The organism is Sinorhizobium americanum (genome assembly GCF_001651855.1).
Taxonomy (GTDB): Bacteria; Pseudomonadota; Alphaproteobacteria; order Rhizobiales; family Rhizobiaceae; genus Sinorhizobium; species Sinorhizobium americanum.
This window is the reverse complement of the sequence record NZ_LNQC01000053.1, coordinates 57200-170434: the sequence shown is the minus strand read 5'-3', so window position 1 is coordinate 170434 and position 113235 is coordinate 57200. Positions and strand designations below refer to the sequence as shown.

The 113235-nt window shown below is 63.9% G+C and carries 103 protein-coding genes (2 of these 103 only partly in view); 52 read left to right on the top strand and 51 right to left on the bottom strand.

The features are described from left to right. The 4 genes from ATC00_RS14725 to ATC00_RS32955 all read left to right on the top strand — a co-directional run. Positions 1–14, top strand: the end of a protein-coding gene (locus ATC00_RS14725; protein ID WP_037383911.1) for a Bug family tripartite tricarboxylate transporter substrate binding protein. The gene continues 931 nt to the left of window position 1, outside the view; the window shows 14 of its 945 coding nt (coding positions 932–945); its start codon lies off the left edge, out of view; it ends in the stop codon at positions 12–14. Beyond that, complete coding sequence (locus ATC00_RS14720; protein WP_064253355.1) at positions 11–502, top strand: tripartite tricarboxylate transporter TctB family protein; 492 nt, start codon at positions 11–13, stop codon at positions 500–502. Before ATC00_RS14725 ends, ATC00_RS14720 begins: the two co-directional genes overlap by 4 nt. Positions 503–516: 14 nt before the next feature. Beyond that, entirely contained in the window at positions 517–2034 is a 1518-nt protein-coding gene (locus ATC00_RS14715; RefSeq protein WP_064253354.1) for a tripartite tricarboxylate transporter permease, read from the top strand. 198 nt (positions 2035–2232) lie between these two features. Then, entirely contained in the window at positions 2233–2397 is a 165-nt protein-coding gene (locus tag ATC00_RS32955; RefSeq protein ID WP_014762305.1) for a hypothetical protein, read from the top strand. 59 nt (positions 2398–2456) lie between these two features. Here the strand turns inward: ATC00_RS32955 and ATC00_RS14710 are convergent, their stop codons facing one another. Next, positions 2457–6047, bottom strand: coding sequence for a FecR domain-containing protein (locus tag ATC00_RS14710; RefSeq protein ID WP_064253353.1), 3591 nt, complete (start codon positions 6045–6047; stop codon positions 2457–2459). Positions 6048–6259: 212 nt separating this feature from the next. On the opposite strand from ATC00_RS14710, the gene ATC00_RS14705 reads away from it, so the two are divergent. Next, positions 6260–7039, top strand: coding sequence for a TIGR01458 family HAD-type hydrolase (locus tag ATC00_RS14705; RefSeq protein ID WP_064253352.1), 780 nt, complete (start codon positions 6260–6262; stop codon positions 7037–7039). 68 nt (positions 7040–7107) lie between these two features. Here the strand turns inward: ATC00_RS14705 and ATC00_RS14700 are convergent, their stop codons facing one another. Continuing rightward, on the bottom strand, positions 7108–8142 hold the full coding sequence (locus tag ATC00_RS14700) for a glutamine synthetase beta-grasp domain-containing protein (protein ID WP_037383900.1): 1035 nt from the start codon (positions 8140–8142) through the stop codon (positions 7108–7110). A gap of 509 nt (positions 8143–8651) precedes the next feature. Here ATC00_RS14700 and ATC00_RS14695 point away from each other — a divergent pair. Next, entirely contained in the window at positions 8652–8846 is a 195-nt protein-coding gene (locus ATC00_RS14695; protein WP_037383898.1) for a DUF2735 domain-containing protein, read from the top strand. A gap of 14 nt (positions 8847–8860) precedes the next feature. On the opposite strand, the gene ATC00_RS14690 is transcribed toward ATC00_RS14695, so the two are convergent. From ATC00_RS14690 to ATC00_RS14650, 9 genes are all read right to left on the bottom strand, one after another. Further along, positions 8861–9535 (bottom strand): HAD family hydrolase, encoded by a 675-nt coding sequence (locus ATC00_RS14690; RefSeq protein ID WP_064253351.1) that lies wholly within the window; start codon positions 9533–9535, stop codon positions 8861–8863. Positions 9536–9611: 76 nt separating this feature from the next. Continuing rightward, positions 9612–10607 carry a ScyD/ScyE family protein gene (locus ATC00_RS14685; RefSeq protein ID WP_064253350.1) on the bottom strand — a complete coding sequence of 332 codons (996 nt, stop codon included), beginning with the start codon at positions 10605–10607 and terminating at the stop codon, positions 9612–9614. Further along, positions 10586–11323, bottom strand: coding sequence for a formylglycine-generating enzyme family protein (locus tag ATC00_RS14680; protein ID WP_037419108.1), 738 nt, complete (start codon positions 11321–11323; stop codon positions 10586–10588). Before ATC00_RS14680 ends, ATC00_RS14685 begins: the two co-directional genes overlap by 22 nt. 64 nt (positions 11324–11387) lie before the next feature. Then, the gene (locus ATC00_RS14675) at positions 11388–12449 is read right to left on the bottom strand and encodes an ABC transporter ATP-binding protein (RefSeq protein ID WP_064253349.1); all 1062 of its coding nucleotides are present in this window, start codon (positions 12447–12449) and stop codon (positions 11388–11390) included. 5 nt (positions 12450–12454) lie between these two features. Next, positions 12455–13315, bottom strand: a complete 861-nt coding sequence (locus ATC00_RS14670) for a carbohydrate ABC transporter permease (RefSeq protein ID WP_064253348.1) — start codon at positions 13313–13315, stop codon at positions 12455–12457. Between the two features lie 4 nt (positions 13316–13319). Next, positions 13320–14234, bottom strand: coding sequence for a carbohydrate ABC transporter permease (locus ATC00_RS14665; protein WP_064253347.1), 915 nt, complete (start codon positions 14232–14234; stop codon positions 13320–13322). A 116-nt stretch (positions 14235–14350) separates the two neighbouring features. Continuing rightward, positions 14351–15610 carry an ABC transporter substrate-binding protein gene (locus ATC00_RS14660; RefSeq protein ID WP_064253346.1) on the bottom strand — a complete coding sequence of 420 codons (1260 nt, stop codon included), beginning with the start codon at positions 15608–15610 and terminating at the stop codon, positions 14351–14353. 248 nt (positions 15611–15858) lie between these two features. Next, the gene (locus tag ATC00_RS14655) at positions 15859–16923 is read right to left on the bottom strand and encodes a glycosyltransferase family 2 protein (protein ID WP_064253345.1); all 1065 of its coding nucleotides are present in this window, start codon (positions 16921–16923) and stop codon (positions 15859–15861) included. 338 nt (positions 16924–17261) lie between these two features. Continuing rightward, on the bottom strand, positions 17262–17960 hold the full coding sequence (locus tag ATC00_RS14650) for a GntR family transcriptional regulator (RefSeq protein WP_064253344.1): 699 nt from the start codon (positions 17958–17960) through the stop codon (positions 17262–17264). A gap of 83 nt (positions 17961–18043) precedes the next feature. Here ATC00_RS14650 and ATC00_RS14645 point away from each other — a divergent pair, with 83 nt between their 5' ends. The 4 genes from ATC00_RS14645 (at position 18044) to ATC00_RS14630 (ending at position 22895) form a co-directional block, all read left to right on the top strand. Then, positions 18044–19504 carry a mannitol dehydrogenase family protein gene (locus ATC00_RS14645; protein WP_064253343.1) on the top strand — a complete coding sequence of 487 codons (1461 nt, stop codon included), beginning with the start codon at positions 18044–18046 and terminating at the stop codon, positions 19502–19504. 395 nt (positions 19505–19899) lie between these two features. Further along, positions 19900–20577: a L,D-transpeptidase gene (locus ATC00_RS14640; protein WP_064253342.1), complete on the top strand. Its 678-nt coding sequence runs from the start codon at positions 19900–19902 to the stop codon at positions 20575–20577. Beyond that, positions 20574–21125: an OmpA family protein gene (locus ATC00_RS14635; protein WP_072642907.1), complete on the top strand. Its 552-nt coding sequence runs from the start codon at positions 20574–20576 to the stop codon at positions 21123–21125. Before ATC00_RS14640 ends, ATC00_RS14635 begins: the two co-directional genes overlap by 4 nt. 375 nt (positions 21126–21500) lie before the next feature. Beyond that, positions 21501–22895: a sulfite oxidase gene (locus ATC00_RS14630; protein ID WP_064253461.1), complete on the top strand. Its 1395-nt coding sequence runs from the start codon at positions 21501–21503 to the stop codon at positions 22893–22895. A gap of 272 nt (positions 22896–23167) precedes the next feature. On the opposite strand, the gene ATC00_RS14625 is transcribed toward ATC00_RS14630, so the two are convergent. The 3 genes from ATC00_RS14625 to ATC00_RS14615 all read right to left on the bottom strand — a co-directional run bounded on the left by ATC00_RS14625 (position 23168) and on the right by ATC00_RS14615 (position 27551). After that, the gene (locus ATC00_RS14625; protein WP_064253340.1) at positions 23168–23956 is read right to left on the bottom strand and encodes an ATP-binding cassette domain-containing protein; all 789 of its coding nucleotides are present in this window, start codon (positions 23954–23956) and stop codon (positions 23168–23170) included. Continuing rightward, positions 23949–26204, bottom strand: a complete 2256-nt coding sequence (locus ATC00_RS14620; RefSeq protein WP_064253339.1) for an ABC transporter permease — start codon at positions 26202–26204, stop codon at positions 23949–23951. The genes ATC00_RS14625 and ATC00_RS14620 overlap by 8 nt, the downstream gene beginning before the upstream one ends. 264 nt (positions 26205–26468) lie before the next feature. Continuing rightward, entirely contained in the window at positions 26469–27551 is a 1083-nt protein-coding gene (locus ATC00_RS14615; RefSeq protein WP_064253338.1) for a substrate-binding domain-containing protein, read from the bottom strand. A gap of 432 nt (positions 27552–27983) precedes the next feature. Here ATC00_RS14615 and ATC00_RS14610 point away from each other — a divergent pair, with 432 nt between their 5' ends. Together ATC00_RS14610 and ATC00_RS14605 are read left to right on the top strand one after the other, a co-directional pair. Next, a complete protein-coding gene (locus ATC00_RS14610) occupies positions 27984–28733 on the top strand; it encodes a carbonic anhydrase (protein ID WP_064253337.1) in 750 nt (249 codons plus the stop codon). 189 nt (positions 28734–28922) lie between these two features. Next, the gene (locus ATC00_RS14605) at positions 28923–29672 is read left to right on the top strand and encodes an SDR family oxidoreductase (protein ID WP_064253336.1); all 750 of its coding nucleotides are present in this window, start codon (positions 28923–28925) and stop codon (positions 29670–29672) included. A 228-nt stretch (positions 29673–29900) separates the two neighbouring features. Here ATC00_RS14605 and mmsB read toward each other — a convergent pair whose 3' ends face one another. The 4 genes from mmsB to ATC00_RS14585 form a co-directional block, all read right to left on the bottom strand. Continuing rightward, positions 29901–30797: a 3-hydroxyisobutyrate dehydrogenase gene (gene mmsB / locus ATC00_RS14600; RefSeq protein WP_064253335.1), complete on the bottom strand. Its 897-nt coding sequence runs from the start codon at positions 30795–30797 to the stop codon at positions 29901–29903. 53 nt (positions 30798–30850) lie between these two features. Continuing rightward, entirely contained in the window at positions 30851–31918 is a 1068-nt protein-coding gene (locus ATC00_RS14595) for an enoyl-CoA hydratase/isomerase family protein (protein ID WP_064253334.1), read from the bottom strand. 12 nt (positions 31919–31930) lie between these two features. Then, positions 31931–33073, bottom strand: a complete 1143-nt coding sequence (locus tag ATC00_RS14590; RefSeq protein WP_064253460.1) for an isobutyryl-CoA dehydrogenase — start codon at positions 33071–33073, stop codon at positions 31931–31933. Between the two features lie 226 nt (positions 33074–33299). Continuing rightward, positions 33300–34718 (bottom strand): helix-turn-helix domain-containing protein, encoded by a 1419-nt coding sequence (locus tag ATC00_RS14585; RefSeq protein ID WP_037383847.1) that lies wholly within the window; start codon positions 34716–34718, stop codon positions 33300–33302. A 140-nt stretch (positions 34719–34858) separates the two neighbouring features. Here ATC00_RS14585 and ATC00_RS14580 point away from each other — a divergent pair, with 140 nt between their 5' ends. The 8 genes from ATC00_RS14580 to ATC00_RS14545 all read left to right on the top strand — a co-directional run bounded on the left by ATC00_RS14580 (position 34859) and on the right by ATC00_RS14545 (position 44737). Next, complete coding sequence (locus ATC00_RS14580) at positions 34859–36391, top strand: acyl-CoA carboxylase subunit beta (RefSeq protein WP_037383844.1); 1533 nt, start codon at positions 34859–34861, stop codon at positions 36389–36391. Positions 36392–36424: 33 nt separating this feature from the next. Next, complete coding sequence (locus tag ATC00_RS14575; protein ID WP_234782314.1) at positions 36425–36685, top strand: hypothetical protein; 261 nt, start codon at positions 36425–36427, stop codon at positions 36683–36685. 29 nt (positions 36686–36714) lie between these two features. Continuing rightward, entirely contained in the window at positions 36715–38718 is a 2004-nt protein-coding gene (locus tag ATC00_RS14570; protein WP_064253332.1) for an acetyl-CoA carboxylase biotin carboxylase subunit, read from the top strand. A 250-nt stretch (positions 38719–38968) separates the two neighbouring features. Next, on the top strand, positions 38969–41107 hold the full coding sequence (scpA, locus tag ATC00_RS14565; protein WP_064253459.1) for a methylmalonyl-CoA mutase: 2139 nt from the start codon (positions 38969–38971) through the stop codon (positions 41105–41107). A 173-nt stretch (positions 41108–41280) separates the two neighbouring features. After that, complete coding sequence (locus tag ATC00_RS14560) at positions 41281–42072, top strand: citryl-CoA lyase (RefSeq protein WP_064253331.1); 792 nt, start codon at positions 41281–41283, stop codon at positions 42070–42072. A 2-nt stretch (positions 42073–42074) separates the two neighbouring features. Beyond that, the gene (locus ATC00_RS14555; RefSeq protein WP_064253330.1) at positions 42075–43385 is read left to right on the top strand and encodes a phenylacetate--CoA ligase family protein; all 1311 of its coding nucleotides are present in this window, start codon (positions 42075–42077) and stop codon (positions 43383–43385) included. 52 nt (positions 43386–43437) lie between these two features. Beyond that, positions 43438–44028, top strand: coding sequence for a VOC family protein (locus tag ATC00_RS14550; RefSeq protein WP_064253329.1), 591 nt, complete (start codon positions 43438–43440; stop codon positions 44026–44028). Positions 44029–44050: 22 nt separating this feature from the next. Then, positions 44051–44737: a glutathione S-transferase family protein gene (locus tag ATC00_RS14545; protein WP_064253328.1), complete on the top strand. Its 687-nt coding sequence runs from the start codon at positions 44051–44053 to the stop codon at positions 44735–44737. Positions 44738–44750: 13 nt separating this feature from the next. Here ATC00_RS14545 and ATC00_RS14540 read toward each other — a convergent pair whose 3' ends face one another. After that, on the bottom strand, positions 44751–45377 hold the full coding sequence (locus tag ATC00_RS14540; RefSeq protein WP_082912340.1) for a hypothetical protein: 627 nt from the start codon (positions 45375–45377) through the stop codon (positions 44751–44753). Positions 45378–45407: 30 nt separating this feature from the next. Then, a complete protein-coding gene (locus tag ATC00_RS14535; RefSeq protein ID WP_064253326.1) occupies positions 45408–46802 on the bottom strand; it encodes a selenium-binding family protein in 1395 nt (464 codons plus the stop codon). Positions 46803–46933: 131 nt separating this feature from the next. Here ATC00_RS14535 and ATC00_RS14530 point away from each other — a divergent pair, with 131 nt between their 5' ends. Next, a complete protein-coding gene (locus ATC00_RS14530; RefSeq protein ID WP_064253325.1) occupies positions 46934–47233 on the top strand; it encodes a DUF1905 domain-containing protein in 300 nt (99 codons plus the stop codon). Here the strand turns inward: ATC00_RS14530 and phnF are convergent. After that, positions 47230–47961 carry a phosphonate metabolism transcriptional regulator PhnF gene (gene phnF / locus ATC00_RS14525; protein ID WP_064253458.1) on the bottom strand — a complete coding sequence of 244 codons (732 nt, stop codon included), beginning with the start codon at positions 47959–47961 and terminating at the stop codon, positions 47230–47232. The genes ATC00_RS14530 and phnF overlap by 4 nt on opposite strands. A gap of 99 nt (positions 47962–48060) precedes the next feature. Here phnF and phnG point away from each other — a divergent pair, with 99 nt between their 5' ends. The 7 genes from phnG (at position 48061) to ATC00_RS14490 (ending at position 53290) form a co-directional block, all read left to right on the top strand. Next, positions 48061–48531 (top strand): phosphonate C-P lyase system protein PhnG, encoded by a 471-nt coding sequence (gene phnG, locus ATC00_RS14520; RefSeq protein WP_064253324.1) that lies wholly within the window; start codon positions 48061–48063, stop codon positions 48529–48531. Next, positions 48531–49133, top strand: coding sequence for a phosphonate C-P lyase system protein PhnH (phnH, locus tag ATC00_RS14515; protein ID WP_064253323.1), 603 nt, complete (start codon positions 48531–48533; stop codon positions 49131–49133). The genes phnG and phnH overlap by 1 nt, the downstream gene beginning before the upstream one ends. Positions 49134–49137: 4 nt before the next feature. Next, on the top strand, positions 49138–50244 hold the full coding sequence (locus ATC00_RS14510; protein WP_064253322.1) for a carbon-phosphorus lyase complex subunit: 1107 nt from the start codon (positions 49138–49140) through the stop codon (positions 50242–50244). Next, positions 50241–51134 (top strand): alpha-D-ribose 1-methylphosphonate 5-phosphate C-P-lyase PhnJ, encoded by an 894-nt coding sequence (locus tag ATC00_RS14505; RefSeq protein WP_064253321.1) that lies wholly within the window; start codon positions 50241–50243, stop codon positions 51132–51134. Before ATC00_RS14510 ends, ATC00_RS14505 begins: the two co-directional genes overlap by 4 nt. Then, on the top strand, positions 51131–51907 hold the full coding sequence (phnK, locus tag ATC00_RS14500) for a phosphonate C-P lyase system protein PhnK (RefSeq protein ID WP_064253320.1): 777 nt from the start codon (positions 51131–51133) through the stop codon (positions 51905–51907). The genes ATC00_RS14505 and phnK overlap by 4 nt, the downstream gene beginning before the upstream one ends. 64 nt (positions 51908–51971) lie before the next feature. Continuing rightward, on the top strand, positions 51972–52679 hold the full coding sequence (gene phnL / locus ATC00_RS14495) for a phosphonate C-P lyase system protein PhnL (protein ID WP_064253319.1): 708 nt from the start codon (positions 51972–51974) through the stop codon (positions 52677–52679). Beyond that, on the top strand, positions 52676–53290 hold the full coding sequence (locus ATC00_RS14490; protein ID WP_064253318.1) for a DapH/DapD/GlmU-related protein: 615 nt from the start codon (positions 52676–52678) through the stop codon (positions 53288–53290). Before phnL ends, ATC00_RS14490 begins: the two co-directional genes overlap by 4 nt. Before the next feature lie 64 nt (positions 53291–53354). On the opposite strand, the gene ATC00_RS14485 is transcribed toward ATC00_RS14490, so the two are convergent. The 6 genes from ATC00_RS14485 to ATC00_RS14460 form a co-directional block, all read right to left on the bottom strand. Beyond that, positions 53355–55064 (bottom strand): dihydroxyacetone kinase family protein, encoded by a 1710-nt coding sequence (locus tag ATC00_RS14485; RefSeq protein WP_064253317.1) that lies wholly within the window; start codon positions 55062–55064, stop codon positions 53355–53357. A 4-nt stretch (positions 55065–55068) separates the two neighbouring features. Further along, complete coding sequence (locus tag ATC00_RS14480; RefSeq protein WP_064253316.1) at positions 55069–56010, bottom strand: sugar phosphate isomerase/epimerase family protein; 942 nt, start codon at positions 56008–56010, stop codon at positions 55069–55071. Between the two features lie 52 nt (positions 56011–56062). Continuing rightward, complete coding sequence (locus ATC00_RS14475) at positions 56063–57598, bottom strand: tripartite tricarboxylate transporter permease (protein ID WP_064253315.1); 1536 nt, start codon at positions 57596–57598, stop codon at positions 56063–56065. A gap of 34 nt (positions 57599–57632) precedes the next feature. Continuing rightward, positions 57633–58133 (bottom strand): tripartite tricarboxylate transporter TctB family protein, encoded by a 501-nt coding sequence (locus ATC00_RS14470; protein WP_064253314.1) that lies wholly within the window; start codon positions 58131–58133, stop codon positions 57633–57635. A 97-nt stretch (positions 58134–58230) separates the two neighbouring features. Beyond that, on the bottom strand, positions 58231–59217 hold the full coding sequence (locus ATC00_RS14465) for a tripartite tricarboxylate transporter substrate binding protein (RefSeq protein ID WP_064253313.1): 987 nt from the start codon (positions 59215–59217) through the stop codon (positions 58231–58233). A 74-nt stretch (positions 59218–59291) separates the two neighbouring features. After that, positions 59292–60338, bottom strand: a complete 1047-nt coding sequence (locus ATC00_RS14460) for a 4-hydroxythreonine-4-phosphate dehydrogenase PdxA (protein WP_064253312.1) — start codon at positions 60336–60338, stop codon at positions 59292–59294. A 199-nt stretch (positions 60339–60537) separates the two neighbouring features. On the opposite strand from ATC00_RS14460, the gene ATC00_RS14455 reads away from it, so the two are divergent. After that, entirely contained in the window at positions 60538–61224 is a 687-nt protein-coding gene (locus tag ATC00_RS14455) for a GntR family transcriptional regulator (protein WP_064253311.1), read from the top strand. 73 nt (positions 61225–61297) lie between these two features. Here the strand turns inward: ATC00_RS14455 and ATC00_RS14450 are convergent, their stop codons facing one another. Then, positions 61298–61843: a Pycsar system effector family protein gene (locus ATC00_RS14450; protein WP_064253310.1), complete on the bottom strand. Its 546-nt coding sequence runs from the start codon at positions 61841–61843 to the stop codon at positions 61298–61300. Positions 61844–61973: 130 nt separating this feature from the next. On the opposite strand from ATC00_RS14450, the gene ATC00_RS14445 reads away from it, so the two are divergent. The 3 genes from ATC00_RS14445 (at position 61974) to ATC00_RS14430 (ending at position 68446) form a co-directional block, all read left to right on the top strand. After that, the gene (locus ATC00_RS14445) at positions 61974–65603 is read left to right on the top strand and encodes a FecR domain-containing protein (RefSeq protein WP_064253309.1); all 3630 of its coding nucleotides are present in this window, start codon (positions 61974–61976) and stop codon (positions 65601–65603) included. Next, positions 65603–67648, top strand: coding sequence for a CHASE2 domain-containing protein (locus tag ATC00_RS14440; RefSeq protein WP_234782313.1), 2046 nt, complete (start codon positions 65603–65605; stop codon positions 67646–67648). The genes ATC00_RS14445 and ATC00_RS14440 overlap by 1 nt, the downstream gene beginning before the upstream one ends. 351 nt (positions 67649–67999) lie before the next feature. After that, positions 68000–68446: a hypothetical protein gene (locus ATC00_RS14430; RefSeq protein ID WP_064253307.1), complete on the top strand. Its 447-nt coding sequence runs from the start codon at positions 68000–68002 to the stop codon at positions 68444–68446. A gap of 75 nt (positions 68447–68521) precedes the next feature. Here ATC00_RS14430 and ATC00_RS14425 read toward each other — a convergent pair whose 3' ends face one another. From ATC00_RS14425 to pcaD, 5 genes are all read right to left on the bottom strand, one after another. After that, positions 68522–69577 (bottom strand): 3-carboxy-cis,cis-muconate cycloisomerase, encoded by a 1056-nt coding sequence (locus ATC00_RS14425; protein ID WP_064253306.1) that lies wholly within the window; start codon positions 69575–69577, stop codon positions 68522–68524. An 80-nt stretch (positions 69578–69657) separates the two neighbouring features. Beyond that, complete coding sequence (pcaG, locus tag ATC00_RS14420; protein WP_064253305.1) at positions 69658–70272, bottom strand: protocatechuate 3,4-dioxygenase subunit alpha; 615 nt, start codon at positions 70270–70272, stop codon at positions 69658–69660. 11 nt (positions 70273–70283) lie between these two features. Then, a complete protein-coding gene (pcaH, locus tag ATC00_RS14415; RefSeq protein ID WP_064253304.1) occupies positions 70284–71033 on the bottom strand; it encodes a protocatechuate 3,4-dioxygenase subunit beta in 750 nt (249 codons plus the stop codon). Between the two features lie 2 nt (positions 71034–71035). Continuing rightward, positions 71036–71443, bottom strand: coding sequence for a 4-carboxymuconolactone decarboxylase (gene pcaC, locus ATC00_RS14410; RefSeq protein ID WP_064253303.1), 408 nt, complete (start codon positions 71441–71443; stop codon positions 71036–71038). A gap of 10 nt (positions 71444–71453) precedes the next feature. Further along, the gene (gene pcaD, locus ATC00_RS14405) at positions 71454–72257 is read right to left on the bottom strand and encodes a 3-oxoadipate enol-lactonase (protein WP_064253302.1); all 804 of its coding nucleotides are present in this window, start codon (positions 72255–72257) and stop codon (positions 71454–71456) included. Between the two features lie 92 nt (positions 72258–72349). On the opposite strand from pcaD, the gene pcaQ reads away from it, so the two are divergent. Then, the gene (pcaQ, locus tag ATC00_RS14400) at positions 72350–73276 is read left to right on the top strand and encodes a pca operon transcription factor PcaQ (protein WP_037385051.1); all 927 of its coding nucleotides are present in this window, start codon (positions 72350–72352) and stop codon (positions 73274–73276) included. On the opposite strand, the gene ATC00_RS14395 is transcribed toward pcaQ, so the two are convergent. The 4 genes from ATC00_RS14395 to ATC00_RS14380 all read right to left on the bottom strand — a co-directional run bounded on the left by ATC00_RS14395 (position 73273) and on the right by ATC00_RS14380 (position 79400). Beyond that, the gene (locus ATC00_RS14395; protein ID WP_064253301.1) at positions 73273–74517 is read right to left on the bottom strand and encodes an MFS transporter; all 1245 of its coding nucleotides are present in this window, start codon (positions 74515–74517) and stop codon (positions 73273–73275) included. The genes pcaQ and ATC00_RS14395 overlap by 4 nt on opposite strands. Further along, positions 74517–76661: a TonB-dependent siderophore receptor gene (locus ATC00_RS14390; protein WP_037383763.1), complete on the bottom strand. Its 2145-nt coding sequence runs from the start codon at positions 76659–76661 to the stop codon at positions 74517–74519. The genes ATC00_RS14395 and ATC00_RS14390 overlap by 1 nt, the downstream gene beginning before the upstream one ends. A 253-nt stretch (positions 76662–76914) precedes the next feature. Continuing rightward, on the bottom strand, positions 76915–78657 hold the full coding sequence (ggt, locus tag ATC00_RS14385; protein ID WP_064253300.1) for a gamma-glutamyltransferase: 1743 nt from the start codon (positions 78655–78657) through the stop codon (positions 76915–76917). Between the two features lie 80 nt (positions 78658–78737). Beyond that, the gene (locus tag ATC00_RS14380; RefSeq protein ID WP_064253299.1) at positions 78738–79400 is read right to left on the bottom strand and encodes a sulfite oxidase-like oxidoreductase; all 663 of its coding nucleotides are present in this window, start codon (positions 79398–79400) and stop codon (positions 78738–78740) included. Positions 79401–79824: 424 nt separating this feature from the next. Here ATC00_RS14380 and ATC00_RS14375 point away from each other — a divergent pair, with 424 nt between their 5' ends. Genes ATC00_RS14375 through ATC00_RS14365 form a run of 3 tightly spaced genes read left to right on the top strand, consistent with a single transcriptional unit; the run spans position 79825 to position 83558 of the window. Beyond that, a complete protein-coding gene (locus ATC00_RS14375; RefSeq protein ID WP_037383757.1) occupies positions 79825–80910 on the top strand; it encodes a glycosyltransferase in 1086 nt (361 codons plus the stop codon). A gap of 6 nt (positions 80911–80916) precedes the next feature. Further along, positions 80917–82098: a glycosyltransferase gene (locus tag ATC00_RS14370; protein ID WP_064253298.1), complete on the top strand. Its 1182-nt coding sequence runs from the start codon at positions 80917–80919 to the stop codon at positions 82096–82098. Beyond that, entirely contained in the window at positions 82095–83558 is a 1464-nt protein-coding gene (locus ATC00_RS14365) for a lipopolysaccharide biosynthesis protein (RefSeq protein ID WP_064253297.1), read from the top strand. Before ATC00_RS14370 ends, ATC00_RS14365 begins: the two co-directional genes overlap by 4 nt. On the opposite strand, the gene ATC00_RS14360 is transcribed toward ATC00_RS14365, so the two are convergent. Next, positions 83493–84836 carry a polysaccharide pyruvyl transferase family protein gene (locus ATC00_RS14360; protein WP_064253296.1) on the bottom strand — a complete coding sequence of 448 codons (1344 nt, stop codon included), beginning with the start codon at positions 84834–84836 and terminating at the stop codon, positions 83493–83495. The two genes, ATC00_RS14365 and ATC00_RS14360, sit on opposite strands and share 66 nt — an antisense overlap. A 420-nt stretch (positions 84837–85256) precedes the next feature. Between ATC00_RS14360 and ATC00_RS14355 the strand changes: the two genes are divergently transcribed. Both ATC00_RS14355 and ATC00_RS14350 read left to right on the top strand, forming a co-directional pair. Next, positions 85257–85457 carry a hypothetical protein gene (locus tag ATC00_RS14355; RefSeq protein ID WP_082912339.1) on the top strand — a complete coding sequence of 67 codons (201 nt, stop codon included), beginning with the start codon at positions 85257–85259 and terminating at the stop codon, positions 85455–85457. A gap of 28 nt (positions 85458–85485) precedes the next feature. Next, a complete protein-coding gene (locus tag ATC00_RS14350; protein ID WP_234782312.1) occupies positions 85486–86109 on the top strand; it encodes a hypothetical protein in 624 nt (207 codons plus the stop codon). Between the two features lie 31 nt (positions 86110–86140). On the opposite strand, the gene ATC00_RS14345 is transcribed toward ATC00_RS14350, so the two are convergent. Continuing rightward, on the bottom strand, positions 86141–86896 hold the full coding sequence (locus tag ATC00_RS14345; protein WP_064253293.1) for an IclR family transcriptional regulator: 756 nt from the start codon (positions 86894–86896) through the stop codon (positions 86141–86143). A gap of 169 nt (positions 86897–87065) precedes the next feature. On the opposite strand from ATC00_RS14345, the gene ATC00_RS14340 reads away from it, so the two are divergent. The 3 genes from ATC00_RS14340 to pcaF are packed head-to-tail and all read left to right on the top strand — an operon-like array spanning position 87066 to position 89928. Then, entirely contained in the window at positions 87066–87923 is an 858-nt protein-coding gene (locus ATC00_RS14340) for a CoA transferase subunit A (RefSeq protein WP_064253292.1), read from the top strand. Positions 87924–87934: 11 nt separating this feature from the next. Beyond that, positions 87935–88726, top strand: coding sequence for a CoA-transferase subunit beta (locus ATC00_RS14335; protein ID WP_064253457.1), 792 nt, complete (start codon positions 87935–87937; stop codon positions 88724–88726). Further along, positions 88726–89928, top strand: coding sequence for a 3-oxoadipyl-CoA thiolase (gene pcaF / locus ATC00_RS14330; RefSeq protein WP_064253291.1), 1203 nt, complete (start codon positions 88726–88728; stop codon positions 89926–89928). The genes ATC00_RS14335 and pcaF overlap by 1 nt, the downstream gene beginning before the upstream one ends. A gap of 204 nt (positions 89929–90132) precedes the next feature. Here the strand turns inward: pcaF and ATC00_RS14325 are convergent, their stop codons facing one another. Beyond that, entirely contained in the window at positions 90133–90411 is a 279-nt protein-coding gene (locus ATC00_RS14325) for an acylphosphatase (protein ID WP_064253456.1), read from the bottom strand. A gap of 447 nt (positions 90412–90858) precedes the next feature. Between ATC00_RS14325 and ATC00_RS14320 the strand changes: the two genes are divergently transcribed. From ATC00_RS14320 to ATC00_RS14310, 3 genes are all read left to right on the top strand, one after another. Next, on the top strand, positions 90859–91542 hold the full coding sequence (locus tag ATC00_RS14320) for an RNA polymerase sigma factor (protein ID WP_064253290.1): 684 nt from the start codon (positions 90859–90861) through the stop codon (positions 91540–91542). A 78-nt stretch (positions 91543–91620) separates the two neighbouring features. Next, on the top strand, positions 91621–92145 hold the full coding sequence (locus tag ATC00_RS14315) for a DUF4142 domain-containing protein (RefSeq protein WP_037383735.1): 525 nt from the start codon (positions 91621–91623) through the stop codon (positions 92143–92145). Continuing rightward, positions 92142–92465: a cupredoxin domain-containing protein gene (locus tag ATC00_RS14310; protein WP_082912337.1), complete on the top strand. Its 324-nt coding sequence runs from the start codon at positions 92142–92144 to the stop codon at positions 92463–92465. Before ATC00_RS14315 ends, ATC00_RS14310 begins: the two co-directional genes overlap by 4 nt. Before the next feature lie 15 nt (positions 92466–92480). Here the strand turns inward: ATC00_RS14310 and ATC00_RS14305 are convergent, their stop codons facing one another. From ATC00_RS14305 to ATC00_RS14275, 7 genes are all read right to left on the bottom strand, one after another. Further along, complete coding sequence (locus tag ATC00_RS14305; protein ID WP_037383731.1) at positions 92481–93206, bottom strand: amino acid ABC transporter ATP-binding protein; 726 nt, start codon at positions 93204–93206, stop codon at positions 92481–92483. After that, the gene (locus tag ATC00_RS14300) at positions 93184–93843 is read right to left on the bottom strand and encodes an amino acid ABC transporter permease (protein WP_064253288.1); all 660 of its coding nucleotides are present in this window, start codon (positions 93841–93843) and stop codon (positions 93184–93186) included. The genes ATC00_RS14305 and ATC00_RS14300 overlap by 23 nt, the downstream gene beginning before the upstream one ends. Then, a complete protein-coding gene (locus ATC00_RS14295; RefSeq protein WP_064253287.1) occupies positions 93840–94511 on the bottom strand; it encodes an amino acid ABC transporter permease in 672 nt (223 codons plus the stop codon). The genes ATC00_RS14300 and ATC00_RS14295 overlap by 4 nt, the downstream gene beginning before the upstream one ends. A 63-nt stretch (positions 94512–94574) precedes the next feature. Further along, entirely contained in the window at positions 94575–95360 is a 786-nt protein-coding gene (locus tag ATC00_RS14290; protein WP_064253286.1) for a transporter substrate-binding domain-containing protein, read from the bottom strand. Positions 95361–95385: 25 nt separating this feature from the next. Further along, positions 95386–96120 (bottom strand): GntR family transcriptional regulator, encoded by a 735-nt coding sequence (locus ATC00_RS14285; protein ID WP_064253285.1) that lies wholly within the window; start codon positions 96118–96120, stop codon positions 95386–95388. A gap of 392 nt (positions 96121–96512) precedes the next feature. After that, positions 96513–99308 carry a DNA translocase FtsK gene (locus ATC00_RS14280; protein WP_064253455.1) on the bottom strand — a complete coding sequence of 932 codons (2796 nt, stop codon included), beginning with the start codon at positions 99306–99308 and terminating at the stop codon, positions 96513–96515. A gap of 305 nt (positions 99309–99613) precedes the next feature. Beyond that, positions 99614–100486 carry a ferritin-like domain-containing protein gene (locus tag ATC00_RS14275; protein WP_037383718.1) on the bottom strand — a complete coding sequence of 291 codons (873 nt, stop codon included), beginning with the start codon at positions 100484–100486 and terminating at the stop codon, positions 99614–99616. A 150-nt stretch (positions 100487–100636) separates the two neighbouring features. Here ATC00_RS14275 and ATC00_RS14270 point away from each other — a divergent pair, with 150 nt between their 5' ends. Both ATC00_RS14270 and ATC00_RS14265 read left to right on the top strand, forming a co-directional pair. After that, positions 100637–101041: a DoxX family protein gene (locus tag ATC00_RS14270; protein WP_064253284.1), complete on the top strand. Its 405-nt coding sequence runs from the start codon at positions 100637–100639 to the stop codon at positions 101039–101041. Between the two features lie 163 nt (positions 101042–101204). Beyond that, positions 101205–102359: an acyltransferase family protein gene (locus tag ATC00_RS14265; protein WP_064253283.1), complete on the top strand. Its 1155-nt coding sequence runs from the start codon at positions 101205–101207 to the stop codon at positions 102357–102359. A gap of 54 nt (positions 102360–102413) precedes the next feature. Here the strand turns inward: ATC00_RS14265 and ATC00_RS14260 are convergent, their stop codons facing one another. Then, positions 102414–103412 (bottom strand): LacI family DNA-binding transcriptional regulator, encoded by a 999-nt coding sequence (locus ATC00_RS14260; protein ID WP_173827775.1) that lies wholly within the window; start codon positions 103410–103412, stop codon positions 102414–102416. A gap of 124 nt (positions 103413–103536) precedes the next feature. On the opposite strand from ATC00_RS14260, the gene ATC00_RS14255 reads away from it, so the two are divergent. From ATC00_RS14255 to ATC00_RS14245, 3 genes are all read left to right on the top strand, one after another. Further along, on the top strand, positions 103537–104451 hold the full coding sequence (locus ATC00_RS14255) for a sugar phosphate isomerase/epimerase family protein (protein WP_064253281.1): 915 nt from the start codon (positions 103537–103539) through the stop codon (positions 104449–104451). A 30-nt stretch (positions 104452–104481) separates the two neighbouring features. Continuing rightward, the gene (locus ATC00_RS14250) at positions 104482–105405 is read left to right on the top strand and encodes a TIM barrel protein (RefSeq protein ID WP_064253280.1); all 924 of its coding nucleotides are present in this window, start codon (positions 104482–104484) and stop codon (positions 105403–105405) included. 71 nt (positions 105406–105476) lie between these two features. Further along, positions 105477–106640 (top strand): Gfo/Idh/MocA family protein, encoded by a 1164-nt coding sequence (locus ATC00_RS14245; RefSeq protein ID WP_064253279.1) that lies wholly within the window; start codon positions 105477–105479, stop codon positions 106638–106640. Positions 106641–106755: 115 nt separating this feature from the next. On the opposite strand, the gene repB is transcribed toward ATC00_RS14245, so the two are convergent. From repB to ATC00_RS14230, 3 genes are all read right to left on the bottom strand, one after another. After that, on the bottom strand, positions 106756–107814 hold the full coding sequence (gene repB / locus ATC00_RS14240) for a plasmid partitioning protein RepB (protein ID WP_064253278.1): 1059 nt from the start codon (positions 107812–107814) through the stop codon (positions 106756–106758). Between the two features lie 3 nt (positions 107815–107817). Continuing rightward, a complete protein-coding gene (gene repA, locus ATC00_RS14235; RefSeq protein ID WP_064253454.1) occupies positions 107818–109098 on the bottom strand; it encodes a plasmid partitioning protein RepA in 1281 nt (426 codons plus the stop codon). A 237-nt stretch (positions 109099–109335) separates the two neighbouring features. After that, positions 109336–110616, bottom strand: coding sequence for an L-fuconate dehydratase (locus ATC00_RS14230; protein ID WP_064253277.1), 1281 nt, complete (start codon positions 110614–110616; stop codon positions 109336–109338). A gap of 259 nt (positions 110617–110875) precedes the next feature. Here ATC00_RS14230 and ATC00_RS14225 point away from each other — a divergent pair, with 259 nt between their 5' ends. The 3 genes in view from ATC00_RS14225 to ATC00_RS14215 are tightly spaced (each overlapping or abutting the next) and all read left to right on the top strand, a layout consistent with a single transcriptional unit that may run on beyond the window. Then, entirely contained in the window at positions 110876–111709 is an 834-nt protein-coding gene (locus tag ATC00_RS14225; RefSeq protein WP_064253276.1) for a metallophosphoesterase family protein, read from the top strand. Then, on the top strand, positions 111706–112872 hold the full coding sequence (locus ATC00_RS14220) for an ABC transporter ATP-binding protein (RefSeq protein ID WP_064253275.1): 1167 nt from the start codon (positions 111706–111708) through the stop codon (positions 112870–112872). Before ATC00_RS14225 ends, ATC00_RS14220 begins: the two co-directional genes overlap by 4 nt. Beyond that, on the top strand, positions 112865–113235 hold the start of the coding sequence (locus tag ATC00_RS14215; protein WP_037383696.1) for a carbohydrate ABC transporter permease. The gene runs 541 nt beyond the window's last position; the window shows 371 of its 912 coding nt (coding positions 1–371); the start codon lies at positions 112865–112867; its stop codon lies off the right edge, out of view. The genes ATC00_RS14220 and ATC00_RS14215 overlap by 8 nt, the downstream gene beginning before the upstream one ends.

The following is a 113235-nucleotide window of genomic DNA, read 5'->3' as shown; positions in this document are numbered from 1 at the left end:
GACTGGTCAAATGAGCAGGGGAGATAGCCCTTCCGTCGAAACGCGCCGCCCCGATCGGGCGGCGCTCATCATCGCTGTCGTTCTGGCGCTCATCGCAGGCGTGATCTTCTGGGACGTTTCCCGGCTTACCGGGCTTGCCGGCTACTCGCAGGTCGGCCCGACCACGGTGCCTTATGCGATCGCCTGCTGTCTGATCGTGCTTGCCATCTGGACGGCCGTCGAGGGTTTTAGGGGCGACTTTGCCGAGCGTGAACCGCAGCAGTTCGGACCGGTCGCCTGGGTCGTCGGCGGGCTTGCGGCGCAGATGCTGCTGCTCAACACGCTCGGCTTTTCGATTGCCACCGGCATCCTCTTCGCCATGACGGCGCGCGGCTTCGGGAAACGGCAACTTTGGCTGACAATTCCCTTCGGCATCGTCGCCAGCTTCGTCGTCTGGACGATTTTCGCCAAAGTCCTGCAATTGTCGCTGCCGGCAGGACCGCTTGAACGCCTGCTCTTCTAGAAAGGCCGACAATTATGGGTACTCTTGACTTCCTTTTGCAGGGGCTGCTGGTTGCTGCGCAACCGATGAACCTGCTCTACGCGCTGATCGGCGTGACCCTTGGCACGGCCGTCGGCGTCCTGCCGGGCATCGGTCCGGCCCTGACTGTCGCGCTGCTGTTGCCGGTCACGTACCAGCTAGACCCCGGCGGCTCGCTGATCATGTTCGCCGGCATCTATTATGGCGGTATGTATGGCGGCTCGACGACGTCGATCCTGCTGAACACGCCCGGCGAGAGCTCCTCGATCGTCACCGCGCTCGAAGGTAACAAGATGGCGCGTGCCGGCCGTGGCGGCCCCGCTCTGGCAACGGCAGCGATCGGCTCCTTCGTCGCCGGCCTTATCGCGACCCTCGGCCTCGCCTTCGTCGCCCCCTATATCGTCAAGCTGGCGCTCGTCTTCGGCCCGCGCGAATACTTTGCGCTGATGGTGCTCGCCTTCGTCACCGTTTCCTCCGCCTTTGGCGACTCGACGCTCAGAGGCCTCACCTCGCTCTTCGTCGGCCTGACGCTTGCCTCCATCGGCATCGACCAGTTGACCGGCCAGGCGCGCCTTTCCTTCGGCGTTCCGGACCTGCTCGACGGCATCGAGGTGACGACGCTCGCCGTTGCCATGTTCGCGATCGGCGAGACGCTCTACATCGCCGCTCAGGGCGACAAGGGTCCCGACAAGGTGGAGGCGGTGCGCGGCTCGGTCTGGATGAATGCCTCGGATTGGGCGCGCTCCTGGAAGGCGTGGCTGCGCGGCACCTTCATCGGCTTCCCGATCGGCGCGATGCCGGCCGGTGGCGCCGAGATCGGCACCTTCCTCTCCTATGCGACCGAAAAGCGGCTGAGCAAGCATCCGGAAGAATTCGGCAATGGCGCGATCGAGGGTGTCGCCGGCCCGGAGGCCGCCAACAACGCCTCGGCAGCCGGTACGCTCGTGCCGCTGCTGACGCTCGGCCTGCCGACGTCGGCAACGGCGGCGATCATGTTGGCCGGCTTCCAGCAATATGGCCTGCAGCCGGGGCCGTTGCTGTTCGCCACCAACCCGCAGCTCGTCTGGGGCCTGATCGCAAGCCTGCTGATCGCCAACTTCATGCTGCTCGTCCTCAACCTGCCCCTGGTCGGCCTCTGGGTGAAGCTGCTGACGATCCCGAAACCCTGGCTCTATGCCGGCATCCTGCTGTTCGCGACGCTCGGCACCATCGGCGCCAACCCCTCGGTGTTCGAACTCGGCATGCTGCTCGCCTTTGGCCTGCTCGGCTACGTCATGCGCGTCTTCGGCTATCCGATCGCGCCGGTCGTCGTCGGACTGATCCTCGGGCCGCTCGCCGAACAGCAGCTGCGCCGGGCGCTGTCGATCAGCCAAGGTGACGTGACCGTGCTCTTCACCTCGCCGATCGCCGCTGTCCTGCTGGTGATTGCGGCGCTGGCCTTCATCGTGCCGCTGATCCTCAGAGCCCGCGGCCGCGGCGAGGTCCTCGCCCAACTCGCTGCCAGCGAGGACTGACCCTTCCGCCTCCCAAGGCGCTTTGAGGAGCGGGACGAGGAGGGGCAGCCACGCCCCGCTCTGCAACAGGCCCGGTTGGCGAGTGCTAACCGGGCCTGCTTTCGTTGCATGGCTGGGGTGAGGTATTGTGCATTGCAAAAAAGCCCGCCTAGGCCCATCTTTTGCTCATCGAATTGAGAAAGAAAGTGAGCAAAGACAATGACTAGCAAGAACCGCATGGGCTTCATCGGCCGCGCCTTCGCCGTCCTAGGCGCAGCGAGCGCCGCAGCCGCGGCAGTCGAAGGTCACCGCCGCCCGAACGCCCGCGACCTCCACACCCTCGGCATCAATCCGGCCAACTTTCCGGACACCCGCCGCGGCTGATGACGCCGAACCACCCTGGATCGACACGCCGCGCGTGACTTCCCGGCTGATCGAGTCCGCTAAAACTTCGCCCTGACGGTGCCCAGGACAGTGCGGCCTGGGCCGGGAATTCCAAACGCCAGATCGAAGTCGTGGTCGAACGCATTTAGCAATTGCAGACCGAGTTCCAGGTGTCCGCTCGGCGACTCCCAACTAATCGCGGCATCGCTTGTCGTGTATGATGACAGCTCGATGCCAAAGGGTGCGCCAACCCGTTCCCCGACGAAGGTCTGAGCTATAGTGGCCTTGACGCGCGAAGGGTGAACGATCGTCAGCCCGACCTGCGCCCGATAATCCGGCACAAGTGGCACGCCGAACTCCCCGCTACTCCCGGGCGTCAAGTCGACGCTGTGGTTCCAGGTGAACGATCCGAAGGCACCGAGGCCTTCGCCGATCCAGTAGTTGCCGCTGATACTAATGCGGTCGATCTCGCCGGTTGTCGTGTCGAAGCTGCCGAGCAACTCGGGGACATCCAACGAAAGCCCATCGAAACGCTGGTGCTGGTACTCGACCGACGTGAAGAGCCGCTCCGACCACTCCGCCTCCCAACGCAGCGCCGCTGTCTTTGCACTGCCGCCGATGAACAACGGCAGCTCCAGCGGCGTCAACCCGACTGTCGACACCGGGGCGAGGGTGTAATTCGATGAAAACTGCGTATCTTCGCGGTAAAATGCGCGCAGCCAGTGATTTTCTACTGGCGACCACGCGACGCCGACACGCGGATCGACGCAGGGACAATCATCAGTTACGTCGTCCAACCAATTAAGGTAAACACCGCCCTGGAGTGTGAGATCCTCGGAAATTTCCCACATGGCGTCGCCATAGCCGCGCGTTGCATTGCCCTTGTCGGAAAGTCGATCGACGAAGAACACGCCTCCCGTAAGCAGATCCGTATAGATTGCGGAGTCGCGCGTATGGAACCGGCCGGTTTCGACGCCGTATCGCAGCGTGACGGGTCCGATCCCGTACAGCTGGCTGACGCCGATCGTTGCGGTCTCCTTTTCGGTTTCTTGCTCGACGCGGTATGGCCCTATAGTGTCGACCAGATCGATACTCTGGTCCACATGCGTGTCGCCGACGACGGCGAACGCCTGGAGCAGATTGCGATCGCCGAACGTATGACTCCAGCCGATCCCAAGGTCGGAAAATCGAGTTTCTCTGGTGTCGAAGGGCTTCGGAAACCAAGTCTGCCCGGGAAAACCCGTTTCGAGATCGACGAAATCGCCGAACAGGTAAACATTGTCCTCCAAGGTCGGATGTATGCCGACAGAGAAATTTGCGCCGGTGATATCATCGCGATCGTTCGCGCGCGGGCTATCCGGCCGCAGTGCCTCCGCCTGCAGATAATAGCTTATGGGCAGCGGTGCAAAGGTCGTACCCTGGACGAGCATGTCGCTCTTCCAGCCAAGCTCGCCATCCTGCAAGATCAGGCCGCCCCCAATGGCCGTTTCAAAAAAGCTGGTTCGTTCGAGTGAGTTGCGGGTGGTGGCGGACGCCACCGCAAGAGGATCGAGCAGTAGCGCCTGCAAGTTCGACGAAGCGCTTGAACTGCCTGCCTCGGTCCGCTGGCTCGGAGAAAGCAGAGGGGAAAATCCCTCAAAAGGACTGATCCGACCGGACGCTGCCTCGTCGAGATAAGTGGTCGATCTGAAAGGATCGTAGGAGCGGTCCGCGTAATACTGGCTCCATTCGTTCAGACTGACATTGTCGAGGGCAATGCCGAGGAAGGATGAGACCTGGCGATTAGCATCGTAACCGCCGTAGTACCCGCCGCGAGCCTGGCGACGCCGCAGTGCCTCGCGCGCCTCGACGATCGCATCGTCGCCGCGATACTGGTCGAGGGCGATGCCGGAGCGGATCAAGGGAATTGACGGGTTGTCCGGATCAAACCGGTCGGCATTGTCGAGCGCCTGGGCGGCCTCCTCTTCCGCCCCCAGTTGATAGCTGCCGATCGCCAGGCCGATGAGGCTGTCCCCATAGGTCGGGTTGACGGCGGAGGCTTCGAGTAGCGTTTTCTCGCCTTCCTCGGTTTTTCCTATTCGCAAGAGATATCGGCCTTTGGCCGCCAAAACCGCATAGGATTGCGCGTCCAGCGCCTCCGCCCTGTCGATCTCCGCCTTTGCCGCTGCGATCTGATCGTTGTCCATCAGGAAGCGCGCATAGTTTGCGTGCAACGCGGCATTTTCCGGGTTCAGTTCTACCGCGCGCCGATGGGCGGCATCGGCCTCAACTATGGCATTTCGATCGCTCTGGACGATGCCGAGTTCGTTCCAGATGGCATCGTTGCCAGGAGCGATCTTCGCGGCGTGTTTCAGGTCCCGGAGTGCGCCATCGAGATCGCTGGAAATGCTTGCGCGGAAGCGCGCATTGGCGAGCAGATAGGCCGGCTCGTTGGGATCGATGGCGCTCGCGCGGGCGAGCGCGTCTTTCACTTCGTTGCGGCGGTCGAGTTGGAAGGCGAGATCCGCGCGCATTGCCGGCAGGCGCGCGTCGTTCGGAAAACGGCGCTCGGCCGCCTTCAATATCTCGATCGCTTCGGCCGCGCCGAGCGCATGGGACACAGTTGCAGCCCGCATCAGCGCCGTCGTCGGATCGTCGCTATAGACGTTGTCCGCCGGCTGTGGTCGATCGCGGTCCGGTTCAGCCAAGGATTCCGCGAACCAGCGACCGTAAATCGCAGATGCTCTGCGATTGCGCGGTAGCGCTGGCAAGGCGGCGGCGAACAGCCGGTTCGCATCACCATAGCGTTGCTCCAGTCCGGCGATCATCGCCTCGACCAGCTTGGCACGCGCCTCCAACTGGGCCGGCAAGGGCCGCCTCAGTCCAACTAGAGCCTCTCTGGCAGCTGCCCGGCCGTCATGCGATAGCGAGGCCTCGGCAAGTGAGACCCAATCCTCGCTGCTCCGTCGAGCAGGAGGAATGGCCAGAACGCGCGCCCGCTCGGCACGAGTCTGGCGGCCGCTCATCCCGCTTGTCGGCAAACCTGCGAAGACGCCACGCAGCTCCGAATAGAGAAGTACCTGTTCGCGCTCCTTGAGATTGACGAGGACATATTTGCGGGGCGCTTGTCCGATTGCCGCAAACGCGCCCTCCCCCTGATTTACGACGACCGATCCTTGCGCGTTCTTGAGTTCGACGCTTCCCTCAAGCACCGAGAGAGTGGTAGCGCCGTTCTCACCTATGCTAAGCGTCCAATCCGTCCCGCGGATCGCGGCGGCAGCTGAGGGTGTGTCGACTGTGAGGCCGCTGCCCCCACGCTTGGCTCGCGCCCACACGGTCCCGGACTTGAGTTCAAGTTCGCTGTCGGAGCCCTGACCGATTTTCTTGACGAGAAGCGTCGTATTGCGCCCCATACGCATCTGCGTGTCATCGGAGAACAACAGAGCAAGGCTACCGGCGGCGTTCGTGCGCAGTATGTCGCCCGCAAGAAGGTCCTGACTGACCTCCACGCTGCGCCAGCCTTCGATGTCGATGAAGCTAATTTCCTCACCGGACTTGCGGGAAATGACGGAACCCTCGGCAGACGCCGCGCGCGGCAATAGCTCGGCCGCAGATGGCAGCCCGCTTGCCAGCAACACAAGTGCTGCAACCGCTAGTCTCAGTTTGTGCATTGATGAAGTGTCTGATAATCCCCGCCGCTAAAATGCTGGGAGATTGGGACGAATGTCAATATCGCGGTGAGTTGAGGCTCGGAGAAACACAACCAATTTCAGGCGGAAGCAGTCGTCCGGCTGTCACGGCAACTTTCTGGAGCACCGGGACCGTCGCTGCCGGCAAAGCCACCAGAGCTTGACCCGCAGCGCACCCATGTCATCCTCATCGGATGATCAGCGCTGTGCTCTTGGATCTTGCCGGCGTCATCTACGATGGCGAGAAGGCCGTGCCTGGCGCGGCAGGGGCCGTGGCCCGTCTGCGCGAGGCCGGGCTCCCCATTCGCTTCGTCAGCAACACGACCCGCTCGAGCAAGCCGGCGATCCTTGCCCGGCTCGCAAAACTTGGACTTCCGGTAACGGGGAGCGAGCTCTTCACGCCGGCCGAGGCTGCCTGCGACTGGCTTCGCAGGCACGAGCGTGCCGCCCATCTTCTCGTCCATCCCGACCTCGTTTGCGAGTTCCAGCATCTGCCGGCCGGCGGCCGCATGGCGGTCGTTGTCGGCGATGCCGGCGACGCCTTTGACTTTGCGGCGCTGAATGCGGCCTTCCGGCAACTGATCGACGGCGCCGAATTGGTGGCGCTGGCGCCGAACCGCTCTTTCCAGGACGCCGACGGCAGGTTGAGCCTCGATGCTGGCCCATTCGTTACCGCGCTGGAATTCGCCAGCCAGAAGCATGCCATCGTCCTCGGCAAGCCAGCACCCGGCTTTTTCCATGCAGCCCTTGCCACCATACCCTGCGCGTCGACGCAAGCGGTGATGGTCGGGGACGATGCGGAAACAGACGTCGCCGGTGCATTGAGCGCCGGTCTCGCTCACGCGCTGCTCGTGCGTACGGGAAAATATCGCGAGGGCGACGAGACGCGCTTCGCGCCGGCGCCGAGCGCCACGGTGCCCGACGTTGCGGCGGCGGTGGACTGGATCCTTGCGAGGCGCGGCGGAACCGAATGAATCTATCATAGCCGAACGAAAAAAGGCGCCGACCGAGGTCGGCGCCCAAGGTCTTGGGAGTCTTACGCTTAAGCTACTTTCGAGACTTGCGCCGGAACGGACGCAATCGTCTTCAGCACGCGCGAAGCGATCTGGTAGGGGTCGCCTTGGGAGTTCGGGCGGCGATCTTCGAGATAGCCCTTGTAGCCGTTGTTAACGAAGCTGTGCGGAACCCGGATCGACGCGCCGCGGTCGGCAACGCCGTAGCTGAACTTGTTCCACGGCGCCGTCTCATGCTTGCCGGTGAGGCGCAAGTGGTTGTCCGGGCCGTAGACCTCGATGTGTTCCATCAGGTTCTTCTCGAAGGCGGCCATCAGCGCCTCGAAATAGTCCTTGCCGCCAACTTCGCGCATGTAGGCGGTCGAGAAGTTGCAGTGCATGCCCGAGCCGTTCCAATCGGTGTCGCCAAGCGGCTTGCAGTGGTACTCGACGTCGATGCCGTATTTTTCCGTCAGGCGCTGCAGCAGGTAACGAGCCATCCAGACTTCGTCGGCAGCCTTCTTGGAGCCCTTGCCGAAGACCTGGAATTCCCACTGGCCCTTGGCCACTTCGGCGTTGATGCCTTCATGGTTGATGCCGGCGGCCAGGCAGATGTCGAGGTGTTCTTCGACGATCTGGCGCGCGATGTTGCCGACGTTCTTGTAGCCGACGCCGGTGTAGTACGGGCCCTGCGGTGCCGGGTAGCCCTGCTCCGGGAAGCCGAGCGGACGGCCGTCCTTGTAGAAGAAGTATTCCTGCTCGAAACCGAACCAGGCGCCTTCGTCGTCGAGGATGGTGGCGCGGTTGTTCGACGGATGCGGCGTCTTGCCGTCCGGCATCATGACCTCGCACATGACCAGCACGCCATTGGTGCGGACCGGATCCGGGTAGACGGCGACCGGCTTCAGCACGCAATCGGAGCTGCGGCCTTCGGCCTGGTTCGTCGAGCTGCCGTCGAAGCCCCAGAGCGGCAGTTGCTCGAGCGTCGGGAACGCGTCGAATTCCTTGATCTGCGTCTTGCCGCGGAGATTTGGTACGGGCGTGTAGCCATCGAGCCAGATGTACTCGAGCTTATACTTGGTCATTAGCGAATCTCTCTAACGTGGTGCTGCGAGGTTTGAGCAATTCCTGGCGCGGCCTTGCACGGAAAACGTGCCAGACCACCAGGGATCGACTCCCTTTAAGCATCAAGCGTGCCAACTCGGTGGTGGGTGCGAATCTTTTTTTGACCCGCAGGGGACTCAAACTGGATTCCAAGTGGCTGCCGGTCAGGGTCGCGGCGAACGGCAAATCGACCCCCGAGGCGCTGACTTCGTTCCACCGCCTTGATTTTGCTGGATATCCCGCGCCTCTCCTGCGCTTGACGTTCAAGTGTCCGCCATGAGCGGCGAAGGAGCACCTGCTCCAAAATGCGTCAGTTGCGCGCAGCTGCCTAAAAAACCGCACTGAATACGCTCCCTCAAGCGCAATGAGGGTGCTGTGCTTGCGATTCCGGCATTCAATTGAACGATTTTTCGGCAATTCGCGTAAATGATGTGCAATTTCTGCCGCGGCGTACTATCTTTTCTCGACAGGACTCACCGGAGACCAGAGCATGGCCACGAGTTTCCACGGCAAGAGTGCGACGATCTATCAGTTCCCGACACGCATCTCGCGCAAGGCCGAAGATCGTCGTTCCGAAGCACAGCGCCAAGCGGATCTCGCTTCGTCGGACGTGTGCGCGGCTGCCATTGACGGCTGCTGGTACCACGAGGAAGCGGTTCGCGAGGAAACGACCACCAAACACTGAGCTCCAGGCGTCGATCACCGACGCCCGCCGACCTCGTCGATATGCATGAGCATGTCGGCGGGATCCTCATAGATGCGGAACGCGCCGGCGTGCCGCAACTCTTCAAGCCCATAGCCGCCGCTCAATAGCCCGACGCCCAAGGCGCGGCAGCGAACCGCCGCCAGCATGTCCCAGATGCTGTCGCCGACGACGACCGCCGTCTCGATCGGGGCGCTGAGCCGCTCGGCGGCCGGAACGAAGAGATCCGGATCGGGCTTGGCGTATTTGACCAGGTCCCGGGTGACAACCGGCACGACGGCCGGGTCGACGCCGAGAGCAGCGAGATTGACGGCAGCCGTCTCCATCCGGCCGCTGGTGGCGATCGCCCAGGGAATCTTTGTGTCAGTGAGCCATTGCAAAAGAGAGAGCGCTCCCGGCAGCGGCCGGATGCGATCCGCCTGCCGCTTGTAAGCCTCGGCATGGCGTTGTCGCAGACGCGCCACCCGTTCCGGGCTGATCTCCACGCCCGTCTCGCGCAGCAGTTGGTTGGTGAAGAGGCCGCCGCTCATGCCGATCTTGCGGTGGATGCGCCAGACCGAGAGGTCGATGTCCTCGCCCTCGAGCGCTTCCTTCCAGGCAAGCACATGTTGGTAGACGCTGTCGACGAGCGTGCCGTCGAGATCGAACAGGAAGGCCGGTTCCATGCGCACGTCTTCTCTCCTGCTTTCCTGTGGTGCCGCTGGAGATATGGAGCAGCATCGGGGGAAGAACAGGGCTGTCGGCGCGCTACTGACGCGCCAAAAGGTGCAGGTTGCCGGCAAGATCGGAAACGATAACTTGCCGCTCGTCCAAGACGAGCACCGAGACCGGCCGTGTCAAGCCGTCGAAGATGGTGCTTCTGCTCTTCGTTTCAGCATCGATCCTCAGCAGTCGGCCGCTGCCTTTTGCGAAGCCTTGCTTCTGATCGTAGGTCCCGTGTTCGAGCACGAGCATGCCTCCGTCACCCGCAATGGCAATCGCCACCGGCGCGTTCAGTCCGTCGGCCTCGAGGCGCGGTTCGGAGGCGCCCACGGTGGGGATCGAAACGACCTTCCCTGCCCCGGCAAGGAAGGGAAAGCCGCCGAAGAGCGCGACATAGAGGCGCCCTCTGTGAAGCGCTATGCCGGTCGGTACGGCATCGACCTCGTAGCCGCTGCCCGCCGCGAATTCCGTCGGCGAAAGGCTCTGCAAGGTTCCTGCCGCCTGAGGCAATCGGCGGAAACTGATAAGCGTCTTCCTTCGACCATCGCGTCTTACATGCTCGACGCTGTTGCGCGCCGCGTCGACGACGTAGAAGCCTTGGTCGACGGCGACGAAATCGAACGGGTTCCAGAAATCATTGCTGATGACCCGCGTCTTGCCTGCGTCATCGATCGCGATCAGGCTGTGATCGAGCGGGTTCTGATCGGCGTTGGTCGGCGTCCATCCCTGGGCCACGATGAACTCGCCACCGACACGAACGGCACGATAGGGCCCCGTCGGGTCGCCCACCACGTCGGGGCCATGGGGAAAGACGGGACCGAAGGCGACAAGGTACCCGTTCGCGTCGCGGCGATAAAGGCGGCCCTTCGCAAGATCGGTGACGAGCAACGTATCGCCGTCGCGCGCAAGACCGGCAAAGGCGGCGCCGGGGACATGAACCGTCTCGAAGCGGTAGCCCGCTGCCGCCACAGGCTCGGCAACCGCGCTATGTGCCAGAAGCAGGCCCCCGGCAGCGATGATCAGGGCGAGGAGCGGACGCATCGGAAGCCGCCATTGGCTGCGAAACGGAAGTCGGGATCATAGGCGAGCCGGTAAGTGGTTGTCAGGTGGCGTGCGTCGCTGTTCCAGGATCCGCCACGGAGCACGCGGTGGCGTCCCGCGGCGGTAGTCGATACGCCTACGTAAGGCGCATAAACGTCGCTCGTCCATTCCCAGACATTGCCGACGAGGTTGAGCACGCCTTCCCGGCTGGCGCCCGCGGCGAAGGACTCTGCCGGCGCCGTCATCGGATAGCCATCCCTTTCATCACCGGAGCAGCAGACATCGGCACCGACATTGGCCCGCGCCTCGTCGCGAGGCCCCTCCTGCCAGGGAAAGGCATCACCTTCCACGCCCCGCGCCGCTCTCTCATATTGTTGCTCCGACGGCAGAGCGAGGCCGTAGTGGCGGCAGAAGGCAATCGCATCGCCCCAGCTGACGCCGACGACCGGCCGATCGGGAAGTCCCAGGAGCGGGTGATCGGCATAAAAGGCGCGACGGTGGCCGCTCGCCGCCACGAAGGCTTCATATTGCCGGTTGGTGATCTCGGTGCGGTTGATCGCGAATGGCCGTCCCTGCACCACGCGCCGCGGGCGTTCGTTGTCAGGGCCGTCGTCGCGGCCGAAGACGAAGGGACCAGCCGAAACCGCGATGAGCGGATTGCCGGCGATAGGCCCGGCCCCGGTCGCGAGCGCTGCGGATGCCGTGAGGAGAGCGATTGCCGCGGTTCCCGCAAGGCGAAGGCGACGTATCGCGGCACCTCCCTTACAATGTCCTATGAGTCTAGAAATCGACACGTCGCTCTGTCTCCGCATCGAACAGGAACATGCGGTCTGTCTCGATCCTGACGCCGAGGCGCTGATCGATCTGGCCGGCGAAGTTCTTGTCGGCGCGCAGCGTCATGAGCCGGCCGCCGAGTTGCAGGCTGACAAGCGTGTTCTCGCCGGTCAGCTCCACCGAATAAATCGACGCGACAAGATTGACGTCCGGATCTTCGGCGCTCGCCGCATGAACGTCCTCCGGGCGCACGCCGAGCACGGCGCGCGCGATGCTGATGCGGCCCGCCCCGCCGACCCTCAGGCCGGCGCTGGCGAACACACCATCCTTCACCTCGCCTGGGATGAGATTCATTGCCGGCGAGCCGATGAAGCCGGCGACGAAGAGGGTGCGCGGATCGTTATAAATTTCCCTGGGCGTGCCAAGCTGCTCGATGACGCCCCGGTTCATCACGGCGACGCGATGGGCGAGCGTCATCGCCTCGATCTGGTCGTGGGTCACGTAGATCGTCGTGACCTGCAGCTCGTGCTGCAGGTGTTTCAGCTCGGCGCGCATCTGGGTGCGGAGCTTCGCATCGAGGTTCGACAGCGGCTCGTCCATGAGGAAGACGCGCGGCGTGCGCACGATGGCGCGGGCGAGCGCCACGCGCTGGCGCTGGCCGCCCGATAGCTCCTTGGGCAGTCGCTTGAGCATCGTATCGAGCTCGACCCGCCGCGCCACCTCGCCGATGCGGCGCTTATATTCCTCCGGCGGCACTTTGCGGATCTTCAACGGATAGCCGATATTGTCCTCGACGGAGAGATGAGGATAGAGCGCATAGGACTGGAAGACCATCGCGACGTCGCGATACTTCGGCAGCACGTCGTTGATCCTTTCCGAGTTGATGTAGATATCCCCGGTTGTCGCCTCCTCGAGGCCCGCGACCATCCGCATCGTCGTCGTCTTGCCGCAGCCCGAGGGTCCGAGCAGCACGAGAAATTCCTTGTCGCGGATCTCGAGGTTGAAATCGTGGACGGCGACGAACTCGCCGAACTTCTTTGTGACATTGTCGAACCGGACGGAGGCCACAGGTCTCAACCCTTGACGGCGCCCAGGGAAAGTCCCCGGACGAGGTGCTTTTGGACGAGGAAGGCGAAGATGACGATCGGTACGCAGGCCATGAAGCCCGCCGCGCTGATCTCGCCCCAATAGGTGCTGTACTGCGTCACCCGGCCGGCAATGCCGATCGGCAGCGTCTGTGATTGCTCTGTCAGCGTGATGACGAGTGACAGCAGGAACTCGTTCCACGAGATGATCAGGCAGAAGATAGCAGTCGCCGCAAGTCCGGGCCGGGCGAGCGGCAGGGCGACATGCACGAAGGCGCCCCAGCGCGTATCGCCGTCGACGATCGCCGCTTCCTCCAGCTCGACCGGAAGATCCTGGAAATAGCTCTTCATCATCCAGGTCGCAAACGGCAGGTTGAAGGCAGTATAGGCGATGATGAGTGCCGACTTGGTGTTGAGCATGTCGAAATAGTTGAAGAACAGGTAGAGCGGAATGATGCTGACGATCGGCGGCATCATGCGCGTCGAAAGTATCCAGAAGGAAATCTGCTTGCGCCACTGCCAGGGATAGCTGAACCGCGCCAGCGCATAGCCGGCCATGGTGCCGAAGGTCACCGAAATGACGGTCGTGCCGATCGCGACGAGGAAGCTGTTCAGGGCATAGCGCAGGAAGGGGCGTTGGACGAAAGCTTCGTCGTAGTGCTTCAGGGTCGGGTTGCGCGGCACCCATTCCGGCGGCACGGCGAAGATGTCGATGTCGAACTTGAAGGAATTCGCTGCGATCCAGTAGACCGGAAACAGCGTCAGGATCAGCGCGACGAGAATCGCCAGATAGGCCGACAGGCGAAGAAGCATCTCCCGGGTGCGGCTGCGTGTTCTGATCGTCGCCATCCTCTCACTCCGCCAGCCGCATGCGCTTCATGAACCAGGTGCTGAGCACGATAGTGACGAACAGCACGAAGAGCGACATCGCCGCCGCGTAGCCGGGGTCGGCGAAGCGGTAGGCGACCTGGTAGATGTAGAGACTCAGGACCTTGGTGCGGTCTGCCGGGCCGCCCCCCGTCAGGATGAAGACGAGGTCGAAAAGGCGCAGCGCATCCATGACGCGCAGGAGCAGCGCAATGGCGATGACCGGCTTGAGGAACGGCAGCGTCAGATCCCAGAACTGCCGCCAGGACGAGGCGCCGTCGAGCGCGGCCGCCTCATAGGGCTCGACCGGCAGGCTTGCGAGCCCCGCCAGCATCAGAAGAAAGATGAACGGCGTCCATTGCCAGACATCGGCGACGATGATCGAGAACATGGCGAGGTTTACGTCGCCGGCCCAGGCCTGGACGGGCAGGCCGAGCAGGAACATGATCTCGTTCAGAACGCCGAACTGCGGCTCGTAGATGAGCTTCCAGGTGATTGCGACCGCGATCGGCGGCAGCATCATCGGGATCATCAGTACCGTCTTCAGAAAGCTGAGGCGGCGGATGAACCTGTCGAGGAGGAGAGCGAGGCCGAGCCCGAGAAGGAATTCGAGCGTCACCGCCACGATCGTGAACACCACGGTGTTGCGCAACGCCACGTGGAATTGCGGATCGGAAATGAGCCGTGCGAAATTGCCGGCACCGACGAATTCCCAGGGCAGGTCGGGGTTTGGGCTGATCCGGTGGACCGCCGCATAGAACATGTAGACGCTAGGAAAAATCGTCAGGGCCAGCAGGATGAGCACCGTCGGCGCGAGCATCAGGTAGCGCAGGTGGCGCTCCGTCCATTGCTCCAGCGGCCCTCCCCGTCGAACCGACGCGCTTTTGCCGGTTTGTAACATCGGTCCCTCCGCAGACCTTCTCCCTGCATACCTCGACACCGGCCGCCGCAGCGGTTCTTTTTGCGGCCGCGAGAGCGAGACCGGCGCGGGGGCCCCGCTCGATGCAGGCAAACCGCCTATTTGAGGCCGGTGATCTGCTCGACCGCCGCCTGCGAGTTCTTCAGCGCCTCCTCCGGCGTGATCGTGCCGGCGACCGCCTTCGAAAGCTCGATGCCGAAGGCATTCTCGATCTCCGGCCATTTCGGGTGGCGCGGCCGCGGCGTCGAGGCCTGGATCGCCTCCATCAGCACCGGGTAATGGCGGAACTGCTCCTGCTTGGTGAGTTCCGGATCGGTGAAGACCGAGGTGCGGACCGGCGGATTGCCCCGTTCGGCGGAGATCTTGATCTGCTCGGCCGTGGTCGCCCACATCATGAAGTCGAAGGCCTCCTGCTTGTTCTTGGACGCCGCCATGATACCCATCGTCCAGTGGCCAATCTCCGAGCTGCCCGGTTTGGTGCCGGCCGGGATCGGGCTAAAGGAGATCTTGCCGACCATCTTCGACTGGCTCGGGTCCTCGAAGGTTGCGACGTAGTTCGGCCAGTTGATCGACGAGGCGGCCGTGCCAGCCGCCATGGCCGTGCCGACCTCGTTGGCGTTATAGCTCTCGACGCCCTTCGGCGAGACGTCGCGGAGCGCCATGAACATCTTCGTGGCGGCCGCGCCTTCCGGCGTGTCGATCGTCACCTTGGTGCGTTCCGCGTTGAACATGTCGGCACCGTAGGACCAGAAGATCGGCATGAAGTCGGCAACGACGGGATTGCCCTGGCCACCGCGGAAGACATAGCCGAAATAGCGGCCGCCGCCCTGCTCGGTCAGCGCCTTCGCGGCCTTCAGCACGTCGTCCCAGGTCTTCGGGGCTTCGACGCCGGCTTCCTTGAACTTGGCGGCGTCATAGAAGAACATCTGGGCGTTGCCCACATAGGGCAGGCACACATAGGGTCCCGAGTTATAGGGATTGCGGCAAATCGCCAGCGACTTCGAGAGGAAGTCACTGTCCGGCCCCTCGACCCCGGCGCCCTTGAAATAGGACGTCAAATCTTCGAGATGGCCGTTCTCGGCGAAGAACGGGATCCACGGATCGTCCATCAGGACGATATCGAAAACGCCGGACTTGGTCGCCCCGGCATTAGCGCCCTGTTCGAACACATTGGCATAGGGCGCCTGCACCGTCTCAACCTTCGTATTCTTCATTTTCGCGTAGTCGGCGGCTGCGGCTCTGAGGCCGTCACCCTCGCTGCCGGAAGGCACGAGGATCGTGATGTCGGCCCAGGCTGACGCACTGATCGCGAGTGCGGATGCCGCGACGGCAAGGGCAAGACAGAATTTGCGCACCATTGAACACCTCCCAATCCGAGCTCTTTACGAGACCACCTCATGGAGGTCCCGCCCGATCCGGCTGGCGGAGAGGCTGATGCAACGTCCATGGAGGCCGACCCCACAACGGGTCGGGCCTCATCGGGCTTCTCCACAAGCCGACGTTGCTCCCAGCGCGAATCTACCACATTGCGCTGGATTTAAAGAGAGTTGTATTAGCTACCGCTTTTGTTGCAGCTCGCAGATGCGCATTCGGCGGCGCGAGCGGACTATCCCATCACATAGCGAATGGTTTTCGACAGCCGCGTGAGAAAAGCGGGCCTCGAGGAGGCGACAAGCTTCCATGAGAGCACCGCCTGCGCCATCCTCTGCGGAAGGAGCCCGACGGATAGAAACCAGGCGGCCAGCATGGCCCGGCGGCGGAGCGAGACATTCATTTCCATGCTGGCGGCGGCGCCGGCTGCGGCAAGCGAAAACCTCGAATCCTCCGCCACCGGATGGCGCTGCTGGTCTACGCAGAGCGACGCGAGGCGTTCCTCGATATGCGTCGGATCGCGCAGATTGGCGTCAGGCGGCACCTCCAGCCCGACCTCCTCGGCCTCCTGCGAAAGGGCGTGCAAACGGTGAAAATCGTGCTCCACGCGCCATCGGGCCCTCTGGCCCAGCTTCTCGGCGAAGACCGAATGGTTGCTTCCATGCATGCGGTAGGCACCGAGGCAGGTATCGATCGACCCGACCTTCCCGTGAAGTGGTGCCAGCGTGACCAGATAACCGTCCGCACCCTGGCGGAATTCCTGCTCCGGTACCGGCATGACGGTCTCGAGCGCCGACCTGGCGAAGGCCAGCCCGCTGGTCACCGTGGTCTGATAGCGGGCCCGGCGCAAGAGCTGCGGGGTAACGTCGCCGGAATCGAAGGGCACTTCGGGCGGCGGGAAAACGTCCTGGACGCGTTGCCGCTCGTCGACGATGTGCAACCGGAATTGCATCTGCGCCATGTCGACCTCAAATTGGGCGACGATTTCCGAGACAGCGTTCGGGTAGAGGTAGTCGTCAGCGTCAAGAAAGAGAACGATCGCCCCGCGGCTTGCCGCAAAGCCCGTGTTGAACGCTGCGCCGTGACCGCCGTTCGCCTCTCTCAAGCATGCCTTGATGCCGGTGCCGTAAGAAGCGATGACCTCGGCGGAATTGTCGGTCGACGCATCATCGACGACGATCACCTCCACCTCGCCGTAGTCTTGGCCGAGCGCGCTGTCGATCGAGTGCCGCAGGAAATGCGCATAATTGTAGTTGGCGATGATGATGGAGACTGGAAGCCGGTCTTGGATGGAATGCATCGCATGAACCTCGCAGGTCTGCTTTGGTTGCGGCGAACCTTCTCATTCAGGTCCTTGGGAAATGCCCGCTCCGGGAGTACCACCCTTATCGGTGCGACGGAGTTATCGGCGTGTTTGGCCAACGGGCGGCGAAGATCGTTCCCGATCCGGGCCCGAGGGTCTCTAGTTTTATGGCATTTGCATGACCCCTAAAGCGCGTCGTGTTCAAACGTATTCACGCGGCGCGCTTTAGGTCTTTGTTTTTGTGCATGTCGTCATCCCAAAACCGCTGCACACTTTTGGGCGACATGCATTACGGCGCCGCGCGTCTCTGCCGTTTCCTCCGTGCCCTTGCGATCCTATGCAAAATAGTCCGGATGGTGCTGCCGAAGGGCCGTGACGTCGGGAATGACGGCGCCGAGGTGGCGCATCATCGCCTCGCAGGCGCTTTTGACGTCATGCGCCGCGATCGCGTCGCGGATTGCCGTATGTTCCTCCGTGACAGTCGCCATGCGACCGGGCACGGGCAGGGTCAGCCGGCGGGCGCGATCGATCTGCAGCTTGACCGTTTTGACCAGGGTCCAGATGCCGGGATAGCCGGCGATCGCGGAAATAGCCTCGTGGAAAGCCTCGTCCTCTGCGTAGAAGAGTGAAGCGTCGCTCAGGCTCGCATGCGCGCGCTGGCGGGCAATGATCGCATCGAGACGTGCAATATCCTCCGCCGCGGCGACCTGCGCCGCACGCTCGACGGTCGTGCGCTCCAAGGATTTGCGTATGACCACCGCCTCGGGAATGGCCGACAGCGGAATGCGCGAGACGAAGGTTCCCGATTGCGGGAATATCTCGACAAGGCCTGCTTCAGCAAGCCGCAGGAGCGCCTCGCGCACCGGTGTCCGACTGACGCCGAACTCCTCGGCAAGGACCTTTTCCTGCAGCGGCATTCCCGGCTGCAACTCAAGCGAGATGATTGCAGCATGGAGCTGCTGGTAGATGGCAGCCGCCGTCGTCACCCGGCGAAGCCTTATGCCGTTCGTCCGATCTGAAGCTTGATGCCGCAATGCGAGCCGCCATGTTTGACAGGGTTTGTCATACTAGTATATCAATTTCGACGCACTGCCAATCGACGCGGGAGGAAGAGACCATGCGGCTCTCAAGATTGACGCTCGACCGTCTGCCGGAAGCCGTGAAGAAGCCGAATTACGATCCGGCACAAGTTTCCGTAGGCATCGTCCATCTCGGCATCGGTGCCTTTCACCGCGCCCACCAGGCAGTCTTTACCGACTCAATTCTGGCCGAGGATGTTTCCTGGGGCATCTCGGGCGTCTCGCTCCGCAGCCCCGATACGCGGGATGCCCTTGAACCTCAGGACGGGCTTTACACGCTCAAGATCCAGGACGGCGAAGGCGAGCAGTTGCAGGTCGTCGGCAGCATCGTCGAACTGCTCTGCGCACCGGAGGAACCGGAAGCCGTTCTCCGCCGGATGGCCGATCCCGCCACGCGCATAGTGTCGCTGACGATCACCGAGAAAGGCTATTGCCACAACCCCGCGACCGGCACGCTGGATGAAGCGCACCCGGATGTCGTCCACGATCTTGCAAATCCGCAGCGGCCGCGTTCCGCAATCGGCTTCATCGTCGAGGCGCTTGCCAGGCGGGAGGCGGCCGGCATCGCTCCGTTCACCCTGCTTTGCTGCGACAACCTTCCGTCCAACGGCCATGTGCTGAAGCGCGTGGTGAGACGCTTCGCGGAACTCCGCGATCCGGTCCTTGCGGCTCTCGCAGATCGTCTCTCCTGCCCATCCACCATGGTCGACAGGATCGTGCCGGCCACAACCGACAGCGACCGGGAGGGCATCGCGACGGCGCTTGGGCTCGAGGACGCCTGGCCGATCATGACCGAACCCTTCCAGCAATGGGTGATCGAGGACGATTTCCCGCGCGGCCGTCCAGCTTGGGAGAAGGCGGGCGCCGTCTTCGTCGACGATGTCGCCGTGTTCGAAATGATGAAGCTTCGGCTGCTAAACGGCAGCCATTCGACCCTTGCCTATCTCGGCTATCTGGCGGGCGCAGAGACGGTGGCCGAGGCCATGGCCCTACCCGGGATGGAGGTGCTCATCGAAGGTTTGATGCGCGAAGAAGCGACGCCGACCTTGCCGCCGCTCCCCGGATTCGACCTCGCCGCCTATCGCGCCGACCTCCTGCGGCGGTTCCGCAATCCGCGGCTCCGGCACCGGACTTGGCAGATCGCCATGGACGGATCGCAGAAGCTGCCGCAACGCCTGCTCGGCACCATTCGCGACCGCCTGCGGGCCGGGGCCGGCTACGAGCGCCTGGCGCTCGGCGTCGCCGCCTGGATGCGCTACGCGCGTGGGTTCGACGAGCGCGGCCGGGAGATCGACGTCCGCGACCCGCATACCGCCCGGATTGCCGCACTCGTCCAAGACATCGTCGAGCCTGAGCAGATCGTCGACGCCTATCTGACGATGCGGGATGTGTTCGATGCGGATCTGGCCGGGAGTGATCCGTTCCGCCTTGCGCTTGTCAAGGCTTTGACGAGACTCTTCGGACAGGGCTCGGCGGCAACGCTGCGCGCCTATGCGTGAGTTGATACGCCCCTCATCGGCTGCTGCACCCTCTCCCTGACAGACCAAGAGAACGGACGATATCGCACTCTCCGTCCAGCCGATAGATGGGTAACAGAGTGAACCGGATACATGGGTTGTGAAGTGTAGTCGTCGACCCTTACCTCTCGCCGAGTCGTCGTGAAGATCGCACTCGCCCGGCACGGCAAGAGGCGCACGGCGCGGAGCAAAAATGAGGCAATCCGCGCCATAGGTCCGCGAACATCGCGGCTCGAGGGTTGGGCGAGAGCGCATCGGATCCGACGAGAGACCAAAACGCCGTTCTACTTGGGAACCCGGCGAAGTTTTATGTTGTGGCAGGTGAAAAATCTGATTTACTGCCACTTCGCTACTTGGCTTTACGGGGGATATTGCCGATGGGGTGGACGCGCAGGGATATTGTGCTTGGCGGTTTAGCGTCATTTGGCACCGTGGCGGTACAGAAACCCACATTGGCAGCTGCGTCTTCCTATTTTTCCGGCACCGCCGTCGACAATGGTGTGACATTCCGAAGCACCAACTTTGCCAAGATCGACAAGAAGTGGCGCCGCCAGGTTGTCAGATATTTCAGCAGCGAGCCGATTGGCACCGTCGTTGTCGATACCAGGCACCATTTTCTCTACCTGATCATGGAGAACAAGACTGCCATTCGCTATGGCGTCGGTGTCGGCCGCGAGGGCTTCAAATGGTATGGCCGCGCCACGATCGACCGGAAATCGCATTGGCCGCGCTGGACGCCGCCGCCGGAAATGCGTGAGCGCCACCCCGAACTGCCTGAATCGGTCGAGGGGGGTTCGCCGAAGAATCCGCTCGGCCCGCGCGCCATGTACCTGCTTCGCGATGGGGTCGATACCGGCTATCGTTTGCACGGTACGCTGGAGCCGGGCAGCATCGGCAAGGATGCCTCCAGCGGCTGCATCCGCATGTTCAACGAAGACGCAATCGATCTTTATCAGCGTTGCCCCATCGGCACCGCGGTGCAAGTCCTGCCGCATATTGCCGACCAGGCTGAAAGTGCAGCCGCTCAGGTCAGCCAAGCAGGCCCGGTCGAATGAGGAATATCACCCCGATGTCTGCTTTGACCGGATCTACGAGGCTGCTTGTTGGCGTGGCCATGCTCCTGGCGCTCGCCGCCTGCAACACCACTGAAATCGCCGCGTTGGAAGAGCCGGCGGCGCCGATGGCCGGACAGACCAATGATCCGGCACCCGGTTTCGAGAATGTCGCGGCGGGCAGCGAAGAAGACTTCATCCTGAATGTCGGTCGACGGACCTATTTCACGCAGGACTCGGCCACGCTCGATGCCGTCGCCAAGGCAACCTTGGACAAGCAGGCACTCTGGCTCAACAGCAACCCGCGTTGGCTGGTCAAGCTCCAGGGATTTGCAGACGATTCCGGATCCGGGTCAAATATGGCAACGCTGTCGCAGCAGCGCGCCGACGCGGCGATGGCCTATCTCGTCTCGAAGGGCGTAGATGCCAACCGACTGTGGGCCAAGGGTTACGGCAACGAGCGCGAGGTCCGTGACTGCACGGACCGCTCCTGCAAGGTGCAGAACCGGCGCGTCGTCTCCAACCTGCGCACCGAGCGCGACTCCCTCTGATCCCATCATGACTTGCGGATAGATCCATCCTGCCTCCATCAAGGCAGCAGACGACTCAGGCCGCCGGAAGAGATCGCGAAGCCGTATCCTTGCCTTCCATGCCGCCGATCCATTCGATCAGGCTCACCGCCGGGCCGATGCGGTCGATCGTATCACCCACCGTCCGAGAGTAGGCCTTTAACAGCTCGACATCCGGTGCGCGACTGAATCTACTTGTCGACATAGCCCGTGACAGGCGTGGAACTGCGTGCCCAGGCCGCGGACAGGCTTCGTCCAAAAAGGGGTCTTTCAGCGATACCCGGCGAAAGCGAAGATGCCGCATGATATATTGCCGCGAATGCTCGTCCGGTCTTGCCGAAAGGCATGGGGGTCCCGATGCCTCTGTTCATTGTACGACATCAGCACTCGCCCGAAGCCTGCCCCGCGCGCGATCCGACCATGGGCGTGATGCTGCTGAACCATCTGAGCAGGCCAAGCGCCGCTCGCCATGGCGTCGTTATCAAGGGCGAGGCCGTCATTCGCGGTGCACACACGCTGTTCTTCATCGCCGAAGCGGCGGATGAGGGCGCCCTCGAGGCGTTCTTGACGCCGTTTCGGCAAGTCGGCGAGGTGGAAGTGATGGCGGCGTCGACATGCGCCGAGGTGGTTGCGAGCGGCGGCTGCGATGCGCCGCCGACAGATATTTCGGCGGCGCTGCTCGATCCGGCCCACGCTTGCCAGGACGCTATCGACGGTGGACTTCTCGTTCACCGCGCCTATCCGTTGAACGGCGAGACGTCGGTGCCGGACCTCGCGGGCGGCGCAGTCATGCCCAACGGCCGGTTCTACCTGCGCAACCATTTCGATATCCCGAACCTCGATGGCGAGCGCTACCGCCTCTCGGTCGGCGGGCTGGTCGAAAGACCCCTGAGCCTGAGCATGCGGGACCTTCGCAATCTTCATGCCGAGAGCCTTGTGGTGACCCTCGAATGTGCCGGCAACGGCCGCAGCCTGTTCGATCCGGCGGTGCCCGGCGAGGCCTGGGGCATGGGTGCCGTGAGCACCGCCGAATGGACGGGCGTTCCGCTTATCGAGTTGATCGAAAGGGCGGGCCCGCGACCCGGCGCGACGCAACTCACGTTTCGTGGGGCGGACGGCGGGACCGTCGAGGGTCACGATGCACCGATCCGTTTCGAGCGCGGCCTCACCGTCGACCAGATCCGCGAAGCAGGAGCGCTGCTTGCCTACGAGATGAACGGCGAGCCGCTGTCGCCGCCTCACGGCTTCCCGCTGCGGCTGGTCGTGCCCGGCTGGTACGCTGTGGCGTCCGTTAAGTGGCTGACCGAGATCATCGTTACCGACAGACCTTGCGAGGCCCATTATCAGGTGGAAAAGTACTGGTACGAGTGGACACGCAACGGCCACGACGAGCGCGCGCCGGTGACGCTGATGAATGTGCGGGCGCTGATCGCTTCGCCCGATCAAGGCGAGAGCCTGCCGCGCGGCGAGACGGCGATCCGCGGTGTCGCATGGTCGGGCGCCGGCAGCATAGCGAGCGTCGATGTCAGCCTGAACGGTGGGCCGTGGCGCGAGGCGCGGCTCGTCGGCGAACGGCGGCGCTCCGCGTGGCAATGGTGGGAACTGATCACCCGCCTCGACGAGACGGGGCCGCTCATCGTGCGGGCGCGCGCCACCGACATGGCGGGCCGGACCCAGCCTGAGCACGCCGAGTGGAACCGCCTGGGTTACGGCAACAACTCGATCCACTGCGTGACCGCACAGCTGATCTGAAGCCTATGGTAGGTTTCCTTAATTCGGAGACGTTCGCCGCGGCGAAGGTGACCCGAGCCGATGTCAGTACACGACAGTGGCCTACTGCGGCTTTAGGTGCGGGACGGCGAGGCTTCACCTCCGCTCCTCATTCCTGTGCTCGTCACAGGAATCCAGCCAGCCAAGTCTTTGGCTGAAAGACTCTTCCACTCCGCAGACGCGGCGCTGCTGGATCCCTGTGACAAGCACAGGGATGAGGGCGGAAAGCCGCCCACCCTTTTCCTCATCCCGCTCTATGACCGGCGCGTTCTCGCTTCGTCCGCCGTCAGCGCCGTGTCGCTGGTGCCGGAGACGATGATCTCCAGTACCTCGTGCTCGTCGGTGTTCCTGATGTAGCGGTCGCCGACATATTCGCCGCGCTTCAGCACCATGACGCGATCGCCGACGGCGAAGATGTCGACGAGCCGGTGCGAGATGATGATCTGGGCAACGCCTTGCCTCTTCAGTTCGAGCATGGTCTCGAGCAGCCGCTCAGTCGCCATCACCGACAGATTGGCGGTCGGTTCGTCGAGGATCACCACCCGCGGCTCGAAGGAGATGGCGCGGGCGATCGCCACCGATTGCTGACGACCGCCCGAGAGGCTTTCGACCTTCTGATAGACCGAGTTGACGTCGACCTTGAGCCGCTTCAGAACGCGATCGGCTTCCGCATACATCGCCCGCCGGTCGACGAAGGGACCTTTCAGCGGCCAGCGGCCGAGAAAGATGTTCTGGCCGACATCCATGTTTCCGCAGAGCGCGAAGTCCTGGTAGATCATCTCGATGCCGGCGTCACGGCTCTCATGCGGGCTCTTGAACTGGACCGGCTGCCCGGCAACGAAGATCTCGCCGGCATCGCGCTGATAGGCGCCGGTCAGGATCTTCATGAGCGTCGACTTGCCCGCCGAATTGTCCCCGACGAGCCCGAGAATTTCGCCGGGATAGAGGACGAGATCGACCTTGCGAAGCGCCTGCACGGCGCCGAAGGCCTTTTCGATGCCGCGCATCTCGACGATCGGTTGCGGCGATTGCGCATCAGCCATGACTGCCCGCTCCTGTCGGCGCTTCCTTCGCGAAGCGTGCCCGCAGAGTCCCGAGGATATTGGCCTGGCGCACCCAGATGTCGATCAGCACGGCGATGATGAGTATGACGCCGATGAAGACGTTGATCCAATGCTGCGGCATCGTAAAGCCCTGGACGTTCAGCTGCAGCAGCGCCCGGATCAGGGTAATGACGGCGGCGCCGGCAAGCGCGCCGATCATCGTCCCGTGGCCGCCGAAGATCGATCCACCGCCGATGATCACCGAGGCGATGGCGTCAAGTTCGCGGAACTGGCCGGCGACCGGATTGAAGCTGCGGAAATAGGCGACGTTGATCAGCCCGGCCATGGTCGCGCAAAGCGCCGCCAGCATCAGCGAGAGGAAGCGTATGCGATTGGTGTTGATGCCGGCATAGGCGGCGGCGCGTAGATTGCCGCCGGTCGCGCAGACCTTGAGCCCGAACGGCGTATAGGCGAGCACGATACCGGCGACGACGGCGACCAAGAACATCCAGACGGTCTGGACGCTGACGACTTCGGCGACAGCCCGGACGATGCCCGGCGGCAGCGAGACGCCGTAATAGAGGAGCACGTCGCTGACCTTGCGGCCAATGAGATTGTAGGCCTCGCTCCAGCCGGTCAATTGCTGCCCGGCGACAAACCAGGCGGCAAGGCCGCGGGCGATATAGAACATACCGAGCGTGGCGATGAAGGAAGGCAACTTGAAGCCGACGGTCATCGTCGCGTTGACGAGCCCCGCGGCCATGCCGGCGAGGAGGCCCATTGCGATCGCCGTCATCGGATCGGCACCGAGCACTTTGAGGAAATAGGCCGCCGTGCTTCCGGCAAGAGCGAGCACCGCGCCGACGGAGAGGTCGATATCGCCGGCCGCGATCACATAGGTAAGCCCGATCGTGATCAACGCCAGCTCCGTATAGTTGAGCAGGATGGCGAAAGTATTTGAGAGGTTCCACCAGTAGTCCGGCCGAAGTGCCAATCCTGTCAGCCACAGAACGGCAGCAAGGATGATGGCGAGCGCGTCGCGGCGCGCCAGGAATTTGCCGAGTCCCGTCGCCGACAGCGCCATGTCCGCCGCCATCGCTCCCTTGGTCTGCACGCCCTCGACCGCAACGCCGCCCATCTCCATCGCCGGAGGCGGCGGCTGCCGGCGCAGCCAGGCCCAGAAACGGGCCAAGACCTGCCGGCGAATGAGATAGGGTTCGATCAGGACGGCGATGACGAGAAGCAGACCGAGGAAGACCAGCACGGCACCTGCCGGCAGCGTATAGCGGGCGCTGACCGCAATGCTCTCGCCGTCGATGACGACGGTGCGGGTGATCGGCCAGCCTTCGCGCAGCACCTTGTCGATGAGCACGACCAGCGCCGCACCAAGGCAGGAGCCGACGACCCGGCCGCGGCCGCCGAGGATCGAGGCGCCGCCGATGATCACCGAGGCGATCACGGTCAGCTCCCAGCTGACGCCGTAGAGCGGGGTCACACCTTTATCCTGGGCAGCCGCCAGGAGGGCGGCGACGGTCGCCGAGAGCGAGGAGATCAGATAGGCGCGGATACGCACCCAGTTCGCCGGGATACCGGCATAGACGGCCGCCTGTTCGTTGCCGCCGGTGGCGAAGGTCTCGTATCCCCATCGCGTCTTGCCAAGCACGATCGCCCCCACCGTTGCGGCGATGGCGAAGATGGCGATCTGGTTGTTGAAGCCAAAAGCATTCGTCTCGCCCAGGTGAAAGAACGTCGGATACTCCCTCGCCTTGCCGGAATAGTAGATCGCCTGGCCATGCGTCAGCGCCAGCACGAAGCCGCGGCCGATGAACAGCATCGTCAACGTGGCGATGAAGGCAGGGACTTTGAGGAGGGTGACGAGGACGCCGTTGAGGAGGCCGATAGCGGCGCCGAGGAGCAGGCAGAGGACAATGGTCGCGACGATGCCGAGATCGAGGAAACTCGGCGCGAAAAGCCTCGCGAAAACGACGGCGATCAGCCCGTAGGTCGAGCCAACGGAGAGATCGAGATCCTTGTTGACGATAACGAAGGTCATGCCGACGGCGATGATCCCGACGCGGGAGGTGTCGCGAAGAAGCGCGTGCAGGCCCTCGGTAGAACCGAAAAAAGCGGGGTTGACTGCCGCCCCCGCGAGATAGAGCAGCGCGATGAAAACGAGTAGCCCGCCCTCCCAGCTGCCAGCGAGCTGGGAGGGCGGGCGGCCGAACGATGTCGTCGCGGTCGGTATCATGTGGGTTTCGTCCGCTTGCTCGCCGTTAGGGATGGTGGCACTTGCCGCACCCCCTCTGGCCTGCCGGCCATCTCCCCCGCAAGGGGGGAGAAGACTCGCGGCAAGCTCATCTCTCTCATAGAGAGGGCTGGCGATATAGGGCGGGTTGATGCGCACCGGGCGTTGCCACACCCGTTCTCCCCCCTTGTGGGGAAGATGGCCGGCAGGCCCGAGTGGGTATGGTTTGCCGCCATCATTCGTTCTCTATTGCCTGCCCACACGGCATCAGTTCTCGAAGCGCTTGCCGACCTTTTCGACGTTCTCCTTCGTCACCAGCTGGGCACGCGTGTCGAGATTGGCGGCCGAGATGCCGCGGTCGATCTGCAGATAGAGCTGCATGACCGGCCAGAAGCCCTGCAGGAACGGTTGCTGTCCGAGCGAGCCCGTGAGGTTGCCGGCAGCGATGCCTTCCTGCTGTGCCGGACCGAGATCGAAGCCGAAGGCGCAGAACTTGCCGGTCCAGCCCATCTGCTCGACCGCCTTGACGAGCGGCGGCGTGAAGACGTTGTTGGCCGTGAAAGCACCGACCACGTCGCCGCGCGACTCGAAGAGGGTCACGAGCGCGTTGACCGGATCGTTCGGGTTGGTATCGATGCCGACGTTTTCCGGCCCGGCGTCGACCTTGAAGGCGTCGAGCTTGCCGGCATCCTTCAGCGTCTTGACGATCGCGTTGAAGGCGGCGGTGACGCGGTTGTTCACCTCGATATTGCCCATGGCGGTCGACGACGGCAGCAGGATCGAGCCGCTGGTCTTGCCGCTGTCGAGCACGCATTTGGCGAGCGCCTCGCCGCCGATCGCGGCAGCGGACGCATCCTGGCCCGTGTGGCTGATGCCGCTGCGGTTGAGGAGCGTTTCATCGAACGAGTTGGTGGTGGCGACCGGTATGCCGGCTGCCTCGGCCGCCTTGACGATGTCGTTGTAGGCGCCTACCTGCGGCGTCGTCATGATGATGCCGTCGATTTTCGGGTCGCGGACGATCTGGTTGAGGATCTCGATTTCGCGGGCCGGATCGTCCACCGGCGATTCCGAGCCGAGCAGCAGTATCTCGGCGCCGATCATGTTGCCGGCCACCCTCGCCCCGACATAGACCGGATCGAAGAAGCCGTTGCCGGCCGTGTGGGTAACGATCGCGAAGGTCAGATGACCGTCGGCCGAATGGAAGTCCTTGGTTTTCGGATCTTCCTTGGCGGCGTCCTCGAAATTGTAGCCGCCAACGGCTTTCTCGACGCTGCCCGATTGCGCGGATGCAGACGTAACGCCAACTGATAACGCCGCGGCGGAGACCGCGGAGAGCAAAACTCGCCTCATGGCTTTCCTCCCTCGGATCACGCGTGAGGCCGGTTCTCACAACCGAGGCCTGCGTGACCATTCCCAATGGATAGAGCGGGATACAGGTGGAAAACCGCGTACATTTTGCCCCTTCCCCCTCCAAGTGTCAGCGGGCGAAAGCGGTTCGGGCGCAGTTTGCGAGAGGCGCGTCGAAGGCTCCCTCCCATCCGCCTATTTTCTGCGCAGTTGGAGCACAAGTAAATGGCGAACTTTCAGAAACCAGCCGGCGCCCGCGATCACCGGCGGAACGCCCCGATTCTCCGTCCCGGACAGGCAAAATCCGCAAGCGATATCCGTTTCGCGCAGCCTTCTTGAACTGCGTCATTCCGGACAGTTGTTGGACAGGTTTGCAGACACAACATCCCGTCCCCGCGGGCGCATCCGCTCGCGCATGATCGAAAGGGAATAAGAATGGAAAGGCGTGAATTCCTCCGGGGCCTGGCCTTGCTTGCCGCTTGCCCGCTCTGCGTCAAGACGGCCTACGCCGCCGAAGGCGTGCATTGGAGCTATGAAGGCGAAGAGGGCCCGGAGCATTGGGGCTCCTTGGGCAAGGAGAACAGTGCCTGCTCGGCCGGGTCGCAGCAATCGCCGATCGACATCACCGGCGCGATCAAGGCCGATATTCCGGACCTCGCGACCGACTGGAAGAGCGGCGGCACGATCCTCAACAACGGCCATACGATCCAGGTGAAGGCGGCAGGCGGCACGCTCAAGCGTGGCGACAAGACCTACGATCTGGTGCAGTACCACTTCCACGCGCCGAGCGAGCATCTGGTCGACGGCAAGGGCTTCCCGATGGAAGTGCATTTCGTCCACAAGCACGCCGAAACCGGCGAGCTCGGTGTCCTGGGCGTGTTCATGGTTCCCGGAGCCCGGAACGAGACCTTCGCGAGCGTCGCCGCCAAATTCCCGCAAAAGGCCGGCGAAGAGGTAGCGCTCGAGGCCGTCGACCCGAAGGGCCTATTGCCCGCCTCGCTCAAATACTGGGCCTATGAGGGATCGCTTACCACCCCGCCCTGCAGCGAGATCGTCGACTGGATGGTGGCGATGGAGCCGATCGAGGTCGATCCGGCCGATATCAAGAAGTTCACGGCGCTCTACTCAATGAATGCGCGGCCGGCCGTTGCTGGCAACCGCCGCTATGTTTTGGGCTCCAGCTGATTGGTGCTTTCGGCAGCGGTCGCTTCTCCTTTAAGGCTGCCGGACACCCGGCAAGGCATCGCCTTGCCGGGTGTGTGTCGCGACGCGTTCACGGCAACGCTTGCGTAAAGAACCCTTCGCTGCAAATGTCCCTCGGGATGAAGGAGCCACCCCATGGATCAATGGCTCTACCAGCGACGAGGGCAAGCGATGTTCGATCTCACCGGCAAGACAGCGCTGGTCACAGGCGGCGGCCGCGGGCTCGGGCTGGAAATGGCGAAAGCGCTGGCAAGGGCGGGCGCCTGGACGGTGATCAACGGCCGCAGCCGGCAAAACCTCGAAGGGACGCGCGAGCGGCTTGCCGGCGAAGGCATTGCGATCGGCGTCGCGCCAGGGGATATCACGCGCGATATCGGGGCCATCCTCGCCCAGGCGACCGAGAAGACCGGCCAGCTCGACATTCTCGTCCATGCGGTCGGCGAGCGCGACAGGCGCGGCACCGAGGCGATGGAGCCGGACGACTTTGCGCAACTCCTGAATACCGACTTGACCGCAGCCTATGCCGTTGCAAGGGCCGCCCTTCCGCTTCTCAAGCGTTCCGCTTCCGGCCGGCTGATCTTCGTCACCTCGATCGCCGCCTTCGCCGCCCGCGCCGGCGATCCTGCCTATACGGCGGCAAAGGGCGGGCTTTCGGCGCTGACCCGGTCGCTTGCGGTCGAGCACGGTGCCAACAATCTCACCGTCAATGCGATCGCACCCGGCTGGTTCGCAACCGAGACAAATGCGCATCTCGCCGCCGACCCGGCCCTCCAGGCTTTCGTCGAAGTGCGCATTCCGTTGAAACGCTGGGGCCGGCCGGAAGAAATTGCGCCCGCCGCGGTCTTCCTCGCCTCACCGGCGGCAAGCTTCGTCAACGGCATCACCCTTACCGTGGATGGCGGCATGACCGTGCAGATGTGAAGCTCGGAGAGGGCGCCGGCACCTCTGGTCAGCGCGGTACGCGCCGCTACCCCCTCTGGCCTGCCGGCTATCTCCCCCACAAGGGGGGAGACGAGTTGCGGCAAGCCGCTCAATTCCAGTGGAGAGGCTGACACAGGCGGTATGCTTTAATGAGGCACAGAGGGGTGCCGCAGATATTCTCCCCCCTTTTGGGGGAGATAGCCGGCAGGCCAGAGGGGGTAGAGCTTCCTACCCGCTCTTCGCCTCCTCATTGCCCCGCAGCATGCGGATCAGCCCGGAGAAATCCTCGGCCCCGTGGCCGTGCTTGTCGAACAGGCTGTAGAGCTGCGCCGCCTGGGCGCCCATCGGCGTCGTCGCCCCGCTCGCGCTTGCCGCCTGCTGCGCCAGCATCAGGTCTTTCAGCATCAGGCTCGCCATGAAGCCGGGCTTGTAGTCGTTGTTGGCCGGCGAGGCCGGCACGGGTCCGGGCACCGGGCAATAGCTGGTCAACGACCAGCACTGGCCGGACGAGGTGGACGCCACGTCGAACAGCGCCTGGTGCGACAGGCCGAGGCGCTCGGCGAGCACGAAGGCCTCGCAGACCGCCGCCATCGAGACGCCGAGGATCATGTTGTTGCAGATCTTGGCGGCCTGGCCGGCGCCGGCATCGCCGCAATGGACGATCTTCTTGCCCATCGCTTCGAGCATGTGCTTGCCGCGGGAAAAGGCGCCGTCACTGCCGCCGACCATGAAGGTCAGCGTCCCGGCGGCCGCACCGGCGGTGCCGCCGGAGACCGGCGCATCGAGCGACGGGCAACCGGCTTTGTCGGCGAAGCCGTGGACCTTGCGGGCGCTTTCCACGTCGATCGTCGAACTGTCGATGATCAGCGTGCCCGGATCGACAAAGCCGAGCAGCTCGTCCCAGACATAGATGACATGCGATCCTGCCGGCAGCATGGTGACGACGCATTCGGTTTCGCGCACGGCTTGCGAGATCGACCCGGCTATCGAGACGCCGGTCCTCGCCGCGGCATTGCGGGAGGCCTCAGACAGGTCGAAGCCGGTGACGGCGTGTCCCGCCTTCACGAGATTGGCGGCCATCGGGCCGCCCATATTGCCAAGCCCGATAAAGGCGATCTTCGTCATCTTGCCTCTCCTCCTCAAAACGCATCCCACTCCCAGCGCCTAGCGCGCTCGCCTCAGCGGCCGGCAAAAAGCGGCGCGCCGTCATAGCTCCCGAAGCGCGCAAGCATCTGCGGCGTGACCTCATCGAGCCCGACTGACCACTTCGGATTGCGGTCCTTGTCGATCACCGCGGCGCGCACGCCCTCGTAAAAATCCGGGTTCGAAAGCATGGCCACGCAACCGGCATATTCTCGCTCCAGGCAGTCGTTCAGGGTCGCGCTCTCGCGCCCAGCTCTCAGCAGCGAAAGGGTCAGCTTCAGGCTGATCGCCGAGCGCGTCTTCAGGAGGGCAAGCGTCTCGCGGGCGAAGTCCGAGCCGTCCCCCTCCAGGGCCGACAGGATTTCCTCGACCGTGTCGAAGGCGAAGCAGCGGTCGATAAGGCCGACGTGCTCGAGCAGCGCCGAGGCCGGCGCCTCGCCAGAAACGGCACGGATCGCGGCCGAAACATCCTCGGCGCTCGCCGATGAGGGAAGCCCGACAAGAGAAGCTATCAGCTCGTCAATCTTCTCCGACGGAACAAAGCTGTCGGCTAGCCGCGCGTAGATTGCCGCAGCAGCACTGACGTCGCGGCCGGTGAGACCGAGATAGGTACCGAACTCGCCGGGCGCCCGCGGCAGGAGCCAGGTCGCCCCGACATCGGTGAAATAGCCGATCCCCGTTTCCGGCATGGCGAAGCGGGTTTTCTCGGTGACGACGCAGTGGCTTCCATGCGAGGAGATGCCGACTCCGCCGCCCATGACGATGCCGTCCATGATGGCGACATAGGGCTTGCCGTAGGCGGCAATGCGGCTGTTGACGAGGAACTCCTCGCGCCAGAACTGCGCCCCCTCCTCGGGCCGTTCGCGGCCGCTCTCGTAGATCATGCGGATGTCGCCGCCGGCACAAAGCCCGCGATCGCCCTCGCCGGTGACGAGAACGGCCGCAATCGCCGGATCGCGCTCGAACTCCGTCAGTGCCGCGTCGATCGCCCGGATCATCGCCAGATTGAGACTGTTCAGCGCGCGCGGCCGATTGAGCCGGAGCCTGCCGATCGCGCCCTGGCGTTCGACGATGACCTCCGGTTGAACGGTCTGCATCTCCATGAAATGTCCTTCCTATTTCCGTCCCATGACGGCGCGCGACACGATCAGCCGCATGATCTCGTTCGTTCCTTCGAGTATCTGGTGCACCCTCAGGTCCCTGACAATCTTCTCGACGCCGTAATCGGCGAGATAGCCGTAGCCGCCATGCAGCTGCAGCGCGTCGTTGGCGACAGCAAAGCAGCGATCCGTGACAAAACGTTTGGCCATGGCGCAGAGCTTGGTCGCCTCCGGATCCGCGGCGTCGAGTGCGGCGGCGGCCCGCCAGAGGAATGTGCGGGCGATTTCCAGATCGGTCGCCATGTCTGCAAGCCGGAACTGCAGCGCCTGGAATTCGCCGATCGCTCTTCCGAAGGCCCGGCGCTCCTGGACATAGGCGAGCGCCTTGTCGAAGGCGGCCTGCGCGCCGCCGAGCGAGGCGGCGGCGATGTTGAGGCGTCCGCCATCGAGCCCGGCCATGGCGATCCTGAAGCCCTCGCCTTCGGCGCCCAGCCGGTTTTCCGCGGGGACGCGGACATTGTCGAGCATCACCGCCCGCGTCGGTTGGGCATGCCAGCCCATCTTCTTCTCGTTGGCGCCGAAGGTTAGGCCCGGCGCCTCCTTGTCGACGACGAAGGCGGAAATGCCCTTCGGTCCCTCCTCGCCGGTGCGCGCCATGACGATGTAAAGGCCGGATTCGCCGGCGCCGGAAATGAACTGCTTCTGGCCGGTCAGCAGATAGGCGTCGCCGTCGCGCACGGCCTTGGTCTTCAGCGCCGCCGCATCGGAGCCGGAACCGGGCTCCGTCAGGCAATAGCTCGCCAGCGTCTCCATGGTCAAAAGCGCCGGCAGCAGCCGCTGGCGCTGCTCGTCCGTGCCGTAGCCGTCGATCATGCCGGCGCACATATTGTGGATCGACACGAATGAGGCGACCGCCGGGCAGCCGGTCGCCAGCGCCTCGATGATTATCGCCGCGTCAAGACGGGTCAGCCCCGTGCCGCCGACGTCGTCGCGGATATAGATGCCGGCCATGCCGAGAGCGGCGGCGGCACGCAGCGTCTCCACCGGAAAATGCTTCTGCTGGTCCCAGTCCACGGCGTGGGGCGCAAGCTCGACCCGGGCGAAATCGAGCGCCATTGCGCGGATGGCTTCCTGCTCCTCCGACAGGCGAAAATCCATATGCATGTCCTCCCTGACCGGCATATTGACGACGTGGCGCCCACTGCATGTTTCCATAAATCGGAGACGATTTATGGATAAAACATGCAGCGTTCAAAGTGCTACAGCGACCTTTGCGCGTCCGATAAGACGCGCGGCGCTGTAGTTACACCAAATCTCGCACAGGCACAGACGCAAATTCTCACAGTATCTGTTCAAAAACGAACAATGCCGCAGAGCAAGCGGCTCAACTCTCGCTCAAACGATACGGCAGAGCCGCCCGCATGTCATGATCGACGATCAGCTTACGCTTCAGCGGTGGCACCGCGCGGCTGGCGCATTTGGTACGCTCGCAGATGCGGCAGGAAATGCCGATCGGGTCGAAGGCCGCACGATTGCCGAGATCGAGGTCGTCCGCATAGACGAAGGCGTCGGCATAGGAGATCTCGCAGCCAAGCGACAGCGCATAGCGGGGATGGGCGGCGCGGTAGCCGCCGCCGCCCTTGGTGATCTGTGTCGCGAGACAAAGATAGCGCACGCCGTCCGGCGTCTCGGCGAGCTGGCGGATGATCCGGCCCGGCGCCTCGAAGGCTTGGTGGACGTTCCAGAGCGGGCAGGCGGCGCCGAAACGGGCGAATTGCAGCTTGGCGGCACTGTGGCGCTTGGTGATGTTGCCGGCCCGGTCGATGCGGGCGAAGAAGATCGGAATGCCCTTTTGGCCCGGCCGCTGCAAGGTCGACAGCCGGTGGCAGACCTGTTCCAGCGAGGCGCCGAAACGGGCGGCGATGAGTTCGATATCGTGGCGCAGCTCGCGCGCCGCCTTGAGGAATGCCTGGTAGGGCAGGATGAGCGCCCCGGCGAAATAGTTCTGCAGGCCGATCCGACAGATTTCGTAAGCCTCTTCTGTTCGGAAGCCGGCGCTGCCGACCACCCGGTCAATTTCCTCGCGCGCGTGAAGCTGGGCGATCTGCAGCGCCAGCTGGAAATCGCGCGTCGGCGGCGGCGCATAGGGGTTCAAGGTCAGAATACGGGCGCGCGGATCGAAGCGGCGAATCGCCTCGTCGCCGGCGGCACCCCGCACGATACGCACACCGTGCCGCTGTTCGAGATAGCCTGTGAGCGCGGCGTGATTGTCGCCCTCTCCCAGGCGGAGTTCGCCCGCCAGGCGCTCGGCCAGGGTGTCGATCTCGTGGATGTAGTTGTCGACGAAATGGAAGAAGTCGCGCACTTCCTCGTAAGGCGTCGTCTCGACGAAGGAAGCGTTGCGGCCGATCGTGTCGTCGATGCTGGCGAGCTGTTCGCTGTTGCGGCGATAGGCCTGGTGGCACTTGATCAGCGCATGCGCCAGTCCCGGGGCATTCTGGCTGATCAGCTTGAGTTCCTGGAGGCTCGGCGCATAGGTCTCGAACAGTGGGTCGCTCAAGGCTTCTGAGAGCGCCGAGAGCAGCCGGTCTCCCTCGCCGGTGGAAAGCTCGGCGATGTCGATCTGGAACTTCTCCGCCAGCGCTAACAGCACCGCCGCGGAGACCGGTCTCTGATTGTTTTCGATCTGGTTGAGGTAGCTAGTCGAGATGCCGATCCGCTCGGCGAACTGACCCTGCGTGGCGCGATTTGCTTCCCTGAGTTCCCTAACCTTGCGGCCGATATAGAGCTTGCCGATCGCCATATTCGCAACTTTGCAATTCGCGTTTTACAATTTTATATCTTCTACATTTGCACATGATCCGGCTTTCTGCCAGCTACTGTTCGGCGCTATTGCGATCCCAGCGAAGCCTCTGCACAATCAACGAAAATGGGAGGAGAGCGATGCGCGCAATACTTGAACAGGTCGAGGCCCGCCGGGCCGAGGCACGCGCCGGCGGCGGCGAGAAGCGCATTGCCGCTCAGCATGGCAAGGGCAAGCTGACGGCCCGCGAACGCATCGACGTGCTGCTCGACGAGGGCTCCTTCGAAGAATACGACATGTACGTGACGCATCGCTGCGTCGATTTCGGCATGGCTGACCAGAAAGTCGCCGGCGACGGCGTGGTCACCGGCTGGGGCACGATCAACGGCCGGCAGGTCTATGTCTTTTCCCAGGACTTCACCGTGCTCGGCGGCTCGCTGTCGGAGACGCATGCCCAGAAGATCTGCAAGATCATGGACATGGCAGCCCGCAACGGCGCCCCGGTGATCGGCCTCAACGATTCGGGCGGCGCCCGCATCCAGGAGGGTGTCGCATCGCTTGCCGGATATGCCGAGGTATTCCGCCGCAACGCCGAGGTCTCCGGCGTCATCCCGCAGATCTCGGTGATCATGGGGCCGTGCGCCGGCGGGGCAGTCTACTCGCCCGCGATGACCGACTTCATCTTCATGGTGCGCGACTCATCCTACATGTTCGTCACCGGCCCGGACGTGGTGAAGACGGTGACGAACGAGATCGTCACCGCCGAAGAACTCGGTGGCGCCCGCACCCACACGAGCAAATCCTCGGTCGCCGACGGCGCCTATGAGAACGACATCGAGGCGCTCGAACAGGTGCGGCTGCTCTTCGATTTCCTGCCATTGAACAACCGCGAGAAGCCGCCGATCCGGCCTTCCCATGACGACCCTGCACGCCTCGAGATGCGTCTCGACAGCCTCATTCCGGAAAGCGCCACCAAGCCCTACGACATGAAGGAGCTGATCCTCGCCGTTGCCGACGAGGGCGACTTCTTCGAGCTGCAGGCGGATTTCGCCCGCAACATCATCACCGGCTTCATCCGTCTCGAAGGTCAGACGGTCGGCGTCGTCGCCAATCAGCCGATGGTGCTCGCCGGCTGCCTCGACATCGATTCCTCGCGCAAGGCGGCCCGCTTCGTGCGCTTCTGCGACGCCTTCTCGATCCCGATCCTGACACTCGTCGACGTGCCCGGCTTCCTGCCCGGCACCGCCCAGGAATATGGCGGCGTCATCAAGCACGGCGCCAAGCTGCTCTTCGCCTACAGCCAGGCGACTGTGCCGATGGTGACGCTGATCACCCGCAAGGCCTACGGCGGCGCCTATGACGTCATGGCCTCGAAGCATATCGGCGCCGACGTCAACTATGCCTGGCCGACGGCCGAGATCGCCGTAATGGGCGCCAAGGGCGCGACCGAGATCCTCTACCGCTCCGAACTCGGCGACCCGGAAAAGATCGCCGCCCGCACCAGCGAATACGAGGAGCGCTTCGCCAATCCCTTCGTCGCCGCCGAGCGCGGCTTCATCGACGAGGTGATCATGCCGCATTCGTCGCGCAAACGCATTGCCCGCGCCTTCGCCTCGCTGCGCAACAAGCAGGTGGAGACGCGCTGGCGCAAGCACGACACGATCCCGCTTTGATCGACAGCCATGAACGCGCAACCGCAACCCCCGATGATACCTGAAGCCGCCGGCCGCGGTCGCCGGCGGACGCTGCGGCATCTGGTGATGAGTGCCCTCTCCGGCACGCTCGCCGGGACGGTTGCGGCCGGCGCGCTGATGCTGCTCGACATCGGCTCCATCGGCACACTGGTCGAACGCTCAACCGACCCGTTGCTCGCCGCGGCCACGGTATTTGCGCCTTTCGCCCTGATCGGCACCGCCGCGGGCACCGCAATCGGCTTGGCTCCCTATTTCAGAAAATTCCGGCGATGACGCGACAGAGAGAATTGAAAGAGAAACGCATGTTCAAGAAGATCCTCGTCGCCAATCGTGGCGAAATCGCCTGCCGCGTCATCAAGACCGCCAAGAAGCTCGGCATTGCGACGGTCGCCGTCTATTCCGACGCCGACCGCGACGCCATGCATGTGCGGCTGGCCGACGAGGCCGTGCATATCGGACCCTCGCCCTCGAGCCAGTCCTATATCGTCATCGAAAAAATCCTCGAGGCGATCCGCAAGACCGGCGCCGACGCCGTCCATCCGGGCTACGGCTTCCTGTCGGAAAACGCCGCCTTCGCCGAGGCGCTGGAAAAGGAGGGCGTCGCCTTCATCGGCCCGCCGGTCAAGGCGATCGAGGCGATGGGCGACAAGATCACCTCGAAGAAGCTCGCAGCCAAAGCCGGCGTATCCACCGTTCCCGGCCATATGGGCCTGATCGAGGACGCCGACGAGGCGGTGCGGATTGCCTCGTCGATCGGCTTTCCGGTGATGATCAAGGCATCCGCCGGCGGCGGCGGCAAGGGCATGCGCATCGCCTGGAACGAGCGCGAGGCGCGCGAGGGCTTCCAGTCGTCGAAGAACGAGGCGAAGAGCTCGTTTGGCGACGACCGCATCTTCATCGAGAAATTTGTCACCGAGCCGCGCCATATCGAGATCCAGGTGCTCGGCGACAAGCACGGCAACACGCTCTATCTCGGCGAACGCGAATGCTCGATCCAGCGGCGCAACCAGAAGGTCATCGAGGAGGCCCCCTCTCCTTTCCTCGACGAGACGACGCGCCGCGCCATGGGCGAGCAGGCGGCGGCGCTCGCCAAGGCCGTCGGCTACCACTCGGCCGGCACGGTCGAATTTATCGTCGACGGCGACCGCAACTTCTATTTCCTCGAGATGAACACCCGCCTTCAGGTCGAGCATCCGGTGACGGAGCTCGTCACCGGCCTCGACCTCGTCGAGCAGATGATCCGCGTCGCGGCGGGCGAGAAGCTTGCCTTCGGCCAGGGCGACGTGAAGCTCGACGGCTGGGCAATCGAAAGCCGCCTCTATGCGGAAGACCCCTATCGCAATTTCCTGCCGTCGATCGGCCGGCTGACGCGCTACCGGCCGCCGGAAGAAGGCCGGCAGGACGACGGCACGGTCATCCGCAACGACACCGGCGTCTTCGAGGGCGGCGAGATCTCGATGTTCTACGACCCGATGATCGCCAAGCTCTGCACCTGGGGACCCGACCGCGCCACGGCCGTCGAGGCGATGGCGAAGGCGCTCGACGCCTTCGAGGTCGAGGGCATCGGCCACAACCTGCCCTTCCTCTCCGCCGTGATGCAGCAGCAGCGGTTCCGCGAGGGACGGCTGACGACCGCCTATATCGCCGAGGAATTCGCCGACGGCTTCCACGGCGTCGCACCGGACGAGGCATCGGCGATGAAACTCGCCGCCGTCGCCGTTATCGTCAATCGGGCGCTGCAGGAGCGTGCCAGCCAGATTTCCGGAACGATCGGCAACCACCACCGGGTCGTCGGCCACGAGTGGATGGTGAACTTTGCCGAGCGCGAATTCGCGGTGACAAGCGGAACCTCAGCCGACGGCGCCTATGTGCGCTTCGCTGACGAAACTACCATTGCGGTCGCCAGCGATTGGCTGCCCGGCCGCACGCTCGCCACCTTCAACATAGACAATCGGCCGATGGCGGTGAAGGTCGACCTCGTCGGCACCGGCATAAGGCTGCGCTGGCGCGGCATCGATGTCGTCGCCCGGGTCAGAAGCCCGCGCGTCGCCGAACTCGCCCGGCTGATGCCGAAGAAGCTGCCGCCGGACACCTCGAAGATGCTGCTCTGCCCGATGCCCGGCGTCGTCACCTCGATTGCAGTGAAGAAAGGTGACACGGTCGAGGCCGGCCAGTCACTCGCCGTCGTCGAGGCGATGAAGATGGAGAATATCCTGCGGGCGGAGAGGCGCGCGACGGTGAAGCGCGTCGCGATCGCCGCCGGCGCGAGCCTGGCGGTGGATGAACTGATCATGGAGTTCGAGTGATGGTGCTGATGCTCCCCTCTCTTCTACGGAGCATGTTGAAGCGTTGGGAGAGACCCCTCCCCAACCCCTCCCCACAAGGGGGAGGAACTCTGCGGCGGCACCGCCTTGCTCCCTTCGACATCTGTACGAGTAATTTGTGCAAAAATAGCGTGCGGAGAGCGCGGCACAGCAGCCCCTCCCCCTTGTGGGGAGGGGTTGGGGAGGGGTCTGTCCCGCGCCACGAACAGATGCGCCTCGAATGGAGCGGACGATGACCAAAAAGACCATCAAGGACTGGGAAGCCCTCGCCGAGAAGGAGCTCAAAACCTCCCCCGAAAGCCTCACCTGGCATACGCCCGAAGGCATCGCGGTCAAGCCGCTCTACACCCAGGACGACCTCGCGGCCATCGACCACCTCGACACGCTCCCCGGCTCCGAGCCCTTCCTGCGCGGCCCGCGCGCCACCATGTATGCCGGCCGGCCCTGGACGATCCGGCAATATGCCGGATTCTCGACGGCGGAAGCCTCGAACGCCTTCTACCGGCGGAACCTTGCCGCCGGCCAGCAGGGCGTCTCGGTCGCCTTCGACCTCGCCACCCACCGCGGCTATGACAGCGACCACCCCCGCGTCGTCGGCGACGTCGGCAAGGCGGGGGTGGCAATCGACTCGGTCGAGGACATGAAGATCCTGTTCGACGGCATCCCGCTCGAGAAAATCTCGGTCTCGATGACCATGAACGGCGCGGTGATCCCGATCCTCGCCTCCTTCATTGTCGCCGGCGAGGAACAGGGCGTGTCGCGCGAGAACCTCTCCGGGACCATCCAGAACGACATCCTCAAGGAGTTCATGGTCCGCAACACCTACATCTACCCGCCGGAACCCTCGATGCGGATCGTCGCCGACATCATCGAATATACGGCGAAGGAGATGCCGAAGTTCAACTCGATCTCGATCTCCGGCTATCACATGCAGGAGGCCGGCGCGACGCTCACGCAGGAGCTTGCCTTTACCCTCGCCGACGGGCGCGAATATGTGCGCGCAGCCCTTGCCAAGGGGCTGAACGTCGACGATTTCGCCGGCCGGCTCTCGTTCTTCTTCGCGATCGGCATGAACTTCTTCATGGAGGCTGCGAAGCTGCGCGCGGCGCGGCTATTGTGGACGCGGATCATGAAGGAGTTCGAGCCGAAGAAGGCATCCTCGCTGATGCTCCGGACCCATTGCCAGACGTCCGGAGTCTCGCTTGCCGAGCAGGACCCCTACAACAACATCATCCGCACCGCCTTCGAGGCGATGTCGGCGGTGCTCGGCGGCACGCAGTCGCTGCACACCAATTCCTTCGACGAGGCGATCGCGCTACCGACCGAGTTTTCCGCCCGCATAGCCCGCAACACGCAACTGATCCTGCAGCACGAGACGGGGGTGACGAAGGTCGTCGACCCGCTTGCCGGCTCCTACTACGTCGAGAATCTCACGAACGAGCTTGCCGAGAAGGCTTGGGCGCTGATCGAAGAGGTGGAAGCGCTCGGCGGCATGACCAAGGCGGTCAATGCCGGCCTGCCGAAGCGGCTGATCGAGGAGGCGGCGACACGGCGCCAGGCGGCGGTCGACCGCGGCGACGAGGTCATCGTCGGCGTCAACAAATATCGGCTCGAGAACGAAGAGCCGATTGACATCCTGCAGATCGACAACGCCGCGGTCCGTACGGCCCAGATCAAACGGATCGAGGAAACCAGACGGCGCCGCGACTCGCAAAAGGTGAAGCAGACGCTGGAAGCGCTGGCCGAAGTGGCAAGAAGCGGCAAGGGCAATCTGCTCGCCGCTGCGGTCGAGGCGGCACGGGCGCGCGCCACCGTCGGCGAAATCTCCGACGCGATGCGGCAGGCCTTTGGCGACCATGCCGCCATTCCCGAGGTCGTCACCGACATTTACGGCAAGGCCTATGAGGGCGACCCGGAGCTCGGCGTCCTCTCCGGTAGGCTCGGCGAGGTCACGAAACGGCTCGGCCACAAGCCGAAGATCATGGTCGCCAAGCTCGGCCAGGACGGCCACGATCGCGGCGCCAAGGTGATCGCCTCGGCCTTCGGCGACATCGGCTTCGACGTCGTCGCCGGACCGCTGTTCCAGACGCCGGACGAGGCCGCCGAGCTGGCGCTTGCCGAGGAGGTCACCGTCGTCGGCGTTTCCTCGCTCGCCGCCGGCCACAAGACGCTGATGCCGCAACTCGCCGAGGCGCTGAAGAAGCGCGGCGGCGAGGACATCATCGTCGTCTGCGGCGGCGTCATCCCGCGACAGGACTATGAGTATCTGATGGAGAACGGCGTCTCCGCCGTCTTCGGCCCCGGCACGCATGTGCTCGATGCGGCGCGCGCCGTGCTCGACCTGATCGAAGGCAAGCGGCGCAACGTCTGATGACCAATCGCGGGGATGCAATTTCAAGGACGCTTCGTGAGGCACGAGCCGTCCTTTGCATTACCCGACGTCGCCGGGGCGCGCCGCTTTACCTCGGCTCTTTTTGATCTACTATCATCGCTGTAGCGCTCCCGCGGAAAACCGCGTCCGCAGACACCGCTAGAGGGGACCGCATGCAGATCGGCAAACCTCACGAGGCGATCACCCGCATTTGCCAGGCAAGTGCGGAAAGCGTCGAGGTGCGAGGCCGCGATCTCTGCAGCGACCTCATGGGACGACTGAGTTTTACCGAATATTTCTACCTGCTGCTGACCGGCCGGGAGCCCACGGACAACCAGCGCTACTTTCTCGATCTGCTGCTGATTGCCATCGCCGAGCACGGCATCATGCCGACGGTGGCGGCGGCGCGCATGACGCTCGCCGCCGATCCGGATTCGCTGCAAGGCGCTCTGGCGGCGGGACTTCTCGGTTGCGGTCCGGTGCTGGTCGGAACCTCGGAACGATGCGGCAAGCTTCTGGCCGAGGCGCAGGCCCGTGTCACGGTCGGCGAGGACGCGAAGCTGGTCGCCGTCGCAATGCTGCAGGACATCCGCAAGGCCGGCGGAAAACTGCCGGGCTTCGGCCACCCGGTGCATCGCCCGACCGATCCGCGCGCCGAACGGATCCTCGAACTCGCGGACGCACGCGGCGTCAGCGGACCGCATACAGCCATGGCGCAAAACTTCCGCGCCGCGGCGGCCGAGGTCTGGGGCAAGCCGCTCGTGATGAACGTCTCGATGCCGATCGCCGCCGTGCTTCTCGATCTCGGCTTCCCCATTGCGACGATCAAGGCGGTGCCGCTACTGGCCCGCGCCGGCGGCCTCCTTGCCCATCTCGCCGAGGAGCAGCAAAACCCAATCGGTTTCACCTTGGCAGCGCATGCCGAAGCGGCAGTCAACTATCGGAACGACGAGGACGACAGCTGATCATGTTCGAGCCCGATGTCGAGACGCTGCCCTGGCGCGACCAGATCCGGTTGGATGACGCGCTTTACCGGAAGCAGATCGCATATCTCATGGCCCGTTCACGCTTCTATCAAAGCAAGCTCAGCGAGGCCGGTTTCGAAGCGGCCGAAAGCGTCGGTGGACTTGATGCGATCGCCAATCTTCCGCTGACCGAGAAGAGCGAGATCCGGGCGAGTTGCAGTGACGCGGAGCCAATGGGGACGCATGTTGCCGTGCCGATCGACAGGATCGTCCGGATCTATTCCACCAGCGGCACCACCGGGACGCCGAGCTATATTCCGCTGACGGCGCAGGATCTCGACAACTGGGTGACGACGTCGGCACGCAGCTATTCGGCCTCGGGGATCAGGCAAGGCGAGGCGATCGTTTCGACCTATAACGCCGGGCCCTTCGCTGCCGGCGCAGCACTCGGCGCCTTCGACCGGATGGGCATGTGCCATATCCCGGTCGGCACCGGCAACACCGAGCGCCTGATGACCGCCATCAGACTCTTAAGGCCCTCGGCAGCGGTAATGACGCCGTCCTATGCCGCCCATCTCGGCGAATGGGCCGCCGATCGCGGCTTCGATCTCAAAAGTTCCAGCGTCCGCCGGTTGCTCGTCGCCGGCGAACCCGGCGGCGGCGAGCCGAAACTCCGGGCGCGCCTCGAAGAAGCCTGGGGCGCAAAGGTCACCGAGGCCATGGGTATCGGCGACATCGGCGTGTCGCTGTGGGGCGAATGCGAGGAGCAATGCGGCATGCATCTCGGCGCCCGCGGCTTGGTCCATGCCGAACTGATCGACCCCGAAACCGAATTGCCGATCGCCCTTGCTGATGGCGTGAAAGGCGAATTAGTCCTCACCCATCTTCGCCATCAGGCGGCACCGATGCTGCGGTTCCGCACGCGTGACCATGTCGAGATGTGGACGTCGACCTGCCGATGCGGGCGGACGGCACCGCGGGCGCGGTGCATCGGGCGGACGGACGACCTGCTGATCGTCCGCGGCGTCAACGTCTTTCCCTCGGCTATCAGAGACGTCGTGAACGAATTCGCGCCGGCCGTCAGCGGCGCCATCCTGATAACCCCGGTAGCCGCAGGTGCCAGACAGGAGCCACACTTGCCGGTTTCCGTGGAACTCGCCAGGGACAGCGAAGGCATTCCGGCGCTTGCCGACAAGATCCAGAAGCGCATCCGCGACGTGCTTGTCGTTTCCACGCGGATAGAAATCGTCCCCTGGGGCACGCTCCAGCGCAGCGAATACAAGTCGAAACTCGTGCAGCATCAAGCAGGGTGAGGAAAGCGGCTTTTCCGCCCGCACCCGCGGAAGAAGATTAGGGAGGACGGCAATGCGGAAGCTTCAATCGCAGGGGGTCCATCACATCACGCTTGTCGGCGCGGACCGGCAGACATCGATTGACTTCTGGGAGGGAATTCTCGGCATGCCTTTCATCTTCGAGCAGCCGAACCTCGACAGGGCCTCGGAAAGCCACCTCTATTTCGACCCGGGCGACGGGCGGCTGATCACCGTCTTTACCGACGAGAACCGCACGCCCGATCCGAAACGCACGTCGACGGACATCGGTTGCGTGCATCACATCGCCTTCACCGTGTCGCGGGCGACATTCCAGCAGGCGGTCGAGCGCCTCAATGAGCGCAACATTCGCCACAGCGGCGTCAAGGATCGCGGCTTCATGGATTCGATCTATTTCGAAGACCCGCTCGGCCTCCTGGTCGAGCTTGCCTCCTATCGCTTCGAGCCGCCGGCCGGCCACACCCATGCCGACGTACTGATGGAGGCGCATAACGTTCGGCTGGCGCGCGGCGACTATGCCATCGCCGAAGTGCATCTCGCCGATGCGATCGAGGCGCTTGTCGAAAGTGCGCGGCCGACGCTGTCGGCTGACCGCGCTCCGAAGGACCCATACGGATCAATCTAGGGAAGCAGAGGGAGGAAGACAGATGGGAACGATAAAGCTCAACGTGATCAAGCCCAGCGTCAACAACATGACGGTGCGGGTGTTTCTAAGGGCGGCAAAGCTCGATTTTGCCGAGCACGACGTCTACGGGCAGACCCGCTCCGCCGAATATCTGGCTCGCGCGCCGTCGCACCTGACGCCGATGATCGAAACGGCGGAGCTGCCCAAGGGCGCGCTCTGGGAGAGCTGCGCGATCATGCAATATCTCTGCAACAAGCACGGGCTCGATCAATTCTATCCGAAGGACCCGGAAGCGCGCGCGATGATCGACAGCGCCATGTTCTACCTGATCGGCACCTTTTATCCTTATCTCGCTCGCGCTACCTACCCGGCCCTCAACTTCCCCCAATATCCCGGCGAAGTCGGCTTCAGCGAGGCGGATGCGGAAACCAAGGAGCGGGCACGCCAGGCCGCCGCTGAGGCGCTTGCCGAACCGCTCGAGGTCTTCCGCCTCTTCTACATGGGCGACAAGCCGTTCATCGGCGGCGACAGCCCGTCGATAGCGGATATCAGGCTTGCCGCGACGCTCGAATTCCTGGCGGCGATCGACTATTCCTTGCCGGACTGGGCCAAGACCTATGTCACAGAAATGGAAAAGTCGCTCGGCGACGCCTACAGCGAGCCGGCCGCCGATGTCCGCGGCTATATCGACTATGTGAAGTCGTTGTAGGGCGAACTGCGCTTTACCAGACGAGGAGGATGATGCCGGTTGCGCCGAGCGCCGCGATCCAGAGCCGATCGAAATTGATCCATGCGGAGCGCAAGCCGGCAAGGCCAACCCAGGTAAAGACGGCCAGCGCGATTGCCGCGATCACGGTGAGCATGGCACCGGTATGGACGGCAATTGCGGTGAGGGAAACGGAGAGTGAGTCGGTGGTGCCGGCCACGCCGGCCTGATCGGCGAGGCAGAGGCTCAGGACGGCGGGCACGAGCATCAGTCCGGCACCATGGCTCGTCGCCATCAGGAAGGACCACGCGGCAAGCCCGGCCATCCCGGCGCGCATGCCGACCCTGACGCGGTGGCGGTGTCCGTAGATGGCAAGGTAACCGGCGAAAGCCAGGATAAAAGCGGCGGCGACGAGCTGCAGGCTGCGTAGGTCCATAACCGCCTCGAATGCGGCCATCACGGCCAGGACCGTCGCAATGGCAGCGGCATGGCCGAGGGCGATCGGGAGAAGCGAGAGCCAGACGGTTCGCGCGCTTTGCCGATGCAGCCCGAGCGCCACGGCGAAAAGCCACCCCATCGCCGGATTGGCGCCGTGAAAGGCACCGAGACCGGCGAGCGAGAGCCACGGCCAGAAATCCATTATCCGCTCCGACGAGGCATGGTTCTGCTCACTTCAAGGATAGCAGTAGGAATCCGACGAGCAGTCGCCGCCCTCGAGCCGGACCTGATGCGGGCGGTGGCCCTTCGGCCAATCGACGAAGAAGTTCTCGTCGAAGGAAATGCCGCCATTGTCGCCGACATCGAGCTTCACCATCCAGCCGTCGAGACCCTCCGGGTAGAATTGCGGGTCGATCGCTCCATAGAGCGAATTGGTGAAATAAACCCGCTTGCCGTCGCGGCTGATTTCCACCATCTGCGGCCCGCCGTTAAGCGCGCCGTTCGACGCCTTCGGGTGCGTCGCGCGGGCCACGATCCCGCCGATCCTAACGCGACCGGTCTCCTTCGGCGCAAGCGGATCGGAAACGTCGTACTGGATCATGTCGCCGGTGCCCCAGCAGGAGACGTAGAGGAAGCGATCGTCCATTGAGAGGTCGATATCGGTGACGAGCGGCGGCACCGCTTGAAAGCCCTTGAGCAAGGGCGGCAAGAGGTCCGGATCGGCCGGCTCGGCCGGGATTTCGATCACCTTCTTCACTGCCCACTGGTTGCCTTCGCGATACCAGGTCCAGATCGATGCGGACAAATCCTTTAGGCTGATGACGCAGCCGACGAAGCCATAGGCCTTGGTCGGATCGTGGGCCGGGCGCAATTCGAAGACGAGCTGGTGCTCCTCGCCGAAATCGATTTCCTGCAGATGCTTGCGCGTATGCAGATCCCAGAAATGCAGCCTGCGGCCATAGTTCGAGCCGAGCAGCACTTCCGGAACGAGGCCGTTTTCGAACGTATCGGGCGTTCCCCATTCGCTGGTGATCATCGTGTCGTGGCCGAGGTGCCACCAGAAGTCATAGGCGAGCTTCTGCGGTCCGCGATCCATTTCCCATTGGCCGAGCACGTCGAAACTGTCGTGGTCGAGCAGGAAGATGCCGCCGGGCGCCTTGCCGTCACGGTCGGCGAGCGCGTTGACGTAGATGCCCTCCGGTCCGCAATGGATCGTGTGCAGCCGCGAATAGTTCGCCCTCTCGGCGACTTCCTCCGGCTCAATGACGCGGACGATCTCAGGCTTGCGTGGATCGGGCTTGGTGTCGATGATATGCAGCCGCGACGACCTCAGGCCCGGGACGACCAGATACCGGCGTTCGACATGCGGATGCGGCGCGTTCGGACATAGGCAGGACGAGCAGGCATTCCAGCCGAAATGGTGAAGCTCGTCGCCGACATTCGGCATGTCCACCTGCCCGACGATCTCGGAATAGTTTGGGGACGCCGGGTCGACGTCGACGACGGCGATTGCGTCCGGCCGCTGGCGATCTGGGTCGAAGGCCGCCACATAGGCGAGCGTCTCTTTCGGCGCCTTGGCAGCCATGCGTGGGGATGGATAGAAGGAAGGATCGGGTCGCCACGTCGCCATTTCGTTTCTCCCCCAGAGAGACAATGCGTGGATCCTGATGCAAGCTTAGGTGATGCGGCAAAAACGCGTCGGAAATGCGGCGCAATTGCCTTATTCACGGGATTGCCGGCCAACGAAAGATACGGAGACAGATGGGCGAATTCGAATTCGACGCGGAGCTGTGGCTCTATCCCGGCAAAGGCGGCTGGCATTTCGTCACGCTGCCAGTGGAAGTTGCACGGCAGATCAAGTTCCTGGCCGAGCCGGGAAAACGCGGCTGGGGTAGCGAGGCTGTGATCGCACGCACCGGCAATACGGAATGGACCACGTCGATCTTCCCCGACAAGGCCTCGGGTTCATTTCTGCTGCCGGTGAAAGCGGAGGTTCGGCGGAAGGAGAGGCTCGCGGCTGGGCAGACCGTTAGGTTCAAGCTGTCGTTGGACGGCGACTAGGTCTCGATCCGGAGCTTCATCCGATCGGCCGCAAAGCGCGTGCGTGAGAATTCCACCGGCCGACCTTCGAGATCTGCGTTGACCGCGTGCGCCTCCAGGACGATCGCCCCGGGGGAAAGTTCCAGCAGGGCAAGTTCCTCCGCATCCGCGTGACGCGCGACGATCTCCGTCGAGGCGCGGACGTAGTCGTCGAGCCCGTGTGCAGAGAAGACCTTGGTGACGGAACCAAGACGCGCATATTCCTCGGCCATCCTCGGGAAGCGATCGGCGGGAAAATAGCTGACGGCTGCCGACAGCGGCCGCCCGTCGCCGCTGCTGACGGTGTGGAGCTCGACGAGCAGCGCGCCCGGAGCAAGACCTAGTGCCGTGGCGATTTCACCACTTGCCGGAACCTGATCGTGTCCGAGCAGGCGCGAGCCGATTTCCTTCACTTGCCGGCCAAGCCCTTGAGAGAAGCGGGTGCGCCGCGAGATCTGATAGGTGACCCGCTCCTTGCGCTCGATCAACGTGCCGCGTCCCTGCACGGCGCGCACCAGCCCTTCGTCTGCGAGCGCAGCAAGGGCGCTGCGCACCGTGTGCCGATTGACGCCGAACTCCTGCGCCAGCGCCGTCTCGGGCGGCACCATCCCGGTCGTATCGTAGTCGCCATTGCTGATCGCCAGCCGTATGCGGTCGGCAATCTGCCGCCAGAGCGCCACGCCGGTCTGCCGCTCAACCGTTTTTCTCACTGCCGTTTTTGCCACCGTCACAAGCCTGTCATTTCCGACCGTTAGAGAATGGTATAAGATGTATAGTTGTCTAGATCAATAGACATTTAGGTGATCACTATGAACGCGCAGCATACACTTGATACCGCGCCGGGAACGGCGGGTCGCAAAGAAGGGATGCGGCTACTGGCCCGTGCCACTCTTGCAGAGCTGACCGCCGCCTGGGAAGCCATCGCCGACAAGCCGGACGTGGCGCCGGTGCGGGGCCCGGAGACGGGGCTCGTGATGGTGCGTGGCCGCATTGGCGGCGGCGGCGATCCCTTCAACCTTGGCGAGGCGACGGTGTCGCGTGCCACCGTCCGGCTCTCGACCGGCGAGGTGGGTCACGGGCAGATGCTCGGCACCGACAAGGAGCGCGCCCGCTACGCCGCGATCTTCGACGCCCTCTTCCAGAACGATGCCCACCGTCCGGCAGTCGAAGCGCTGCACGGGCTGATCGCGGCTCGCCTCGATAGGGAAGACCAGCGGAAGGCCGAGGAGACGGCGGCGACCCGCGTCGATTTCTTCACCATGGTCCGGGGAGAGGATTGATGGGTACACAGTCGCAGATCTATGCCGGCGCCTTCGCCGATCCTGTTTTCGCGGCGCAATCCGTGTTCCGCACCCTGATGGACAGTTTTGCCCGCCCGGGCACCATCGGCCGCCTCTCGACTCAATCTTCACCACCCTCGCCTCTTGGTAACGCCAGCGGCGCCGTGGCACTGACGCTCTGCGATCAGGACACCGCCGTCTGGCTCTCACCGGCGCTCGCCAAATCCGCGGTGTCGCAATGGATCGCCTTCCACACCGGCGCCTGCGTGACTGAAGCCAAAGACGAGGCGCGTTTCGCCTTCTTCGAGAAGGGGGCCGCGGTGCCGGGCTTCGATCAGTTCGCGCTCGGTACGCAGGAATATCCCGACCGCTCGACGACGCTGGTCGTCGAGGTCGAGGCCCTGACCGGCGGTCAACCGCTTGTCGCCCGAGGTCCGGGCATCAAGACCGAGATTGTCGTCGCGCCGAAGGGGCTGCCGGATGTCTTTCTCGACTTCTGGACCGCCAACCGGGCGATCTTCCCGCGCGGCATCGATCTGGTGTTGACGGCGGAGGACTCGGTTCTCTGCCTGCCGCGCACGACCAAACTCGAGCGGGAGTAGGAGCATGTACGTAGCCGTCAAGGGCGGAGAAGCCGCCATCGCCAATGCCCATCGTTTGCTCGCCGACCGCCGGCGCGGCGACCGCTCGCTGCCCTCGATTACCATCGAGCAAGTGGTCGAGCAGCTCGGATTGGCCGTCGATCGCATCATGGCCGAGGCCTCGGTGTACGACCGCTCGCTGGCCGCACTTGCCGTTCGCCAGGCGCGCGGCGACATGATCGAGGCGATCTTCATCCTGCGCGCCTACCGCACCACGCTGCCCCGCTTCGGCTATTCCGAGCCGATCGACACCGCCGGAATGCTAGTCGAACGGCGCGTCTCGGCCACCTACAAGGACCTGCCCGGCGGCCAGCTTCTCGGCCCCACCTTCGACTATACCCACCGCCTGCTCGACCCGTCGCTCATCGGCGACGAACCGGTCGCGGCGCCGGCGATGAAGGAACCGGGCGAACAGGCCATGCGCGTCTCTGACATTCTCGACGGCGAGGGCCTGATCGAAGGCGACGGGCAGATGCCCGGCGGTCATGTGGCGGGCGACCTCACCCGCGAGCCGATGGAATTCCCGATGCCGCGCGACCTGCGCCTGCAGGCGCTCGCCCGCGGCGACGAAGGCTTCCTACTGGCGCTCGCCTATTCCACTCAGCGCGGCTACGGCCGCACCCATCCGTTCGTCGGCGAGGTGCGGATCGGCGAGGTGGAGGTTGAGCTCGATCTGCCGGAACTGGGCTTCGCGGTCTCGCTCGGCACCATCCGCGTCACCGAATGCCAGATGGTCAACCAGTTCAAGGGCTCGGCGAAGCAGCCACCGCAGTTTACCCGCGGCTATGGGCTCGTCTTCGGCCAGAGCGAGCGCAAGGCCATGTCGATGTCGCTCGTCGACCGGGCGCTTCGCACCGACGAGTTCAGCGAGGACATCGTCGCCCCGGCGCAGGACCAGGAATTCGTCATCTCGCATGCGGACAACGTCCAGGCGACCGGCTTCGTCGAGCATCTGAAGCTGCCGCACTATGTCGACTTCCAGGCCGAACTCGACCTGGTGCGGCGCATGCGCCGCGACCACGAGGCCGCTCGCGCCGGCCAAGCGAACGGCATGAAGGAGGCCGCCGAATGAACGACCTTGCCACCTACAATTTCGCCTATCTCGACGAACAGACGAAGCGGATGATCCGCCGGGCGATCCTCAAGGCGATCGCCATTCCCGGCTACCAGGTGCCCTTCGCCTCCCGCGAAATGCCGATGCCCTATGGCTGGGGTACCGGCGGCGTCCAGGTCACCGCCTCGATCCTCGGCCCTGACGACGTGCTGAAGGTCATCGACCAGGGCGCCGACGACACGACCAATGCCGTCTCGATCCGCGCCTTCTTCCAGAAGGTCGCCAATGTCGCCGTCACCACCAAGACGGTGGAGGCGACGATCATCCAGACGCGCCACCGCATTCCCGAGGAACCGCTGAAAGAGGGCCAGACGCTCGTCTACCAGGTGCCGATCCCGGAGCCGTTGCGCTTCCTCGAACCGCGCGAGACCGAGACGCGCAAGATGCATGCGCTGGAAGAATACGGCCTCATGCATGTAAAGCTCTACGAGGACATCTCCCGCAACGGCCACATCGCCACCACCTACGCCTATCCGGTCAAGGTCGAGGGCCGTTATGTCATGGATCCCTCGCCGACGCCGAAATTCGATAATCCGAAGATGCACATGTCGGAAGCGCTGCAGCTCTTCGGCGCCGGCCGCGAAAAGCGCATCTATGCGGTGCCGCCCTTCACCGAAGTCGTCAGCCTCGATTTCGAGGATCACCCCTTCGAGATCCAGACCTTCGAGAAGCCCTGCGCGCTTTGCGGTGCGGAGAACGTCTATCTCGACGAGGTGGTGCTCGACGACAGGGGCGGGCGCATGTTCGTCTGCTCCGACACCGATCACTGCGAAGACCGGCGGGCGCATGGCCATGCCGGGTCCATGCTCGCCAGTACACAGCACCAACGCAAGGAGCCCGCAGAATGAGCGCCGTGCCGCTTCTCAAAGTCAGGGACGTCTCGAAGTTCTATGGAAGCCGCATCGGCTGCCGCAATGTCTCCTTCGAGCTCTACCCCGGCGAGGTGCTCGCGGTCGTCGGCGAGTCCGGCTCCGGCAAGACCACCCTGCTTTCCTGCCTCTCGACCCGGCTGATGCCGAGTTCCGGCATGATCGAATACCACATGCGTGACGGGCAATATCGCGATCTGGCCCATATGGGCGAGGCCGCGCGGCGCTTCCTGATGCGCACCGACTGGGGCTTCGTCCACCAGAACCCGGCCGACGGGCTCAGGATGACGGTATCGGCCGGCGCCAATGTCGGCGAGCGGCTGATGGCCGTCGGCGACCGGCACTACGGCAACATCCGCGCGAGCGCCAGCGACTGGCTCAGGCGCGTCGAGATCGGCGAGGACCGGATCGACGACCAGCCGCGCGCCTTTTCCGGCGGCATGCGCCAGCGCCTGCAGATCGCCCGCAATCTCGTCACCTCGCCCCGCCTCGTCTTCATGGACGAGCCGACCGGCGGCCTCGACGTCTCGGTGCAGGCGCGCCTCCTCGATCTGGTGCGCGGCCTCGTCCACGACCTCGGGCTGGCGGCGATCATCGTCACCCACGACCTCGCCGTGGCACGGCTCCTATCACACCGGATGATGGTGATGAAGGACGGGGCCGTCATCGAGCAGGGGCTGACCGACCGGGTGCTAGACGACCCGCGCGAGCCGTATACGCAGCTCCTCGTTTCCTCCATTCTCCAGGTCTGACGCATGATCCGGAAAAGTGGAATCCGGTTTTCGGACGAGATCATGCGCAAAGGAAAGTAAAGTCATGGCCACTCCCCTCGTCGTTTCAGAAGTCGCCAAGAGCTTCACCATGCACCTGCGCGACGGCGTCCGCCTGCCGGTCGTCGCCAATGTCTCCTTCTCGGTGAAGGCCGGCGAATGCGTCGTGCTCGGCGGCCCTTCCGGGGTCGGCAAGAGCTCGATCCTCAAAATGCTCTACGGCAATTACGGTGTCGACGAGGGCCAGATCCTGATGGAGCATGATGGCCGGCTCGTGAACCTCGCCGCTGCCGAACCGCGCACCGTGCTCGAAGTGCGCCGCACCACGCTCGGTTATGTCAGCCAGTTCCTGCGCGTCGTGCCGCGCGTCTCCGCCCTCGACATCGTCGCCGAACCCTTGCAGGCGCGCGGTGTCGTTGCCGAAGAGGCGCGCGAGCGCGCCGCGGCGTTGCTGGCGAAACTCAACCTGCCGAAAGAACTCTGGGCGCTGCCGCCCGCGACTTTCTCCGGCGGCGAGCAGCAGCGCGTCAACATCGCCCGCGGCTTCATCACCGATCATAAAATCCTGCTGCTCGACGAACCAACCGCCTCGCTCGATGCCAAGAACCGCACCGTCGTCGTCGAAATGATCGCCGGGAAGAAGGCGCAAGGCACGGCGCTGGTCGGCATCTTCCACGACGCCGAAGTCCGCGACGCGGTCGCCGACCGGATCATCGACGTCTCCGAATTCTCGCCGAGAAAGCACGCCGCATGAGCCAGAAGCTTGGCCCAGAACCCTTCATCCACCCGACAGCCAGCGTCACCAGTTCGAAGCTCGGGCGCTACACCGAAGTCCAGGAGCGTTCGCGTCTCGACGAGGTCGAGTTCGGCGACTATTCCTACATCATGCAGGACGGCTCGATCTGGTGCGCGACGATCGGCAAGTTCGTCAACATCGCCGCTGCCGTGCGCATCAATGCCACCAACCACCCGACCTGGCGGGCGACCCTGCATCATTTCACCTATCGCGCGCCGATGTACTGGGACGATGCGGAGCCCGATCACGACCTCTTCGCCTGGCGCCGGCAGAACCGCGTGACGATCGGCCACGACGTCTGGATCGGCCATGGCGCGACGATCCTGCCGGGGGTCAAGGTCGGCAACGGCGCCGTGATCGGCGCCGGCGCTGTCGTGCCGAAGGATGTCGCGCCCTATACGATCGTCGGCGGCGTGCCCGCCAAGCTCATCCGCCAGCGCTTCACCGCCGAGATCGGCGACGCCATGGACCGGCTTGCCTGGTGGGACTGGGACCACGCCAAGCTGCGCCGGGCGCTGGATGATTTTCGCGAACTGACGGCAGATGAGTTTTTGGTGCGGTACGGGTGACGGCGCGCCCGGTCGCCCGGAGAGGTCCCTCCCCAACCCCTCCCCACCTGTGAGGAGGGGTTTTTCAAACCCCCTTCAAAAACTCACCGACCACCCTCGCCACCAGGGCCAGCGAAATCGCGCCGGCATCCGGATGGCCGATGCTCTTCTCCGCAAGTGGCCGGGCCCGGCCGAGTTTCGGCGTCAGGTTCGACGTCGCCTCGGCGGCGTCCTGCGCGGCTTTCGCCGCCGCCGTCCAGGCATCGACGAGCGGCTTGCACGCAGCGGCCTCTCGCTCCAGCGCCTCGACGAACGGCACCAGCGCGTCGACGAGCGTCTTGTCGCCGACGCGCGCCCGGCCGAGCCGCGTGACGCCGTCGAGGGCCAGCCTTGCGCCCTTGACGACCGCCGCGTCGTCGAGCTTCTCGTCATCGCTGAAGGCATTGCTCCAGGACCTGAGCGCCAGGCCCCAGAGTGCACCGGATGTGCCACCGGCACGATCCGCCCAGGCGTCACCCGCCGCAGCCAGCACACTCGCCGCCCCGGCACCTGCAGCAACCGCCGTCTTCGCGGCCTCGACCGCGGCAGCAGAGCCGCGACGCATGCCCTGGCCGTGATCGCCATCGCCGGCGATGGCGTCGATGCGGCCGAGTTCTTCTTCCGCATCTTTCAGAGCGTCGGCGATATTGCTGATCAACTGCGTGATGCATTTGCCGCCCTGCTGCGAGGCTTCCGAGGCGGGAGCGAATCGTTGCGGCCCGTCGGCATCGACAATTTCATCGGTCGCGGGTTCCGCAGCGATGATCGTCCCCTTGCGCAGCACCGGCGCATCTGCGGGCGCACGCCACAGCGCTTCCAGTTCCTCGTCCAACCAGACGAGCGTCAGCGAGCAGCCCTGCATGTCGAGGCTGGTAACGAACTCACCGCATTCGGGATCGATCACCTCAAGGCCGGCGTCTGCCAGTTCCTTGGCGACCGCCGTCCACAGCACGAACAGCTCTTCGTATTTGGTCGAGCCGAGACCGTTCACGACCGCGGCGACCTTACGGGTGCCGGAGGGCCGCTCGGCGATGAGCTTGCCGGTCAGCAGCTTAGCGAGGTCGTTGGCGGAGGAGACCTTCTCCTCACTGATGCCAGGCTCGCCGTGAATGCCGAGACCCAACGCCATCCGCCCCTTGGGGACGGTGAAGAGCGGCCCGGCGGCGCCCGGCAGGGTGCAGCCACCGAAGGCAACGCCGAACGACACTGTGCGGTCATTGGCAAGCCGGGCGAGGCGTTCCACCTCGTCGAGCGATTTTCCCGCCTCGGCGGCGGCGCCGGCGATCTTGAAGACGACGAGGTCGCCGGCAATGCCGCGGCGCTTGGCCGGCGTTTCCACCGAAGCACTCGCCACGTCGTCGGTCACCGGCACGATACGCACGTCGATGCCTTCGGCGCGCAGCCGTTCGGCGGCAACCCCGAAATTCAACACGTCGCCCGCATAGTTGCCGAAGCCGAGCAGCACGCCGCCGCCCTTGTCCGCATGGCGGCAGACCCGCGCGACCGCAGCGGTCGACGGCGAGGCGAAGACGTCGCCGGCAACCGCCGCGTCCGCCAGACCGGGGCCGACATAGCCGGCAAAGGCCGGATAGTGGCCGGAGCCGCCGCCAATGACCACGGCCACCTTGCCCTTCGGCACCCTGGTGGAGCGCACCACGCCGCCCCTCACCAGGCGGACATTGCGGGCATAGATCGCGGCAAACCCGGCGAGCGCGGTGGTGGCAAAATCTTCCGGAGCGTCAAAGATCGTCGTCATCGCTTCAATGTCCCTGTTCGCGAGGCAGGATGCGCCTCAGATAATCACGGTTGGCGGCGCTGACCGAAAGACCGTCGCCGCCGTAATGCTCGCAGAGGAAGGGGCTCTCAAATCCATGCGCCAGAGCCGTGCGGATCGCCGCACGATAGTTGATGACGCCGAATTCGAGCGGGGCCGGATGGGTGACGATGAGCCCCGAGGCCGCATCCTCCGTGCGGTTGTAGTTCTTGACGTGCCAATATTTAGCAAAGGGCGCAACCTTTGCCATCATCTCCTGCCAATGCTCGACCGGGCGATGCAGGCGGATGAGGTTGCCGAGATCGGCGTTGATGCCGACATTTTCGAGCCCGACCTCCTCGACGAAGCGCACCGAACCGTCGGCCGTGCCGAGATAGGTGTCCTCGTACATTTCCAAGGACACCTCGATGCCGAGCTCTTCCGCGTGTAGGCCAAGCTCGCGGACCCGCGAAACCGCCGTCTTCCAGGTCGCCGCGTCATCCGGGTTCTTCATGCCGTCGATGGTCCAGAACCACAGCACCCTCTTCTGCGCCTCGGTCAGCGGACCGAAGAAGCCGAAGGAGACCGAGCCGGCGCCGACTGCCGCCGCCGTCTCGATGACCCGGTGGCCATAGGCGAGATATTCCTCGCCGCGCTCGGGATCGATCAGGCTGCGCCGCGCCGTCGAGATTGCCGGAATGGTAAGGCCGAGGGATCGGGTCAGGTTGACGAATCCTTCCAGCCGATCACGCGACAGATCGGCAAGCCGGATCCAGCTGTCGGTCGGATCGAGTTCGGTGAAGCCGGCGTCCACCACGTCGTGAAGCGTTGCGGCCCATTCGTCGACCGACTGGTCCTGGACGGACCGGCCGTCCGGCAGCAGGTTCGGATACTGAATCATCGCGGCCGCGATTGGCCAGTTGTCACGGTTCCATTTGCGCGGCGCCATGGCGAACTCCTCGAGATTGGAGAGATTTGATCAGATGTTTCTTCGAGCCGGATCAGGCCGCCGCATTGCCGTCGCCATGCGGAGCGACGTCGTGCCGGCGCCGGCGCAGGGTGCCGATCAGCCAGAAGGCAAGCGGAGAAAGAAGCAGCACCAGGCCGAGCGCCATCAGGCCGGAAACCAGCCCGTTCGACCAGAAGATATTGAGGCTGCCGCCGGACATCAGCATCGATTGGCGGAAGGCATCCTCGGCCTTGTCGCCAAGTACCATGGCAAGAACCAGCGGCGCCAGCGGATAGTCGAGCTTCTTGAAGACGTAGCCGAGCAGGCCGAAACCGATCACCAGGAAGATGTCGGAGACGGAATTCGCAACCTGGTATGCGCCCGAGAAGATCACCGCGACGATGATCGGCCCGATGATCGAGAAGGGCACGCGCAGGATCGAGGCGTAGAGCGGCACCGTCGCAATCACCAGGAAGACGGCGACGACATTGCCGAGATACATGGAGGCGATCAGGCCCCACACGAAATCCGGCCGGTCGGTGAAGAGCATCGGGCCGGGCGTCAGGCCCCAGATCATCAGGCCGCCCATCATCACCGCGGCGGTCGCCGAACCGGGGACGCCGAGGGCCAGCATCGGCAGCAGCGCCGAGGTGCCGGCCGAATGGTCAGCGGTTTCCGGCGCCACGATGCCGCGCGGGTCGCCCTTGCCGAACAGCGACTTGTCGCGCGCCGAGCGGCGGGCAACGCCATAGCTCATGAAGGAGGCAGCGGTCGGACCGGCCGGCGTGATGCCCATCCAGATGCCGATGATCGTCGAGCGGGCGATGGTCAGCCAGTAACGCGGGATTTCGATCAGCGTGCGGCCGATCTCGGCAAGCTTGACGCGCGCCTTGATACCTTCGAAGCGCAAGCCCTCCTCACTCGTCAGCAACAGTTCGCCGATGCCGAAGAGGCCCATGACGGCGATCAGGAAGCTCACGCCCTTGATCAGCTCGGGAATGTCGAAGGTCAGTCGCAGGTTGCCGGAGATCGTGTCCATGCCGATCGAGGCGAGCGCGAAGCCGAGCATCATCGAGACGAGCGTCTTGAAGGGTGATTGCGCGCCCATCGAGATGAAGCTCGCAAAGGCGAGGAAATAGACGGCGAAATATTCGGGCGACGAAAATTTCAGGGCGAATTTCGCGACCCAGCCGGAAAGCAGCGTGATCATCACCACGCCGGCGAGTGCCCCGAGACCGGCCGAGACGAAGGCGAGCGTCAGCGCCCGGCTCGGCTGGCCGCCCTTGGCCATCGGATAACCGTCGAAGGTGGTGGCGACGGAGGACGGTTCGCCCGGGATGTTGAAAAGGATCGACGTCGTCGAGCCGCCGAACAATGCGCCCCAATACATGCAGGAGAGCAGGATGATCGCCGAGATCGGGTCCATCGAGAAGGTGAGCGGCAGGAGCAGCGACACGCCGTTCGGCGCGCCGAGGCCGGGCAGCACGCCGACGAGAATGCCGAGCGTCACGCCCACCATCATCAAGAGAATGTGGTTCCAGCTCAGGATGTGGCCGAAGCCGTCGATCAGAAGACCGATATTTTCCATGTCATTCCTCCCGCAGGCAATGCATTTGCCCGGGTCAATAGATCCCGAACCAGGCCTCGACCGGTCCCTTCAGCAGCGGAACCTGGAAGCCGATTTCGAAGACGACGAAGAAGACGAGCGAGACGCCAAGCCCTGCCGGCAGCGCGATCCACCATTTGTAGCGCCCCTGGAAGAGCATCGTCGCGGCGATATAGAGCGCCGTCCCGACGTAGAGCCCGAGCCAGGCGGAAACGGCGCCGAAGGCAGTGAGCGGCAGCAGGAAGGAAGCGACCACCTTGGCGCGCCCGGCATCCATGAAGATCTCTTCGGTGCCGCGATGCTTGAGGAACGCCTGGACGATGTTGACGAGGCTGCCGAAGACGATGAGAAGGCCGATATAGAAGGGGAAATAGCCCGCATCCGGCCCCATCTCGGTCCAGCCGGCGCCGATATCGAGCGAACCGTAGCAGACGGCGGCGCCAAAGCCGCCGGTCAGCGCCGCGACGCCAAGCTCGACCGCGAAGCGGGAGACTCCATTCGCACTGTTCTCACTCATGATCGTAACCTTTCGCAAGCGGTGGCGGGCGCCGGATCGGGATGAAGAGCATGTCCGCTCCAAGCACTCCGCTCGGTCTTGGGCGCCCGCCTGAGCCTCAGTTGGCGAGCCAGCCTTCGCGCTTCAGCACTTCGCTGACCGCGGCGCCGTCCACCTCGACGGCGGATTTGAGCTCTTCACCGCTCAGATAGACCGGCGACTGCGACGTATCGGCAAGATACTTCGCCCATTCCGGCGTCTCGGAAACCTTGCGCAGCACATCCGCATAGAACTGCACGACATCCGGCTCGACGCCGCCCGGCAGCCAGACGGTGCGCGGCATGGAATAGTTGTCGATCGGAATGCCGGCCTCCTTGCAGGTCGGGATATCGCCCCACCCCTTATCGCCGGCGACCTTCGCTTCGCTCGAAAGCTTCACGCTCTTGAAGACGCAGAGCGGCTTCACCATGTCGGCCTGCCACTGGCCGAGATTCTCGCTCGGATTGTTGACATTGGCGTCGATGTGTTCGCCGGCAAGCTGCACCGCCGCCTCGCCGCCGCTCTTGAACGGGATGTAGCTGATCTTGGCGCCGGTCGCGTCGTTGATCATCGAGGTCAAGATCTGGTCGACGTCCTTCGACTGGCTGCCGCCGATCTTCAAGCCGCCCTCCTTTGCCTTGGCGACGAAGTCCGCGGCGGTGGCATAGTCGGCCTTGCCGTTGACCCAGAGGACGAATTCATCCGATGCGAGTGCCGCGACCGGCGTCAGGTCCTCGGCCTTGTAGGGTACCTTGGCGCGAACCGGCAGCAGGTAGGCATTGTTGGTGCCGAAGGCGAGCTTGTGGGCATCACCCTTGTAGCCGGCCGTGTAGACGAAGCCTTCTGCGCCGCCGGCACTACCCTTGTTGGTAACGACCACCGGCGACTTCATCAGTTCGTATTTGGCGATGATAGCCTGGATGGTGCGCGCGAAAATGTCGGTGCCGCCGCCGGGACCCGCGGTAACGACGAATTCCACCGGACGGTTCGGCTCGAAGGCCGCGGCCGGCGCGGCCACGCCAAGCGCTGCGGCGATCATGCATGCGATAGAGACGGATTTCTTCATGTCTGGTCCTCCCGTTGAGTTGGATCCGGCGCAAGACCTCCCCTGGCGCCGGCATGTGTTGAAAGCGTGCGAATTCAGGCGGCGGCGAAGAGCCCCCGGTTTTTCTTCGCCATGCGGGCCGCAAGCAGGATCGCTTCGCGGCTGGCGCCGACATCGGCGATCCCCTTGCCGGCAATGTCATAGGCCGTGCCATGCGCCGGCGTGCAAAGCGGGAAAGGCAGACCGCCCATCATGGTCACGCCCTTGTCGAAGCCCATCAGCTTCATGGCGATCTGGCCCTGGTCGTGATACATGGTCAGCACCGCGTGAAAGCCTTCCTTCAGCGCCCGGACGAACACCGTATCGGCCGGGAACGGCCCTTCGACGTTGAAGCCGAGCGCTTTTGCCTTCGCGACGGCGGGTTCGATGATGTCGATCTCCTCCATGCCGAAGCTGCCGCCATCGCCGGCATGCGGGTTGAGGCCCGCGACCGCGATCCGCGCCTCGTCATGGCCGGCGTTCCTGAGGCAGGCCCGTGTGAGTTCGAGTTCGGCGATAATTCCATCCACCGACAGGCTTCGCGCCACGTCCTTGAGCGGAATGTGCGAGGTGACGCGGGCGTTCCATACCTTTTCGAGAACGTTGAACTCGCGGACCTTGCCGGTGAAGGAAAGCACGTCGGCGACGAAGCGGATCTCGTCGTCATAGCCCGGATAGGCAAAGCGCATTGCCTTCTTGTTGAAGGGCGTGAAGCACACCGCGTCGGCCTTGCCGGCATGCGCGAGCTCCAGGCCCGCGCGAAAATTGCGAGTGGCGAATGCACCGCCGGCAAACGTCGCCTCGCCGCGCACCACGTCGGCCGGATCAAGATGCTTCAAATCGACAAAGACGTGACGCGACGCGCCGGCCTTCTCCAGCGTCTCGAGCGTAGCGGATTCGAGATCGAGCGTAATGCCAGCGACCTTGGCGCCCTCGTCGAGAATGCGACGGTCGCCGATGGCAATAACGTGCGCCGCTTCACGCACATCGCCGAGCGCCAGCAGCCGCGCCGTCAGTTCCGGACTGATCCCTGCCGGATCGCCCATGGCAAGCGCGATGACCGGACGCCCACCCTTCGCTTCGGCCGCACCATTGGTCGTCATGTGAGCTGTCCTCCGTCTTCATGCCTCGGGACCGTCATACGTTATTCAAAATTTTGCATCAAGTGTTTTGTATTCTGTATGCAGCATTTTCTGTTGACGATGAGAGGACCTGTCTCCATGCTTGAATGAGGCACCGCTGATTCAATCGGGCGGTCGAGGGAACAGTGACCGGTTACCGGTCTGAGCGCAGAACGGGAAAATGAACGAAATCACTCCATTAGAGCGGAGGCCCGACGGCGGGCCGGGGCCGATCCGGCGCACGGCGCTGCACGACACCCTGGTCAGCCACCTGCGCGACATGATCATCGAGGGCGATCTTCCGCCCGGGACCCGCCTGCATGAGGGCCAGCTCGGCGAACAGCTCGGCGTGTCGCGAACGCCGCTTCGCGAGGCGATCAAATATCTGGCGAGCGAAGGCCTCGTCGAGCTCGTTCCGAGCCGCGGCGCCGTCGTCAAGCGCTTCAGCGCCAAGGACGTCAAGGATATGCTGACCGTCTTGCAGTCGCTCGAGGAGCTTGCCGGGCGGCTTGCGTGCGGGACGGCCAGCGACGCGGGGATCGCCCAGGTGCGGGCGCTGCACGACGAGATGGTGGCCCGCTACAAGGCAGGCGACCGGCTGCAATATTACAAGCTGAACCAGCAGATCCACACGGCGATCGCCCAGCTTTCCGGCAATGCGGCGCTCGCCGACATGCACGCCGTGCTGCAGACGCGGCTGAAACGCATCCGCTTCATCGGCCACGAGGGTCCGGAAAAATGGGCCGCCGCAGTCGCCGAGCATGAGGAAATGATCGCCGCGCTCGAGGCCCGCGACACGGAGAAGCTATCGGAGGTGCTGGGACGGCACCTGACGAAGGCCTGGGAGCGGGTGCGCGACTCCGTGTAAAAACGGGAAGGCAGCCGAGGTCACGTCCGCCATTTTCTCCGTGGAGAAAATCGGTGACGGGCTCAGCCAGGGTTCAGGGGATTGCCAACAGGCAGACATAGGCAAGCACCGTGATCAGCAGGCCGCGAAACGCTGCGATGACGAAGCGGTACTTGCTGCAGGCGATCGCCGAAAGCACATCGGCATTGTCCACGTACTGGCGAAACAGGTAGGCCGAATCACCGCGGCCCGCCGCCTCCAGAAACTCTCCACGATGCGCCCGCCATGCGCCCCAGAAGAGCGTCGTGGAAGTGGCGCCTTTTCTCGGCAGCACGACGAGGATGGCGGTGAGAAGCGAGAAGATCGAGGCCAGCGCCATGACGGCAGACAGTATCGCTGGCAGCATCTCCCCTTCCATGTAGCGCTGCCAAGTAAACACGCTCCGCCCCTCTTCGGAGGAAACCAAGAAGGCAAACATGAAGGTAAAGATATAAGCCGCCTTCTGATCGGACATCTTGATCTGATCGGAGAAGACATCATTGATCTTCTGGATATGATCGTAATAGGCGCTCGGAGCAACCTCCCGACCCTCTGCTTCACTTGAGATTTCGAGCTTGTACAGGTTTCCCCCGGTATCCATGCGTGCTCCCCTGCTTCTTGTCTCCTCTTTATTACACCGGAGGGCCAACATTATATGCCCAAAACTGGGTGCTTGACTTTTCTGCCGCGGAAATCCACTGGATTCCGTGTAACGAGGGGCAATTGCAGGTATGCGGCGAAGAATAGCGGGGGCTTTGCTGATCGCAATGGCGCTCTTTGCGTCATCGACGGCGCATGCCGAGCCGGTACAGCGGCATCAGCCCGCGGCGGGCTCCGTTATCGCTCGCAAATCCGGCGAGGAGGTGCGCTTCGTCGACGTCTCCAACTGGCGATTCGTCGACCTCGCCCAGGACCTGGTTCCGGGCGACGTGCTCCGCACCAACGCCACCGGCTCACTCGCCGTGCTCTTCCGCGACCATACGCAGATCCGGCTTGGGCGTAACACCGCATTGCGGGTCAAGCAGATCGGTGGAGGCGACACGAATCTCGAACTGCAATCGGGGTCGATCTGGGCCCGCGCCGAACGCGGCGGCGAAGGTCTGGTGATCGACACGCCCGCCGCCGCAGCCGCCATCCGCGGCACCGACTGGACAATGACCGTTGGCGGCGACGGCAAGACCTCGCTCACCGTCCTCGAAGGCGTCGTCGAACTGAAGAACGCCCATGGCAGCGTGACGGTGAAGCAGGGCGAAGGTGCGGTGGCTGCGATTGGCAGCGCGCCGACGAAGATCGTCATCGTCACGCCGAAGGACCGCGAACAGATGCTCTTCCATCTGTCGCTGCGCAACGCCTTTGTCTGGATGCCGGCAACGCCGCTCAGCGTTCCCGAGATGCGCCGCCAGCGCACCCGGATCGAGGCCCAGGCCGACGCGAACAGGTCGGCCGAGGATTGGCTGGCGCTGGCCGAAATCTACCTGTCTCTCGATGGCCGCCAAAAGGCCGGGGCCGCCCTTTCGCAGGCAACCAAACTTGGATTGGCCGGCTCCCAGGCGGCGCGCGCCAAACTCATCAGGGCGTTGATTGCCGGATCCTCGAATCAGTATCGGGAGGCAGCACGGCTGTTCGCGGAGGCTGAACGCGGCCTCGATCCAAGCCGCCGCACCATGGCGGCCTACGGCGGATATTTCGCCCGCGGACTTGCCGATCCAGACCGGGTAGAGCAGCCACCCCGCGCTGCAGCGGGCCGGTACGCCGGCATGGCGCAGGCCTGGACCGCTGGCTTCCGGGAAGATATTCCCGCGGCCATAGCGGTCATCAAGCAGGCGGAGCAGAGATATCCCGACGATCCGACCTTACCGGCGGCCCGCGCCCAGCTCGCACTCTTGCTCGACGATCGCGATGAGCTTCGAGACGGTGTACAACGAGCTCTTGCGATTGATCCGGAAGATCCGACCGCACTCGAAGCCCGCGCCCATTATCGCTACCACATCGAAAATGATCTCGACGGCGCGCTTGCTGATCTCAACAGGGCGCTGAAGACGGCCCCGGGCTCATCCTCCATCTGGAATTCATTGGCGCTCGTTCAGAGTGAGCGCGGCGACAACCGCGCCGCCGAGGCCGCACTCAAGGAAGCGATCGCGCTGGACCCGCTGGATCCCGTCGCCCATGCAAATCTCGCGATCCAATATATGGATGAGATGCGGATGGCCGAGGCGAAACGCGAGATCGATGCGGCGCTTTTTGTCGATCCTTCGTTCGACGTCGCCCTGGTGGCGCGCGGCCGCTATCACCTGCAGAACGGCGAAGTCGACAAGGCGGTCGAAGACCTGCTCGCCGGCTCGACGGCCAATCCCGCCTATTCCAACGCCCAACTCCTCCTCGCAGCCGCGCATTATGAAAAGGGTGACCGGATTCCGGCAACCCAGGCGCTCGACAATGCCGACAGGCTGGACCCGAACGATCCCATCGTGGCAACAGTCAGAACCGCCATCGCCATCGACGCCTATGATGCCGACGCGGCCATCCGCAACGCCCAGGAAGCCATGCGGCGCACCCGCGCGCGCGGTGGCGATTCGGCAGCGCTCGGCGCCAATCAGGAACAAGGCTCGACGCTGAATGATGCGTTTCGGCTGCAGGGACTCGACGCCTGGGGGCAATATTACGGCGATGCGGTGTTCGACCCGTTCACCGGCGCGAGCTATGTCGACCAGGCGGTTCGCGGCAGCGTCAATCCCTTCTTCAACACTTACGATTTCGCCGCGAGCGCGATCAGCAACACGGGGAACGCCACCAGTTTCTCCGCTCTGATCCAAGGGCTACTGATCGAACCGCACATGATCGCGAGCCGTGAGCGGACGGTCAATTTGCTGCAATCGCCGTTCTTTGAAACGGAGCTTGGCGGTGGGTTTACGGCGAGTGAGGACCAAGCGGGCTGGATCGGCGAAGCGGCAGTTCGGGGATTTACGGCGTCTCCGTTCCCGATCAGTGTCTACGGGACGTTTCAATGGGAAGAGCCGCGCGACGCTGTCGACCTGGGCGACGGCCTGCAACTGGACCGTGAGTCGCGCTTGATCGGCGGCAACGGCTATCTAACCGCCACGCCATCTCCAGACGATCGAGTCGTCGCGTTTCTGAACATGGCGGAGTTCGACGACAGCCGAAACATTTTTGACGTTCCGGACCCGGACCTTTTTCCGTTTTTTAGCGACATCCTGAATGAGTATTCCTCCTCGAGTCTGACCTCCGGCGTCGCTTGGAGCCACACATTCGGGTACGAAAGCGTTGCAAACGCCGCCTTCTTCTTCAACCACAGGAAGATCGACGAGACCTCCCGGACAGTTTTCTCCGACATCCCCTTTATCGATCTGAGATACCTCCGGAGTGAGCAAGAGGAAACAAGCTATATCGGCGCGCTGAGCCACCTTTACGGAGATGGGAACCTGACTTTGCGGTATGGCATCGAAGGCGGCGCCGTTACGTCGAAAGCGAAGGCCGAACGTTACGATCTCATCGATTCAGTACCATTCACCTCCGCCAGCTCATCCGCCACTACAGGGGTCGTGAGGGCTTATGTCGACGGGCTCTATGAGATTACGCCTGATCTGCGGGCCGAAGGCGCGTTGTTTGCCCGCTACATCGAGGACGTCAACGACAACAATATCCGCCTTGAGCCGAAACTCGGCGTCGCTTGGGCACCCTCCGAGGGGCATTGGCTACGCGCCGCTGTCCAGCGCGAAGGCTATAACTTCGGTGCGGCCACGCTGGCGCCCGTCGGCATCGTAGGGCTGCAGCCGAATCAGCTCCTGATCGGCACCGAAGGCTATGCCGACACGCTCGCCCTCCGTTGGGACGCCGAATGGAACGATTGGCTCTTTACGGCGGTCGACTATCAGCACCAGGAAATCCGCGACGGCTCTGTCGACCTTCCGTTTTCGATGGCGGACTTTGATTTCGACAAAGCCAGGATAGACCGCGTCGCATTGACCGCCAACCTGGCGCTCGGCCACGGCCTCGGCCTTTCCGCGACTGTGGCCCGCACGGAAAGCGAGGATCTCTCGTCTGGCAGCAGCGGCGACCTTCCATTTCTACCGGAGAGTTCAGGGCAAGTCGCGCTGACCTGGGTCGACACCGCGAATATCAAGACGACGGTAGCCGCAAACTACATTGGCGAGCGCTCTGAAGGTTCTATAACGCACGACGACTTCTGGACCCTCGACGCCTCGCTCCAATGGGAGCGGTTCGACAAGCGCTTAGAAGTCGAACTCGCTGGGTTCAACCTGCTCGACGAGGAATTCGAGCTGCGCAACGGCGTTCCCGGCTGGGGGCCCACTGTCAAGGGCACTGTCAGAGTGCGGTTCTGATGCGCGCCCGTCAAAGCCTTTCCACAACGATCGATCGAATCCGTCATTCGCCGCGGCGGGTGAAGCTTGCCGCCCTGACTGCCTTCGTCGCGACCCTCGTCTCGCTTGCCTCGCTGACCGGCAGCTGGTCGCTCGCCGACCTACGCGCCTATGACTATCTGTCGATCATCGGCCGACCGGCACTTCCCGCGGACGGCCTCATCATCGTGGCGATCGACGAACCGTCGATGGCGGAGATCGGCAGCCAATGGCCGTGGCCGCGAGCCCTCCATGCCAGGCTGATCGAGGCGTTGAGAAGGGCCGGCGCGCGGGCGATTGCCCTCGACGTGATCTTCGCCGAACCCGCCGCCGAGTCGCAAAACGACGCAGCACTCGCCGCCGTGCTTGGGCCAGACGTGGTGCTCGCCGGCGACCAGACGCTGATCCAGACGCCGCAGGCCGAACAATTCGTCCGCACCGAGCCTCTCGCCCTCTTCACCGAGAGAGGCGCGAAGGTCGGCATCGCCTCGGTCAATCTCAGCGGCGACGGTACGCTCCGGCAAATCCCGCCCTATCCGGACGGGTTCGCCGTGACGCTCGCGACAGTCGCCGGAGCGGACCCGGAGCAGCCGCAGGCGCAGACGCTCATCCAGACCTTCGGCCCGGCGCGCACCTATCCGACCGTTTCCTATTACCAGGCGCTCGAGCCGGGAAACTTCCTGCCGGAAGGCACGTTCCGTGACCGCGTCGTCATCGTCGGCCTGAGCCTGCAGAACGCCCCGTCGATCGCCGATGGCGGTGTCGATGCCTTCGCCACCTCCGACACGGTGTTTTCGCGCGGCCTCGTCGCCGGCGCGGAGATCCAGGCGACCATCTACGACAATCTCGTGCACGGGCTCGCCATCAAAATAGCGGGCGCGCCTGTTTCCATGCCGGCAATCCTGCTGGCCGCGCTGGTCGCAGCGCTTGTCGTCTTGAAATCGACCAGTTGGAGGACGTTCGGCTACGGCGCCTTCGCGCTCGCGCTGATCCTTCTCGCAAGCTACGGCCTGATGCGCTTCGGCCATGTCTTCGTCTCGCCGCTCGGTCCCGGGCTTGCCTTTTTCGGCGTCACGGTGGGCCAGGCGGGCATCGACTATGCCGAGGAGCGCCGTCGCCGCCGCGAGATCACCCGCGCCTTCTCGCAATATCTGTCGCCGGCGCTCGTCGAACGGCTGGCGCAGGACCCGTCGCAACTGAAGCTCGGCGGCGAAAGACGGACGCTTTCGATCCTCTTCTGCGACGTCCGCGGCTTCACGACGATCGCCGAAGACATGAAGGACGACCCGGAGGGGCTGACGACGCTCGTCAACCGGCTGCTGACGCCGCTCTCGGAAGCGGTGCTGAATCAGGCCGGCACAATCGACAAATATATCGGCGACTGCCTGATGGCCTTCTGGAACGCGCCGCTCGACGATCTCGACCACGCGCTTCACGCCGTCGCCGCGGCCCGCGACATGCTTGCCGCGCTCGCCCGCGTCAATGCCGAGCTCGAAGCCGAGGCCAAGGCGGCCGGGCGCCAGCCGAAGATGCTGCGCATCGGCATCGGCATCAATACCGGCGAATGCGTCGTTGGCAACATGGGCTCGGCCCGACGCTTCGACTATTCGGCGCTCGGGGACGCGGTCAACCTTGCCTCGCGTCTCGAGGGCGCGTCGAAGGACTACGGCATCCCGCTGCTCCTTGGCGAACGGACGGCCGCACTCGCCGCCGCCAGCTTCCCGGTCGTCGAGATCGACCGCATCACTGTCAAGGGACGGAACACGGTCTCGCCGGTTTTCACGCTGGCCGAGGGCGCCTCCGAGGCAGCACTCGGCCGGCACCTCGCCTATATCGAAGCAAAGTACCGCGACCCCGGCGGCATCGACGCGGCTGAGTTCGACAAGCTCAAATCGGCGCTGCCCTCACTCGAGCACTATTACGAACGCGAGCGCGGGCGTTTCCAGCCAATCTCCTCACCGGTGGGGGAGGTAGAGGGGGGTGCCTCAGCCCGCAATACGCTTCAACCGCATCCACCCTTGCTCTAAGGGGCGCGCCCGGCAGGCAACGCCTTGAACATGATGGCACGCCAGAAATATTACCAATACTTCATAACCACCGGCCGCCGCCAGAGTTTCTGTCGGGACATAAAATTAGAAACACTGATGATCGCCGTAGGTTCTTGCCATTTTTACAAAGCCGCCGTCCGGAATTTGACAAAACTTTGGCAAATCACGACAGAGAAACTTTATTTATTGTTAATGTGACTCACACCGTCTCCGGGGCTATTCCTTTATGCGAGGCTGAATACTGCCGGCGACAGAAGGGTCGCGACGCGACGGTATGAGACAGCCCCGATCGGAAGCTCATCGCTTCCTCAAGTTCAAGGAGACGCAAAGATGCGCTCGCTCATCAAGACACCCGCAATCGCCGCCCTCGCTCTGTCGCTCGCCGCCGGCGGCGCCTTCGCCGCCGGGCGGCACGAAGGTACAAATTCGACCGGTCCCGAGAACGGCGACTACTACCAGGGAATATTCGGCAACGACGATGTGGCCCCGCCCGCGCCGCACGCCCGGCCGATGAGCTCCGCCGCCGACGTTGAACAGCCGCGGCTTGCCGCCATCCTCCACGAGCTTCGCGCCGCCAATCATCGCATGGAGGCGGAGCGCGCCTCCGGCAGGCTCAGTACCGTCGCCTTCCACAGGTTGCGTCGCGAGGAGGGAAACATCCGCTCCGACGCAACGCACGTAGCGGCGATGCATAACGGCAGAATACCGGGCCCGTCCTACGCGCAATTGCAGAGGGACGTACGCCGGCTCGACTGGAATATTGCCCGGTCGGCGTGACCGTCCGACACTGCCCAAGTCTTACCACTGATTGCCGGGCCGCTTCGCAGGAAGCGGCCCGGACTTTTTTGACAATCAAGCGGCGCCGAGGCGCTTGATATTACCGGCAAGTTCCGCAGCAAGCCTCAGTGCCGCCGCGGTCGCACCGACGATCTGCGGCAGCAGCAGCCATTCGAGCGTCCAGGCGGAGCCGGAACGCTCCTGCTCGTGCACCACCGCCTGATGGATGCCGGAAATTTGCGTGGCATTGAAGCGCGCCAGCGTCACCAGCACTTCGGCGGCGACAGGGTTCTGCTTGTGAGCCATAGCGGAGGACGAGCCGCCGCCGGCCAGCACGATCTCGTCGCCGGTTTGCGCCATCAGGGCGATGTCCTGGCCGAACTTGCCGAGACTGCCGGTGATCAGCGAAAGCAGGTGGGCGAAATCGGCGATCGCTGCGCGCTGGCTGTGCCATTGCGGACAGTCGATCAGCGCCAGTTCCTCGGCAAGCGTCGCGCGAACCGCGTCCGCCTTGTCCTTAAGCTTGTCCAGTGTGCCTGCCGCACCGCCGAATTGCACGGCGAACAGGTCGATATCCATGGCGTCGAGGCGGTCCTGGTGGTCGAGCAGCGGCTCGATCCAGCACCGCATCCGGTCCGTCACCGTGATCGGAATGGCCGCCTGCATGCGCGTGCGGCCCATTAGCGGCCGCTCGCCCCACTGCCCGGCGCCCTCCTCCAGAACAGCGACGATCTCGCCGAGACGGCCGGAAAAAAGCTCGCCGATCGCCTTCAGGCGCAACATCAGGCTAGTATCGATGACGTCTTGACTGGTTGCGCCGAAATGCACGTGCTCCGCCGCCTCCTCGCCGACGGCGCGCCGCAACTGCCGCACGAGTTCCGGCACGGCGACACCGTCAACAGCCACGCCGCGGCGCAAGGCAGCGACATCCGGAGAAAAGGCGCGGCATGCCTCGGTGATCCGGTCGGCAGCCGCATGCGGAATGACTCCGTGCTGCGCCTCGGCCCGCGCCAGGGCCGCCTCGAAGGCAAGCATGGCGCGGATATCCGCGGCCGCGGAAAACTCCGCCGCTACCGCTTCGTCACCAAGCAGGCCGGAAAGATAGGGATGGTCAAAGGCCGAGTAGGTCATTCCACGTCTCCAGGATCTGGCCTCCCCTTCGCCAGGGGACGCCGACAAGCGCGCGGCAACGCGGGATGAGTCGCCAATGATCAAATGTCCAGGAAGACCGTCTCCTTCTCCCCCTGGAGATGAATGTCGAAAACATAATTAGGCGACTGGCCGCCGGCGACAAGCGTTTCGGCCCGATGCCGATGCTCGATCCGCTGAAGCAGCGGGTCCTCGGCGTTCGCCGCCGCCTCGTCCGGGAAATACATTCGTGTATGGAGCCCGATATTGATGCCGCGCGCGACGATCCAGAAGCTGATATGCGGTGCCATCAGGCGACCGTTCTTGAACGGAACGCGGCCGGGCTTGATGGTCTCGAAAACGAAAGTGCCGTCCTCGGCGCTCGTCGGAGAGCGGCCCCAGCCGGTGAAATTCGGGTCTGCGGCGCCGCGCGTTTCCGAAGGCGAATTGTAGAGGCCCGCGGCATCCGCCTGCCAGATTTCGATCAGCGCGTCCTTGAGCGGCGCCCCGGCGCCGTCGATCACCCGTCCGGTTACGGCGATGCGTGGCCCAAGCGTCTCGTCGTTGACCATTGCCGAGCCGAGGTCGCTTTCAAACACACCGGAGATGCCACCGAAATTGGGCGTGAGCCCGATATGGACGTAGGGCCCGGCCGTCTGCGAGGCGGTTTCCTTCAGGTAGCCCAGATCCTGAACCATCGTTCCCTCCCTCAATTGCCTTCCGGCCGGTTCTCGAAGAATGTCGAGCGGCGGCCGCGCAGCACAATGTCGAATTTATAGGCCCGCGCATCCATCGGGATGGTGTTCGCCCAATCGAGCGGGGCGATCAATTGCTCGATCGCCCGACGATCCGGGATCGTGCCGACGATCGGACATTTCCAGATCATCGGATCGCCTTCGAAATACATCTGGGTGATCAGCCTTTGCGCAAAGCCGTGGCCGAAGACCGAGAAATGGATATGGGCCGGCCGCCAGTCGTTGACGCCGTTCGGCCATGGATAGGCACCCGGCCTGATGGTCCGGAAACCATAGTAGCCGTTCTCGTCGGTGATCGCCCGGCCGCAGCCGCCGAAATTCGGGTCGAGGGGCGCGAGGTAGCTTTCTTTCTTGTGCCGGTAGCGCCCGCCGGCATTGGCCTGCCAGAATTCGAGCAGCGCGCCAGCGACTGGCCGGCCGCGCTCGTCCAGCACCCTTCCGTGCACGATGATCCGTTCACCGATGGCGCTTTCGCCGGGTTTGGCGAAATTGTGGATCAGGTCGTTGTCGAGTTCGCCGAGCATCGAATGGCCGAAGACCGGACCGGTGATTTCGGAGATCGTGTTGTCGAGTGAAAGCAGCGCCTTTCGTGGCGACCGCAACACCGAGGTCTTGTAGCCGGGGGCGAAGGCCGGCGGGTGCCAATCCCGGTCGCGCTGGAAAAAGGCGCCTGTTTCGCGCTTGCGGTTTTCTGTCTCGGACATCGTCACTCCCCCTTCGGCGTTGCGGCATCCATCTCGGCGAACACCCGTTTGGCGATCTTGATGGCGTGGTTGGCGGCCGGGACGCCCGCATAGATCGCCACATGCAGCAGCGCCTCGCGGATGTCCTCGGGGGTCGCCCCGGTATTGGCCGTGGCGCGGACATGCATCGCCACCTCCTCATCCTGCCCTAGCGCGGCAAGCAGCGCGATGGTGACGATCGACCGCTCGCGCTTGGTCAGGGCCGGGCGCGACCAGACATGGCCCCAGGCCGCCTCGGTGATCAGGTCCTGGAACGGCTGGTCGAATTCCGTCGTCGCCGATTGGGCGCGGTTGACATGGCTGTCGCCGAGCACGGCGCGGCGCGTCGCCATGCCCTGGCGATAACGGTCGGAGGCGGAGCTGTCGATCATCGGGCTTTACTCATCGTTTGTCTCCAGGCAGGGAGATGAAAAAGTCACGGAGCGTCGCGGCCAGCGCCTCCGGCTGCTCGACGCAGGGTATATGCCCGGCATCGCGGATCACCTCGAAGCGCGCCCCGGGGATGAGCCCGGCCGTCGAGCGCACCAGATCGGGCGGCGTCGAACCGTCCTGATCGCCGACGACGCAGAGCACCGGCACGGAAATCTCTCCGGTTGCTTCGGTGTAGTCGGCATCCCGGATTGCCGCACAGGTGCCTGCGTAACCCGGCACCGGCTGGCGGATCAGCATGTTGCGATAGCAGGCGAAGGCGACGTTTTCGGGCCGGCGGAAGGCCGGCGTGAACCAGCGCTCGAGCACGGCGTCGGCGACCGCCTCGATGCCATGCGCCTCGATCGCCGCGATGCGGCCGTCCCACATCTCGGCCGTGCCGATCTTGTGCGCCGTATCGGCAAGCACGAGCGCCCGCACCAGGTCCGGCCGGCGCTGGTAGAGCGACTGTGCGATCAGCCCGCCGACCGAGAGGCCGCAGATGATGGCGCGCTTGACCTGGAGGCGGTCGAGCAGACCGGCAAGGTCCGTCGCATGATCCTCGATTGCATAGGGCACCTGGCCGATATCCGAGAGGCCGTGGCCGCGCTTGTCGTAGAGGACGGCGGCGAACGCATCGGAGAGGCGTAGCACGAGATCGTCCCAGATTCGGAAATCCGTGCCGAGCGAATTGATGAACACGAGGACCGGCTTCTCGGCAACGGCGCCGATCAACCGATAGTGGATGGCAATGTCGTTAATCCGGGTGAATTGCACGATAAGTCTCCTCCCCACCAAATTGGCGATTTCATCTGGTTAGGTAAAATGATATTTTGCGCCGATCCATTAACTCCTAAGTTATGTTTCCGATGATCGACGCGCGCATCAAGTTTCGCCATCTGCAGACTTTTGTCGAGGTCGCGCGCCAGAAGAGCGTCGTGAAGGCCGCCGATCTCTTGAACGTCACGCAGCCGGCGGTCACCAAGACGATCCGTGAACTGGAGGAGGTGCTGGGCGTCTCGGTCTTCGAGCGCGACGGACGCGGCATCAAGATCACCCGCTACGGCGAGGTCTTCCTGCGCCACGCCGGCGCGGCGCTGACGGCGCTGCGGCAGGGCCTCGATTCCGTCTCGCAGGAGCGCTCCGGCGACGGACCGCCGATCCGCGTCGGGGCGCTGCCGACGGTGTCAACACGCATCATGCCGCGAGCGATCGCGCTCTTCCTCGAGGAGAAGACCGGCGCCCGGCTCAAGATCGTCACCGGCGAGAATGCCGTGCTCCTGGAGCAGCTCCGCGTCGGCGACCTCGATCTCGTCGTCGGCCGGCTCGCCGCGCCTGACCGGATGACCGGCTTCTCCTTCGAGCACCTCTATTCCGAGCAGGTGGTGTTCGCCGTCCGCGCCGATCATCCGCTGCTGTCCGGCAAGCAGTCGGTCTTCGCGCATCTCGGCAACTATCCGGTGCTGATGCCGACGCGCGCCTCGATCATCCGTCCCTTCGTCGAGCGCTTCCTGATCGCCAACGGCATTGCCGGCCTGCCGAACCAGATCGAAACCGTGTCCGATTCCTTCGGCCGCGCCTTTGTCCGTTCGAGCGACGCCATCTGGATCATCTCGAACGGCGTCGTCGCAACCGACATCGACGACGGGCTGCTGACGGCGCTGCCGATCGACACCAGCGAGACAAAGGGTCCGGTGGGCTTGACCATGCGCACCGACGCGATCCCGTCCTTGCCGCTGTCGATCCTGATGCAGACGATCCGCGAGGCCGCCGAGGCGGTGGCGGCCAAGGGCTAGAGTGCGGCGCCCGTGGCGAGAGTGGCACGGCCGCGCATCAGCAGGTAGATGACAGGCGCCGCGGCAAAGCAGATCGCTGCGGCGATGCCGAAATAGGCGGAGTAGCCAAACCTCTCGGCGATCCAGCCGGCACCGACGCCTCCGACCATGCTGACGAGGCTGTCCGCGCATTGGAAGAGGGTGAAATCGACGCCTGCCTGCCGGGGGTCCGACCAGCCCATGAACTCGGAATAGAGGGCGACGAAGCCGAGCGCCATGACGCCCGACGAAGAGAGGACAGCAACGCCGATCACGATCGATGTCGGAGCGCTGCCGGTGAAATCGAACCAGGCGAAGGCCAGAAGCATGGCTGTCTGCAGAAGGATGGCCAGCGTCAGCACGAAATTCGCACCGAAAAGGCGGACGGCGGCACCGCCGACCAGCGCCCCGGCCAGCCCTACCACCATGCTGCCGAAGCCGTTCAGCACGCCGACTGTGGCGAGATCGAAGCCATAGTCGATCAGGAAGGGGCCGAGCATCGAAAGCCCCCATTTCTGTGCCGCGACGTAAATCGCCGCGACCACGAGGCCCCTGCGGACCGCCGGGCGCTTCAGCGCGGTAACGAGCGACGGCGCATGGTGGCGCGTCTCGACGGCGCTGCGCGTCGCAGGCCCGAAGGCGAAGGGAAGACCGAGCAGGAACACGACCGCGGCCATGAGATAGACTGCCGGCGACCAGCCGTAGCGGTCGACGAGGACGAGGAAGAGCCCCGCGCCGATCGCCGAGCCGAGATAGGCGCCTCCGACCTGTGCGGTATTGCCCCAGCCGTGATGTTCCTTGGCGAGCGTCTCCACCGCATAGCCGTCACAGGCGATGTCGACCGTCGAGGTCACGAAGGCGACGAGGATGAGCGAGACCAGCACCGGCATCAGCGGCGAAAGACCGGTGAGCCCGATGACCACCAGGCCGGCGGCGCAGAGCGAGCCGCCGAAGGCGACGATGAGGCGCGACCGGTTGCGACCGACGCGCGGCAGGCGGAAGCACTCGACAAAGGGCGACCAGAGGAATTTGAGCGCCCAGGGCAGCACGGTGAGATAGACGAGACCGATCTGGTCGAGCGGCATGCCCTGGTTGCGCAGCACGGTCGGAAGGCCGAGCATGGTCAGGCCGCCGATGACGCTCTGCGCCACATAGAGGCCGCCGACCGTGAGAAAGACCACGGCCGGCGAAACGTTGGCGGAGAAAGGGCCGCGCGGCAGCATCAGAAGCGGTAGCGCAGGCTGCCGACGACCTTGCGGCCCTCGTCGAAGTAGCAGAAGCCGGTCGTGCAGATCTGCTTGACCTCGTCCAGAAGGTTGGTTGCATTAACCTGCAGGCGGACGCCGTCCATCGACGGGTTGAGCTTGCCGAGATCGTAGCGAAGCGACGCGTCGACGAAGGTGCGCGCCTCGTTGTCGAGCACCGGCGTATGCTGGTTATCGCCGAAGCTGGAGCCGAGATAGCGGACGCCGGCGCCCATCCCCAGCCCCTCGAGCGTGCCGCTCTGGAACTCGTAATCGGCCCAGAGCGAGAAGGTGTGGTAGGGCGTCGAGTTTAGTTGGTTGCCCACCGTCTCGGCGGTGAGCTTGGTGATCTTGACGTCATTGTAGGAATAGGCCGCGATCAGGCTCAAGCCGTTGTCGAGCGAGGCGGACGCTTCCAGTTCGAAGCCGCGCGACCTCATATCCAGTTGGCGCAGCAGGTTTACGCCGGACGAGGTCTCGTAGACCGAAGCGTTTTCCTGGTCGATGTTGAAGGCCGATGCGGTGATGAGGGCGTTGTGGTCTGGCAGCGCGTATTTGACGCCCACCTCGTATTGCTCGCCGATCGTCGGCTCGGCCTGCTCGGAAACTCCGCCGGTCGACAGGATCACGCCCGGATTAGCGACGAAGGACGTGCCGTAGCTGACATAGGGCATGACATTCCACGGCGTCACGTAACCGAGGCCGATGCGCCCGGTCGTTTCGCTGTCGTCGCGCGAATAATGCGAGAATCCGGCGGAACTGTCGGTGGTGAACTCGCTGTTCAGCCAGTCGTGGCGCAGGCCGGCCATCAGCCGCCAGGCACCAAATTCGATCTGGTCCTGTGCGTAGATGCCGACTGAGTTCTGCCGCTGGGTCTCCTTGTAGGTGAGCTCGGGCACATAGGTGAAGCTGTCGGTGAAGAGATCCGGGCCGGATCCCTGCAGCGACTTGTACTTCATGTAGCTGTAGTCGATGCCGGTGATGAGCTGGTGGTCGAGCGCGCCGGTCTCGAAGTCGGTCTTCAGATAGTTGTCCGAAGCAACGCCGCTGTTGTCCTCCTTCACCATGCCCGGAAAGTCCGCAAAAACCCATTCTTGCTGCGTCGACAGGTCGGAGAAGCGCAGCTTGTGGTAGAGCGTCACATTGTCGGAAAGCTCATGCTCCAGTTCATAGCCGATGCGCGCCTGCTCCTGGTCGAAATCGTTGAAGCGCGCATCGCCGCCATAGACGGGCGTGGCACCGATCGACCCGGCTGGTCCGTAGTTGTTGATGTAGCCCCACGTGCCGCCCGTCGTCGAATCCATGTACTCGCCGAGCAGGGTGAACTTCGTGCCTTCGTCCGGTTGCCAGGTGAAGGCCGGGGCGATGAAGAGACGGTCATCCTTGATGGCGCTGATCTCGCTGCGGGCGTCGCGGGCAAGACCGGTAATCCGGTAGAGTACCGTGTTTTCCGGGTCGAGCGGACCCGAGACGTCGAAGGCGCCCTGCATGCGGCCGTAGGAGCCATACTGCATCTCGACCTCCCGGAACTGCTCCTCCGTCGGCCGCTTCGAAATGATGTCGACAATGCCGCCGGAGCTGCTGGCGCCATAGATCGATGCTGCCGGACCGCGCAAGATGCTGATCGCCTCCACGCCGTAAGGCTCCAGGCGGAAGAGGCCGTTCGGGCTGCTGATCTGGCGCAGGCCGTCGCGGAAAATGCCGGTGTAGGTCAGGTCGATGCCGCGCACCTTGAACGCATCGAAACGGGGTTCGGCGCCATATTGGCCGATTCGCACGCCCGGCGTGTAGCTCACGGCTTCGCTAAGGTTCTGCGGCTTGCGGTCCTCGAGCTGCTTGCGGCTGACCGTCGACATCGACTGGGGCGTCTCGGCCACCGGCGTATCGGTCTTGGTGGCCGTCCGGCCGGATTTGGCGACATAGCCGTCGGTCTCGACGACACCCTCTGCACCCTCGATGGCCCCGCCGCCCTGGACGACCAGAGTCTGCAGCGCCGTTGCGCCGCTGTTCGCGGTGCCCGGCGAGGCGGTCTGGGCCTGCGCGAGTGCGATGCCCAGGAGCGCCGAGGCGCCTGCGAGCGTCGTGGTCGCGGCGAACCTCTGTGCGAGTAATATCGATGTCATGGTGACCTCCTTCCGAATGCCAGGCACGCGCCTGCCCATCGTCCGCCCGGATGTCCCCCGAGGCGGCCGCGCAAGCAATGTTGAGTATTTAAATCATGTTTCCGATAGGAGAAAATAATCCGCCATGCAATGGCGGATTTCGAAAACTCATAGAGATTAAGGGGATCAACGCGCGGACGGACAAGTGGTCGCAATTGCTACCGCCTCTGGCCTGCCGGCCAGAGGGTGTTTCGCCATCATTGAGAGCGGTGCGTCAATACCCCCTCGCCGCGCCGGCGCCGATGCGGCTGTCGGCGGCGCCGTTATAGCGGGCGCCGCCGCCCTCCGCGATTTCGGCGAGACTCTCGCCACCGACGAGGATACCGGTCGCCTGGCCCCAGATCGTCCAGTTCTTGTCGATCTCGACATCATGGCCCATCGCCGAGAGCAGCTTCAGCGTGTCGGGCGAAAGCGCGTAGGGCTCCATGAACACCTTGTCAGGCAGCCATTGGTGATGGAGGCGCGGCGCGTCGACCGCCTCCTGGATGTTCATGCCGTGGTCGATGACGTTGAGGATCGCCTCGAGCGTGATGGTGATGATGCGGGCTCCGCCGGGGCTGCCGATCACCATGAACGGCTTGCCATCCTTGGAGATGATCGTCGGGCTCATCGAGGAGAGCGGCGTCTTGCGGGGCGCGATCGCATTCGCCTCGCCCTGGACGAGACCGTAGAGATTGGGCGCGCCGGGCTTGGCGGTGAAGTCGTCCATCTCGTTGTTGAGCAGGATCCCGGTGCCGGGCGCGACGACACCGGCGCCGAACGAGCCGTTCAGCGTGTATGTGACGGCGACCGCATTACCCTCGTCGTCAATGATCGAATAGTGGGTTGTTTCCTTGCTCTCGCCGAAACCCTCGGGCTTCAGCGCCTCCGAGACGCCGGCCCTGAACGGGTCGATCTTGTCGCGGATCTCCTTCGCATAGGCCTTGTCCGTCAGCTTCGCGACCGGGTTGTCGACGAAGTCCGGATCGCCGAGCGCGGTGTTGCGGTCGACATAGGCATGGCGCATCGCCTCGATCATCGCATGCACCGTCTCAGCCGACCCATAGCCGAGATAGGAGAGCGGGTAGCCTTCAAGGATGTTGAGGATTTCGCAGATGATCACACCGCCCGAGGAAGGCGGCGGCGAGGAGACGATGTCATAGCCGCGGTAGTTGCACTTCACCGGCTCGAGCTCGCGCACTTGATATTGCTCGAAATCCTTTTTGGAGAGGATGCCGCCCTTTTCCGCGCTCGCCTTGACGATCGCGTCGGCGATCGCACCCTTGTAGAAGGCGTCCGGCCCTTTCTCGGCAATGCTTGAAAGCGAAGCAGCAAGATCAGCCTGGATGAGCTTGTCGCCCAACTCGAACGGTTTTCCCGCTTTCAGAAAGATCTCCGCGGCTGCCGGATCCTTGGCCAGCCTCTCGGTCCTGCCGTCGAAAGTATCGACATCGCCCTGCTCGAGCTGAAAACCTTCGCGCGCCAGCGTGATCGCCGGCTCGATGAGTTCCTTCAGCGGCCGCGTGCCGTAGCGGCTGCGGGCGAATTCGAAGCCTGCCACCGGACCGGGCACGCCGACGGCGAGATAGCCGTTGGTGCTCAGGCCCTTGACGAGGTCGCCCTTGTCATCCTGGTACATCGTCTTGGTGGCGGCAAGCGGCGCGCGCTCGCGGAAATCGAGGAACGTCGTCCTGCCGTCCTTGAAGCGGATGGTCATGAAGCCGCCGCCGCCGATATTGCCCGCGGTCGGATAGACAACGGCGAGCGCATAGCCGACCGCGACCGCCGCATCGACGGCATTGCCGCCCTTCTTCAGGACCTCGACGCCGACGTCGGAGGCGAGATGCTGGGCGGTCACGACCATGCCGCGCTCGGCCTTGACCGGCTCGGGCGAGGCGGCCGCGGCGATCTGCGGCAAGGCCGTACCGCATGCGATGAACAAGGCGAAGGACAGGCTCTTCAAGGCGGAATTGCGCATGCTCTCCTCCTGGGCAGAATTCGCTTCTCGAACCCGGACTGTAGCATCAAGGATCAAGACGGTAGTCGGGGATTCTCGCCTCAATCGCCGGAATAGCGCTCCTCGCGCCAGGGATCGCCGTGCATGTGATAGCCGTTCTTCTCCCAGAAGCCGGCCGCGTCGCGGCTGCGAAAATCGATGCGCGTCAGCCACTTGGCGCTCTTCCAGAAATAAAGATGCGGAACGACGAGGCGCATCGGCCCGCCATGCGAGCGGATGATCGGCGCTCCCTCCCAGGTCGTCGCAAGAATAGCATCTTCGGCGGCGAAGTCGGCGAGCGGCAGGTTGGTTGAATAGCCGTCGAAGCTCGTCAGCATCACATACTCCGCCTCCGGCTTGGGCATCACCCGATCGAGCAGGTCGCGCGTCGCGACACCCTGCCAGCGATTGTCGTAGCGCGACCACGTCGTCACGCAGTGGATGTCGGAGAGACTCTCGCTTTGAGGCATCGACTGGAAGGCAGCCCAGTCGACTGAAACCGCATTTTCCACCGCACCCGTCACGTCGAGCCGCCAGTTTTCCAGCGAGATATGCGGCTGCTGCCCGAGGTCCAGGACGGGCCAGTCCTTGACGAGATGCTGACCGGGCGGGAGGCGATCGGCCCCAGGTCGAGCAATCCGGCCAGTCAGGAACTTGCCGTCCGCCGCCCAGCGCCGCTTGGTGGATGTCAGCTTCGTCTCCGGTATCGGTTCGTCGTCGACCATGATGCACCATCCCGTCTTTTGGTCTTTATAGGCTGATTTGAAGCTCGCTGAGCTGCCGCGTCAAGCAAGCGTTCCGACCGATCAAGCCTGCGTCTTTCGAGCTAACCCAAAAGGATGAGGCTCGATTGACTATGGGCGTCTGCCGTGACAGTCTTTGTTGCAGTGCAGCAATGCAGCACGGTCACCCAGCTCGGTGGAGGTTCACTCTCTTGCGGCCGGATGAACAGGCTTCCAAGTCCTTGGCGACCTCCGCGCCGGTCGCTTCGGCGACACTCGAGCGCGCCTCGAAATCGCAGGTTGCGCCGGCCCATCGCCGGCCGACCCAACAATTGCCGTCATTCTGGCGTTGATGCGTTCGGCCTCGCCCCGTTCGGGTGATGCGTCAGCGGTCACGACGAAACGTCTCTATGAAGGAGAACAGCGTATGAAGGTTCTGTTTGCCGGCGGAAACGGTTACTATCCCGAATTCAGCGGCGGCGTTCAGTCGAGCACCCACCACCTGGTCCAGCAATTGCGCGAGCGCGGCCATGAGGCCGGCGTGCTCGCCGCATTGTTCGGCGACGGCATGTTCGGCTTCAAGCAGCGCGTCAAGCTTAAGTTGTCCGGCGAACGCGGCGTCATGGACAGCTTTCCCGGCTATCCGGTCGTGCGTGCCTGGCACCCCTGGGAGGCGGCTGCCTTTGCGGTGAAGAAGCTGCAGCCCGATGTCGCGGTTGTGCAGTGCCACAAATCCGTGCCGATCGGCAAGGCGTTGCAGGCCCATGACGTGCCGCTGGTGATCTATCTCAGAAACGTCGAGTTCCACGAGCTCGCCGGCGATCTGCGCGAACTGACCTCCGCCTATTACATCGCCAATTCGGAATTCACCGCCCGCGCCTACAAGCAGAAATTCGGCATCGATTCGGTGGTCATCCCACCGACGATCAATCCCGAAACCTACACGACGCGCACGAGCGGCGAATATGTGACCTTCATCAATCCCTACAAGGAGAAGGGCTTCGAGCTGGCGGTCCGGATCGCCGAAAAATGCCCGGACATTCCCTTCCTCTTCGTCGAAAGCTGGAAGCTTTCCGATGATCATCGGGCGGAAATCGAGAAGATCATTGCGCCCCTGAAAAATGTCCGGCTGGAAAGCCGCACCAGCGACATGAAGACCGTCTATGGCCGCACGAAGATCCTGCTTGCGCCGAGCAAATGGGAGGAGGCCTGGGGACGGGTGGCGTCCGAGGCCCATTGCAGCGGCATTCCGGTGGTCGGCTCGCGGCGCGGCGGCTTGCCGGAGGCGATCGGCGAAGGCGGCATCGTGCTCGACTATGATGCGCCGGTCGACGACTGGACCGGCGCCATTCGCAGGCTCTGGAGCGACGACAGCGAATACCAGCGCCTGTCGCAGGCCGCATCCACCTTCGCCAAGCGGCCGCTGATGCAGCCCGCCCGGCAATTTGCGGCATTCCTGGAACTGCTCGAACGCGCCGCCGCGAGCCGCCCTGCCCAGCTCAAGGCCTCCTGAGGCGGCATGCGGGTCGGATTCGTCGTCGGTCAGTTTCCGATGCTTTCGGAAACCTTCGTCATCGGCCAGATGGCCGGCCTGTTGCAGCGCGGCTTCAAGGTCGAAGTCGTCTGCAACGGCATCTCGGAGTACAATTTTGCCGATCGCCAGCAGGAACCGCTTGCGACGCTCTTGGCACGGACGCGCGATTGGTGGGGTGCGGCGGCGCGCTTGCGTCCGGCGATCGGTCGACTGCCGCCAAAACTCTATGACAAGGCCTCGACCGCGCTCGACATGTCTTCGGTCGCGAGATTGAACGCATGCGACGTCATCGTCGCCCATTTCGGCCATAACGGCGCCCGTGCGGCGCGGCTCAAGAAATGGAAACGGCTGACGCCGCCGATCGTCACGATCTTTCACGGCTACGATGTCGGCGTGCCGCTCAAGGAACGGGGTCTCGGCCGCTATAACGACCTTTTCGAGCACGGCGCACTGAACCTGACCGTGAACGACTATTTCCGCCGCGTGCTGATCGAGGCGGGCGCACCAGAGTCCAAAGTCGCCGTCCACCATATGGGCATCGACCTCGAAAAGATTCCTTATGCGTGGAAATCCTGGCGCGGCGCGACGCTGCAATTGATTTCGGTTTGCCGGCTGGCGGAGAAGAAGGGTATCGAATTCGCGCTCCGCGCGCTTGGCAGGCTCCGCACCGAAGCCCCGGCGCTCGACTGGCGCTACACAATCATCGGCGACGGTCCGCTGCGGCCGGAGCTCGAGGCGCTTGCCGCCGAACTCGGCATTGCCGGCCAGGTTTCGTTCCTCGGCAGCCTTCCGCACCAGGACGTCAAGCAATGGCTCAAGCGCTCGCACGCCTTCGTGCTGCCGAGCGTCACTGCCGCGAACGGCGATGTCGAGGGCATACCGGTAGCGCTGATGGAGGCGATGGCCGCGGGGCTGACGGTGGTCAGTTCCACCCATTCAGGCATCCCCGAACTGATCGAGGACCGGAAGACCGGCTTTCTCGCCGCCGAAAGGGATGTCGAGACGCTGGCGGACCGGCTGCGCTTCATCGCCGAGCACCCGGACGAATGCGAGCATATCGCCCGGGAAGCCCGGCGAAAGGTCGAGGCCGAGTTCGACATGCAGGCGCTCGACGACGATTTCGCCGGAATCCTCAGCCGATTCTCCCAATCGAGGCTTGTCGCTTGAACAAGGAAAATCTTCAGTTCGGCCGCGTCGCCCTTCGCGGCGGCCTGGTGACCGGCGGCGCTCAAGTTCTGCGCATGGTCATCCAGTTCGTCTCGGTCGTGGTGCTGGCCCGGCTTCTGGCGCCGGAGGATTTCGGTCTCGTCGCCTCGGTGAGCCCGATTGTCGCCTTTGTCGGGCTGTTCCAGAATCTCGGGCTGCAGCAGGCGGTCATTCAGCGCAAGGAGATCGGCGAGAAAGAGCTCAACCAGGTCTTCTGGATCAGCACCCTCGTCGGCCTCCTCTGCACCCTCGTCGTGATTGCGCTGTCCCCCGCCATTGCCGCCTTCTACGGCGACCAGAGGATGACGGCGATCGCCATTGCCGCGGCATTGCCGCTGCTCCTCGGCAGCCTGGCGGCCCTGCCGCTCGCCTTGATGAACCGGCATTTGAAATTCGGCCAGCTGGCGCTCAACGATGTCTATGCGGCAGTCGTCGGGCTCCTGATCACCGCCGCCGCCGCCTATTTCGGCATGGGCTATTGGTCGCTGGTGATCGGCCCGGCGGCGTCAGCCGCCGTGGCACTTCTCGCCGCCTGGTGGGCGACGCGATGGATGCCCGGCCGGCCGGCCTTCCGGATCGACCGTGACATCATCGCCTTCGGCGCCAATCTCACCGGCTTCAACCTCGTCAACTTCTTCTCGCGCAATCTCGACAACATCCTGATCGGCAAATTCTCCGGCCCGGTCGAGCTCGGCTACTACGACCGCGCCTACAAACTCCTGCTCTTCCCGTTGCAGAATATCACCCAACCGCTGTCGCGGGTGATGATCCCGCTGATGAGCCGCATCCAGGAGGACAAGCCCCGGTTTCGCGATATCTACATGCGGACCAACTGGCTGCTGGCGGCGGTCACCATGCCGGGCATTGCGGCGCTCACCTGCGCCGCGGAGCCGACCGTCAGCCTCCTCTTCGGCGAACAATGGCTGCCGGTCGCGCCGATCTTCGCCTGGCTCGGGGTCGCCAGCCTGATGCAGCCGGTCTCGAGCACCACCGGCTGGATCTTCATCTGCCAGGGCGAAACGAAGACGATGTTTCGCTGGGGGATCTATTCGTCGCTGACGACGGTGCTTTCCTTTGTCGTCGGCCTGCAATGGGGCGCGATCGGGGTCGCAGCCGCCTATGCGATCAGCGGCTACGTCCTGCGCGTCCCGGTGCTTGCCTGGCTGCTGCAGCGGGTCGGGCCGGTCTCGGCGCGGGATTTCCTCTACGTCCAGGGCCTCTTCGTTCTTTCGGCGCTCGTCGCCTGGTTCGGCTATCGGCTGCTGCCGATAGCCCTGACCGGCTCTTCGGATTTCGTCGCGCTGGCTCTGGCGATCTGCCTCAACTACGGGCTGGCGCTGCTGTTCGCGCTTGCCCTACGCGCGCCGCGCGAGATCCTCTTCGACATCCTGACGAAGGGGCTGAGCGCCGCTCGCCGATGAGCCTGCCATCAGCGGGCGGATGAGGTCCGCCGCCGACATTGCCGAGGCGTGTTCCTCAAGCACCGCCTTGAGGCTGACCTCGCGATAGCGGTCGAGATCACCGGCGAAGCGGTCGAGCTTGCCGAGCGCCTCCTCGGGCGTCACCGTATCGATGTCGAGCAGGACATCCTCGACGCCGATCCGCTTGGCGACTTCCTTGGTCTTGAACTCGTAGGCGATCGGCAGCACCGGCGTGCCGACGCAAAGCGACATGATCATCATGTGCATGCGCGTCGCCACGACGAAGTCGAACTCCCTGGCGATCGCCATCAGCTGCTCCGGCGTGTGGAACGCCGCGTCGACCGTGACGTGCTCGGCAATTTCGGGCGCCAGGCCGGAGACGATCAGCTTCGCCGTCTTCGAATCGTCATGGGCATATTCCGGCACCCCCTGGCAGGTCGAAATGAAGGTGACCTCTTTGCCGTGGTCGCGCACCAGCCGCGTCGCGATCTCGCGGATTGACTGGATATAGCGGTCCATGCCGCCGCCGCCGCCCTGGACGTAGTGCCAGTGCCGAACGGATATGCCGACGCGACCCGTCGGTGCCGGTCGGCCGATCGTCAGCAGTGCCTTGATCCGCTCAACGTCTGCAAGCGCAAAGACGGAATCGGCTACCACATGGCACTTCGACGGATCGTCGACGAGATCGAGGATGTGGTCGCGCGAACGGACGTCGCGCAACAGGATCAGCGGGCTTCGGGCGAAAATCGGCGGCAGGTTGCGGCGGTTGTAGGGCTTAGCGAAGGGTCCGAGCGACTGGGTGAAGAAGATCGTCTTCTTGCCGAGCATCTCGGCAAGCTTGAACTGGTTGATGCGCCGCTCGAGCGAATAGTTCTCGACGAGATAGGTGCCGCCGGTGGTGATCACCATATCGGCATCCCTGTAGAGCGCCAGGCTCTTGCGGTCCGCGTCGCTGAAGAAACGGCGGTCGAGATAGTTGCCGCTGCCGAGATGACGCAGTGCCTGGAACACCGCCTGGTTGTAGACCTGCTTCAGCGCATTCTTGACGGTGTTGTCGTCGTATTTGTACTTGAAGATCGATTCCGACGGCAGTTTCCTGAGCTCGATGTCCGGATATTGCTCCTTCGGATAAAGCCGCGCCGCGACTCCCGGCTGGCTGTCGAACACCAGGAATTCCAGGTCCTCGTTCGCCACCGATTTCAGGATGTGCCTGATCGCCAAAAGAATGGCCGCGTCGCCGGTGTTCAAGCAGACGGTATTCTCGACTACAACTTTCATGGTCCGTCATCCCCGTGTGTAAAGCCGGCAGACATCAGAGGAATGTCGCCGGCTTGCCGCTTGCGAGAGGTGTCACCCGCATCCCAGGGACAACCCGCAATAGCGTTTTGTCGCGAAGTTTTGGTGAATTCATGGCCACGCAGGCGATTTCTGCCGCACTGCAGCATCAACGCAAATAATTGACGATGCGGCGGCGCGCAGTGACGATTTCTCCGGCAAGTTAACGGACTTTGGTCCGATTAAGGGAGGCGTTTCCGCCGCCAAAGGTCCGATCCGCTGCGATGTCAGTTGCCGTATGGTTCGTTCGACACGTATTGCGGCAGTCGATGCGGCTGACCGAAAACGATCCATCACCCCTTCCGGTCCATTTTATGGGGAGCTTCAGCTATGGCGGCGTTCGACAGCAGGTGGAAAGATCGTATGTCCGATCTCACTTGGAACGTGCTATCCAGTCCCCTGTCGATCGGAATCTATATTGCGGCCGCAATGCTGATTGCTGCCTTTGTCAGCGCAACCACCGGCGTTCCGCCCTACATCCTGGTAGCAGTGGCGGTTGTGCTGGTGTTATTCATCGACCCGCCGGAAAGAATGGAAAAACTCAGGAAGCAACGGCGCCGATAGAAGCAACCGTTGCGACATGAATCGGTGATTGCCGTTCGGCTTCGCCAACATTCCGACTTGTCGTCTAAGTTGTGTTCATATAGTCAACGCACGGCAACAGACGGAGCGGGGGCTTTGGACCATGCACATCATTCTGGCAGTGTTCGGCTTGCTCGGCGTGGCCGCTTTCTGGTGGTATCGCCTCAAGATCATGAGTGAGGCGGCCGGTGAAGTGGCGGATGCGGTCGGTCGGGTGCGCGGCAGCTTTAGGCGCAGCAAGCTACGAAAGAAGGCCGCCCTGGCACCAGTCACGGCCATCGACGATCCCGTCACGGCGGCCGCCACCGTCCTCCTGGCAATTGCGGCGGAGGACGCCGTTGTCTCGGAGGCGCTGGAAATGCGGGTTCGCACAGAAATCGGCGCAATCGTCGCGAATGAAAAGCATCTCGAAGAGGCGATCGTCTACGCGAAATGGGCGACCAACCAGGTCGCGGACGTGCCAAGGGTGATCGACAAGTCGACCGAGTTGCTGAAACCGCGACTCGACGAGCGCGAGAAAGAGCAACTCGTTGCAATGGTCCTCTCGGCGACGCTTCCGGGCGAACGCCACGCAATGTTCAAGCAGCGTGTCGAGCAGTTGCGCCGCAAGCTGGGCCTGGAAGTCACCAGGTAAGCGCCGGCCCGGCGGTTTAGGGGGGCGCAATCTATTGCACCAGCGGCCTTAGCGCCGCTTGCGTCTCCTTGAGCAGGGGCAGATACCGTTTCGCGAGTTCGGCGGCCGCGACAAGGGCCGCAGGCGCGCCGATATTGAGCGCCGCGACCACTTGCCCGCGCGCGTTCATCAGCGGCACGGCGATCGAACACAGCCCGAGTTCCAGCTCCTGGTCGATGAGCGCATAGCCCTGCTCGCGCACCTTGCGAAGTTCTGCCATCAGTTCCTCCGGATCGGTCTTAGTATGCGGCGTGTTGGCCTTGAGCTCGGTGCGCGCCAGGATCGCCCGCGCCTCGCTTTCAGGGAGCGCGGCAAGCAGCACTCTTCCCATCGAGGCGCAATAGGCCGGCAGCCGCGAGCCCGGCATTAAGTTGATCGACATCACCCGGCGCTGAGAGGCGCGCGCCACGTAGACGACCTCGGTGCCGTCGAGCACGGAGGCGGAGGCGCTCTGCCCCGCCTTTTCCGAGAGCTGATCGAGATGGGGCTGGACGATCGCCGGCAGCGGCGTCGCCGAAAGATAGGCGTGGCCGAGTCTTAAGACCTTCGGCGTCAGGGTGAAGAACTTGCCGTCGTAATCGGCATAGCCGAGTTCCGAGAGCGTCAGCAGCGAGCGCCGGACGGTGGCGCGATCGAGGCCCGTGAGCTTCGATGCCTCGGCGATCGACAGTCGCGGCTGCGCCTCGCCGAAGGCTTCGATGACCTTCAAGCCACGCGCAAAACCGCTGACGAAATCCGTTTCCCGCATGATTCGACCCTCATTAAATTCGCCGTATTCTGTGCGCTATATGAACAAGTGTCAAATATCGCACAAAATATTTGACGACTGACTGAAATGAGCGCTTATTTCCGACGCTGCCGGTCGCCGGAACCCAGCGTTCCTGGAAGACGCGTGCCGCAAACAGAGGAGGAGTTGGATGGCTCGCATAATGTCGCTCGCCGAGGCGGTGGCGGAGAATGTCCGCGACGGCGATACCGTCGCCATGGAGGGGTTCACCCATTTGATTCCCTATGCCGCCGGTCATGAGGTGATCCGCCAGGGCAGGAAGGACCTGTTCCTTGTCCGCATGACGCCGGACATTCTTTATGACCAGCTGATCGGCGTCGGCGCAGCCCGGGGCATGAAATTCTCTTGGGGCGGCAATCCCGGCGTCGGCTCGCTGCACCGTTTTCGCGACGCGGTCGAGAACCAGTGGCCGCGGCCGCTCGAGATCGAGGAGCACTCGCATGCGGCGATGGCGAACGCCTATGAGGCGGGCGCGGCAAACCTGCCCTTCGCCATGCTGCGCGGCTATATCGGCGCCGACCTGCCGAAGGTGAACCCGAACATCAAAAGCGTCACTTGCCCCTTCACCGGGGAGGTGCTCGCCGCCGTGCCGGCGATCCGGCCCGACGTGACGATCATCCACGCGCAGCGCGCCGACCGCAAAGGCAACGTGCTCATCGAAGGCATCGTCGGCGTGCAGAAGGAGGCGGTGCTTGCCGCCAGGCGCTCGATCGTCACCGTCGAGGAGATCGTCGACGAACTCTCGCCGCCCTCTCCCAATTCCGTGGTGCTGCCGAGCTGGGCGGTGACGGCGGTCGCCCATGTACCGGGCGGCGCCTTCCCGTCCTATGCGCATGGCTACTATCCGCGGTCGAACGCCTTCTACATCCGCTGGGACGAGATCGCCCGCGACCGGGAGACGTTCACCGCCTGGATCAAGGAAAACGTGCTCGACGCACGACCCGAGGACTACGCGCGCCATGCCGAGACTTCGGCCAAGGTTGCCTGAGGGAGGCGATGATGACGGATTTCACCCCCACTGAAATGATGACCATCGCCGCGGCGCGCGAACTTTCCAACGACGACGTCTGCTTCGTCGGCATCGGCGCGCCTTCGGCCGCCTGCAACGTCGCCCGGCTGACGCATGCGCCGGATATCACGCTGATCTATGAGAGCGGCACCGTCGGCACCAAACCGGACGTGCTGCCGCTGTCGATCGGCGACGGCGAGCTCTGCGATACCGCGCTCTTTACCGTCTCGGTGCCGGAAATGTTCCGCTACTGGCTGCAGGGCGGCCGCATCACCACCGGCTTTTTAGGCGGCGCGCAGATCGACCGCTTCGCCAATCTCAACACCACCGTCGTCGGCCCCTACGACCACCCGAAGATCCGCCTTCCGGGCGGCGGCGGCGCGCCGGAAATCGCCTCGAATTGCGGCCGCATCTTCATCACCATGGCGCTGTCGAAGCGCGGTTTTGTCGAAAGGCTGCCCTTCGTCACCTCCATGGGCCACGGCGAGGGCGGCAACACCCGCGAAAGGCTCGGCCTCAAGACCAAAGGGCCGACGCGCGTCATCACCGATCTCTGCATCCTCGAGCCGGACCCCGAAACAAAGGAACTGTCCGTTGTCTCGATCCATCCCGGCGTCAGCCGCGAGCGGATCGTCGAGAACTGCGGCTGGCCGATCAAGTTCGCCGCGACCGTCATCGAAACCCCAGCGCCGACCGAGACCGAGCTTTTGGTGCTGCGCGACATCAACGCCCGCACCAAGAAGGCCCATGAGGGCACCGGCCCGGGCAAGGAGGCAGCCTAATGCGCGACGCTTACATCTGCGATTATATCCGCACCCCGATCGGCCGCTTCGGCGGTTCGCTTTCCTCGGTGCGCGCCGACGACCTCGGCGCCATCCCCCTGAAGGCGCTTGCCGAACGCAATGCTTCCGTCGACTGGGAGGCGGTCGACGACATCATCTTCGGCTGCGCCAACCAAGCGGGCGAGGACAACCGCAACGTCGCCCGCATGTCCATGCTGCTCGCCGGCCTGCCTGTCACTGTCCCCGGCACGACGATCAATCGGCTTTGCGGCTCCGGCATGGATGCGGTGATCGCCGCCGCCCGCGCCATCAAGGCCGGCGAGGCGGAATTGATGATCGCCGGCGGCGTCGAATCCATGTCACGGGCACCCTTCGTCCTGCCCAAGGCCGACAGCGCCTTTTCGCGCCACGCCGAAATCCACGACACGACGATCGGCTGGCGCTTCGTCAACCCGCTGATGAAGGCGCAATACGGCGTCGATTCGATGCCCGAAACCGGCGAGAACGTTGCCGAGGATTTTAAAATCTCGCGCGAGGACCAGGACGCCTTTGCCGTGCGCAGCCAGGCAAAGGCAGCGACCGCCCAGGCGAACGGCCGGCTCGGCCGGGAGATCGTCGCCGTCACGATCCCGCAGAAGAAGGGCGAAGCAATCGTCGTCGACCGCGACGAGCACCCGCGTGCCACCACCATTGAAGCGCTCGCCAAGCTGAAGGCGCCGTTCCGCGCCGGCGGCTCCGTCACCGCCGGCAATGCCTCCGGCGTCAATGACGGCGCGGCGGCACTGATCATCGCCTCCGAGGCGGCGGCAAGGAAACATGGCCTGAAGCCGATCGCCCGCATCCTCGGCGGCGCCACGGCCGGCGTGCCGCCGCGCATCATGGGGATCGGTCCTTTGCCCGCCTCGCAGAAATTGATGGCGCGGCTCAGCATGACGCAGGACCAGTTCGAGGTCATCGAACTGAACGAGGCGTTCGCCAGCCAGGGCCTCGCGGTGCTGCGCGAACTCGGGATCGCCGACGACGATCCGCGCGTCAACCGCAACGGCGGCGCCATCGCGCTCGGCCATCCGCTCGGCATGTCCGGCGCCCGCATCACCGGCACTGCGGCGCTGGAACTTGCCGAAATCGGCGGGCGCTATTCGCTCTCCACCATGTGCATCGGCGTCGGCCAAGGCATCGCCGTGGCACTGGAGCGGGTGTAGGAACTTTAGCCCGCAGCTTTAACCCCCCCAACAAGGGAAAGGGTTAAACTGCCGCGCTGACCGACCTTTTCCAGCCTTTGCGAATAAAGACAGTGAGGGGAACGGGTGGCCGTTGCAGCGTCCAGCAAGAGGTCAAGATTGCGAGGAGCGAGTGCGGTACCGTCCTTCCAGTTGTGGGAGGGGTCTTTTCCGCTCCGCACCACGTCATCGCGTGATCCGAAACCCCGTCGGCGCCTCAGTGGCATCCTCGCTCGCGACGCTGGCGACGGCGGCGCCCGGCGGCCCCTTCCAAAACCGGCCGAGCATGGTGTCGACAGCCGCGTCCGCCCCGGCGATCAGGGCGGTCACCGAACCATCGCTTTCGTTGCGCACCCAACCTGCAAGGCCGAGGCGTTCGGCCTCGTCGCGCGTCCAGACACGGAAGCACACGCCTTGCACCCTTCCGGTGATCCGCACCAGAGCCGCCTTTCGTTTATCCGCCATGGCCGCCTCCCTCGTTCCTACGCTTGCGAATCTGGCGCAGCTTGCCCTGAAGGCAAGCCATTCAAGCGCGCCGCTCGCCCTACCGCCGTCGCAATTCCAGATCATTTTTTACCGGTCAGACAAATTAATTTGCGTTTCGGGCTTGCAATTGCTGCAACGCAACATTATTGTATGACTTATCGATAGAGCACTCCTCCTCCCGGCTCTGTCGAGGGATCGGCAACCCTCCTCCTCCCAGTTGCCGATCAGGATCGAAAGCCCGGCGCACCTCCTCCCGCGCCGGGCTTTCTCTTTTGATGCGCTTCTCACGGTATCTTCGAAGGCGGTCCGCGCGACGCTCGCATCCGGACATCATCGCGCTACATTCGATAATACCGCTATCGGATTGGGAACGTTTCGCGCGATGCGGCATCCAATGCGCGAGAACATGACCATGGGGAGCCGATCATGCCCAGCGTTGAGACCCGGCATCGCCTGAAAAGCCCGCCCAGTGCGGAGGATATCGAAAGCTTTCGCGCCGTCATGCAGGCGCATAACCGCAAGCTCTATCGGATCGCGCGGAGCATCGTACGCAACAACAATGATGCGGAAGACGTGCTGCAGGAGGCCTATGTCCGCGCCTTCACGCATTTTGCCGAATTCCGCGGCGACGCCGCAATCACCACCTGGCTGGCCCGCATCGTCATCAACGAGGCGCTCGGCCGGCTGCGCAAGAGCCGGCGCCAGATGGCGCTCGTCGAGAGCATGCGGCAATCGCGTCACGCGGAAATCATCGCCTTCCCGCTGAACGCAAACACGAGCGACCCGGAAAAGACCATGGCACAGCGACAGATTCTCGACCTTATCGAAAGGCTGACGGATCATCTGCCGGACGCCTACCGGAGCGTTTTCGTGCTGCGCGTGGTTGAGGGGCTCAACAACGACGAGACCGCCTCCCTGCTCGGGCTTCGTCCGGAAACCGTGCGCACGCGGCTGCATCGCGCGCGGCACCTGCTGAAAGAGCAACTGGAAAAACAGATCGGCCCGGTGCTGCTCGATGCCTTCCCCTTCGCCGGCAAGCGCTGCGAGCGGCTGACCGAGGCTGTCCTCGCCCGCATTTCGCCTGAGCCGACAAATAAGGACAGCAAATAGACGGGAACGTTTCCACCCGCGAGGCATCCAAAGCGTGTGATTGAAGCTCACGCCTGATCTCGAGGAAAGGAACACACCATGACCAAAAACCTCAAAGCTGCTGCAACGGCAATCGCCCTCTTCATCGGCGCCACTGGGGCGCTTGGCGCCGACAAGCCGACGGACCCGCAGATCGCCCATATCGCCTATACGGCCGGCGTGCTCGACATCGAAGCGGCGAAACAAGCGATCGCCATGTCGAAGAACAAGGCCGTCGTCGAATTCGCCGAGACCATGCTGCGCGACCATGAGGCGGTGAACAGCCAAGCCCTCGACCTCGTCAAGAAGCTCAATGTCACGCCCGAAGACAACGACACCAGCAAGGCGCTCTCGCAAGCGGCCGAAACGAAGCGCCAGGAACTGGCGAAGCTTTCCGGAGCCGAGTTCGACAGGGCCTATGTCGAGCACGAGGTCGCCTATCACAAGCAGGTCAACGGCGCGCTCGAAACAATGCTGATCCCGGCCGCTCAGAACGGCGAACTCAAGAGCCTGCTCGAAACGGGGCTGAAGCTGTTCCAGGGCCACCAGCAGCATGCCGAGCACGTCGCGGCGGAATTGAAATGAGCATGGCAGTATACCACGCGGCCGTTGCCACCCTGTTGCTCGGAGCGGCCGCGATCGCCGCTCCTTCGCAGGCGGAAACGATAAAGGTGACGATCGACCGGCTGGCCTACGCGCCCGCGGAGATCGAAGCGAAAGTCGGCGATGAGATCGAGTGGATCAACAAGGATTCCCTCATCCACACCGCTACCGTGAAGGGCGGCGCGCAAGTGCTGCTGCCGGCGAAGAAATCGGGCCGCCTCCGGCTGCAGGAGCCGGGCAGCTTCGATTACATCTGCCGCTACCACCCGAACATGAAGGGCCGCATCACCGTGCGGCCCTGATCCGTGCCCGTTCGCTCAATGGACGCCGAGAAACTGTTTAAGTTCCGGCGTCCGCGGATTGGCAAAGACCTCCTCCGGCGGGCCGATCTCGTGGACGCGGCCCTGATGCATGAAGACGACCCGTGAGCAGACGTCGCGGGCAAACTTCATCTCGTGGGTGACCATCAGCAGCGTCATGCCCTCGGCGGCAAGCTCGCGCACGACCGCCAGCACCTCCGCCACCAGCTCCGGGTCTAGCGCCGAGGTGATCTCGTCGCATAGCAGCGCGATCGGCTGCATCGCCAGCGCGCGGGCGATCGCCACGCGCTGCTGCTGGCCGCCGGAGAGCTCGTCCGGATAGGCGTCGAACTTGTGGTCGAGTCCGACCCGCTCCAGCATCTTGCGGGCCATCGCTTCGGCCGCCGGCTTCGGCGTCTTCTTCACGACCATCTGCGACAGCATGACGTTGCCGCCGACCGTCAGGTGCGGAAAGAGATTGAACTGCTGGAAGATCATCCCGACCTTCAGGCGCAACGCCTTCAGATGCGCTTCGTCATCGAGAAGCTGGGCGCCGCCGACCGAGATCGAGCCGTCGCTGATGGTCTCGAGCCCGTTGATGCAGCGTAGCAGCGTCGACTTGCCAGAGCCGCTCTTGCCGATGATGGCGATCACCTCGCCCGGCTCGACATCGAGATCGATGCCCTTCAGCACCTCGTTGTCGCCGAAGCTCTTGCGCACGTCAGTGATTTCGATGAGCGACATTGAGCTTCCTTTCGAGGATCTGGCTGCTCTTGGACAAGGGCCAGCAGAGCGCGAAATAGATGAGCGCCACGAGCCCGTAGACGGTGAAGGGCTGGAAGGTGGCGTTGGTAACGACGGTGCCGGCCTTCGACAGTTCGACGAAGCCGATGATCGAGGTCAGCGCCGTGCCCTTGATCACCTGCACGGAAAAGCCGACGGTCGGCGGCACGGCGATCCGCATCGCCTGCGGCAGGATGACGTAGCGCATCTGCTGCAGCCGCCCCATGCCGAGGCTGGCGGAGGCCTCCCACTGCCCCTTGGCGATCGCCTCGACGCAGCCGCGCCAGATCTCGCCGAGGAAGGCCGCGCTCCAGAGGATCAGCGCCAGCCCCGCCGCCAGCCAGGCCGGCACGTCGATGCCGAAAAGGCCAAGCCCGAAGAAGGCAATGAAGAGCTGCATCAGGAGCGGCGTCCCCTGGAACAGCTCGATATAGTATTTCGCCACCGCCCGCGCCCACTTGCGCCGGCTGATGCGCAGGAACAGCAGGACCAGGCCGACGAGGCCGCCGCCGATGAACGAGACGAGCGACAAAACGATCGTCCAGCGGCTGGCAAGCAGCAGGTTGCGCAGGACGTCCCAGATGGTGAACTCGATCATTTGGCTGCCCTCCTCGGGAAGATCAGCCAGCCGACCGTGCCGAGCACCTGGCGGAGCAGGACGGCCAGCAGCAGGTAGACGGCGGTCGAAACCATATAGGCCTCGAAGGCGCGGAAGGTTCGCGACTGGATGAAATTGGCAGCAAAGGTCAGGTCCTCGGCGGCGATCTGCGACACGACGGCGGAGCCGAGCATGACGATGACGACCTGCGAGGAGAGCGCCGGCCAGATGCGCTGAAGCGACGGAATGAGAACCACGTGGCGGAAGGTCTCGAAGGGCGTCATGGCGAGGCTGGCGCCCGCCTCGAACTGGCCCTTCGGCGTCGCCTGGATGCCGGCGCGGATGATTTCTGAGCTATAGGCGCCGAGATTGACGACCATGGCGATATTGGCCGCCTGCAGTTCGCTGAGTTGCAGGCCTAGCGACGGCAGCCCGAAGAAGATGAAGAAGAGCTGGATCAGGAACGGCGTATTGCGGATCAGCTCCACATAGGCGGCGACCACCGGCTTCAGCCACAGGGGCCCGAGCGCCCTCACCCAGGCGCAGACAATGCCGAGCGAGATGCCGGCGACGGCACCGATGGCGATCAGTTGGATCGTAATGCCGATCCCCTTGATGATCTGCGGGTAGTATTCGAAGAGCCAGCCGAATTCGAAGTGATAGTTCAAGGCGCACCCCTGTTTGCAAACGGCGGTGAAGCCACCCCGCTCGCGCGGAGTGGCTTGGGGTGATCAGAGTTCGGCCGGAAGGTCGGTGCCGAGCCACTTCTGCGCAATGGCGTTCAGGCTGCCGTCAGTCTTCGCGGCGCCGATGATGCCGTTGACCTTCTCGAGCAGCGCCGGCTGTTCCTTGGAAAGGCCGATATAGCAGGGCGAGTTCTTGATCAGGAACTTCAGTTCCGGCCGCTTCGGCGGATTCTTCGCAAGGATCGCCGCGGCGACGACGTTGCCGGTGGCGACCGCCTCGACCTGGCCCGAAAGGAAGGCCGAAATCGTGCCGTTGTTGTCCTCGTAGCGCTTGATGACGGTGTCGGCCGGCGCCACCTTGGTCAGTTCCAGATCCTCGACGGCGCCGCGGGTGACGCCGATGGTCTTGCCGGCAAGCTCTTCCGGCTTGGTGGCCACAAAATCGGCCGGGGCGAAGACGCCGTTGTAGAAAGGCGCATAGGCGGCGGTGAAGTCGATGACCTTTTCGCGATCCGGGTTCTTGCCGAGGCTCGAAATGACGAGATCGACCTTGTTGGTCTGCAGGTAGGGGATGCGGTTGGCGCTCGTCACCGGCACCAGTTCGACCTTCACGCCGAGCTTCTCGGCAATCAGATTGGCCATGTCGATGTCATAACCGACCGGCGCCATGTCCGGGCCGACGCTGCCGAAGGGCGGAAAATCCTGCGGCACGGCGACGCGGATCGTGCCGCGGGCGGTGATGTCGTCGAGCGCATCGGCCTGCGCCACGGAGCCGAAGCCGATCGCGGCGACCATTGCCGCCATAGCGACGAAAACTCTTCTCGAAAGCATTGGGGGTCATTCTCCTCTGTTGATGTCATGGTTTGGCATTGCCGGGTGCATTCGACGACGCGGCCGCGTTCTGCGGCGGCAGCGAAAGGGAGTGCCGGAGATCGGCCAGCGGATCAGGGCGGCGGGTGAGGTCCAGCCCCGTCTCCACCTCGTCCAAATGCTCGACGGAGAGTTCTGCCGCCTTGAGGAAATCGCCCTCCTCCATCGCCGCGGCGATGCGGCAATGGCCGAGATGCGACTGCATGGCGTGGAAATCGGACTGGTAGATGAGCGAGATCAGGATGGTGCGCGCCGTCAGGTCGCGCAGGATCTCGACCAGGATGGTATTGCCGGAAAGTTCGGCGATGCGGATGTGGAAGTCGCCCATCAGGCAGGTGAGCCGCTGCCGATCACCGGCGGCAATCGCCAGCTTTTCCTCCGCCAGATGCGCATGAAGAGTGTCGCGGCCGCCTTCCGTCAACGCCTCCATGCTGCGCAGCAGCCCCGCCTCGATGACGCGCCGCGCCGCATAAACCATCATCGCCTCCTCGGCCGAGGGTTCGACGACGAACCAGCCGCGCCGCGGACTAACCTTGACGATGCCGCGCTGCTCGAGCCGCATCATCGCTTCGCGGACCCGGGTGCGAGAAACGCCGAAGAGGCTCGCGACTTCGCTTTCACCCAACCGCGTGCCGGGGCGAATGCGGGCGGAGAGGATTGCAGAGACGATGGCTTCGTCTATGCCGGTCTGATCGTTCTGCTGTGGCAACAAGTCTTGCATACAAGATTGGAAAGCAAGCGTTGTGCCAATATCATCGCCGCTTCATTTCAATGACTTACGTCGCAGGCGCGGCTGTGCTTGCCTGTCAGATCAGCATCTGCGCATATTTTCACCAGGGCTTATGGGTTGGCCGCAATGATGCGCAAAGTCAGCCCGGGTGGGACGCCGACCTCCTCTGGCCTGCCGGCCATCTCCCCCACAAGGGGGGGAGAGGACTCGCGGCAACCGCCCACTTCACCGGAAGGCAGATGCAGGCGGAGCCCTTTGATGGGGCATGGGCGTGCCGCACATATTCGCCCCGCTTGTGGGGGAGATGGCCGGCAGGCCAGAGGGGGTTGGTGGTCGCCGCGGTGCGCCTGCTCTACAGTCGCCTGCCCAAGCGAGCCGCCCGCTCACTCCATCTCGCCGTCGTCAGCCTTCGCCGCGTGATCGCGATTACCATGGATGATCTCGCGCTTGCCGACATGGTTGGCGGGGCCGACGAGGCCGTCCTTTTCCATGCGCTCGACGAGCGAAGCGGCGCGGTTATAGCCGATGCCGAGCCGGCGCTGGATGTAGGAGGTCGAGCACTTCTTGTCGCGCAGCACCACCTTCACCGCCTGCTCGTAGAGTTCGTTGCCGTCTTCGGCGGCAATCGCGCTCTTGTCGAAGACGGCGCCCTGATCCTCTTCCGGCTCCTCTTCCTCTTCGTCCGCCGTCACCGTCTCCAGATATTCGGGGCGCCCCTGCGTCTTCAGATGCGCCACCACATGCTCGACCTCGAGGTCTGAGACGAAGGGGCCGTGGACGCGGGCAATGCGGCCGCCGCCGGCCATGTGCAGCATGTCGCCCTGGCCGAGCAACTGCTCGGCGCCCTGCTCGCCGAGAATGGTGCGGCTGTCGATCTTCGACGTCACCTGGAAGGAGATGCGGGTCGGGAAGTTTGCCTTGATCGTGCCGGTGATGACGTCGACCGACGGGCGCTGCGTCGCCATGATCAGGTGGATGCCGGCGGCGCGCGCCATTTGCGCGAGGCGCTGGATCGCTCCTTCGATCTCCTTGCCCGCGACCATCATCAGGTCGGCCATCTCGTCGACGATGACGACGATATAGGGCATCGGCGTGAGGTCCATCTCCTGCTGCTCGAAGAGCGGCTCGCCGGTGCCCTTCTCGAAGCCGGTCTGCACCGTCGCAAGGATTGGCTCTCCCTTTTCGCGGGCGGCGGCGGCGCGCTGGTTATAGCCGTCGATGTTGCGGACGCCGAGCCGCGACATCTTGCGATAGCGGTCCTCCATCTCGCGCACTGCCCATTTGAGCGCCATCACCGCCTTCTTCGGATCGGTGACGACCGGCGTCAGAAGGTGCGGGATGCCATCATAGACGGAAAGTTCGAGCATCTTCGGGTCGACCATGATCAGCCGGCACTCTTCCGGCTTCAGCCGGTAGAGCAGCGACAGGATCATCGTGTTGATCGCCACCGACTTGCCCGAGCCGGTGGTGCCCGCGACGAGCAGATGCGGCATCTTGGCAAGCTCGGCGATCACCGGCTCGCCGCCGATCGTCTTGCCAAGGCAGAGCGCCAGCTTGCAGCCGGTCCTCTGGAAATCATTGGACTCGATCAGCTCGCGGAAATAGACGGTCTCGCGCGTCGCATTCGGCAGCTCGATACCGATGACGTTGCGGCCGGGCACCACTGCGACGCGGGCAGAGAGCGCCGACATCGACCGGGCGATATCGTCAGCAAGGCCGATGACGCGCGAGGATTTGACGCCGGGCGCCGGCTCGAATTCGTAGAGCGTGACGACCGGGCCGGGCCGGACATGGATGATCTCGCCCTTGACCCCGAAGTCCTCCAGCACGCTTTCGAGAAGCCCGGCATTCTGCTCGAGCTGCTCCTGCGTCATAAAGAAGCCCTGGCCCTGCGGCGGCTCCTGCAGCAGTTCCTTGGCCGGAAATTCGTAGGTGTCGCCAGCCTGCTGGCGTTCGCCGCGGCCGCCCGGCGGGAGGGCAGAGGTGGAACGCTGTACCACGGCCGGCATGGTGATCGCGGCCTTGGTGACCGGAACGTCCAGGTCCGGCGTGTCCTCCTCGGCTTTGACGGACTCGGCGGGCTCCACCGACGCTGGCGCTGGCGCTGGCGTGGCCGTCACGGCCTCTTCTGCACTCCTATTGACGATCTGAACTGGCGCGGGAACCGGCGCAACGACGGCCGTCGCCGCCGGGCGGCATTCGACCACTCGGAACATCGAGGTGATCGCCGTTGGCGGCTGCGGACGGATTTCCACCGGCGGCACGGCGACGGGCTTCGGCGCCGTCGCAATCTGAACCGGCGCTTTCGCCGGTTCCTTCACCGGTTCGACGGCGACCTGCGATACGGCCACCGTTTCGAGCGGCATGAATTCGAAGAAGGCGTGATCGGAAAGGTAGGAGAGATGGGCATTTCCCTCGTTGCTGACGACGATGGCGGCCGAATCCGACGTGGGGTCGGGGTTCAACTCGGCGGCGTCCCGTTCCGGAACCGCGCGCGCCGGTGTTCCCTCCGGCTCTTCCGCCACCGAAACCTCCTCCTTCACCACTGCTTCCGCATCGAGAGCCGATTCTGCCAATGCTGTGTCGCGCCCCTGCGCGGGACGCCAGGAGGGAAGCTGCTGCATCAGCACCCGCAGGAGTTCGGAGGGGCTATGGGCCGGCGCTTCAGGTTCGACCGTAGCGGGTGCCGCGTCGGCAGGGGCCGTTTCGGCGACGACATCCGGTTCAGCAACCTCCGCCCCGGTTTCCTCGACTCCTCCCCCGCTCTCGTCCGCCGCCGATGCCCGGCGTTTCATGAATTCGCGCTCCGGAGTGCGGGTAAAACGGACATTGGGCGACAGGAAGAAGTGGCTCTCCCAGCTCGGCCCGTCGGTCTGGCCGGTGATCTCGGCAAGGGTTGGCAGCGGATCGCGCGTCGAGGCGGTGACCTGGGCCGGCGCATAGGCCGAGCCGTGGCCGTAAAGCCGCGCGGCGCGCCCGGCATATCCCATTTCGTCCGCCTCATGTCCGGCGCCCCGGCGCGGCGCATCCGGCGCCTCGAACAGATGGTCCTGCGCCGAGGCGCGGGTCGTCTGGGCGTGTGAACCGTCCGGTGATCCCTGATACGGATGCTCGAAATCATCCGCCTCATCTGCATCATGCAAGGCTGCCGTCGAGAAATTTGTCCGGGGAATACGCATGGCCTGAAACTCGAAATTCATCATCGAAAGGGCTGTCCCTAGCGAATAGGAAATGAAGGTTAACAACTCCCTTCCAGGGACGCCGCCATAGGGTATGCCCCTGCCCTTGTGAGAGCTCTCCCGGCACATCTTTCCAGCCGCTCTATCGTGGATTTCCAAGCCTTCGGCACGGACCCCGCGGCGCAGAGAACCGCCGTTCAATTTCTGTTTCAGACCGGGAGAATTTCTGTCGTGTGTGGCAAAGCGCCGAGGGCCGGACCAGGCGAAAGATGAAGCCTTCGCCCTGCCGGCCCCGGCGAATCCGCTCAGGTGCTGGTAATCGTTCCATTCATGCCGTTCGGATAGAAGCCACCCTTGGTGGCGCCCTCCTGATCGGTGAGATAGACGATGCGCAGCACCTCCTGCGGCGTTCGGGTGAAGGCGATCGCATCGGGCGTCGAAGGAACAATGTTCGCCTTGCCCTCCAATTGCAGGCCCTGGTCCTTGTCGTCCGATCCGTCGATCTTGTCGCGGGCATCGGAAACCGCGGCGGCCGCCTTCCAGGCCGTCTCGCCCATCCGGTAGAGCGTCGAGCGGGCCATGCCCATGTGGTAGGCCTCGACCGCGAGGATTCCGGCGGCGGCAGCGAGAAACTCCTCGTTCTTCAAGACCGTTGCGGCGCCGGCATAGGCGGTCACGCCGACATCCTCGAACAGCATGCCGCCGAGCACGAAGTTCATCTCGTTGCCGAAGGGATCGAAATCCTCCCCGAGCCCCGCCGCCTTCGCGACGGCTGCGAAACCGGCATCAAAATCGATGGCCGGCCGCGACACGGCATCGTCGCCAAGGGTCTTGCGATAGAACCGGACGTGAGCAAGTTCGTTTTCCGCCACCTCGCTCATGAACTCGCCGACCGCAGGCGTATCGAACGAAACCTGCTTGCCGCCGGTCACGGCACCGGCATCTCCACCCGCATCGGCGTCGTCAATGCCTTTGCCGGTCGTGCCGCGCAGGTAATACTCGGCTTCCATATATTCGAGGTTCAACGCGAACTGGAATATATCCTCGTCCTTCAGTTCTGCTGGTTCATCCGCGCGCGAGACACGAACGAGGCCCGCGGTCGAGGCGAGCGTTGCTCCGAGGCCCAATTGCAACAGGCGGCGGCGCGGAAGAAAAAGGGTGGGTAATGCGCGGATCATGGCTTCCTCCGAAGCCCGCCCGGCGTCAGTTTTGGCACCCTGGATCAGGCGGGCCAATCAAGGCCCAACAGCATCAAGGGCGAAAAGTTCCGGAGCTCGAATTCCTCATCCGTGTAAAATAGCGACCGTCATTGCCGGAAAGGAACTGACATGAGCAACAACGCCTCACTTCAGAATTCGCTTGCCTTTGTTGGCCGCCTGCTCCTCGCCGTCATCTTCGTCGTTTCGGGGGTGGAAAAACTGGCCGATCCCTCCGGCACCATCTCCTATATTTCGGCGGCCAACCTGCCGTTTCCCATTCCCGCCTATGCCGGCGCCCTGGTCGCCGAACTCGGCGGCGGCATCCTGCTGATCCTGGGCTATCAGACGAGGTTGGCAGCATTTCTCCTGGCAGCCTTCACGCTCGCCTCTGCGCTCGGCTTCCACATGGAATTCGACGATCAGAATCAGCTGATCCACTTCATGAAGAACATCGCGATCGCCGGCGGCTTTCTGCAGATCGCCGCATTCGGTGCGGGTGGATTTAGCCTGGATGCACGGGCCGGTCGCGGCTGATCGAAGGGCCCACGGCTCCGCCGCGCTTTTCGTCGTCGCCTCGGTGCCCGGGCCCTCCATCTTTACTTAGTATCGCCTTAGTCCGCCTCTAGGCATGCCCTTGTGCGTCGCAACATAGCGCGCGGCAGTAACCTTTAGTTGCAAACAAGGACGAAGTGTACTGATGGCCGACTATGATACCCGCAATACCCGAATCGATTGCCTGGATGGGCTGCGAGGCCTGGCATCCCTCTGGGTGATGGTCGGCCATGCGCTGTTGCTGACGGGCTGGCGCCTGCCGGTTCTGTCGGAGCCCGATCTCGGCGTCGATCTCTTCATCATACTTTCCGGCTTCCTGATGGTGTTTCACTATCAGCTGCGGGCAGCAAAAGAGCCGTGGGAACTGCCGTCGACCTGGGCGAGCTTCTGGATCCGCCGGTTCCTGAGAATTGCGCCGCTTTATTATCTCCTTCTGGCCGTGGCTTTTGCGCTCGGTCCCTGGCTGTTCGAATCGAGGATGATCATCGACGGCTTTCTCGACAAAGCACCGCAGTCGCCGGCGCGCTACCTCGACAACGGCCTGACGAATGGGCTGATGCATTTAAGCTTTCTGTTCGGCCTCTCTCCCGATTATGCCTACAGGACGCCACTGCCCGACTGGAGCATCGGCCTCGAAATGCAGTTTTACGCGGCCTTTCCCTTCGTCATGCTTCTGTTGAAGAGATGCGGTTGGCTGAAGGGCGCGCTCATTACTGCCGCTATCGCCGTCGCGATCGTCTCGACGGCCGGTCTGTCGGGGGTACACTTCCCGATGCCCGCCTTCCTGCCGTTGAAGATGCATGTCTTCCTTTGCGGAATGCTGCTGGCGCTCGGCCTTGACGCGGAGAGATCCAAGACCTTCCTCTACGGCGCCGCCGCCCTGGCGCTCGTGCTGCTGCCGATCGGCGGCGACGTGGCGGCGACGAAGACCCTGATGCGGGTCACGCTTGTCGGGGTGTTTTTCGCCCTGCTCCATGATCGCCTGGCCGGAGGGGCGCTAGGCGAGAGGCTTCGTGCCGTGTCATCGTCCCTCGGAAACAGGTTCTTCCACTGGCTGGGGGAACTGTCGTTCGGGGCCTATCTCTGGCACCTCATCTTTCTGCAGCCGATTGCCGCCTATTTCATTGGCGCCTTCGGCGAAACGATCTCGCCGGCCGCGCGCTTCGCCGCCGTCGCCCTGATTCTTGTGCCTTTGGTCTATGCGGCTGCCTGTACCACCTTCTTCGCCATTGAAAGACCCGGGCAAAAACTCGCCAAGCGGCTGATCAACAGGAGAAGGCCACAGCCGGTTCGGGCATGAGCGAGACTGGCGCAAGCCGCTGCTGCCCTTGCGCAGAGGCTCGCCCGGAAACCGTCAGACGTTCTCCGGCGTGATCGTCAGAAATCGTACCGGCTCGGGGCTCACCTCGACATTGATCAGGCCAAGCGACCGCAATGTCAGGTCGATCGCGCGGCGCGCCTGGATTTCCGGCGCCTGGTCGAGGACGATCGACATGATCCCCTCGCGAAGAGCGCCGCGCGATTGTCCGGAGAGCTCGTGACCGACCCAGAAGATGCGGCGCGACGCATGCTCCTTCAGCACCGCGGCGACGGAGCGGTTGTCGCCGCCGGCGGTGTAGAGGCCGATGATCCCCGGATCCTTGCGGAGCGCCCCGCGCAGGAGCTCCATCGAGTTGAAGTCGTCGTCGTAATCGAACATCACCTGCGTGAAGAGGTGGTCGCCAGGGTGGTTGGCGAGATAGGCGGAAAAGCCGCGGATGCGTTCCTTGTGATTCTCGTAGGCGCCGCTGTGGCAGAGCGCCACGAAGGACCCCGAGCGTTCGGCAAGCATCCTTGACATGTAATAGGCGGCAGTCCGCCCCGCCGCGTAATTGTCGATGCCGACATAAGGGAGCTCCGGCACTGGTCGGGTCATGATCTGCACCACGGGCGTGCCCTGGCGCGCCGCCGCCCTTACGCTCTTCACCACCTCCGGGTGGTCCGGCGCCACGACGATGAGCGCCGAACGGCGGACCGCCGGATTGGCGATGTGGTGAGCGAATTCGACCGGGTCGTTCTCGCGCGCGAAGGTGCGGTGAACCGTGACGCTCTTGTCAAGCAGGGCGGCGATCCGCTCGAAGGCCTGGTTCATGCGCGAGTAGAAGCTCGTCTCGGGGCGAACCAGGATAACCTCGATCCGGATCAGCCCGCGATGCGCCTCCGGCATCTTATGCCGATAGTCCAGTTTTCGGACCGCGAGGAACACCCGCTCGACCGTTTCCGGACGAACCCCGCCGCGATCGTTGACGACGCGCTCGACCGTCGCCGTGCCAACGCGCGCCTCCCGGGCCACATCCTTCAGGGTCACTTTCACCAATGAGCTTGCTCCCGGGAAATTCTCTCCGGTTCAGCATCCAGGAATGATCAAATTTGATCAAGGAAGATTTAGAGGGATGCGGTGGTGCTCGGTATCCTTTGCGCATCAAGGAGGAGCACACATGAAGATCGCACTCGACCCCTATATGCATCGCCACCTCGGTCTCAACGAACTGTGCCGCAAGGCGGCGGAGCTCGGCTACCACCATATCGAGCTGTCGCCGCGCGACGATTTCCTTCCCTGGTGGGTGCGGCCGCGCGCGCACAAGGAGCGGATCGCCGAGTTCAAGTCGGCGCTGAAGGATCACGGCGTGCAACTCGCCTCGATCCTGCCGATGTATCGTTGGGCGAGCCCGCACGAGGACGAGCGCCAGGCGGCGGTGCGTTACTGGAAGGAAGCGATCGAGATCGCCACCGAGATGGGCTGCGACACGATGAACTCCGAATTCGGCCGCGGCCCCTCGCCGGACCGCAGCCATCGCTCCAACTGCTGCGGCGGCATGCACACGCACGAGCACAGCGAGGCGGCCTGGTGGCGCTCGATGGAAGAGCTCGTGCCGGTCTTCGAGAAAGAAGGCCTGACGCTCAACATGGAGCCGCATCCGGAGGACTGGTGCGAGACGCTGCATCCGGCGATCGACATGCTGAGAACAATCGGCTCGAAGAACGTCAAATTCCTCTATTGCGCCCCGCACACTTTCTATTTCGGCGACGACATGGCGAAGATGATCCGCGATGCCGGGCCGCTGATCGCCCATGTCCATGTCGCCGACACCTATAACCACAAGGCATCTTCGGGGCTTCGCTACATCATCAATCCGCCCGGTGCCAAGGTGACGATCCACCAGCACATGGACATGTATCAGGGCGAGATCAACTGGGACGTCTTCTTCTCCTCGCTCGCCGAGGTCGGCTTCGACGGCATCGTCACCGCCTGCGTCTTCGGCTGGGAGGACCGCGCCGACGAGTCGGGCCGCTTCATGCGCGCGGAGATCCAGAAATACGTCGACAAATACTGGCCGGGCAAGACAGCGTAAGCCATACCTTACCTAATCAGGACAACATTCGTGACCATTACCATTACGACGGCCCCCTGCTGCTGGGGCGTGGACGACGTCAAGAATCCAAATCTGCCCGCCTGGGAGCGGGTCTTCGACGAGGCGGCCGCCGCCGGCTATGGCGGTCTCGAGCTCGGCCCCTACGGCTATGTGCCGCTCGAGTCCGCACAGGTCGCCACGGCGCTCGCCGACCGCAACCTCTTCATCGTTGCCGGGACGATCTTCGACGATCTTGTCTCGCCCGCCAACGGCGAAAATCTGTTGCGTCAGACCGACGAGATCTGCGCCGTCATCACCCGGCTGCCGCAGCCGGAGCAGGTCCCCGGCCAGCGCTTCCGGACGCCCTATCTCACTGTCATGGACTGGGGGCATGACAAACGCGATTTTGCCGCCGGCCATTCCGACCGGGCGCCGCGGCTCTCCGATCCGGATTGGGCAGGCATGGTCGCCAACATCAAGGCGATCGCCGAACTGGCGAGGAGCAAATACGGCGTGCGCTCCGTCGTCCATCCGCATGCCGGCGGCTATATCGAGTTCGCCGACGAGATCGAGCGGATCTCGAGCGACGTGCCGGCGGAGCTTGCCGGCTTCTGCATCGACACCGGCCACAGCTATTACGCCGGCATGGACCCGGTCGAGACGCTGAAGCGCTACGCCGATCGGCTCGATTACGTCCACTTCAAGGACATCGACGAGAGGGTCTTCCGCCGCGTCCTTGGCGAAAGGATCCGCTTCTTCGAGGCCTGCGCCCAAGGGGTGATGTGCCCGATCGGCCGCGGCGTCATCGACTATCCGGCGGTCAAGCAAGCCCTCGAGGAGATCGGCTATCACGGCTTCATCACCGTCGAACAGGAACGCGACCCCTTGAGCGTCGCCGGCAGCCTCGCGGACGTGAAGGAAAGCCGCGATTACCTGCGATCTGTCGGATTTTAGGTGCGATTGAGGGCAGAGGGGGGTGAAACGGGCACCAGCGAAAAGCGACACCAGCATTCAGGAACAAAGCAATGTCAGTGAAGAAGAAAAACACGATCCGCTGGGGCATGGTCGGCGGCGGGCGCGGCAGCCAGATCGGCTACATCCATCGCTCGGCGGCGCTCCGGGACGACACCTTCGAACTCGTCGCCGGCGCCTTCGACATCGACCCACAGCGCGGCCGCGCATTCGGCATCGATCTGGGACTGGACGAGGCCCGGAGCTACCCAGACTACGGCACGATGTTTGCCGAGGAACAGAAGCGTGCCGACGGCATCGAGGCGGTGTCGATCGCCACCCCGAACAACACCCATTTTTCGATCTGCAAGGCGGCGCTCGAGCATGGCCTGCATGTGGTCTGCGAAAAGCCGCTCTGCTTCACCGTCGAGGAAGCGAAGGAACTCAAGGCGCTCGCCGAGGCGCGCGGGCTGATCGTCGGCGTCACCTATGGCTATGCCGGCCACCAGATGATCGAGCAGGCGCGCGCCATGGTGATGAACGGCGACCTCGGCGAGATCCGCATCGTCAACCTGCAGTTCGCCCACGGCTTCCACAGCGCGCCCGTCGAGGAACAGAACCCGTCGACCCGCTGGCGGGTCGATCCGAAATTCGCCGGCCCGAGCTATGTGCTCGGCGATGTCGGCACGCATCCGCTCTATATTTCCGAAGTGGTCCTGCCGCACCTGAAGATCAGGCGGCTGATGTGCGTCCGCCAGAGTTTCGTCAAAAGCCGCGCTCCGCTCGAGGACAATGCGGTGACCCTGATGGAATACGACAACGGCGCCATCGCCAATGTCTGGTCGAGTGCCGTCAATGCCGGCTCGATGCATGGCCAGAAGGTCCGGATCGTCGGCTCGAAGGCGAGCATCGAATGGTGGGACGAGCGCCCCAACCAGCTTTCCTACGAGATCCAGGGCGAGCCGGTCCGCATCCTCGAACGCGGCATGGACTATCTCTACCCGCAAGCCCGCCTCGACGACCGCATCGGCGGCGGCCACCCGGAGGGCCTGTTCGAGGCCTGGGCCAATCTCTACCGGCGCTTCGCGCTGGCGATCAACGGCAACCGCGGGCTGGCGCCCGAGGGCATCGAGGATCTGGTGTTCCCCGGAGTTGACGCTGGCCTGGAGGGCGTGCGCTGGGTGGAGAACTGCATCCGCTCGGCCGATGCCGGCGGATTGTGGGTGGATTACGAGTAGGTGAATGGCCGAGCGGCTATCTCCCGGATTTGCCACCATCCCGCTGCCGCGACCGTGTTCCCTCGCCCCGCATGCGGGGAGAGGGCTAGGGTGAGGGGCATGGCCACCCTCTTCGCTACGAGTTCTGGTTCTTCACAAAGCTCGCATGCCATTTCGCCAGCATCGACACAGCCTCCCTGAGGAAAGCCGGATGGGTGCCCGGAAGAAACTCGATCTTCGGCGCTTTCCCATCAAGCCTAAGCCGCGCGAAAACCCGGCCTGCCTCGTCCTTCAGTTCCTCCGGCTTTTCCGGCTCCGGCTTGTCGCTCTCAGACAGGCAGTTAAAGACGAGCTGGAAGCGCTGGTCGGTATCGACCGAACGGAAGCGTGGCGAACCTATCTCCGCGTCGGCGAGTTCCCTTGCCTCGCCCCGTTCCAGCAACGTGCCGATCGACATCCAGCGCTCGCGGCCGGCCTTGGGGGCCGGGCCGATGGCGCGGGCGAGTTCGTGCGGCACGCTGTCGGCCACCTGCAGCAGGCGCGACAGTTCGCTCTTCTGCACGGCAAGCGCGTCGCCGATCACCTTGCGGTCGAAGCCGCGGGCGGCGAGGGCGGCGGCGAAAAGCGCGCGCTCGATGAAGGAGAGGTTGCGCCGCTCGGCATTTTCCTTGCCCTGGGCCAGCACCAACTCGTCATCCGTCAGCGGCCGGACGATCGCCTTTACCTGCAGTTTGAGCCGGCGCACGGCCTTCAGGCGACGGTGGCCGTAGGCGGTCTGGTAGTGCCCCTGTTTTTCCGGATGCGGACGCACGAGGATCGGCGATTGCTGGCCGTTCTCGCGGATGCTCTCGACGAGAGCGAGGAAATCCGGATCATCGACCTCGCCGTCGGTCAGCCGGTCCTCGATGAAGGAGGCCTCGACGAGGGCCGGATCGAGCGCCACGATGCGCTCGCCCTGGGTCAGCGCTTCGCGGAGCACCCGCGCCTCTTCCGCCTCGCGGGTGATGCTGCCGAGCGAAAGGCCCATAGCCTTGACGGCGCCGGACGCGGCGCGCGGGGCGGTGGGCTGGGTGTTGACAGGTGTCAACTCACCCGCCCCGGTCGGCGTCTGCTCGGTCGCGGCCTGCGGCGTAGCAGCGGGCGTACCGCCCATGAACAGCGCCCGCAATTCGTTCTTCCGGTTGTTGCCAGCCATGATCTAGCGCCCCCAAGCCGCGTGGATGAGGGCCTCGATCTCGCCATTGACGGCGTTCAGCGATTCAATCGCCCGGTCATAGGTGGCGCGGGTGAAGTTCTCGCGGCCGACCTCGTAGAGCGTCTGCTTCGTCAGGCCCGCATCCGAGATCGCCGTCGATTTCACCATCGCCGAGGTCAGCACCCGCTCGCCGAAGAGCGAGCGCATGAAGCCGACGATCTGTGCCTGCGGCCCGTCATTCGGCTCGAAGCGGGTGACGAGATAGCGCAGGAAATCGAAATTGAGCTCCCCGCCCGCCTCCCGCACGACGCTGAGCAGATCCGAGGTCATGTAGAGGAACTGGTTCATCGAGGCGACGTCGAGCATCTGCGGATGCACGGTGACGATGACGGATGTGGAGGCGCAGAGCGCCGAAAGCGTCAGATAGCCGAGCTGCGGGGGGCAGTCGATGACGACGACGTCGTAGTCGTCGGCGACGCTGGCGAGCGCCGCCTGCACGCGGGCGAAGAACAGCGGCCCGGCATCGGCGCCGTTCTGCCGCGCGCTCAGCGCCTGCGGCGTCGTGTGCTCGAATTCCTGCAGTTCGAGATTGCCCGGCACCAGGTCGAGCCCGTCGAAATAGGTCTTGCGGATGATCTCCTTCAGCGGCCGCGCCTCGGCGTCGTAGCGGATCGCGCCATAGAGCGTGTCGTTGCCGGTGAGATCGAGCTCCGGCTGATAGCCGAACAGCGCCGAAAGCGAGGCCTGCGGGTCGAGGTCGACCGCCAACACCCGGTGGCCGGTCAAAGCGAGGTATTGCGCCAGATGGACCGACGAGGTCGTCTTGCCGGAGCCGCCCTTGAAATTGGTGACGGAGATCACCTGCAGATGCTCGCCGCGCGTTTCGTCGCGCCAGTTCACATAGCCGCGCGCCTTGGCGGCATTGCCCTTGGCGAGCGCCTGTTCGGCGAGATGCCGGCGCAGCGCATTGATGTCGGAGAGCGAGTAGGAGCGACGCCCGCCAATGCCGGTATCGGGCTGCGGCCCCTCGCCGGCGAGCGACAATTGCCGGAGATAGCCGTCGGAAACGCCGATCAGCTTGGCGGCCTCGCCGGAGGTGAAGCTCCGGAGCGTCTTCATTGCCGTCGGCGCGAACAGCCGGTCGCGCATCGCCTTCAGCTGTTCGGAAAGCGCCCGCGCATCGGCCGCGATCGCCTCGTCGGCGGGCCTGCGGGACCCGGCCGCGGCGGTCGCCGCCTTGTCGATTGCGCTTGCGGCGTCCACGGCCGATACCGTCATGTCCATCGTCGAAATCCCCTCGTGCCTTGCGCAATCGCGGCAAGCGAACAAATAATTCCCCTGCCGGCCGCACATATGCGCCAGCCGCATTTCCTAACAGAGCAATCGCTGAACTACGCTGAAATACGGAATATGCGGTCTGATCCGTTACAGAAATGATTCATCCTCTGATTCGCGTCAACCCCACTTCTGCCGCCGCTATAGCGCCGCGCGTCTCAGTTCGGTCCCGATCTAAGGACGCACTCAGTGGGCGCGGTAGGTATACGCATCGATCGATTGCGGCTTCATCTCGATCGAGAAGCCCGGCCGTTCGGGCGTCATATAGGCGGCATTCTTGATGACGCAGGGATCGATGAAATGCTCGTGCAGGTGGTCGACATATTCGATCACCCGGCCGTCTTTGGTGCCGGAGACGGCGGCATAGTCGATCATCGATAGATGCTGCACATATTCGCAAAGGCCCACGCCGCCGGCATGCGGCCAGACAGGCAACTGATACTTCGCCGCCATCAGCAGCACGGAAAGAACCTCGTTCAGGCCGCCGAGCCGGCAGGCGTCGACCTGCACGATGTCGATCGCGCCCTCGGCAATGAATTGCTTGAAGAGAATGCGGTTCTGGCACATTTCGCCGGTCGCCACTTTGATTGGCGCGATCGCCTCGCGGATCTTGCGGTGGCCGGCGACATCGTCGGGGCTGGTCGGTTCCTCGATGAAGAAGGGTTTGGCGAAGGCGAGCGCCTTCACCCAATCAATCGCCTCCTTGACCTCCCAGACCTGGTTGGCATCGATCATCAGGTAACGATCGGGACCGAGAACCTCGCGGGCGATGGTCAGCCGGCGGATGTCGTCGGCGCGGTCGCGCCCGACCTTCATCTTGACATGGTTGAAACCCTGGTCGACCGCCTCCTGCGCCAGCCGCCGGAGCTTCGCATCGTCGTAGCCGAGCCAGCCGGCGGACGTCGTGTAGCAGGGATAGCCCTCGCGCTCGAGTGTCGAGATGCGCTCTACCTTGCCGGGTTCTGCGCGCCTGAGGATGTCGATCGCTTCCTCGCGCGTCAGCACGTCCGTCAGGTAGCGGTAGTCGACGATGTCGGCGATCTCTTCCGACGACATCTCGGCGACGAGCCGCCAGACCGGCTTGCCGGCCTGCTTGGCGATCAGGTCCCATAGGGCATTGACGATCGCTCCGGTCGCTAGATGGATCGCGCCCTTCTCCGGCCCGATCCAGCGCAACTGGCTGTCACCGGTCAGATGCCGCCAGAAGCGGCCCGGCTGGCTGCGAATGGTCTCGATATCCTGGCCAATGACAAGGTGGCGCATGGCCCTGATCGCCATGCAGCAGATGTCGTTGCCGCGGCCGATGGTGAAGGTGAGGCCGTGGCCGGCAAGCCCCGGCTGGTCCGTGTCGAGGATGACATAGGCGGCCGAATAGTCAGGGTCCGGATTCATCGCGTCCGACCCATCAAGGCTTTGCGAGGTCGGAAAGCGCAGGTCGAAGACGCGGAGATCGACGATGCGGGTCATGGCAGTCTCCTGAAGTGGGTCAGCCACCGTTTGAATGCGCCCGGATGATATCACCGCACGTCAGCGACATGAATTCTCCAGAGCTTCCGGCCGCCTTCGGCCGAAGATTGAAGCTTTCATGGAGAAACTGAAAAACAACTGAGAAGGCCTGTTACCAAACTGACATGGCAGCCGCCTAATGAGTGCGCCACGCGGCGCTGAGCGGGACGGACTACCTCCGGCACGGCGCATCTGCAATCCGGTGCCGGAGGCCAATCCCATGAAGATCGTCCAGATCAGCGACACCCATCTCAGCCCCTCCAAGACCCATTTCAACGACAATTGGGAACCTGTTGCCCGCTGGATCGAAACGGTCGGCGCCGACCTCGTCGTTCACACGGGCGACCTCACCATCGACGGTGCAGACCAGGAGGAAGACATCGTCTTCTCGATGGAGCTGATGCGAAAGCTGTCGGTGCCGGTATTGATCGTCCCCGGCAATCACGATGTCGGCCACCTGCCCGGTTCTGACCAGCCGGTCGATGCCGCGCGGCTCGACCGCTGGCGAAGGCTCGTCGGGCCCGACTACTGGGTGTCCGATCACGGCAATTGGCGGCTGATCGGCCTCAACAGCCTGCTTCTTGGCTACGGGGACGAGGAAGAGGAGCGGCAGTTCCAATGGCTGGAGCAGACGCTGGCCACGCGAGCCGATCGCCGGGTCGCGATCTTCGCGCACAAGCCGCTCTTCGTCGACGAACCCTTGGAGGGCGACACGGGCTACTGGAGCGTCAAGCCGCAGCAGCGCCAGCGTCTCTACGAACTGATGGCGGAGAACGACGTCGCACTTCATGCAAGCGGTCACCTGCACTGGGCCTGGCGGGGCCAGCATGCGGGCACCGACCTCCTCTGGGCGCCGCCGACCTCCTTCATCGTCGACACGCTGGAGCGCGAAATGCCGGGCGAGCGGCTCGTCGGCGCAGTCCTCCATCACCTCGAAGGAAGCATCGACAGCGAAATCGTCGCAATCCCCGGACTGACCCGTTACGTCATCGATCCCGTGATCGAGGAGATTTACCCTCGCCACGCCAGGAAGCTTGCGGAGGCGGCGCAATGAGCGTGCTGTCGCTTCGCACCATCACCAAATCCTTTGCCGGCAACGCGATCCTCAAGGGCGTCAGCCTGGAGGCCGACGAGGGCGAGTTCATCGCACTCGTCGGCCCATCCGGCTGCGGCAAGAGCACGTTGCTCCGCATCGTCGCGGGATTGGACAATGCTGATGGCGGCGACATCGTCATCGGCGGCCGCGAGGTCTCGTCGGTCGCTGCCGCCGATCGCAACGTCGCCATGGTGTTCCAGTCCTACGCGCTTTATCCGCATCTGACTGCCGGGCAGAACATCGCCGTGCCGCTCGCCATGCGGCGCCTGACGGCCGCCCAACGCTTTCCGTTCATCGGCAACCTCCTTCCCGGGCAACGGCAGATCCGCGCCGATATCCAGCGGCAGGTCCGGGAAATGGCGACGTCGCTCAGGATTGACCATCTGCTCGACCGCAAGCCGGGCCAGATGTCGGGCGGACAGCGCCAGCGCGTCGCGCTCGCCCGTGCCATGGTCCGCCATCCGAGCGTCTTCCTGATGGACGAGCCGCTCTCCAATCTCGACGCGAACCTGCGCGTCCACGCCCGCGGCGAGATCGTCGAATTGCACCGCCGCGCCAGCGTGCCGACGCTCTACGTCACGCACGACCAGTCCGAGGCGCTGTCGATGGCCGACCGCGTCGCGGTGATGATCGGCGGCACGCTGCTGCAGCTCGCACCGCCGCAGGAGATCTACGACGATCCGGCCCATATCGAGGTCGCGCGCTTCCTCGGCCAACCGCGCATCAACGTCTTGGAGACGCGGATGGATGCGTCCGGCAGTGTGCGCTTCGGCGCCCTGACGCTCGCTGCGCAAAATACGCCACCGAGCGAGACCCCGGTCCTGATCGGCGTGCGGCCTGAGTTCGTCCGCCTGAGCCCGAGAACGGACGGCATCCTCAAGGCCCGGGTCGAGCGCACCGAATTCCTGGGCTCCGAGGTCATCGTCCATGCAAGGCTCGACGCGATCGGAGAAGCGATCGTCGCCAAGGTCGCCCCAGTTGAGGCCGCGACGCTCTCGGAAGGTCTGCCGGTATCCGTCGAGATCGAGCCCGATCGCGTGATGCTCTTTGCGACGACCGGAGAGCGGCTGCGGGCGCAAACGATCGCCGTAGCCTCGATGCTGGAGAAGGCCCATGGCTAGCGTCACGATCGACAGGCCGATTGCCCTTGCCGACTGGCGCGAAGGACGGGTCGCCTGGCTGCTCGCCACGCCGGCGATCGTGCTGCTGTTCCTGTTCATCCTGCTCCCGACGCTTGCGGTTATCGTTCTCGGATTCACCGATTTCGAGCTCGGCTATGGCGGCTTCCGCTTCGTCGGCTTCGCGAATTACGCCGAACTGATCGGCGACAGGACCTTTCGCCGTTCGCTCTGGAACACTGCGGTCTACACGGCGGTCGTAACGCCGGTCTCGATCGCGCTGGCACTCGCGATCGCGCTTTTGATCGAAGCCGAGACGCGAGCCAAAGCCTTTTTCCGCACGGTCTATTTCCTGCCCGTCGCCTC

What these genes read in the sequence shown, in the direction of transcription:
- ATC00_RS14450 (WP_064253310.1), bottom strand. Translation starts at nt 61,843, where the DNA reads ATGGATACCGGGGGAAACCTGTACAAGCTCGAAATCTCAAGTGAAGCA.
- ATC00_RS14390 (WP_037383763.1), bottom strand. Translation starts at nt 76,661, where the DNA reads ATGACATCGATATTACTCGCACAGAGGTTCGCCGCGACCACGACGCTC.
- ATC00_RS14595 (WP_064253334.1), bottom strand. Translation starts at nt 31,918, where the DNA reads ATGGAGATGCAGACCGTTCAACCGGAGGTCATCGTCGAACGCCAGGGC.
- ATC00_RS14255 (WP_064253281.1), top strand. Translation starts at nt 103,537, where the DNA reads ATGAAGATCGCACTCGACCCCTATATGCATCGCCACCTCGGTCTCAAC.
- ATC00_RS14535 (WP_064253326.1), bottom strand. Translation starts at nt 46,802, where the DNA reads ATGGCGACGTGGCGACCCGATCCTTCCTTCTATCCATCCCCACGCATG.
- ATC00_RS14655 (WP_064253345.1), bottom strand. Translation starts at nt 16,923, where the DNA reads ATGCATTCCATCCAAGACCGGCTTCCAGTCTCCATCATCATCGCCAAC.
- repA (WP_064253454.1), bottom strand. Translation starts at nt 109,098, where the DNA reads ATGGACATGACGGTATCGGCCGTGGACGCCGCAAGCGCAATCGACAAG.
- ATC00_RS14310 (WP_082912337.1), top strand. Translation starts at nt 92,142, where the DNA reads ATGAGCATGGCAGTATACCACGCGGCCGTTGCCACCCTGTTGCTCGGA.
- ggt (WP_064253300.1), bottom strand. Translation starts at nt 78,657, where the DNA reads ATGCGCAATTCCGCCTTGAAGAGCCTGTCCTTCGCCTTGTTCATCGCA.
- pcaG (WP_064253305.1), bottom strand. Translation starts at nt 70,272, where the DNA reads ATGGTTCAGGATCTGGGCTACCTGAAGGAAACCGCCTCGCAGACGGCC.
- pcaC (WP_064253303.1), bottom strand. Translation starts at nt 71,443, where the DNA reads ATGATCGACAGCTCCGCCTCCGACCGTTATCGCCAGGGCATGGCGACG.
- ATC00_RS14510 (WP_064253322.1), top strand. Translation starts at nt 49,138, where the DNA reads ATGTACGTAGCCGTCAAGGGCGGAGAAGCCGCCATCGCCAATGCCCAT.
- ATC00_RS14460 (WP_064253312.1), bottom strand. Translation starts at nt 60,338, where the DNA reads ATGACGACCAATGGTGCGGCCGAAGCGAAGGGTGGGCGTCCGGTCATC.
- ATC00_RS14720 (WP_064253355.1), top strand. Translation starts at nt 11, where the DNA reads ATGAGCAGGGGAGATAGCCCTTCCGTCGAAACGCGCCGCCCCGATCGG.
- ATC00_RS14480 (WP_064253316.1), bottom strand. Translation starts at nt 56,010, where the DNA reads ATGGCGCCGCGCAAATGGAACCGTGACAACTGGCCAATCGCGGCCGCG.
- ATC00_RS14325 (WP_064253456.1), bottom strand. Translation starts at nt 90,411, where the DNA reads ATGGCGGATAAACGAAAGGCGGCTCTGGTGCGGATCACCGGAAGGGTG.
- ATC00_RS14290 (WP_064253286.1), bottom strand. Translation starts at nt 95,360, where the DNA reads ATGCTTTCGAGAAGAGTTTTCGTCGCTATGGCGGCAATGGTCGCCGCG.
- phnG (WP_064253324.1), top strand. Translation starts at nt 48,061, where the DNA reads ATGAACGCGCAGCATACACTTGATACCGCGCCGGGAACGGCGGGTCGC.
- ATC00_RS14625 (WP_064253340.1), bottom strand. Translation starts at nt 23,956, where the DNA reads ATGGCTGATGCGCAATCGCCGCAACCGATCGTCGAGATGCGCGGCATC.
- ATC00_RS14315 (WP_037383735.1), top strand. Translation starts at nt 91,621, where the DNA reads ATGACCAAAAACCTCAAAGCTGCTGCAACGGCAATCGCCCTCTTCATC.
- ATC00_RS14485 (WP_064253317.1), bottom strand. Translation starts at nt 55,064, where the DNA reads ATGACGACGATCTTTGACGCTCCGGAAGATTTTGCCACCACCGCGCTC.
- phnL (WP_064253319.1), top strand. Translation starts at nt 51,972, where the DNA reads ATGGCCACTCCCCTCGTCGTTTCAGAAGTCGCCAAGAGCTTCACCATG.
- ATC00_RS14640 (WP_064253342.1), top strand. Translation starts at nt 19,900, where the DNA reads ATGGGGTGGACGCGCAGGGATATTGTGCTTGGCGGTTTAGCGTCATTT.
- ATC00_RS14660 (WP_064253346.1), bottom strand. Translation starts at nt 15,610, where the DNA reads ATGGTGCGCAAATTCTGTCTTGCCCTTGCCGTCGCGGCATCCGCACTC.
- ATC00_RS14715 (WP_064253354.1), top strand. Translation starts at nt 517, where the DNA reads ATGGGTACTCTTGACTTCCTTTTGCAGGGGCTGCTGGTTGCTGCGCAA.
- ATC00_RS14305 (WP_037383731.1), bottom strand. Translation starts at nt 93,206, where the DNA reads ATGTCGCTCATCGAAATCACTGACGTGCGCAAGAGCTTCGGCGACAAC.
- ATC00_RS14335 (WP_064253457.1), top strand. Translation starts at nt 87,935, where the DNA reads ATGACGGATTTCACCCCCACTGAAATGATGACCATCGCCGCGGCGCGC.
- ATC00_RS14465 (WP_064253313.1), bottom strand. Translation starts at nt 59,217, where the DNA reads ATGAAGAAATCCGTCTCTATCGCATGCATGATCGCCGCAGCGCTTGGC.
- pcaQ (WP_037385051.1), top strand. Translation starts at nt 72,350, where the DNA reads ATGATCGACGCGCGCATCAAGTTTCGCCATCTGCAGACTTTTGTCGAG.
- ATC00_RS14620 (WP_064253339.1), bottom strand. Translation starts at nt 26,204, where the DNA reads ATGATACCGACCGCGACGACATCGTTCGGCCGCCCGCCCTCCCAGCTC.
- ATC00_RS14705 (WP_064253352.1), top strand. Translation starts at nt 6,260, where the DNA reads ATGATCAGCGCTGTGCTCTTGGATCTTGCCGGCGTCATCTACGATGGC.
- phnH (WP_064253323.1), top strand. Translation starts at nt 48,531, where the DNA reads ATGGGTACACAGTCGCAGATCTATGCCGGCGCCTTCGCCGATCCTGTT.
- ATC00_RS32955 (WP_014762305.1), top strand. Translation starts at nt 2,233, where the DNA reads ATGACTAGCAAGAACCGCATGGGCTTCATCGGCCGCGCCTTCGCCGTC.
- ATC00_RS14300 (WP_064253288.1), bottom strand. Translation starts at nt 93,843, where the DNA reads ATGATCGAGTTCACCATCTGGGACGTCCTGCGCAACCTGCTGCTTGCC.
- ATC00_RS14560 (WP_064253331.1), top strand. Translation starts at nt 41,281, where the DNA reads ATGCAGATCGGCAAACCTCACGAGGCGATCACCCGCATTTGCCAGGCA.
- ATC00_RS14475 (WP_064253315.1), bottom strand. Translation starts at nt 57,598, where the DNA reads ATGGAAAATATCGGTCTTCTGATCGACGGCTTCGGCCACATCCTGAGC.
- pcaF (WP_064253291.1), top strand. Translation starts at nt 88,726, where the DNA reads ATGCGCGACGCTTACATCTGCGATTATATCCGCACCCCGATCGGCCGC.
- ATC00_RS14490 (WP_064253318.1), top strand. Translation starts at nt 52,676, where the DNA reads ATGAGCCAGAAGCTTGGCCCAGAACCCTTCATCCACCCGACAGCCAGC.
- phnK (WP_064253320.1), top strand. Translation starts at nt 51,131, where the DNA reads ATGAGCGCCGTGCCGCTTCTCAAAGTCAGGGACGTCTCGAAGTTCTAT.
- mmsB (WP_064253335.1), bottom strand. Translation starts at nt 30,797, where the DNA reads ATGACGAAGATCGCCTTTATCGGGCTTGGCAATATGGGCGGCCCGATG.
- ATC00_RS14585 (WP_037383847.1), bottom strand. Translation starts at nt 34,718, where the DNA reads ATGGCGATCGGCAAGCTCTATATCGGCCGCAAGGTTAGGGAACTCAGG.
- ATC00_RS14430 (WP_064253307.1), top strand. Translation starts at nt 68,000, where the DNA reads ATGCGCTCGCTCATCAAGACACCCGCAATCGCCGCCCTCGCTCTGTCG.
- ATC00_RS14665 (WP_064253347.1), bottom strand. Translation starts at nt 14,234, where the DNA reads ATGTTACAAACCGGCAAAAGCGCGTCGGTTCGACGGGGAGGGCCGCTG.
- ATC00_RS14395 (WP_064253301.1), bottom strand. Translation starts at nt 74,517, where the DNA reads ATGCTGCCGCGCGGCCCTTTCTCCGCCAACGTTTCGCCGGCCGTGGTC.
- ATC00_RS14590 (WP_064253460.1), bottom strand. Translation starts at nt 33,073, where the DNA reads ATGGATTTTCGCCTGTCGGAGGAGCAGGAAGCCATCCGCGCAATGGCG.
- ATC00_RS14220 (WP_064253275.1), top strand. Translation starts at nt 111,706, where the DNA reads ATGAGCGTGCTGTCGCTTCGCACCATCACCAAATCCTTTGCCGGCAAC.
- repB (WP_064253278.1), bottom strand. Translation starts at nt 107,814, where the DNA reads ATGGCTGGCAACAACCGGAAGAACGAATTGCGGGCGCTGTTCATGGGC.
- ATC00_RS14280 (WP_064253455.1), bottom strand. Translation starts at nt 99,308, where the DNA reads ATGCGTATTCCCCGGACAAATTTCTCGACGGCAGCCTTGCATGATGCA.
- ATC00_RS14470 (WP_064253314.1), bottom strand. Translation starts at nt 58,133, where the DNA reads ATGAGTGAGAACAGTGCGAATGGAGTCTCCCGCTTCGCGGTCGAGCTT.
- ATC00_RS14355 (WP_082912339.1), top strand. Translation starts at nt 85,257, where the DNA reads ATGTCCGATCTCACTTGGAACGTGCTATCCAGTCCCCTGTCGATCGGA.
- ATC00_RS14320 (WP_064253290.1), top strand. Translation starts at nt 90,859, where the DNA reads ATGCCCAGCGTTGAGACCCGGCATCGCCTGAAAAGCCCGCCCAGTGCG.
- ATC00_RS14550 (WP_064253329.1), top strand. Translation starts at nt 43,438, where the DNA reads ATGCGGAAGCTTCAATCGCAGGGGGTCCATCACATCACGCTTGTCGGC.
- ATC00_RS14445 (WP_064253309.1), top strand. Translation starts at nt 61,974, where the DNA reads ATGCGGCGAAGAATAGCGGGGGCTTTGCTGATCGCAATGGCGCTCTTT.
- ATC00_RS14345 (WP_064253293.1), bottom strand. Translation starts at nt 86,896, where the DNA reads ATGCGGGAAACGGATTTCGTCAGCGGTTTTGCGCGTGGCTTGAAGGTC.
- ATC00_RS14700 (WP_037383900.1), bottom strand. Translation starts at nt 8,142, where the DNA reads ATGACCAAGTATAAGCTCGAGTACATCTGGCTCGATGGCTACACGCCC.
- ATC00_RS14615 (WP_064253338.1), bottom strand. Translation starts at nt 27,551, where the DNA reads ATGAGGCGAGTTTTGCTCTCCGCGGTCTCCGCCGCGGCGTTATCAGTT.
- ATC00_RS14380 (WP_064253299.1), bottom strand. Translation starts at nt 79,400, where the DNA reads ATGGTCGACGACGAACCGATACCGGAGACGAAGCTGACATCCACCAAG.
- ATC00_RS14605 (WP_064253336.1), top strand. Translation starts at nt 28,923, where the DNA reads ATGTTCGATCTCACCGGCAAGACAGCGCTGGTCACAGGCGGCGGCCGC.
- ATC00_RS14440 (WP_234782313.1), top strand. Translation starts at nt 65,603, where the DNA reads ATGCGCGCCCGTCAAAGCCTTTCCACAACGATCGATCGAATCCGTCAT.
- ATC00_RS14575 (WP_234782314.1), top strand. Translation starts at nt 36,425, where the DNA reads ATGATACCTGAAGCCGCCGGCCGCGGTCGCCGGCGGACGCTGCGGCAT.
- ATC00_RS14630 (WP_064253461.1), top strand. Translation starts at nt 21,501, where the DNA reads ATGCCTCTGTTCATTGTACGACATCAGCACTCGCCCGAAGCCTGCCCC.
- ATC00_RS14610 (WP_064253337.1), top strand. Translation starts at nt 27,984, where the DNA reads ATGGAAAGGCGTGAATTCCTCCGGGGCCTGGCCTTGCTTGCCGCTTGC.
- ATC00_RS14425 (WP_064253306.1), bottom strand. Translation starts at nt 69,577, where the DNA reads ATGACCTACTCGGCCTTTGACCATCCCTATCTTTCCGGCCTGCTTGGT.
- ATC00_RS14545 (WP_064253328.1), top strand. Translation starts at nt 44,051, where the DNA reads ATGGGAACGATAAAGCTCAACGTGATCAAGCCCAGCGTCAACAACATG.
- ATC00_RS14685 (WP_064253350.1), bottom strand. Translation starts at nt 10,607, where the DNA reads ATGCGTCCGCTCCTCGCCCTGATCATCGCTGCCGGGGGCCTGCTTCTG.
- ATC00_RS14570 (WP_064253332.1), top strand. Translation starts at nt 36,715, where the DNA reads ATGTTCAAGAAGATCCTCGTCGCCAATCGTGGCGAAATCGCCTGCCGC.
- scpA (WP_064253459.1), top strand. Translation starts at nt 38,969, where the DNA reads ATGACCAAAAAGACCATCAAGGACTGGGAAGCCCTCGCCGAGAAGGAG.
- ATC00_RS14340 (WP_064253292.1), top strand. Translation starts at nt 87,066, where the DNA reads ATGGCTCGCATAATGTCGCTCGCCGAGGCGGTGGCGGAGAATGTCCGC.
- ATC00_RS14670 (WP_064253348.1), bottom strand. Translation starts at nt 13,315, where the DNA reads ATGGCGACGATCAGAACACGCAGCCGCACCCGGGAGATGCTTCTTCGC.
- ATC00_RS14285 (WP_064253285.1), bottom strand. Translation starts at nt 96,120, where the DNA reads ATGCAAGACTTGTTGCCACAGCAGAACGATCAGACCGGCATAGACGAA.
- ATC00_RS14225 (WP_064253276.1), top strand. Translation starts at nt 110,876, where the DNA reads ATGAAGATCGTCCAGATCAGCGACACCCATCTCAGCCCCTCCAAGACC.
- ATC00_RS14370 (WP_064253298.1), top strand. Translation starts at nt 80,917, where the DNA reads ATGCGGGTCGGATTCGTCGTCGGTCAGTTTCCGATGCTTTCGGAAACC.
- ATC00_RS14360 (WP_064253296.1), bottom strand. Translation starts at nt 84,836, where the DNA reads ATGAAAGTTGTAGTCGAGAATACCGTCTGCTTGAACACCGGCGACGCG.
- ATC00_RS14455 (WP_064253311.1), top strand. Translation starts at nt 60,538, where the DNA reads ATGAACGAAATCACTCCATTAGAGCGGAGGCCCGACGGCGGGCCGGGG.
- ATC00_RS14375 (WP_037383757.1), top strand. Translation starts at nt 79,825, where the DNA reads ATGAAGGTTCTGTTTGCCGGCGGAAACGGTTACTATCCCGAATTCAGC.
- ATC00_RS14265 (WP_064253283.1), top strand. Translation starts at nt 101,205, where the DNA reads ATGGCCGACTATGATACCCGCAATACCCGAATCGATTGCCTGGATGGG.
- ATC00_RS14710 (WP_064253353.1), bottom strand. Translation starts at nt 6,047, where the DNA reads ATGCACAAACTGAGACTAGCGGTTGCAGCACTTGTGTTGCTGGCAAGC.
- ATC00_RS14230 (WP_064253277.1), bottom strand. Translation starts at nt 110,616, where the DNA reads ATGACCCGCATCGTCGATCTCCGCGTCTTCGACCTGCGCTTTCCGACC.
- ATC00_RS14645 (WP_064253343.1), top strand. Translation starts at nt 18,044, where the DNA reads ATGCGGCTCTCAAGATTGACGCTCGACCGTCTGCCGGAAGCCGTGAAG.
- ATC00_RS14695 (WP_037383898.1), top strand. Translation starts at nt 8,652, where the DNA reads ATGGCCACGAGTTTCCACGGCAAGAGTGCGACGATCTATCAGTTCCCG.
- ATC00_RS14275 (WP_037383718.1), bottom strand. Translation starts at nt 100,486, where the DNA reads ATGATCCGCGCATTACCCACCCTTTTTCTTCCGCGCCGCCGCCTGTTG.
- ATC00_RS14530 (WP_064253325.1), top strand. Translation starts at nt 46,934, where the DNA reads ATGGGCGAATTCGAATTCGACGCGGAGCTGTGGCTCTATCCCGGCAAA.
- ATC00_RS14555 (WP_064253330.1), top strand. Translation starts at nt 42,075, where the DNA reads ATGTTCGAGCCCGATGTCGAGACGCTGCCCTGGCGCGACCAGATCCGG.
- ATC00_RS14635 (WP_072642907.1), top strand. Translation starts at nt 20,574, where the DNA reads ATGAGGAATATCACCCCGATGTCTGCTTTGACCGGATCTACGAGGCTG.
- ATC00_RS14270 (WP_064253284.1), top strand. Translation starts at nt 100,637, where the DNA reads ATGAGCAACAACGCCTCACTTCAGAATTCGCTTGCCTTTGTTGGCCGC.
- ATC00_RS14505 (WP_064253321.1), top strand. Translation starts at nt 50,241, where the DNA reads ATGAACGACCTTGCCACCTACAATTTCGCCTATCTCGACGAACAGACG.
- ATC00_RS14580 (WP_037383844.1), top strand. Translation starts at nt 34,859, where the DNA reads ATGCGCGCAATACTTGAACAGGTCGAGGCCCGCCGGGCCGAGGCACGC.
- ATC00_RS14245 (WP_064253279.1), top strand. Translation starts at nt 105,477, where the DNA reads ATGTCAGTGAAGAAGAAAAACACGATCCGCTGGGGCATGGTCGGCGGC.
- pcaH (WP_064253304.1), bottom strand. Translation starts at nt 71,033, where the DNA reads ATGTCCGAGACAGAAAACCGCAAGCGCGAAACAGGCGCCTTTTTCCAG.